Source organism: Enterobacter cloacae complex sp. GYL001, from assembly GCF_049237125.1.
GTDB lineage: Bacteria > Pseudomonadota > Gammaproteobacteria > Enterobacterales > Enterobacteriaceae > Enterobacter > Enterobacter hormaechei_C.
Map to the genome: position 1 here is coordinate 230,687 of NZ_JBMKGW010000004.1, position 95,760 is coordinate 326,446.

Here is a 95,760-nt window from a genome sequence, read left to right on the forward strand (position 1 = left end):
GGTGACAGGCTGCCAGGTTTTATCCGGGTGGTATGCAGCGAGCGCCTGCGCTTTTTGTGCCGAATCGTTGCCGAGATTTGCCTGATGCACCTTGTCATCCTGGTTAACGACAAAGCTCATTACCCCCGTCTGACCATAGCTCACGGGCCAGGCAACCATCGCAAAGCCATTTTTATCCGGCAGAATGCGGAACCGATAGCCGTGATAGCCCATACCCGGCTCCGGCGGGCTGAAGGCGGGACCCAGCGGGCTTGGCGCTTCGCCCGGCGAGATGGGCCAGTACAGGCCGTCTTTTAGCCCTGGCGTGCTGACAATCTTCTGCGCATAGCGGTGGTTCATGGCGTAGTAGCTCTGCTGTGCGTCGACGTAGGCGTGCAGCGCTTCGATAGCCGCGAGTTCGTTGCGGCCGATTTCGCGGGTCAGGATCTCATCAGCCGCTTTCTGCATATCAAATTGCCAGCCCTCTTTTTTCTTCACTACCGGTATGGGGAGTTGCCAGCCGTTATCGCCAACTGACAGATGGGCAATATCGCCGCTGATTTCGGTACGATGGTTAATCTTCCAGTCACGCAGGAATCGAGCTACCGCCTCCGGATCAACCCCTTCAGGTGGCAGATAGTCGCGCCAGTTATCCCCCAGCAGGTCGGCCATCGCGCTCTCATTCTGCTCGCTGATGGCCTTCGTCAGGGCATTGGCCGCCTGCTCAGGCGTGGAGAAAGATTGCTGGGCGCAGGCGAAGGTGGATACCATCAACAACAGCATTCCACCGATCGGTTTCATGTTCATAGCGGCTTCCTTAACGACGATGGAATTCACGGTGTTCGGTATGATGTTCGGACAGCTGCTGGCGGCTTTGCAGCCCGCGCTGGTGCTGGGCCTGCCAGTTGGCCGAGCGGCTGTCGTTGCCGCTCAGGGCGTTTGCCCGCAGCGGCTGATGCTGAACCTGCGTCGGGCGTCTGGTTTGCGCAAGAGTATTATTCATCTGTTGTGCGTGGGGCCGCGCGCTGTCGTAGCCGCGATAGTTGCTGCGCTGAGAGAGCTGCTTCAGCTGCTGCGCGGACGCTGAATGTTGCGGGAAATGCGCGTCGCCATGCTGTAGCTGTATGAGGGTTTTGCCCGTCGACTGCTGTATCTGCGCCATCGCAGCCTGCCGCTGGCTATTGCGGTTGACCGTCTGCTGCCGGGTAGCGCTCAGCCCTCCCGGCACTGAAGTCTGATGATAGCGGCTGGCAAGCTGGCTATTGGCGTAGGGCACGCCGTTGCGGTAGGCCGGATTATGCTGCCAGACCTGATGATTATCGGTACGGTGCTCGCCGGTGATCTTATTGAAGTTATTAACATTAATATTAATGTTATCGCCGTTATGCGAATAACCGCCGTGGTGATCGTCATCATGATCGTGATGATGTTCGTCGTCATCGTCCCAGTCTATGTTACTGAACAGCGCATAGGTAGTGGCTACGCCGAGGCTATAGCCAAAGCCTCTGACAAAACTATTGGTAAACTGCTGGCCGGGAGACGGGGGCAGATACACAGGCGGATAGCTGGCGTTTGGCCACGTGCCGTAAACGGTGGAAGGGTTGTAGGTAGGGACATAAACCACCTGTGGATCGGCTGGCTCAATTTTAATCACCGTCGGACTAGCCGACGTTGACGTCGCGGCTGTACTGGTGGAGGCTGGCGCAGATTTTTTCACGGTGGTGACGGTCTGCTGCGGGGTGGATTGCAACGTGCCTGTCTGCTGCGCGAGCAGGCGCAGACGCTGCACGGAATCCATCACATCCTTTGGCTGGGCCAGAAAGGCGTCGCCGAGGCTCTGTACCCACGACGGGTTTTCTCCCATCAACGACATTAACTGCGGAAAGGCGACCAGCGATTTCACGCTGGCATCCCATGGCTGCCCGCTGACCGCCTGAATGGCGGTATCGCCCTGCATTTTAGGGTTGTCCTTTGACCACTGGGCGGCCTGAATCACGCTCGCCGGATAGGTTGAGGCCATCAGAATTTGCGACAGCAGCGCGTCGGGATAGAGCGCAATGGGCGCTGTCCACTGATCGATCTGCGCGGCGGTATAGGCCGGAGTCGCCACCGGGGCAGGTTGTGCTGTCGGGGCGGGGAGCTGCGGGGCTACCGGCGCAAGTGCGGGAGCGGGTTCCGTTGCGCGGCTTTTAACGAACATGACGCCCGAGGCGGCAAACAGCCCCGCACTGCAAAGCAGAACAAGAAGATGTGGTTTAAAAGGCAACTTCATAGATTGACTCCAACGAGACGAGTGCAGTGCCGTGAGGCGTTGCTGTTGCCGCGAGTATCATTCACCCGTGTTTTACAGTTTTGACTTTTGTTGGGAAAACCTCCGAAGCATCCGGATAAAGAGTGTGAGTATTTATTACACAATTATATCGGATGGCTGAGCAGGCGACGGACATTCAGAAGGCCGCTCTTGCGAGCGGCCAGCAGCTAGCTGCTGGGGTGGCGACAAACTTACGGAACTGCTTTCGGGCCCGGTGACGGGGTGCTATACCATGCTTAACGATTCAGCAAATTTTTTAATGTTGCTTTTTTGTAAACAGATTAACACTGTGCAGAAATCCTGCTATGCTGCCCGACGCGGTATCGGGCATTTACCCTACAAACTGCTGTCTCACAGGAGCGTGAAGAGAACGCCCGCCGCATATGACAATGAGAGCGAGGAGAACCGTCGTGCTAGAAGAATACCGTAAGCACGTAGCAGAACGTGCCGCCGAGGGAATTGTACCCAAACCGTTAGATGCAACCCAAATGGCCGCGCTCGTCGAGCTGCTGAAGAACCCGCCTGAGGGCGAAGAAGAATTCCTGTTAGATCTGCTGATCAACCGTGTACCGCCTGGCGTAGATGAAGCTGCCTACGTAAAAGCCGGATTCCTTGCCGCCGTTGCCAAAGGCGAAGCCACCTCCCCACTGGTTACTCCTGAAAAAGCGATTGAACTGCTCGGCACCATGCAGGGCGGCTATAACATTCATCCGCTGATTGACGCGCTGGATAACGACAAGCTGGCGCCAATTGCTGCCAAAGCGCTCTCTTCAACGCTGCTGATGTTCGATAACTTCTACGATGTGGAAGAAAAAGCCAAAGCAGGCAACGTTTACGCGAAGCAGGTGATGCAGTCCTGGGCCGATGCCGAATGGTTCCTGAACCGCCCTCAGCTTGCTGAAAAAATTACCGTTACCGTCTTTAAAGTGACCGGTGAAACCAACACCGATGACCTTTCTCCGGCTCCGGATGCATGGTCTCGCCCGGATATCCCACTGCACGCCCTGGCGATGCTGAAAAACGCCCGTGAAGGCATTGAGCCGGATCAGCCAGGCGTGGTTGGCCCGATCAAACAGATCGAAGCCCTGCAACAAAAAGGTTTCCCGCTGGCTTACGTCGGTGATGTGGTCGGTACCGGTTCTTCCCGTAAATCCGCCACCAACTCCGTGCTGTGGTTCATGGGCGACGACATTCCGCACGTGCCGAACAAGCGCGGCGGCGGCCTGTGCCTCGGCGGCAAAATTGCGCCAATCTTCTTCAACACCATGGAAGATGCGGGCGCGCTGCCAATTGAAGTGGACGTGAGCAACCTGAACATGGGCGACGTGATTGACGTTTACCCGTATAAAGGCGAAGTGCGCAACCACGAAACCAACGAACTGCTGGCCAGCTTCGAACTGAAAACCGACGTGCTGATCGACGAAGTGCGTGCCGGTGGCCGTATTCCGCTGATCATCGGCCGTGGCCTGACCACCAAAGCGCGTGAAGCGCTGGGTCTGCCGCACAGTGACGTATTCCGTCAGGCGAAAGACGTGGCCGAGAGCAACCGCGGTTACTCTCTGGCGCAGAAAATGGTGGGTCGCGCCTGCGGCGTCACTGGTATCCGTCCTGGCGCGTACTGCGAACCGAAAATGACCTCCGTGGGGTCTCAGGACACCACTGGCCCAATGACCCGTGATGAACTGAAAGACCTGGCGTGCCTGGGCTTCTCTTCCGATCTGGTGATGCAATCCTTCTGCCACACCGCGGCGTATCCGAAGCCGGTTGACGTAACCACGCACCACACGCTGCCAGACTTCATTATGAACCGTGGCGGTGTCTCCCTGCGTCCGGGTGACGGCGTGATTCACTCCTGGCTGAACCGCATGCTTCTGCCAGATACCGTCGGTACCGGCGGTGACTCCCACACCCGTTTCCCAATCGGTATCTCCTTCCCGGCGGGCTCCGGTCTGGTGGCGTTTGCTGCGGCGACCGGCGTAATGCCGCTGGACATGCCTGAGTCGGTGCTGGTGCGCTTCAAAGGTAAAATGCAGCCGGGCATCACCCTGCGCGATCTGGTGCACGCGATCCCGCTGTATGCGATTAAACAGGGCCTGCTGACCGTTGAGAAGAAAGGGAAGAAAAACATCTTCTCCGGCCGTATCCTGGAAATTGAAGGTCTGCCGGATCTGAAAGTGGAGCAGGCGTTCGAGCTGACCGATGCCTCAGCCGAGCGTTCTGCGGCGGGCTGTACCATCAAGCTGAACAAAGAGCCGATTATTGAGTATCTGACCTCCAACATCGTGCTGCTGAAGTGGATGATAGCGGAAGGCTACGGCGACCGTCGTACGCTGGAGCGTCGTATTCAGGGCATGGAAAAATGGCTGGCGGATCCGCAGCTGCTGGAAGCCGACGCTGACGCAGAGTACGCGGCGGTGATTGAGATCGATCTGGCGGATATCAAAGAGCCAATCCTGTGTGCGCCTAACGATCCGGACGATGCGCGTCTGCTTTCTGACGTGCAGGGCGATAAGATCGACGAAGTGTTCATCGGCTCCTGTATGACCAACATCGGCCACTTCCGTGCTGCCGGTAAGCTGCTGGATACCCACAAAGGCCAGCTGCCGACCCGTCTGTGGGTGGCGCCGCCAACCCGTATGGATGCGGCGCAGCTGACCGAAGAGGGCTACTACAGCGTGTTTGGTAAGAGCGGGGCGCGTATCGAAATCCCTGGCTGTTCCCTGTGTATGGGCAACCAGGCGCGCGTGGCCGACGGTGCGACGGTGGTTTCCACCTCAACCCGTAACTTCCCTAACCGTTTAGGAACCGGGGCGAACGTTTACCTGGCCTCTGCGGAGCTGGCGGCGGTTGCGGCGCTGATTGGCAAACTGCCAACGCCGGAAGAGTACCAGACCTTTGTGGCTCAGGTAGATAAGACGGCGGTGGATACTTATCGTTATCTGAACTTCGACCAGCTCTCTCAGTACACCGAGAAGGCTGACGGGGTGATCTTCCAGACCGCAGTATAAATGCTACCCTCTCCCGTGGGAGAGGGGATGGGGGTGAGGGCACCAGACCGCTCCGCACCTGACCCATTGCCCGGTGGCGCTACGCTTACCGGGCCTACAAAACCCATCGCAACGTCGGTGGGTTTTTTATTTTCATTCCTCCCACCTCTCCCGCTTTTTTTCTTCCTCTCTGCTGCGATAATTACCCTAATGGCTTTGCAGAGGAAAACGCTATGGATTACGAATTTTTGCGCGACATCACCGGCGTGGTGAAAGTGCGAATGTCGATGGGGCACGAAGCCGTTGGACACTGGTTTAACGAAGAGGTGAAAGAGAACCTCGCGCTGCTGGATGAAGTCGAACAGGCGGCGGAAACGGTGAAAGGCAGTGAACGCTCCTGGCAACGCGCCGGGCACGAATACACGCTCTGGATGGATGGCGAAGAGGTGATGGTGCGCGCCAACCAACTTGAGTTCTCGGGTGATGAGATGGAAGAGGGAATGAGTTACTACGACGAAGAGAGCCTGTCGCTGTGCGGCGTGGAAGACTTCCTGAGCGTGTTGAACGCCTACCGCGATTTTATGAAACAGAAGTAATTCCCCGAAGCGTCCCTGCTCCGGATCACGTTTACACGGTCGGAATGTTACGGCCGTAGTAAATTTCGCGCATCTCTTTCCAGAGCAGGTCGGTAATGACCTTACGCTCTTCGTCACTTAAATCTTCCGGCCTGGTATGGAACATATAGTGCTTAAGATCGAACTCTTTAAGCATCATCTTGGTATGGAAGATATTCTCCTGATAGACGTTCACATCCATCATGTCGTACAGCGACTTCATGTCCTCGGACATGAAGTTCTGAATGGAGTTGATCTCATGATCAATGAAGTGCTTCATGCCGTTGATATCACGGGTAAAACCGCGCACGCGATAATCAATAGTGACGATATCGGATTCCAGCTGGTGGATTAAATAATTCAACGCATTCAGCGGTGAAATCACGCCGCAGGTCGACACTTCAATATCCGCGCGGAAGGTACACAGCCCGCCTTCCGGGTGGCTTTCCGGGTAGGTGTGCACGCAGATGTGGCTTTTATCCAGGTGGGCGACTACCACTTCCGGCAGCGGGCCGGGGTGCTCGGTTTTGTCGATAAGCTTCGGGTCAACCGGCTCTTCACTCACCAGAATGGTGACGCTCGCACCCTGAGGCTCATAATCCTGGCGCGCGATATTCAGGATGTTCGCGCCGATAATCGAGCAGGTCTCTGTCAGGATCTCGGTCAGACGGTTGGCGTTGTAGAGTTCATCGATATAGGCGATGTAACCATCGCGCTCTTCTGCTGTTTTGGCGTAGCAGATATCGTAAATACAAAAACTCAGGCTTTTGGTCAGATTGTTAAAGCCATGCAGTTTAAGCTTTTTCAATTAGTTCACCTCCTTTGAGGACAGCGCGTCTTGCAGATATTGAGGCAACGCAAAGGCTGCGGTGTGGATCGCCGGGTTGTAGTACCGGCACTGGAGTCCGGCCTGGTGGAAGCGGGCCTGCACGATCTCGGTAGAAAGATGGCGCAGAACATCGTTATCCGTCGCCCAGGCAAAGGTCATGATCCCGCCGTAGTAAGTGGGGATCGCCGCCTGGTAGAAGCTGACGTCAGCAAAATAGGTGCTCAGCTTACGGTGGCTATCAAGCGCTTCATCCTGTTGCAGGAAGCAAACGCCGTTTTGCGCCACAAAAATTCCGCCAGGCTTCAGGCAGCGCTTGCAGCCTTCGTAAAACGACGAGGTAAATAGCGACGCGCCCGGACCGATAGGGTCGGTACAGTCAGAGATAATGACATCAAACGTTTGCGTAGTCTGGTTAACAAAATTGACGCCATCATCGATAACCAGATTAAACCGCGGATCGTCATAGCTGCCGGCATTATGGTTGGGCAGATACTGGCGGCAGAACGACACCACACCGGCGTCGATTTCCACCATGGTGATGGTTTCGACATTCTGATGGCGAGAGACTTCACGCAGCATCGCGCCGTCGCCGCCGCCGATAATCAGCACGTCCTTCGCGTGGCCGTGGGCCAGCAGCGGGACGTGGGTCATCATTTCGTGATAGATAAACTCGTCGCGCTCGGTGGTTTGCACCACGCCGTCCAGCGCCATCACGCGGCCAAAGGCGGCGTTTTCGAAGATTATCAAATCCTGATGATCGGTTTTCTCATGATAGAGCACGTTATCCACGGCAAAATACTGACCAAACTGGTCATGCAGCGTTTCTTGCCATACCGTTTTTTCGGTCATGGGGAGCACCTCCTTCGTTAACATCCATTACATCCGGCAGATGGGCGCAACACAACACCGCCGTGAGGCGGTTAACGGGTCAACAAGGGGCGTCGGGAAGGTTACTTCACGTAGGCGAGCAGGCTGAGTGAATCGCGAGCCAGCGCTTTGCATTTTTTAGCAGTGGGAATGCCAATACCGCTTAAATCACGGTAGCTGTCTTCACCGAGCGCCTTCATGTCGAAGCTGTCGTAGTTGCTGAGGTCCCATTGGTTCTGCTGGGCAAAAAAGACCAGTGCGCGACGAATTTGCCCATTGGGTAAATTCTGGTAACCACAATCGTTTTTCAGAAAAACAAAAACTGCCGTCAGATCGGCCATATCTTCCGCTTCGTTTTCACTTAGCGCGTAACTGTTCGCACACATCGCCATCAGGCTGGCGAACAAAATTGTTCTGAAAAACGTCTTCATTGCCTTTACCACTGCATCACGGAAAATTAACGTTAGCATACTTGATGCCAGGCCGACGATCTTTATTATTGCCGCCGTGCTTGACCTTCCGGTAAGGGGAGGGTTTATGCTCAAAAGATCGCCTGCTGGAAATAAGGAAATGCACATGCAACGTCGTGATTTTTTAAAATTTTCTGCCGCACTGGGGGTTGCCAGCGCGTTACCTCTCTGGAGCCGCGCCGTTTTTGCCGCCGACAGACCGGCTTTACCCATTCCTGAATTACTCGCCGCAGATGCCCGCAGCCGGATTCAGCTTGTGGTGCAGGCCGGTAAAACCACGTTCGGTCAGCACGCCGCCACGACGTGGGGCTATAACGGCAATCTGCTCGGCCCGGCGTTGCAGTTACGCAAAGGGAAGGCGGTGAGGGTAGACATTCATAACACGCTTGCGGAAGAGACCACGCTGCACTGGCACGGGCTGGAAGTCCCGGGCGAAGTGGATGGAGGGCCTCAGGGCATTATCAGGCCTGGTGGTAAACGCAGCGTAACCTTTACTCCGGAACAACGCGCGGCGACCTGCTGGTTCCACCCGCATCAGCATGGCAAAACGGGCCATCAGGTGGCGATGGGGCTGGCCGGCCTGGTGCTGATTGAAGACGATGAAAGCCGCCTGCTGCGCCTGCCAAAACAGTGGGGAATCGACGATGTCCCGGTGATTGTGCAGGACAAAAAATTCAACGCTGACGGGCAAATTGACTATCAGCTGGACGTAATGAGCGCGGCGGTAGGCTGGTTTGGCGATACACTCCTGACCAACGGCGCGATCTACCCGCAGCATGCCGCGCCAAAAGGCTGGCTGCGCTTACGTCTGCTTAACGGCTGTAACGCCCGCTCGCTGAACTTCGCCACCAGCGATAAACGCCCGCTTTACGTGGTGGCAAGCGACGGCGGCCTGCTGTCGGAGCCGGTGAAGGTGAGCGAGCTGCCGATGCTGATGGGGGAGCGCTTCGAGGTGCTGGTGGATATCAGCGATGGCAAAGCGTTTGACCTGGTGACCCTGCCGGTCAGCCAGATGGGGATGGCCGTTGCGCCGTTTGATAAGCCGCATCCGGTCCTGCGCATTCAGCCGCTACAGATCACCGCCTCCGGTACGCTGCCGGAGACCCTCACCACGCTGCCAGCACTCCCGTCGCTGGACGGGCTTACGCAGCGTAAACTTCAGCTTTCTATGGATCCGATGCTAGACATGATGGGCATGCAGGCGCTGATGAAGAAGTACGGCAATCAGGCCATGGCGGGAATGCATCACGGCCAGATGATGGGCCATATGAATATGGACCACGGTAAAATGGGCGGCATGGATCACGGCGGCCATGGTTTCGATTTCCACAACGCCAACCGCATCAACGGCAAAGCGTTCGATATGAACACGCCCATGTTCGCCGCCACGAAAGGGCAGTTTGAACGCTGGGTGATTTCAGGCGAAGGCGACATGATGCTGCACCCGTTCCATATCCACGGCACGCAGTTCCGTATTCTGTCTGAAAATGGTAAAGCGCCGGAGGCGCATCGTGCGGGCTGGAAAGATACGGTGAGGGTGGAAGGCGGCGTCAGCGAGGTGCTGGTGAAGTTCGACCACGAGGCGCCGAAAGAGTTTGCCTATATGGCCCACTGTCATCTGCTGGAGCATGAAGATACGGGGATGATGCTCGGTTTTACCGTATAAAAAAAAGCCGGGTGGCGGCTTCGCCTTACCCGGCCTACATAGGGCACCCGTAGGCCCGGTAAGCGTTAGCGCCACCGGGCTTTTTCGTTACTTAGCGTCGTCAGGCAGTGCATACGCGACAATATAGTCGCCCATCTTCGTGCCAAACGAACCGTGACCACCCGCAGAGATGACAACGTACTGCTTGCCATTCACTTCATAGGTCATCGGCGTTGCCTGTCCACCGGCTGGCAGACGGCCTTGCCACAGTTTCTCACCGTTGGTCATGTTGTACGCGCGCAGGTAGTTATCTGCGGTTGCCGCGATGAACAGCACGTTACCGGCGGTGGAGATTGGGCCACCCAGCATTGGCATACCCATATTGAACGGCACTGGAACAGGCATCGGGAACGGCATGCTGTCCTGTGGCGTACCAATACGTTTCTTCCAGACGATCTTGTTGGTCTTCAGATCCAGACCGGAGATGTAACCCCAGGCAGGCTGTTTACACGGCAGACCGAACGGAGAAAGGAACGGATTCAGGGTCACACCATAAGGAACGCCATACTGCGGCTGGATACCGGCTTCGGTACCGCTGCCTTTCGCATCTTTCGGCTGCTCCATTGGGTTACCCGGACCACGAGGGATCAGGCGGGAAACGAACGGCAGCGCCATTGGGTTAGCGATGGCGACCTGACGGTTAGGGTCAACGGAGATCCCACCCCATTCGAACATCCCCAGGTTACCCGGGAAGACCAGCGTACCCTGCTCTGACGGCGGGGTGAAAATCCCTTCGTAGCGCAGCTGGTGGAACATCACGCGACATACCAGCTGGTCAAACATGGTGGCACCCCACATGTCTGCACCGCTGAGATCTTTCTTCGGACGGAAGCTCAGGTCAGAGAACGGCTGCGTTTTGGTGACGTAGTCGCCTTTGGCCGCACCCTGCGGAACCGGTTTTTCCGGCGCAGGAACAACCAGCTTACCGTTGCTACGATCAAGCACGAAGATGTTACCGGTTTTCGCCGGGGCGTAAATCACCGGTACGGTTTTACCGTTAACGGTAATGTCCGCCAGCGTCGGCTGGGACGGCATATCCATATCCCACAGATCGTGGTGAACGGTCTGGTAGCTCCATGCCAGTTTACCGGTCGTTGCGTTCAGCGCCACGATGGAGCTGGCGTAACGTTCCTGCTCCGGCGTACGGTTACCGCCCCAGATATCCGGCGTGGTCACGCCCATCGGCAGATAGACCAGGTCCAGCTTCGCGTCATACGCTGCCGGTGCCCAGGAGTTCGGTGAGTTAAAGGTAAAGGTGTGTTCATCCGATGGGATCGCGTTAGGATCTTTCGCGCCCGGGTCGAAGGCCCACAGCAGTTTACCGGTGTTCACGTCGAAACCACGGATAACGCCGGAGGTTTCACGGGTGGAGAAGTTATCCGTTACCGAACCGGCAATCACGATGGTTTTATCGGTGATGATTGGCGGGGAGGTCGGCTCATACAGGCCCGGCGTGGTGTCCGGCATGTTGGTCTGAAGATTCAGAATGCCTTTATTGGCGAAGGTTTCGCACAGCTTGCCGGTCTCAGCGTTAATGGCAAACAGGCGGCCATCGTTCACCGGCAGCATAATGCGGCGAGGACAGTCGGCAATGACTTCCGGGCTGGCATTATCGGCGCGCGCTTCGTGGTAAGAGACGCCGCGGCAGGTAATGTGCTGGAACGACGGGTTGGAGTTCAGCTGTGGATCAAAGTGCCATTTCTCTTTACCGGTAGCCGCGTCGAGCGCGAACAGACGCTGGTGCGCCGTACACAGGTAGAGCATGTTGCCCACTTTAATTGGGGTCACTTCGTTGGTCAGCTCACCCGGATCGTTTGGCATCTTCAGGTCGCCGGTACGGAATACCCAGGCTTCCTTCAGGTTTTTCACGTTGTCCGCGTTGATCTGCTTCAGCGGGGAGTAGCGTTGACCTTCCTGGTTACGACCATAAGCAGGCCAGTCACCGTCCGCCACCTGCGAAATAGCCGCAGCCGGCGTGGATTCCGCGTTCAGCGTACCGTTGATCTCCTGCGGGTCGTTAAAACCGGCCCAGGTCAGGATGCCGCCACTAATCAGCAGGGCAACGACCAGACCGGCCACGGCGCCACTGGAAGGGACGATCAGACGACGCCAGACAAACGGCAGGATCAGCCAGATACCGAAGAAGACCAGAATGTCGCTGCGCGGCGTCAACGCCCAGAAGTCGAACCCGACTTCCCAGACGCCCCAGATCATGGTTGCGAGCAGTAACGCTGCGTACAGCCACAGAGCAGATTGTTTTCTGCGTAAAAGCAGGACGGTTACGCCAACCATAACCAGACCCGCAATCGGGTAGTACCAGGAGCCGCCAATCGCGACCAGCCATACGCCACCGATTAACAAATACAGCGCGCAGAATGCGGCAAACGCGGCTGTTAATGTCACCAGTAGACGCGGCTGTTTAGTTTTTGTTTCAGCCATAGAAAAGTACTCGTCAGTTTTGTTAATTATTTGCTAGCAATTAATTATAGGTATTAACAACTGTGATCGGAATCACAAATATTGCTTTTTATAACTCATACGCCAGGCTTATCCATTTACTGGTATAATGGCTGGCTTGCGTATCGATGCCGGAGCGAGAGTCATCCGCATTGAGAGATTTTCACTAAAATCATTTGGTTAGTAATATGAAACATACTGTTGAAGTGATGATCCCGGAAGCCGAGATCAAAGCGCGTATCGCCGAACTGGGTCGTCAAATCACCGAACATTACAAGGACAGCGGCAGCGAAATGGTGCTGGTCGGTCTGTTGCGTGGCTCTTTCATGTTCATGGCAGACCTGTGCCGTGAAGTGCAGGTGCCGCACGAGGTCGATTTTATGACCGCCTCCAGCTACGGCAGCGGCATGTCCACAACCCGTGATGTGAAAATCCTGAAAGATCTGGATGAAGATATTCGTGGCAAAGATGTGTTGATTGTTGAGGACATCATCGACTCCGGCAACACGCTCTCTAAAGTGCGTGAGATCCTGAGCCTGCGTGAACCAAAATCACTGGCGATTTGTACTCTGCTGGATAAGCCTGAGCGCCGTGAAGTGCAGGTGCCGGTGGAGTTCGTTGGTTTCTCCATCCCGGACGAATTCGTGGTGGGTTACGGCATTGATTACGCGCAGCGTTATCGCCATCTGCCGTATGTTGGGAAAGTCGTGATTCTGGACGAATAATTGCGGGCTGATGCCCTCACCCCAGCCCTCTCCCACAGGGAGAGGGTGAAAACCCCCGGCTTTGTTATTTATGGTTAACGTGCTTAAGCTTGAGGTTGGCAATTCCCGAGCGGTAACGCTGTTCCAGCGTTTCGCGGTTGGTGGCGGTCACTTCCAGATTGCGTAGCAGGCCGTCGTGAATACCGTACGCCCAGCCGTGGATGGAGACCTTCTGTCCGCGTTTCCAGGCAGACTGCATAATCGTCGAGTGGCCCAGGTTATAGACCTGCTCCATCACGTTCAGCTCACACAGCGTGTCGAGACGGCGCTCCTGCGGCATTTCGCCCAGCAGTGAGCTATGTTTGAACCAGATATCACGGATGTGCAGCAGCCAGTTATCGATTAACCCCAGCTCTGTATTTTCGACCGCCGCCTGTACGCCGCCGCAGCCGTAGTGGCCACAAATAATGATGTGCTCAACCTCCAGAACGTCAACGGCATACTGAACAACCGAAAGGCAGTTGAGATCGGTATGAATAACGAGGTTAGCAACATTGCGGTGAACAAACAGTTCGCCCGGTTCAAGACCGGTCAGACGTTCGGCGGGGACGCGGCTGTCGGAACATCCAATCCAGAGAAAGCGCGGGTTCTGCGCTTGCGCGAGTTTTCCAAAAAATCCGGGGTCTTCCTCCACCAGCATTTTTGACCATAGTGCATTGTTGCTGATGAGTGTATCTATGTCGTTCATGGAGGTTAGCGACCTGTAACCAAGTGATTGCGTTGCGCTACTATAGGGTAACCCGACTTTTAATGAAACCACACAACGTGTGTCAGAACTTAAGGTAAGTTGAATTCATGGCGATTGCACTGGAGCTTGAACAGCTCAAAAAAACCTACCCGGGGGGCGTTCAGGCGCTGCGCGGGATAGATCTTAAAGTCGAAGCGGGAGATTTCTACGCGCTTCTGGGGCCGAACGGGGCGGGGAAATCCACCACCATCGGGATCATCAGCTCGCTGGTCAACAAAACGTCTGGCCGCGTCAGCGTGTTTGGCTACGATCTGCAAAAAGACGTGGTCAACGCCAAGCGCCAGCTGGGGCTGGTGCCGCAGGAATTCAACTTCAATCCGTTTGAGACGGTGCAGCAGATTGTTGTTAACCAGGCGGGTTACTATGGCGTTGAGCGCAAAGAAGCGCTGGAGCGCAGCGAAAAGTACCTGAAACAGCTTGACCTGTGGGAGAAGCGTAACGAGCGCGCGCGGATGTTGTCCGGGGGGATGAAGCGCCGCCTGATGATTGCTCGCGCGCTGATGCACGAGCCAAAGCTGCTCATTCTTGATGAACCGACCGCTGGCGTGGATATTGAACTGCGTCGTTCCATGTGGGGCTTCCTGAAGGATCTGAACGACAAAGGCACCACCATCATTCTGACCACGCACTACCTTGAAGAGGCAGAGATGCTGTGCCGCAACATCGGCATCATTCAGCACGGCGAGCTGGTGGAAAACACCTCGATGAAGAACCTGCTCTCCAAGCTGAAATCAGAAACCTTTATTCTCGACCTGGCGGCGAAAAGCGCCCTGCCGAAGCTGGAGGGGTATAACTATCGCCTGGTCGATACCTCGACGCTGGAGGTAGAAGTGCTGCGCGAGCAGGGAATCAACAGCGTGTTCTCCCAGTTGAGCGCGCAGGGCGTTCAGGTATTAAGCATGCGTAATAAAGCGAACCGACTGGAAGAGCTGTTTGTCTCTCTGGTGCACGATAAACAAGGAGACAAGGCATGACGCATCTTTACTGGGTCGCGCTGAAAAGCATCTGGGCGAAAGAGATTAACCGCTTTATGCGCATCTGGGTGCAAACCCTGGTGCCGCCGGTGATCACCATGACGCTCTACTTCATCATTTTCGGCAACCTGATTGGCTCCCGCATTGGTGAGATGCACGGCTTTACCTATATGCAGTTTATCGTGCCGGGCCTGATCATGATGGCAGTGATCACCAACGCTTACGCGAACGTAGCATCCTCATTCTTCAGCGCCAAGTTCCAGCGCAACATTGAAGAGCTGCTGGTGGCGCCAGTGCCGACGCACGTCATTATCGCCGGTTACGTGGGCGGCGGCGTGGCGCGCGGGCTGTGCGTGGGTATTCTGGTGACGGCGATTTCGCTGTTCTTCGTGCCGTTCCAGGTGCACTCGTGGCTGTTCGTGGCGCTCACGCTATTGCTGACGGCGATCCTGTTCTCACTGGCCGGCTTGCTGAACGCCGTGTTCGCCAAAAGGTTCGATGACATCAGCCTGATCCCGACCTTTGTGCTGACGCCGCTAACCTATCTGGGCGGGGTGTTCTACTCCCTGACGCTGCTGCCGCCGTTCTGGCAGGCGCTGTCGCATCTGAACCCGATTGTCTATATGATCAGCGGCTTCCGCTTTGGTTTCCTCGGCATTACCGATGTCCCGCTGTTCACCACCGTTGTGGTGCTGGCGGTATTTATCGTGGCGTTCTATCTGCTGTGCTGGTATCTGATCCAGCGTGGACGTGGGCTGCGTAGCTAATCTTCTGCCCGGCGACGTTCTGTTTGCCGGGCACTTTCTTTGACAGTTATCACCGTAAACTAACCTTCACCTGGATAAACTACTCGCCTGCTAAGGAGAGACGTTATGCTGGGATGGGTTATCACCTGCCACGATGAAGAGGCACAGGAAATGCTCCTGAAGCTGGAGGCCCGATTTGGCCCTCTGGCGCAATGTCGTGCGGTAAATTACTGGCGAGGGCTGAGCACCAATATGCTAAGCCGGATGATGTGCGACGCGCTGCATGAAACCGACACCGGTGATGGCGTGATTTTTCTCACCGACAGATCGGGCGCGGCGCCTTACCGTTCAGCGGCGTTAATGAGCCATAAGCATGATAACTGTGAAGTGATCTCCGGTATCAGCCTGCCTTTACTCGAAGCGATGTATCCGCTGCGCGCAACGTTGAGCAGCGCTGAGTTTCGTCACGCCATTGTGGCGCAGGGCTCGCCGGGCGTGAGCAGCCTGTGGCACCAGCAGCAGAAGAATCCGCCTTTCGTTCTGCTTCACGATCTGTATAAGCATTAAACATTGGTATTGATGTCGCTTTTGCTACAATGGCGACTGATTTTCCGTATCGATTTATATCCCATGCTCATGCGCGTTATCTTTATCCTTCTGCTACTGGTCTCCGGTGGTGCGTCTGCCAGCCTGACCAGTCAGCAAGGCCTTCCTGCCCAATATATGCAAACCACCGAAGATGCAGCCATCTGGGCGCAGGTGGGAAATGCTGTCGTGAACGTGGGCAATGTCCGCGCCGGGCAGATCCTCGCCGTCTTTCCGGCCGCGGCGGATTACTATGAATTTCGTTTCGGATTCGGTACGGGGTTTATTGATAAAGAGCACCTGGAAAAAGTGCAGGGTAAGCAACGCGTCGAGGATAGCCTGGGCGATCTGAACAAGCCGCTCAGCAATCAAAACCTCATCACCTGGAAAGACACGCCAGTGTATAATGCCCCCAGCAGCGGAAGCGCGCCCTTTGGCACCTTAAGCGCCAATCTTCGCTATCCGATTCTGAATAAGCTGAAAGATCGCCTGAACCAGACCTGGTTTCAGATCCGCATCGGCAATCGTCTGGCGTGGATCAGCAGCCTGGATGCACAGGAAGATAACGGACTGCCGATTCTGACCTACCACCATATCCTGCGTGATGAAGAGAACACCCGTTTTCGACATACCTCCACGACAACCAGCGTACGTGCGTTTAATAATCAGATGGCCTGGTTACGCGATCAAGGCTATACCACGCTGACAATGTACCAGCTTGAAGGGTACGTGCGTAACAAGATGAACCTCCCCGCGAAAGCGGTGGTGATCACTTTTGATGATGGCCTGAAATCGGTGAGCCGCTACGCGTATCCGGTGCTGAAAGAGTATGGCTTCAACGCGACGGCGTTTATTATTTCATCCCGAATCAAAGGTCACCCGCAGAAGTGGGATCCCCGATCGCTACAGTTTATGAGCGTTCAGGAAATCAAGGGCATCCAGGATGTGTTCGACATTCAGTCTCACACCCACTTCCTGCATCGCGTGGATGGGTATAAACACCCCATCTTATTGAGCCGCAGCTATCACGTGATCCTGTACGATTTTGAACGCTCACGGCGTGCACTTGCGCAGTTCAACCCGCGCGTGCTGTATGTTTCGTACCCGTTTGGCGGGTATGACAATAAAGCGATTAAAGCCGCGAATGATGCCGGTTTTCATCTGGCAGTGACAACGGTGAAGGGGAAGGTGAAGCCGGGGGATAATCCGTTCTTACTGAAGCGACTGTATATTCTGAGAACGGATTCGCTGGAGACGATGTCGCGGCTGATCAGCAATCAGCCGCAGGGGTAGGTTATTCGTACGTGGTCTGAATGGTCACGGTGGTACCGAAAACACCGACGGTTACCGGATCGCTACCGGTTTTGACCAACGTGGCCCAAAGTGATCTGTCAATAATACTAACAGGATCCCCAACAACCTCTCCTATAGCAATGACACGTTGGTAACTGTCTGCCGGCACGGGGTAATGATCATTTTCAGAATCCGTAATCATGACGCCGACGCCTCCTGCCGCAGTAACACCACCAGTATTCTCGACGGTATTGGTAAAATATTTTTTATCTGCGGTGGTATGTGTGGAGGATAACGTATAGTAAACCGCGGTTGTATTTACACATGTACCCGTAACATGGAACTCGACTTTGCTGGTATTCCCGTTTTCGACTTCTGCGGGATACCAGTCACCAAGATTTACCGTTGTGGGCGCACGTAAGACACAGGTCGGGCGATTTAATGGAATGCTAAATGACATCTCGCTCATGTTCACATGGGGACGAGGGTGATCGGATGTCTTCGGATCGCTTGGATCGCCCAGAATGATCTGACCAATCGGGCCTGCACCGGCCGTTAAAAAATTAACATCCGAAGGAACACCCTGAAATCCATTGGTTTGATAGATTTCCATGCGCACATGCCAGGTTTTTTCGTCAAGCAGCTCTTCGTGATCGTCATTAGGTGCGGTCATATACCAGGACCCTGCGTTGGGCGGGAACCACGCGGTGACGCCGTTACCATCGGGATACATCGCCAGGGTATAGACAATACCCGGAATATTCGTCCGGAAGGTGGCTTTGTTATCTATGTAGCCTGCCAGCATTGAGTTGTCGGTAATCTGATAGGTGTTTTCACCGTCATTTCCCCCAGCACAGTGAGATTTTAACGCAGGCGTTGTTTCCATAATGATCGTATTACTGATCTGTATGGGAGTTGTTACTGTGCCCACAGGCAGAGGAGTGATAACTGGTTGTGCACCTGGAGACATAATCTGCAAGTCATCATTACCGTAAAATTTGCACTCCTCGAAATTAGCCCGTGCTGCGCCAGACAGCCCGAACGCTGCGAACGCTAATATAGTGAGGTATTTTTTCATCCTAAATCCCTTTATTCGTAGCTGACATTAACCAGAACATTACTTATCACAGCGCCGCTGGTGATCGTTCCAATATTCTGATAACGTGCGTAAAAGCCATAATCCTTTATATAGTTCTCACTACTTCCACCGACATCGTAAATAACGTTTGATGTCCCGTCGCTGTTCAGGACGTTAGTTTTGAACGTATCTGAAAAAATAACGATACCCACATTTTCAGCCGCACCGGCTGTGGCATCGTTTTTAAACACCTGGTTGTGATTACTCCAGAAACCATTTTGCGGAGCAAAACTAAATTTTAGTTTGTTAATCGTTGCGCCTTCTGTACTGCTCGCATAGCAGTCATCTACGTGGATCGTAAAAGGCGTTCCAGCTTCATCATCGTTTGGCGATAAACGATCGCTCTTGTCGCTGTTATAAAACCAGTCTCGTGACACGGTCGGCAAAGTGATCTCTCCGCCGTTTTCGACGCTTAGCCGACAGGTATTATTAACGATGTTTGCTGTCAGGTTTACATCCATACCTGAACCTGCCTGGCTTACGCCAGGCAGAGTGCTACCAGCCAGACCGATAAGCAACACAAGACCGGGCTGGTGTATATTAAACGGTGATTGTTGCATGTTGGTTCCTGGAATTATTGATAGGTGACTGTGAAGGTTACTGGCGCAGTAACGGCACCTGTGCCAACATCGGCAATATTTCTGTCTTTCGCAATCACAATGCGTGAGTTCATCGGGAATTCCCCTACACCGTCAGCAATGGTGACCTCCTGTGCCGCCGGAGGCCTTTTGCAACTTAACATTACGCCAGTATCTACAACTCCTGACCAGATTTCGAAGCCTGTTGCTAACCCAGCAGAATAAGAATCTCCGTCCGTTTTCGGACCCGAGCATCCCCCACCTGCACCACTCGCTGCGGCTACCGTTGCCTTAGTTACACCAGAGCAGTTTGTAAAGGCAATTTTTAACGGCTCGACACGAGTCTTATTTACCAGATCGGTTTTATATACGTCGCCAAACGCAATTTCAGTGGACGCAGTTCCTGCACCGTTAAGCACTTTTGCTGTACACGTGCCCGAGACTATTTTTGATTTTATCGTTAATTTAACACTGTCAGTACCTGTAATTGCTGCGTTTGCCATTCCCGAATACAGAAGTGCAGAAACGGACAGGGCGATAAAAGTAGATTTAAATTTCATAATGTTGCTCCGTTTTCCTGCACCAATTACTCGTAGCTAAATTCAAAAGTCGCAGTAGCCTCAAAATCACCAACTGTCATGCTATTAACTTTGGTTTCACGTATTGTGGCTACTAAAGGAACTTCTTTATTCTGGATTTCTGTTGCACTCCAGACCAGTCGCTTAGCATCATCGTCAGAGTTGATGATAAAAGGGGCCTCCGGTGCGCTGGCTCTGGCAATTTCAACAGCAGAGAAATCTGCGCCTCCATCGGCTTTTGGTTTTTGATTAACAAGGCCGCTAAGCAAATAACCCGATTGGCTTCCTTTTACCGTGGCTTTCAGTGAGGTCAGAGAGGCCGGGCATTCAACAATCACAATTTTGAAATTGGCATTTGCGGTGCCAGCTTTGACATCGTCGAGACGCACCTGGCCGCCGTTACCAATGAGCAGTGTTTGATCCGTATCGGAACCCGTACCGCCCATCAGTTTCATATCACAAGTGGTTTCACGGATATTGGCCGTAAAGTTAACATCGAGATTCGTGCCCTCGGCGAGCGCCGAACCTGATAACGCCAGCATCGTTACGGCAACGACTGACAGGCTATAAAGATTTTTTTTCATACAAACTCTCGTCTATTTTCCCGAATAATTACATCTGGCACACTTGATTGCTGAGCACCGTTGTAAGTCCTACTTTTTGAGCATGTGATGAGACGTTATAATGCACGTCACATTTACTGTCTTTATCGCTTCCCCAGACAACATGAAGCGTGCCTTCATCCTCAACGCCGCGGACATAGGCTTGCCCCGCCTGTCCCACGGTGCCAATAGATTCATTTTTTTCATTTAAAACATCAGCGCCTAAAGGAATAAATCCGTTATCGGTGCGCTTAAGTTCTAAAATTAATGAACGACCTTCATCGGTTGCAAAATCAACCAGCACAACGGAACCACTGCGGGGAACCGTAATTTCACTGGTGTTTTTAATTTCAACGTCGTTTTCCAGCGTGCTGATATCAAGGTATACGCGGTTTTCACGGTAGGCAGACATATAAGGCAGAATGCCATAGCCGGAACTGCCTATTTCGCTGTTACCAAAGCCGATACCGGCGCCTTTCGCACCACTCGCTTTGACCAGTGCCAGCGCATCGTTGTCACCAATACTCCCTGGCGCAAATGCAATACCTCCTGAATGGATGACCATGCCACCGTTATAGGAGGCAGAATATTGTTTACTGTTGTCATCACCAAAAGAGGCAGATAAACCCAGCGGGCCATATTCACTGTTATAGGACCCGTAGCCGCTTATCTGATTCAGGTCACCATAATTACCACTGTTTGACGAGGCGCTAACGGAATAACTCACCTTATTATCTTGCGTATTTCCACCCGCGGACGTGTTAAAACTTGTGCCGCCTTTAAGGTCGGAACGTAATCCCATATTGATGTTCGAGAATCCACCGGCATTCCCTCTATCTTTTGAGAATACACTTAATGGAATGCTTAGGCTTAAATAAACGCTGTCGTCTTTCTTGCCGTTCTGATCATAGGTTCGCTGTATTGACAAGCTGTAGCTGCCGTAGGTGAAGCTATTGTTATACCCAATATTGTAATTGGAAGTAGAGCCCGTCGCGTTCCAGTAATCCTGCCAGGTGCCGCTTACATACAGGGAGCCAAAATTGTCTTCTCCGGAGGTTAGCGGTTGGTTAAGACTAATTTGCACCTGGTTTTTGGTGCGCTGATAGTCTGCATATAGCGCTTCGTTTGAGTCATAGCTACGGTTTGAGTACTTCTGGTGCCTAATACTGTCCTGAAGTTGCGCCGCATCGTTAAGCGTCAGGTAGTCTTCCGTCGAGAAACGATAAGCCGCAACGTTAAAGGAAGTATTCGTCGACTCAATCATTTTGCTGTAGGTTAAACGATAACTTTGCCCGCTTAATTTATCCAGCCCCTCAATATCTGCATAAGATTGCGTAACGTCGAATGCAAACGCACCAACAGGGGTGTTCATTGCCACGCCGAGAATACCGGCATAAAAATCCATGTCGGTATATTGCGCGCCAATATAACCCGTGAACGTATTATTCAGGCCATAGTAAAGCGTACCGTAACCCACTTTAGGCGCATCAATCAGTGAATCGTCATTTAATTCACCTAAACCGACGTCCCAGCGAGAGGCTCCCGGACGGAGCATCTGCGTGACGGATGAAAAGGGTACGGTAAAGGAGCGTTTGCTGCCATCCGCTTCTTCAATCGTTACCAGTAAATCATTTCCGTAACCTGTGGTACTCAGGTCGTTTATTTCAAACGCGCCTGGTGGCACCGAGGTTTCATAAATCTTATTGCCGCTCTGCGTGACGCTGACCTTCGCGTTACTGTTCGCGACACCCCGAATGACAGGCGCGTAGCCTGTGGACCCCATTGGCAACATGCGATCGTCACTGTACATGCGTGCGCCGCGAAGGCTCATAGAGTTAAATGCCTCGCCACGCGTGTAAGAGTCGCCGATGACAAACTGGGCACTCAATGGTGTAATATCGCGCTGCAAATAGACATCCTGACTGGAGTATTTTGTGCCGCTATCTTTGTCCCAGTTAAAATTGCCACGCGAGCGCAGGCGCCATGGCCCCATATTCAGACCATAGCGTAACCCTACATATGCACTTTCTGATGTACTGCCGTTGTTCTCGCTACGCCAGCCGTTCATGTCATAAGAGAGCAGAGCGGCAGGGATCCCGTTATCCCACAACGATGGATCGACATAGCCCGCCGGGCGTTTCAGCACATAAATCTGGGGAAAATTAAAATCCATAGCCTGCTTGCCACTGTCATAGCTAACCGTAGCGCCAGCGAAAGATTTTTTAATATCGATGCAGGTTTCATCGTCTTCCGGTCCGTCAGGCAATGTGCTGGTGTCGACACCCGATTGTGACAGCAGCAGTTTTGTTATGCACGGGGTCGCACGAGGTGTTCCGTTATCTTTAAACGTGACCTCCACGGTGGACTTCAGTTTACCGTTCAGGTTGATCTTAGTGCGATAGGTCCCCGGTAAAACCGGGTTGCCATGTGAAAAACGATTAATATCAATATTAGCGCTGCCATTTAAAAGAAATTGATCGTTAAACTCGACCTCTTCTTCATTATCAGGCAGATCTTTTGCTGGCGTGATATTTTCTGCACAGGCATAAAAAGGCAATGCTGCACTTATCGTAAGACATAAAAGAGAACGTTTAAATAACATGGCACATCCACTTAATCAGTGCAGAGAGGGTCCTCTCCACAGAGTTAATGCTATTAATTATTATATGTATTAAAGGGTGCTCTATTTTAGTCCCGCTTCGTGATGGTCTGTGCCGCCATAGTCATTAATAGAATCAAACTCTACTTTACCATTTACGGCAGAAGCTAAACCTTTAACCGTCATTGTGGTATCACTGAACGGTGGAACGGCCTTATGATCAACGTCGTATGTTTTTTGACTGGCTTTAATGGTTACCGCCGAAACGGAGACGTTATACGGTGAATTATTATGGGCAACAAGCTTAACCGCGTTTCCTTCTTTTTTCTGCGTCCATGTCAAATGCTCAGCTGCTTCACCTGCCGAGCCTTTTAACCCGTCAGGACGGTAAAAGAATTTAATACGTGTTCTGAATGCCAGCTGAAGCTGGTTAAGATTCTCTTTATCCGCAGCTTTTGATTTTGGTGGAATCTCCAGGACATTGAACCAGAAAAGCGATTCACGATCCTGTGGTAAAGGTGTACCTGTGTAGGTAATACGTACGGATTGGCCTTTTTTCGGGTCAATACGGGATACTGGAGGGGTAATGATAAAAGGAAGCTTTAACTCTTCCGGATTTACGCCATCACGCCCATCATCAAGCCAGGTTTGAACCAAAAGCGGTTTGGTTCCATGGTTATCGAGATTAACAACAACATCCTTCGATGACTGTGGATAGATAATACGGGTGCCGGAAATAACAATATCCGCACTTGCATTCGATGTGGCCAAAACGGCAGTTGCGAGCAATACGGCTTGAAAACTTTTAATGAAGACTGAATGAGACATTTTTTCCACTTCCTTTTGGAATTACACAAGCAATCCCTCATTCATCATGAAGGATTGCTTAATTTAAAGTTTACGAATCTCTTATTCGTAAATCATGGTGAAGGCAACCTGTGCCTGCACGGTACCAGCAGAAACTGGATTACTTGTTGCATCCCAACCCTGACCCTGGGTGTACGCTACGCGGTAGTACAGGTTTCCTGCGCCAGAAGTTTCATCGATGGTTGCTTTCTGGGAGTTGTTAGTCTGGTCAATTTTGATCTGATCGACAGCTGAGTTACCGTCGTTTGACAGCACCAGGTTAACGTTCTTAGCTGAACCCTGAGCATTGCTTGGTGGAACCAGCAGACCGCCTTCGGTAGAAGAGGAGCCAGCCCAGGAAGAGAACTGTGCAGATGCTTTCTTCACAGTTGCGGTATCACAACCGGTCAGTGAAAGGCTGAATTTCTTTTCACCCAGGGTGCTGGTGCTACCCAGTGCGTTTGCGAAATCACGCACAAATACAGTGTCCAGAGTCACGTCAAAATCGTTACCGTTCTGATCGATTTTCTGGTCAAGGGAGACCTGGCAAGTATTGTTAGAAACCATGCCGTGGAAAGTAATAGTGCCGGTGTCAGGATCTGCTGCTACCGCTGAACCCGCAGCCAATACGCTTGCCATAGCAATTGCCAAACCATATTTTTTAGAAATCATTTAAATATCCATATTCGTTGAGTGAATAATAAGTGCCCGTAAATCTTTTATTTGAAATTAAATTTCGTGGCGAATTATATTGTTAATCTCAATGAAATATAGATGTTGTGCGTGATTTAAACTAAATGAATAGTTTAGTAAATTTAAAATTATTTGTTATCAATGTGATGGGATTGTCTGGTTGTGCGGGGAGAGTTTGAATATTAATTCTATAAATGCTTTTTAAAGACCCATTCATTTAATAAATGCGCAGGAATGGGTCGTGGGATAAATATTATCAGGCAACCTGTACCGGAATCGCCTTCGCGGTACGTTTCATCTCATTGTCGCCTTCAAAGTAGGCTACTTTTGGCTGCCAGCGACGCGCTTCTTCGTCAGACATCATGACAAAGCTGGCGATAATCACGATATCGCCTACGTCCGCGCAGTGCGCCGCCGCCCCGTTGACGGAGATGATTTTGGACCCGCGCTCAGCGGCAATGGCGTAGGTAGAGAAGCGTTTGCCGTTATTTACGTTCCAGATATCAATGGCTTCGTTTTCGAGAATACCCGCCGCGTCGAGAAAATCCTGGTCGATCGCGCAGGAGCCTTCATAATGCAGGTCGGCCTGAGTGACTTTCACACGGTGAAGTTTACCTTGCAGCATTTTGCGAATCATTACGTTTACCTTTCATCTTCCGGGTAGAAAAACTACGCCAGCTCAACCACTTTGTTATCGATAAGGCGGGCCTGGCCGAGCCATGCCGCCACCAGAATTACCGCACGTTTGCTGGTCTCTGTAAGTGCCAGAAGCGTATCGGCATCCCGAATTTGAACGTCGTCAGCACGAAGACCTTTCTCGTTCAGCGCCTGTTCAGCCAGGGCGATGATCTCTTCTGCTGTTAACTCTTTTGCCAGCAGTTGCTCTGCCATGGTATTCATGACTTTGCTTAAGCCCGGCGCAATTTTACGCTGTTCGGCGGTCAGATAGCCGTTACGGGAACTGAGCGCCAGGCCATCTTTCGCGCGTACAATCGGCACGCCGACGATCTCGATGTCGTAGCCCATGTCGGCAACCATTTTGCGGATCAGCGCCAGCTGCTGGAAATCTTTCTCGCCAAAGCAGGCGATGTCCGGCTGCACCAGGTTAAACAGCTTGCTGACGATGGTGGAGACGCCACGGAAATGGCCCGGGCGGCTGGCGCCCTCCAGCATGGTCGAAATACCCGGCACGTCGACGTAGGTCGATTCAGTGGTGCCCTGGGGATACACATCTGCGGGTGCCGGTGCGAAGACGATATCCGCATGACGTTTTTTGAGCTTTTCGCAATCTTCCTGCAAGGTACGTGGGTAGCGCGCCAGATCGTCTTCGCGATCGAACTGCATCGGGTTAACGAAGATACTAACTACCACGATATCTGCCCGGGCTCTCGCTTCATCGACCAGCTTCATATGGCCGTCGTGCAGGTTGCCCATGGTTGGGACAAGGGCGATACGTTTACCTTCATGACGCGCCCGACGAATATGCTGACGCAGCAGCGGCAGGGTTTCTATGATTAGCACACCTGGACTCCTTAATGGAAACTGTGTTCTTCGCCCGGATAAACGCCGGACTCAACCTCGGCAATATACTGCCGCACAGCAGCACGCATGTCGCCTGCTTCTGACAGGAAATTTTTAGCAAATTTTGGAATATGGCCGCCGGTGATCCCGAAGGCGTCGTGCATGACCAGAATCTGGCCATCGGTGACGTTACCCGCGCCGATGCCGATCACCGGAATCGACAGCGCCTCAGTGATACGCTTAGCCAGCTCAACCGGCACACACTCCAGCACCAGCAGCTGCGCGCCCGCGGCTTCCAGCGCCACGGCATCATCAAACAGCGTCTGCGCCGCATCGCCTCGGCCCTGCACCTTATATCCGCCAAAGATGTTGACCGACTGCGGCGTCAGCCCCAAATGACCACAAACCGGCACGGCGCGGTCGGTGAGCATTTTCACCGTATCGACCAGCCAGGCGCCGCCTTCGATTTTGACCATATTGGCGCCGGCGCGCATCACTGTCGCCGCATTTTCGAAGGCCTGCTCCGGGGTGGCATACGCCATAAACGGCAGATCGGAAAGCAGCAGGCAGGCGGGGGCACCCCGGCGCACGGCGCGGGTATGGTAAGCAATATCCTCGACCGTGACCGGCAGAGTGGAATCATGTCCTTGTACCGTCATCCCTAACGAGTCTCCGACCAGCATGACGTTGATCCCTTCTTCGGCAAACAGTTTTGCGAAGCTGTAGTCATACGCGGTGATAGTGGCGAAGCGTTTTTTTTCCTGTTTGCATTTCTGCAATAAGGAGATGGTGGTTGGTTTCATACTGTTTCCTGATGGCCCAAAAGCGAATCTTTGCGCATTCTAACAGTAACATTTGAGGGAACAATGATTTTAGGCAATCGATTAACCGCAAATAAGGAATGGTTAATCGATGCGGAGGCGGGATTACCAGCGGGCCGGTTTATCCGCGTTGAGATTTTGCAGAACGGCTTGCAGCGAGGCGCCGTCAGGGAAGGTGAGATCGGGCGCGACTTCAAACAGCGGCCAGAGCATAAACCCGCGGTTTTTCATGTCGTAATGCGGAACGGTGAGGCGTTCGGTGTTAATCACCTCGTGACCGAAAAGCATAATATCGAGATCGAGCGTGCGCGGTCCCCAGCGTTCGGCTTTGCGGACACGACCCTGCTGTAGCTCAATACGCTGGGTATTATCCAGCAGCGTTTCTGCGTCAAGGGTCGTTTCCAGCACCACGGCGGCGTTCAGATAATCAGGTTGATCCTGCGGGCCGAGCGGCGGCGTACGGTAAAATGAGGACAGCGCGACAATGCGGCTTTGGGGGATCTCTCCCAGGGCCTGGACGGCAGCGTTAACCTGCTCCAGCGGAGAGGCCAGATTGCTGCCGATGGCGATATACGCAAGGGTCATGCCGTACCTTCACGACGCGGTGCGCGTTTGCGCGGGCGACGGTGACGACGGCGCGGTGCCGGTTCATCATCCAGATCCGTAAGCATATCTTTTTGCTCCGGTGGCGCAGAAACCTGAAACTCGCCCCACCACTGCGCCAGGCGCTGTAGTTCCGGGTTCCTTTCAACTTCAGCACGCAGAGAGAGCAGATCGAACGCGGCGCGGAACTTAGGATGCTCCATCAGCTTCCAGGCGCGTTTACCCTGACGGCGGGACATACGCAGCTGAAGCTGCCAGATATCACGCACCAGCGTGGTAATACGTTTCGGGATCGCCAGCGTGCGACAGCCTTCGTCCAGCACGTCGTTTGCCGCCAGCGCGAACGCATCATAATAGGCGAGACCGCTCTCCTGGGTAATGCGCTGCGCCGTTTCCAGCAGCGGATACCAGAACATGGCCGCGAACAGGAACGCCGGATTCACGCGCATATCGTTATGAATACGGGTATCGGTGTTCTTCAGCACCTGCGCAATTATCCGCTCCATTGCGCTGTCACCGTTTTCGGTGAAGTAGCGGGTAATGGTCGGGAACAGCGGCTGGAACAGGTTGTACTCACGCAGCAGGTTGTAGGTTTCAAACCCGTAGCCTGCCTGGAGCAGCTTTAACGACTCCTCAAACAGACGGGCAGGGGGCACGTCGTTGATCAGCGTCGCCAGGCGCGGGATCGGCTCTGCGGTTTCCGGGCTGATACGCATGTTCAGCTTGGCGGCGAAACGCACGGCGCGCAGCATTCGGACCGGATCTTCGCGATAGCGTGTTTCCGGCGTACCGATCAGGCGAATCAGACCATCTTTCAGATCCTGCATACCGCCGACGTAATCGCGCACGGTAAAATCCGCCACACTGTAGTAAAGGCTGTTGATGGTGAAATCGCGACGCTGAGCATCTTCTTCAATAGAGCCGAAGATGTTGTCGCGCAGCAGCATACCGTTTTGGCCGCGCTGGGAAGTCGTGCGATCGTTAACGCCCGCTTCGTGGTGACCGCGGAAGGTCGCCACTTCAATAATTTCCGGTCCAAACATCACGTGCGCCAGACGGAAACGGCGGCCAACCAGACGGCAGTTGCGGAATAATTTACGCACCTGCTCAGGCGTGGCGCTGGTCGTCACGTCGAAATCTTTTGGTTTTTTGCCCAGCAGTAAATCGCGCACCCCGCCGCCGACGAGATAGGCCTCGTAGCCTGCTTTATTCAGACGATAGAGCACCTTGAGGGCATTTTCACTGATATCTTTGCGGGAAATATTGTGCTGCTCACGCGGAATGACCGACATGTGTGGCTGTGCAATAGCGTCGTTCGCCATGCTCTCTTCGCGGCTCAGCACTTTACGGCAAAAATTAGCGACTCGGGTAAAAATAGTACACCTCGTAGTGTGTTTTGTTATCAAAAAAGCGGCTAATCATAGCTCAGCGCAACGCATTTGAGAATGCTGGATTTTTGGCACGGCCATAAGCGCCCAGTCAGCAATGGCCGTTTTCAGCAATTCATCCAGACTCAGATCCTGCCATTCCTGCGTTACATTCTGGTTGAGAAATCGCAGCGCGTCGATCAAAACCGGGCGCGGATCGCCGTCAGGCAGCGCCGGGGCATGATTCTGTTTCGATAGCTTATTTCCCTGTTCATTGACTGCCAGCGGCAGATGGATGTAATCCGGCACCGCCCAGCCAAACTGCTGGTAAAGCGATATTTGCCGCACGGTAGGCTCAACCAGATCCGCCCCGCGCACGATTTCCGTAACACCCTGGAAATGGTCATCGACAACCACCGCCAGGTTATAGGCAAACAAACCATCACGACGGTGAATAATAAAATCTTCACGCGCCAGGCGTTCATCCGCCTGAATTGTTCCTGAGAGTACGTCGGTAAACTGCGTCACCGGAGAACGCTGTATCAGCCGCACGGCGGCATTCTCAGGACCGTTGTGCCGCGTACGGCAGTGGCCGTCGTAAACGCCACCCACGCTCTGAATTCGCGCCCGCGTGCAGGTGCAGTTATAGGAAAGGCCCTGTTCAGCAAGCCACGCCAGACGTTCACGGTAGGCATCATGGCGTTGAGACTGCCAGAGTATGTCGCCGTCCCAGTGAAGACCGTAATGTTCCAGCTGACGCAGAATAGTTTCTGCTGCACCGGGAACTTCACGTGGAGGATCGATATCTTCAATGCGGACCAGCCATTGACCCTGACGGGCGCGAGCCTGTAGGTAGCTGCCGAGCGCGGCAATTAATGAGCCGAAGTGTAATTCACCGGAGGGAGATGGCGCAAAGCGCCCGATATAGTGAGATTCAGACATATCAACGGTAACAAGGCGGGAGAGACTCCCGCCTTAGCTGAGTAGTGAGAGGGCAGGCGTTAGCCGGCCATCTGTTTTTCGCGGATTTCTGCCAGCGTTTTACAGTCGATGCACAGATCGGCTGTTGGACGCGCTTCCAGGCGACGAATACCGATTTCAACACCGCAGGATTCGCAGTAGCCAAAATCTTCGTCCTCGACCTTCTTCAGCGTTTTTTCGATCTTTTTGATCAGTTTGCGCTCGCGGTCACGGTTACGCAGTTCGAGGCTGAACTCTTCTTCCTGAGCGGCACGGTCGACCGGGTCCGGGAAGTTAGCAGCTTCATCCTGCATATGTGTAACGGTGCGATCGACTTCATCCCTGAGTTGATTACGCCATGCTTCAAGAATACGCTTGAAGTGCGACAGCTGGGCTTCGTTCATATACTCTTCGCCCGGCTTCTCTTGATACGGCTCCACCCCAGCGATGGCGAGAATACTCAGGGACGATGTTTTACGGTTTTGCCCTTCTTGCATGTTGCTTCTCCTTAACACGCACTATCGATCCCCGTGTTGGGGGAAAAATCAGGTCGCTATAAATAGCAGATGCTTTTCCGTATGGCAATTATCTAAACGTAACACTTGACAACCCTGTGAGGAAAAGCGTATTTGCGCACGCGGCCAGAACACTTATTAGTCAATCGTCTAATCCCTTATAAGACAATGGGAAGAGAGGATCTCAGAGTCATATTATCGGCAGAAAGTTCCGCTTTATAGGCGAAAATCTCTACCCCCTGCTTTTGTGCCTCATTCAACAATTGCGCGTATTTAGGATCAATATGACGGGCCGGGGAAAACCGTTCAATGGCTGAATGCAGAACCGCAAACAGCAACACGGCGCGCTTGCCCGCCGCCGCTACACTCATTAGCTCTCGCAGATGCTTCTGGCCACGTAGCGTTACCGCATCCGGAAAGAAGCCGTTTTCCTGTTCCGCTAACGTCACTGATTTCACTTCAATATAGCACTCAGGGCGGTCTTCCGCCTGTAACATAAAATCAATTCTGCTGCCTTCATCGCCATATTTCACTTCGCTTTTTTGCGTGCCGTAACCCACCAGTTCAGGAAGCATTCCATTTGTCAGGGCTTCCTTAACCAGCTGATTTGCGCGCAGGGTATTCACGCAAATAAATGCCCCGCTTTGCGTCTCGGTCATTTCCCAGGTATGAGGATATTTGCGTTTAGTATTTTCTGATGTGGAATACCAGACCGTGTCACCCGGCGTGGCGCAACCGGTCATGGCGCCGGTGTTAGGGCAGTGCAGCGTGAGCGTTTCGCCCTCAGGGGTGATCACGTCAGCGAGAAAGCGTTTGTAACGCTGGATCAGCGTGGCGGGCTGGAGTGCAGGGCTAAACTTCATCAGGATTCCTTAACGTGTCGCCCAGCGTCCAGCGCTGGAGCGGAGTATAGCGGGTGCGTCCTTGTACAAAGGCAGATTCGTACAGCGCAAATTCATTCACCTGAAAGGACCAGTGAAAGCCCGGTGGCGGGATGGCAACGGCCTGACCCGCATCGCGCAGCAGGGTAATGTGGGGATGAAACGGCTGCGGGCTCTGATAACAGCCGCTGCGCGCGGCCTGCGCCCGCAGCATGTTGGCGAGCTGTAGCAGTCCGCGAGGGGGCTGCCGCGTCCCCAGCCAGACCACCCGAGAGCGCAGCCATTGCCCGGCATCGTCAAGATGCAGCGTAAACCCCGGCTGCGAAATGCGTCCGGCCATTGCGCTTAACGCGCGCTGCTTTTCAGCGCTTACTTCACCAAGAAAGGCTAACGTCAGGTGCATATTGGCGGCGACGACGGGGCGGCCCGCTTCCGCGGGGAAGTGGCTGGCGCGCCAGCGAACAATCTGCCGTTGAAGCGTGGTGGGTAATTCAATGGCGAAGAATAGCCGTTTTGACTCAGACATGCGCAAGACTCGGTAATGATATGCGCCGATGCTACAATGTACGCCGATTAATGTTAACCCTCTGGAGCCGTAAGTGTCCTCTTTGCCCGTCGCCGTCGTCCTTCCTGAGCTACTCGCAGCCTTAGAACATGCGCCACAGGTTTTGCTCAGCGCGCCCACCGGAGCGGGTAAATCCACCTGGCTGCCCCTGCAAATTCTGCGCGAGGGGAGCATCAGCGGGAAAATTATCCTGCTGGAGCCGCGCAGGCTGGCGGCGCGCAATGTGGCGCAGCGCCTGGCTGAACTGCTGAATGAAAAACCGGGCGAGACGGTAGGGTACCGGATGCGCGCCGAAACCTGCGTTGGACCATCCACGCGGCTGGAAGTGGTCACCGAAGGCATTCTCACCCGTATGCTGCAAAACGATCCGGAGCTGACCGGCGTCGGGCTGGTGATCCTTGATGAATTTCACGAGCGCAGCCTCCAGGCCGATCTGGCCCTTGCGCTGCTGCTCGACGTTCAGCAGGGGCTGCGCGACGACCTTCGGCTGCTGATTATGTCGGCGACGCTGGATAACGAGCGGCTCCGGCAGACGCTCCCTGATGCGCCGATGATCGCCTCTGAAGGGCGTGCGTTCCCGGTCGAGCGCCGCTATCAGCCGCTGCCTGCCCATCAGCGTTTTGACGAAGCGGTTGCCATCGCCACCGCCGAATTGCTCCGTCAGGAACCCGGCTCGCTGCTGCTGTTTTTACCCGGCGTAGGCGAAATCCAGCGCGTACAGGAGCAGCTGGCATCCCGGGTGAACAGTGACGTTATGCTGTGCCCGCTCTACGGCGCGCTGCCGTTGGCTGACCAGCGCAAGGCGATCCTTCCCGCACCGGCGGGGCAGCGCAAAGTGGTGCTGGCAACCAATATCGCGGAAACCAGTTTGACCATCGAAGGCATTCGCCTGGTGGTGGACAGTACGCAGGAGAGGGTGGCCAGTTTTGATCCGCGTACCGGGCTGACCAGGCTACTGACGCAGCGCATCAGCCAGGCCTCGATGGTGCAGCGCGCAGGGCGAGCAGGGCGTCTTGAGCCGGGTATTTGCCTGCATTTAACCAGCGCCGAGCAGGCGGAGCGTGCGGCATTGCAGAGCACGCCTGAGATTTTACAAAGCGATCTCTCCGGGCTGGTGATGGATCTGATGCAGTGGGGCTGCCCGGACCCTGACCAGCTCACCTGGCTTAATCCTCCGCCTGTCGTGAACCTTTCCGCCGCGCGCAGCCTGCTGACCCAGCTTGGCGCGCTGGAAGGCGAGCGACTGACGGCGCGCGGTCAGAAAATGGCGGCGCTGGGCAACGATCCGCGTCTGGCGGCAATGCTGGTGGCAGCACAGGGCGACGATGAAATTGCCACGGCGGCAAAACTGGCGGCTATTCTTGAGGAGCCGCCGCGCGGTGGCAGCAGCGATCTGGGACAGGCCTTTTCTCGCCATCAGGGAAACTGGCAACAACGCGCGCAGCAGCTGTGTAAACGCCTGAATTGCCGGGGCGGTTCGCCTGACAGCGATAAAGTTATCCCTCTGCTGGCCCAGGCCTTCCCGGACAGGATCGCTCGCCGTCGCGGGCTGGATGGTCGCTATCAGCTGGCAAATGGGATGGGCGCGATGCTGGACAGCGATGACGCCCTGACGCGTCACGAATGGCTGATCGCGCCGCTCTTGCTCCAGGGCAGCCACTCCCCGGACGCGCGTATTTTACAGGCGGTTGCCGTGGATATTGACGCCCTGACGCGTGCCTGCCCGCAGCTGCTTCAGCAATCTGACATCGTGGAATGGGATGATGCCCAGGGCACGCTGAAGGCGTTCCGTCGTAGCCAGATTGGCAAACTGACGCTCGGGACGAAACCGCTGGCGAAGCCGTCGGAGGAAGAGTTACACCAGGCGATGCTGAACGGCATTCGGGAAAAAGGGCTGAGCGTACTGAACTGGACGCCGGAGGCCGAACAGTATCGCATTCGCCTGCATTGCGCCGCGAAGTGGCTGCCGGAACAGGGGTGGCCTGCGGTGGATGATGAGACGCTGCTCGCGACGCTTGAACAGTGGCTGTTGCCGCAGATGAACGGCGTACACTCGCTGCGCGCCCTGAAGGCGCTTGATGTTAAGGCAGCGTTACAGAATTTACTGGACTGGTCGTTACGTCAACGTCTGGATAGTGAACTGCCTGGGCATTACACTGTGCCAACCGGGAGCCGGATTGCCATTCGTTATCATGAGGATAATCCGCCGGCGCTGGCGGTTCGGATGCAGGAGATGTTTGGTGAGGCCACCACGCCATCCATTGCTGAAGGGCGCGTGCCGTTAGTGCTTGAGCTGCTTTCGCCTGCGCATCGTCCCTTGCAGATCACCCGCGATCTGGGGGCGTTCTGGGCGGGGAGCTATCGTGAAGTGCAGAAAGAGATGAAAGGGCGATATCCCAAACACGTCTGGCCGGACGATCCGGCGAATACCGCGCCGACACGGCGCACGAAGAAATATTCGTAATGGATCGAAAAGGGGAGTGCGGCCTGATGCCCTCACCCCGGCCCTCTCCCACGGGGAGAGGGAGAAACAAACTTTGAGAGATTTCTTCTTTCACTGACCTGTGCAAGATAAGAAAATCTGGCCTTTGCGCCTGAATGTTGCGGAGAAAAAGCATGGCGGGGAATGACCGCGAGCCAATAGGACGTAAGGGAAAGCCGACGCGTCCGGCGAAAGAAAAGGTAAGCCGTCGTCGCCTCAGAGATGAGGAGTATGACGATGACTATGAAGACGATTATGAGGATGAAGAACCGATGCCACGTAAAGGGAAAGGCAAAGGGCGTAAGCCTCGTGGTAAGCGCGGCTGGTTCTGGTTGCTGCTGAAGCTGTTCATTGTTTTTGTTATCCTGATCGCGATTTACGGCGTTTATCTGGATCAGAAGATCCGCAGCCGTATCGACGGGAAAGTCTGGCAATTGCCTGCGGCAGTGTACGGCCGCATGGTGAACCTTGAGCCGGACATGTCCATCAGCAAGAACGAGATGGTGAAGCTGCTGCAAGCCACGCAGTATCGTCAGGTCACGAAAATGACCCGTCCGGGTGAATTTACCGTCCAGGCGAAAAGCATTGAGATGATCCGCCGTCCGTTCGACTTCCCGGACAGTAAAGAAGGGCAGGCGCGCGCGCGTCTGACCTTTGACGGCGATCGCCTGGAAACCATTGAGAACATGGATAACGATCGCCAGTTCGGTTTCTTCCGTCTCGATCCGCGTCTCATCACCATGCTGTCGTCCGCAAACGGCGAACAGCGCCTGTTCGTGGCGCGTAACGGCTTCCCGGATCTGCTGGTAGATACCCTGCTGGCAACCGAAGACCGCCACTTCTACGAGCACGACGGTATTAGCCTTTACTCCATTGGTCGTGCGGTACTGGCGAACCTGACTGCCGGGCGTACGGTGCAGGGGGCAAGTACCCTGACCCAGCAGCTGGTGAAAAACCTGTTCCTCTCCAGCGAGCGCTCTTACTGGCGTAAAGCCAACGAAGCGTACATGGCCGTGCTGATGGATGCGCGCTACAGCAAGGATCGTATTCTTGAGCTGTACATGAACGAGGTGTACCTCGGTCAGAGCGGTGACAACGAGATCCGCGGCTTCCCGCTGGCGAGCCTGTACTACTTTGGTCGTCCGGTAGAAGAGCTGAGCCTTGACCAGCAGGCGCTGCTGGTGGGCATGGTGAAAGGCGCGTCGATCTACAACCCGTGGCGTAACCCGAAACTGGCGCTGGAGCGTCGTAACCTGGTGCTGCGTCTGCTGCAACAACAGCAGGTGATTGACCAGGAGCTGTACGACATGCTGAGCGCGCGTCCGCTGGGCGTTCAGCCGCGTGGTGGGGTGATTTCTCCGCAGCCAGCCTTTATGCAGATGGTGCGTCAGGAGTTGCAGTCTAAGCTCGGGGATAAAGTGAAAGATCTCTCCGGCGTGAAGATCTTTACCACCTTTGACTCCGTGGCACAGGACGCCGCAGAAAAAGCGGCGGTAGAAGGTATTCCGGCGCTGAAAAAGCAGCGTAAGCTGAGCGATCTGGAAACCGCGATGGTAGTGGTTGACCGTAACACCGGCGAAGTTCGTGCCATGGTGGGCGGCGCTGAGCCGCAGTTTGCGGGCTATAACCGTGCCATGCAGGCGCGTCGTTCAATTGGTTCACTGGCAAAACCGGCGACCTATCTGACCGCGCTGAGCCAGCCGAATCTTTATCGCCTGAATACCTGGATTGCCGATGCGCCAATTTCCCTGCGCCAGCCTAACGGCCAGGTTTGGTCACCGCAGAACGATGACAGACAGTTCAGCGGCCAGGTCATGCTGGTGGATGCGTTAACCCGCTCGATGAACGTGCCAACGGTTAACCTCGGAATGGCGCTGGGCCTGCCGGCCATTACCGACACCTGGCAGAAGCTGGGGGTACCGAAAGATCAGCTGCACCCGGTGCCAGCGATGATTCTGGGGGCGCTTAACCTGACGCCAATCGAAGTGGCGCAGGCGTTCCAGACCATCGCCAGCGGCGGTAACCGTGCTCCGCTTTCCGCTCTGCGTTCGGTGATTGCCGAAGATGGCTCCGTGCTGTATCAGAGCTTCCCGCAGGCAGAACGTGCAGTTCCGGCGCAGGCGGCCTATATGACGCTGTGGACCATGCAGCAGGTTGTCCAGCGCGGTACAGGCCGTCAGCTGGGAGCGAAGTATCCGGGCCTGCATCTGGCGGGTAAAACCGGGACCACCAACAACAACGTCGATACCTGGTTCGCCGGTATTGATGGTCGTGAAGTGGTCATCACCTGGGTGGGGCGCGATAACAACCAGCCGACCAAACTGTATGGCGCGAGCGGTGCGATGTCGATTTACCAGCGCTACCTGGCCAACCAGTCTCCGGTGCCGCTGAACCTGGTTGCCCCGGAAGATATCGTTGATATGGGCGTGGACGCATCGGGCAACTTTATTTGCGGTGGCGGGATGCGTACGCTGCCGGTCTGGACGACTAACCCGGATGCGCTGTGTCAGCAAAGTCAGCCAGAAGAACCGACAGGTAACCCGTTCGATCAGTCTTCTCAACCCCAGCAGCCGCAGCAGCAACAGCCGCAGCAGCAGAATGAGAAGAAAGACAGCGACGGTGTCGCCGGCTGGATCAAGGACATGTTTGGCGGAAACTAATTAGTTTCCTGAATAAAAGGCCGCTTAATGATTAAGCGGCCTTTTTTTATGTTTACATTCATTTATATTTAAAATTATTAAATTTAAAATGTAGAATTATTAATTTTTGCTTTTTTTCATCTAAAACAGAAAGTTGTGTCCGATTATTCGGGTGTTATCATTTTGCGATCTAGACGTGATGAAGAATAATCTGATTAAATCCTCTCCAGAAATTTACTGACCTCACAGGATATTCCTTAGAGGACTTCCCAACATTTTTGTATATATCAAGAATGGATATCTTCATCATCACATATAAGGATATTGTTATGAGTAAATATGTTGTTTCAACGGTGCTGGCCAGCACGATTATGGCTGCACTCTCTCTGCCGGTATTTGCAGCGAACGATTCTGGTACGGTAAATTTCGCCGGAAAAATTGTGGCGGATACCTGTGAAATTGATGTTGATGGCTCGGGGTCCAATACTTCCACCGTCACATTTGCAGATACTTATCCTTCTGATTTTGGTACTGACGGTCAGGTCGGGACGTCGAAGGCCTTTAAGATTGAAGTGAAAAAATGTGATCCGCTGGTTGCCAAACTGAACCTCAAGTTCAGCGGCACCACAACGGATGCGGAATACAAGCGCCTGAAGAACGATCTTTCCGGCGCTGGCAATGCGACCAACGTTGGCATCATTGTCAGTAATGAAAATGGGACTAAGGGGGACGTGGTTTTCAACGGATCAGAACCGGAAGCCGGTACCGATGTTGCGAACGATGCCACTGGCGCCACAGCATCTGTCTTTAATTACACCGCGAAAGTTATTCAGGTTGGTGATAACAAACCAACAGCAGGTCACTACTCCTCATCTGCAACGTTCGAGGTTGTTTATCGCTAAATCTATTTTGGCAGCCTGAAATGGCTGCCTTCTGGAACGTAGTATGAATTATTTATTAAAATTGTTAGGTGGATGTTTGATTATCTCTTGCTGTTCAGTACAGGCAAGTGTGGTTCTCGGTGGCACGCGAATTATTTATCCATCGAATAAATCCGAAGTACAAATAGCACTAAAAAATAAAGACCCTCATACTCGATATCTGGTGCAAAGCTGGGTGAGTTACCCCAATGATGCAAAAGCACCTTTCATCATTACGCCGCCTGTCTATAAATTACAGGAAAATCGTCAGACCCTTTTGCACATCATTTTTACCGGCGATAAAAAAAATCTGCCCGCAGATCGCGAATCTTTATTTCTGGCGAATGTGAAATCCGTCTCGGCGTTATCACCTGACTTAAAAGACAAGAATACGCTGCAATTCGCGATGAAAACGCGTCTGAAGCTGTTCTGGCGTCCTGCTGATTTGAAAGAAACCGATGCGCTACAAGCCTATGAAAAAATCACCTTCCGCCGCCAGGGGAACAAGCTCATTGCGAAAAACCCAACGCCGTTTTACGTCTCCTTTGGCGAGCTGGCCGTGGGCGGGAAAAGTGTCCCTGTGACTGACACAAAAACCACGCCGGGGGCAATTTCAATGATGGTCGCACCTTTCAGCGAGCAATATTTTTCTGTGCCTCAATCTGCAAACGGGCCCGTGACGTGGACTGCTATTAGCGATTTCGGCGCGCAAACCTCCCAGCGCAAGCAGGCTCTTTAAACACACAATGCTGGTACCCTATGTCGTCATCTCCACTCTACAAACAGGTTCTGAAGGGAATCGCGTTAGCGCTGCTCGCGATGATCCAGCCTGTGAGTGCAGATGACGAATTTAACCTGCGGATCCTCGAGATGGACACTCCGCTGGAAAACACCTCAACGCTAAAAAATTTCATTAATGATAATGGCTTACTGCCCGGAAACTTTCTGACGACCATTATGTGGGATCGGGATGTTCTGGATAAACGCACGGTGAGTTGGATCTTGTCTGACGATAAGCAGCGCCTGTTACCGGAGCTGACCAAAGCGGATCTGCGTGCATTAGGGGTAAAAGTCGACACGATCCCGGACATGAAAGATCTGGATGATGCGGTGATAATCGATGACATCTCCCATTTTATTGATAATGCCCGCTACGATTACGACCAGGATAATCAGACCCTCAAGCTGGTGATCCCGCAAAAATACCGCGATCAGGCTGCGGCCGGGGCTATCGAGCCGAAATTCTGGGATGACGGTGCTCCCGCCGCCTGGACAAGCTACCAGTTTAGCGGCTCTCAGCAGCACTACCGTTCTGGTGAAACGTCATCTGCATGGCTTGGTCTGGAGTCGGGGATCAACCTCGGGGCGTGGCGGTTGCGTAACAACAGCACCTGGAGTGACAACGCCGGTTGGGATGCAATCGCCAGTACGCTGCAACGTGATATCAAAACCCTGCAAAGCCAGCTTGAGATAGGCCAGACGTACACTAACGGCGAGCTTTTCGATAGCGTCCAAATGACCGGCGTGAAGCTGGAAACGGATACTTCCATGCTGCCCACCAGCCAGCAGGGGTTTGCCCCCGTGGTGCGTGGTATCGCAAATAGCGATGCAAAGGTCACCATCAGGCAAAACGGCTACACCATTTATCAAAGCAACGTCTCTCCGGGGCCATTTGAGATCCGCGATTTAAGCCAGGTCACATCCGGCGCGGATCTGGAGGTGACGGTGGAAGAGGCCGACGGCAGCGAACACAGCTTCATCCAGGCCAGCGCATCGGTACCGGTGCTACAGCGGGAAGGGGCATTTAAATATTCGCTGGCGGCAGGGCGTTATCGCGGTAATGAAGGTGAGGACGAGCCCCCTTTTCTGCAAGGGACGGTCATTTACGGCCTGCCTTATGGCGTAACAACATACGCCGGCGCGCTCGTTGCATCGTCGTATCAGGCTATGCTGGCGGGAACAGGGGCCGATCTTGGCCGTTTCGGATCGGCATCCGTGGATGTGACCGCCGCCCGTGCGGCTTTTGATGATGGACGAGATGATGCCCGCGGGATGTCATGGCGTGCGCAGTATTCCAGGGATATTCCGGATACAGACACCACCGTGACGCTTGCCAGCTACCGTTATTCCACCTCAGGGTTTTATACCTTTCAGGAAGCTGTCGACCAGCGTGACAGCGAGATTGACGATGGGATTTATACCTATCGGCGAACCAATAATCGGCGCAGCCGCATGCAGGTTAATCTTTCCCAACGCGTTTCGGACTGGGGATCGGCTTACCTTAATGGCTATCAGCAGGATTACTGGAACATGGCAGGACACGAGCGCAGCGTCAGTGCGGGGCTAAGCTCCGGCTGGCGCGGTATAACCTGGTCGGTAAGCTACAGCCTGACGCGTACGCCGGACGCCAATACCGATCGGCAAATGGCGTTGATGGTCAACGTACCTCTTTCACGCTGGCTAGCGAACGCCTGGTCAACTTACAGCGCCAACACTGCCAGCGGTGGATTCGTTTCGCATCAGGTAGGGATCGGCGGCACGGCACTTGAGAACAATAACCTCAGCTATAACCTCCAGCAGACCTATGACAGTCACGATACTGGCTATGGCGGCAGTGTATCCGGGCGCTACCGGGGATCTGCCGGTGATGTCGGGCTGGGGTATAACTACGGGGGCGATAACCGACAGTGGAACTACAGCGCGCAGGGTTCAATTGTTGCGCATGAACATGGAGTAACCCTGGGGCAATCCGTCCGCGACGCCTTTGCCATTGTCCATATCAAAGATGGCGATAACGTCAAAGTACAGAACGGGCGAGGGATCTACACCGATCGCTTTGGTAACGCGATTGTCCCTTCCCTGACGGCTTACCGGAAAAACGGTATTACGGTCAACACCCAGGATCGTGAAGATATTGAAATTGCCGCCGCTACCCAGGATGTTGTCCCAACAAAAGGTGCGGCCATCTCAGCGAATTTTGATGCACGAGTGGGGAAGCGTGCGCTTATCACGCTGCTTTTCCACGGCAAGCCGGTACCTTTCGGCGCCATTGTCACGCAGGAAAGTGCAACGGCTATCGTCGGTGATGAAGGAGAAGTCTGGCTTACCGGTCTGCATGAAGCGGTTTCCCTGAATGTGCAGTGGGGTGACGGGCGCGATCAACGGTGTGCGTGGGCGGGGGATCTCCCTCCCGGGCGCTCAGCAACTATTTTGAAAATGACGGTAAATTGCCAATGAGGCGTAGCAAAGAACTATTCATCAGCGCAATGGCTGGCCTAATCATGCTGTTTTCAGCTCCGGCCTTCGCAACTTGTACATTTACGGGAGGCGGAAGTAGCGGGGGAATTGTTACCTTCAACATTCCCGCTGTCATACAGCTTGAGCCAGACGTTCAGGTCGGTACCATTATTTATGACGCCAGCGTGGAATCAGGTGAAATTGCGCAAAGATGTGATGGTGATTCCGTTCGGGTACGTAGAGGCTATCTCTCATTGAGTGATGCTGATGCACGTGAAGATGTTTTACCCGGAGTGTATAAAACCAACGTGGCCGGGATTGGCATTCGCGTTGCAGCGTCTACAACCCAGTTCCCCAGCTATACCGAAGAAGACATTATCAGGCCGGAAACTTATCTTGGCACGATCAGAAGCTTTTCAACGAATTACAATTTCCGGGCTACCGCTCAGTTGATCGTTATTGGTGAAGTCGAAGAGGGCGATCTTAATACGTCCCTGTTAACCTCACATGAAACTTACGATAACGACGTGATAGGCGAAATTCGCTTTTCACCAACCAGTGTGCACATTACGACAAACACCTGTAACCTGGCGGATAAAAACATCTACGTGCCGCTAGAAACGGTCAATGCGCACGATTTTAACGGTCAGTATTCTGACATCCTGACCGACAGTCGTTTCAGGATTGATATTAAGGACTGCGCCGCCGGGACAAAAATTGATTATCAGTTCACCAGTGCAGGGTCGACTGGCGTAACGGATGGCAATATCCTCAACATTGCTACCGGAGACAACGCTGCAAGCGGCGTAGGCATTCAAATCCTCGACAAGAACGATGCGGTGTTACAGTTCGACCAGAGCTACACGGCAATAACCCGTAGCCAGGACAACGTCCCGGTTGAGATCCCACTCAAAGCCCGTTACATCAAAACGGGAGAGGTTAAAGCCGGGAAAGTCGACGCCGTCGCGACTTTCGAACTCTTCTATCGTTAAGCCCTCCGGCCCGTTTCGGCGGGCTTTAGCGATCATTTCGCTAACTTCATTAACCCTCTATTTTCATCTGGTTAATTCTTAAACCCTTAAATCTTGTAGGGCCGCATACTGCTTGCTATGCAGCCAACGTTTCGCATATTATTCTGCGGTCATAATAATAATTCTCGTTTACGTTATCATTCACTTTTCCATCAGAGATCCATCATGGCGCTTTCCAATACTGCTCAGCCAATTAACACGTCGCTGCGTAAAATCGCGGTCGTCGTAGCCACAGCGGTTGCCGGCATGTCTGCTTATGCTCATGCCGCCGAAACCCCGAAAAAAGAAGAAACCATTACTGTTACTGCCGCACCGGCTGCGCAGGAGAGTGCCTGGGGGCCTGCACCGACGATTGCAGCAAAGCGCACTGCAACGGCGACGAAAACCGATACACCGATCGAGAAAACCCCGCAGTCCATTTCCGTGGTCACACGTGAAGAGATGGACATGAAACAGCCGGGGACGGTTAAACAGGCGCTGGCCTACACGCCGAGCGTTTTCGCAACGCGCGGCGCCTCAACGACCTATGATGTGGTTTCGATTCGTGGGTTCACCACCTCCAGCACCGTGAATACCAACCAGTATCTGGATGGTATGAAGCTGCAAGGGGATAACTACTCTGAAGCGTCGATGGACCCATACTTCCTGGAGCGCGTAGAGCTGCTGCGAGGCCCGACGTCCGTACTGTATGGCAAAAGCCACCCTGGCGGCGTAGTGAGTATGGTCAGCAAGCGTCCAACCACGGAACCGTTAAAAGAAATTCAGTTCAAAATGGGGACGGATAACCTGTGGCAGACTGGGTTTGACTTCAGCGACGCGATTGATGATAACGGCGTGTGGTCCTACCGTCTGACCGGCCTGGGACGCAGTGAAAATGCGCAGCAGGAGATGGTGAAGTCTACTCGTTACGCGATTGCGCCGTCTTTCAGCTGGCGTCCTGATGATAAAACCGATTTCACTTTCCTGAGCAACTTCCAGAGCGATCCGGATGCGGGTTACTACGGCTGGCTGCCGCGTGAAGGTACCGTTGTGCCTTACTATGATGCTAACGGAAAGGCGCACAAACTGCCGACCGATTTCAACGAAGGCGATGAAGACAATAAGATCTCCCGTCGTCAGAAAATGGTGGGTTACAGCTTCGCGCATGAATTCAACGACACCTTCACCGTGCGTCAGAATCTGCGTTATACCAAAATCAATACGCTTTACCGTTCAGTTTACGGTAATGGCTATATCGCTCCGGCCCAGATCAGCCGTGCGTACGTGCGCTCAGATGAAGACCTCAACTCGTTCACGGTTGATACACAGCTCCAGTCGAAATTCGCGACCGGTGCCGTTGACCATACGCTGCTGACGGGGGTGGATTACCTTCGTATGCGCAATGATATTGATGCTGACTACGGTACCGCCGATCCGATCAGCATGAACAATCCGCAGCACGGCAATGCGAACGTCAATGTGAACTTCCCGTATGCCATGCTCAATCGCCAGGAGCAGACCGGGCTCTATGCGCAGGATCAGGCGGAATGGGATAAGTGGGTACTCACCATGGGTGGCCGCTATGACTTTGCAAAAACGTCTGCCTTTAACCGTAATAACGGGACCACCGCGGAAATTAACGATCAGGCATTTACCTGGCGCGGGGGGATTAACTACCTGTTCGACAACGGGATTACCCCATACTTCAGCTACAGTGAATCCTTTGAACCGCTCTCTGGCACCACCCAGGGCGGCAAACCGTTCGATCCGGCGCGCGGCAAGCAGTATGAAGCGGGCGTGAAGTATGTTCCGAAAGATCTGCCTGTTGTGGTGACGGCCGCGGTATATCAGCTGACCAAGAACAACAACCTGACCGCCGATCCGGCGAACCCGACCAGCGGCTTTAGCGTGCAGGGCGGTGAAATTCGCTCCCGTGGCTTTGAGCTGGAAGCGAAAGCGGCGGTGTCGGCTAACGTGAACGTAACGGCGGCCTACAGCTACACCGATGCGGAATATACCCATGATACCTGGTATGAAGGTCGTCGTCCGGCAGAAGTACCGCGCAACATGGCATCCCTGTGGGCGGATTACACCTTCCACGAGACGGCGCTGAGTGGCCTGACCGTCGGTGCGGGCGCGCGTTACATCGGTAACACGGTGACGTACTACTCCTCAGCGTCGCCTAAAGCCTATGAGTCCTTTAACGTCGCGGGTTATGCCCTGGCGGATGCGACCGTGAAATACGATCTGGCGCGCTTCGGTCTGCCGGGATCTTCCGTCGGCGTCAACGTGAACAACATCTTTGACCGTGAATACGTCTCCAGCTGCTACAGCGAGTATGCATGCTACTGGGGAGCAGGACGCCAGGTTGTTGCCACCGCGACCTTCCGCTTCTAACCTCTTTATGGGCACGGTTCGCCGTGCCCTTTTTATTTAAGTTGGCTGACATGCAGGATAATAAAACGCAATCCGACTCCACCTTCACGCTTAACAATCTCTCCTTTCGCGTACCCGGGCGCACCTTGCTGCATCCGCTCTCTTTGACGTTTCCCGCAGGTAAAGTGACCGGTTTAATCGGGCACAATGGTTCCGGTAAATCGACGCTGCTGAAGATGCTGGGTCGTCATCAGCCGCCGTCCGAGGGCGACATATTGCTGGATGACCAGCCGCTGGCGAGCTGGAGCAGTAAGGCCTTTGCCCGCAAGGTGGCCTATCTGCCGCAGCAGTTGCCGCAGGCTGAGGGGATGACGGTGCGCGAGCTGGTGGCGATTGGACGTTATCCGTGGCACGGTGCGCTCGGGCGTTTTGGCGTCGCTGACAGAGAGAAAGTGGAAGAGGCGATCGCGCTGGTTGGGTTAAAACCGCTGGCGCACCGTCTGGTGGATAGCCTGTCCGGTGGCGAGCGTCAGCGCGCATGGATCGCGATGCTGGTGGCGCAGGACAGCCGCTGCCTGCTGCTCGACGAACCCACGTCGGCGCTGGACATTGCGCATCAGGTTGACGTCCTGGCGCTGGTGCATCGCTTAAGTCAGCAGCGCGGCCTGACGGTGATTGCCGTTCTGCATGATATCAACATGGCGGCACGCTATTGCGACTACCTGGTAGCGCTGCGCGGCGGTGAAATGATCGCTCAGGGTACGCCTGCCGAACTGATGCGCAGCGAAACGCTGGAACATATCTACGGTATTCCTATGGGCATCCTGTCTCACCCAGCCGGTGCTGCACCCGTGAGCTTTGTCTACTGATGCTGGATTCAACATTCATTAGCCGCCGTCGCCTGCTGACGGCCATGGCGCTCTCACCGCTGCTGTTAAAGATGGGCCCGGCCCGCGCTGCCGCTATCGATCCGCACCGCATCGTGGCGCTGGAGTGGTTGCCCGTCGAACTGATGATGGCGCTTGGCGTGACGCCTTACGGCGTGGCCGATATTCCCAACTACACCCTGTGGGTGAATGAGCCAAAACTGCCGGACTCCGTCATCGACATTGGCCTGCGTACGGAGCCGAATCTTGAGCTTCTCACCCAGATGAAACCGTCTTATTTATTCTGGTCTGCGGGGTATGGCCCGTCGGAAGAGACCATGGCGAAGATTGCGCCAGGGCGGGGCTTTTCCTTTAGCGACGGCAAAAAGCCGCTGACCATGGCAAAAAATTCCATCCACGAGATGGCGCAGTTTCTCAACCGTGAGGCTCAGGCGAAAAAACATCTCGATGAATTTAATGCGCTGATTGATTCCCTCAAGCCGCGCTTTGCCCACCGTGGCGATCGGCCTTTGCTGATGGTAACCCTGCTGGATGCCCGCCATATGCTGGTCTTTGGAAATAACTGTCTGTTCCAGGAAGTGCTCGACAGCTTTGGCATTCGCAATGCCTGGGAAGGCGAGATGACATTCTGGGGCAGTACCGCCGTGGGTATTGACCGTCTGGCGGCGTTTCGTGATGTGGACGTGCTGTGCTTCGATCACGGGAACGAGCGCGAGATGCAAACCCTGATGGCGACCCCGCTCTGGCAGGCAATGCCGTTCGTCCGCGAGCAGCGCTTCATGCGCGCGCCAGCGGTATGGTTCTACGGCGCGACGCTGTCGGCAATGCATTTTGCCCGCGTGCTGGACAATGCACTGGGAGGCAAGGCATGAGCACGCGTATGGCCCGTTTCCCGATGTTACTGTTAGCGCTCATTTTTCTGGCTGCCCTGATGTTAACCGGCTTTAACCTGAGCACGGCGTTACCGCGCGATCAATGGGCAGCCGCGTTTGCCGCACCGGATATCGATAATATTCAGCAAATGCTGTTCCACTACAGCCTGCTGCCGCGTCTGGCTATCTCCCTGCTGGTCGGGGCGGGACTGGGACTGGTGGGCGTACTGTTTCAGCAGGTGCTGCGTAACCCGCTGGCAGAGCCGACCACGCTGGGCGTGGCGACGGGGGCTCAGCTGGGGATCACCATCACTACTCTCTGGACCCTGCCGGGAGTGCTAACCTCGCAGTTTGCCGCGCTGGCAGGCGCATGCGTGGTCGGTGCGCTGGTCTTTGGCGTGGCATGGGGAAAACGTCTCTCGCCGGTCACGCTGATCCTCGCGGGGCTGGTCGTCAGCCTCTACTGTGGGGCAATCAACCAGCTGCTGGTGCTGTTTCACCACGACCAGCTGCAAAGCATGTTTATGTGGAGTACCGGCACGCTCACCCAGACTGACTGGAGTATCGTCCAGCGCCTGTGGCCGCAGCTGTTCGGCGGCGTGGTGCTGACGCTGCTGCTGCTGCGTCCGCTGACGTTGATGGGTCTCGATGACGGCGTGGCGCGCAATTTGGGGCTGGCGCTGTCGCTGGCGCGTCTGGCGGCCCTGACCCTGGCGATTGTGCTCAGCGCGTTACTGGTTAACGCCGTCGGCATCATCGGTTTTATCGGCCTGTTTGCGCCGTTGCTGGCAAAAATGCTCGGCGCACGCCGTCTGCTGGCGCGGCTGATGCTGGCTCCGCTGATTGGCGCGCTGATCCTCTGGCTTTCTGATCAACTCATTCTCTGGCTGGCGCGCGTCTGGATGGAAGTTTCCACGGGCTCGGTGACGGCCCTGATCGGCGCACCGCTGCTGCTGTGGCTGTTGCCGCGCCTGCGCAGCATTAGCGCTCCGGCAATGGATGCCGGCGATAAAGTACATGCCGAACGTCAGTCGGTGGTGTGGTTCAGCCTTGCCGGGCTGGCAGTGCTGGTTATCGCCTCGTTTGCCGCACTCTCGCTGGGACGCGACGCCACGGGCTGGCACTGGGCGACGGGGGATCTGCTGCATGAACTCATGCAGTGGCGCTGGCCGCGGATCTTCTCCGCGCTGATTGCGGGCGTCATGCTGGCGGTGGCGGGCTGTATTATCCAGCGTCTCACCGGCAACCCGATGGCAAGCCCGGAGGTATTAGGGATCAGCTCCGGGGCCGCGTTTGGCGTAGTGTTGATGTTGTTCCTCGTGCCGGGAAATGCGTTCGGCTGGCTGATGCCTGCCGGGAGTATCGGCGCGGCAGTCACGCTGATGATTATCCTGATCGCCTCCGGGCGAGGGGGGTTCTCACCTCACCGTATGCTGCTGGCCGGGATGGCGCTCAGCACCGCGTTTACTATGCTGCTGATGATGTTGCAGGCGAGCGGCGATCCGCGCATGGCGCAGATCCTGACCTGGATTTCCGGTTCAACGTACAACGCCACCGGCAGTCAGGTAGTGCATACCGGGATTGTGATGATCGTGCTGCTGGCGATTGTGCCGCTGTGCCGTCGCTGGATGACCATTCTGCCGCTGGGTGGGGATACCGCCCGCGCGGTCGGCTTGGCGCTGACGCCAACGCGTATCGCCCTGTTGCTGCTGGCCGCGTGCCTGACGGCGACGGCCACCATGACTATCGGCCCGCTCAGTTTTGTCGGATTAATGGCGCCGCATATCGCCCGTATGATGGGCTTCCGCCGGACTTTGCCGCATATCGTGATCTCTGCGCTGACGGGCGGGGTAATCCTGGTCTTTGCTGACTGGTGCGGAAGGATGGTGCTGTTCCCGTATCAGATCCCGGCGGGCCTGCTGTCGACCTTTATCGGCGCGCCGTATTTTATATATCTGTTGAGAAAGCAGAGTCGGTAATAAAAGTAAACGGCAATCCTTAGATTGCCGTTTTCGTGTTTGCTCCCTCTCCCAAGGGAAGATGGAGAACATCGTAGGCCGGGTAAGCGTTAGCGCCACCCGGCAATGCCCTTAGAGCTTCGCAAACACCTTACGCGCTGCGTCGATGGTGTTATTGATATCTTCTTCGCTGTGCGCCACGGACATAAAGCCCGCTTCAAACGCTGACGGCGCAAGATACACGCCTTCTTCCAGCATCAGATGGAAGAAGCGTTTGAAGCGTTCCACGTCGCATTTCACCACGTCCTGATAGCAGGTCACGGTTTTCGCATCGGTGAAGAAAATCCCGAACATCCCGCCGACGTGGTTTACCACCAGCGGAATACCCGCGTCTTCTGCGGCTTCCAGCAGGCCGTTTGCCAGCTGCGTCGTCCGGTCCGTCAGGGTTTCGTGGATACCCGGCTGCGCCACTTCGGTCAGACAGGCAAAGCCCGCCGCCATCGCAATCGGGTTACCGGAGAGCGTACCCGCCTGGTAAACCGGACCGGTTGGCGCCAGCGCGTCCATCACGTCCTTACGGCCGCCAAACGCGCCGACAGGCATGCCGCCGCCAATGATTTTGCCGAGGCAGGTCAGATCCGGCTCTACGCCGTAGTATGACTGCGCTCCCGCCAGCGCGACGCGGAAACCGGTCATCACTTCGTCGATGATCAGCAGCGCGCCGAACTCATCGCACAGTGCGCGCAGGCCCGGCAGGAAATCCGGCTGCGGTGGAATACAGTTCATGTTGCCCGCCACCGGTTCAACGATGATGCAGGCGATCTCCTGCGGATACTGCCCGAACGCGGCGCGAACGGTGTTCAGATCGTTATAGGTGCAGGTCAGCGTGTGTTTCGCGAAATCAGCCGGCACCCCCGGGGAGTTCGGTTGACCGAGCGTCAGCGCGCCGGAACCGGCTTTTACCAGCAGGCAGTCGGCGTGGCCGTGATAACAACCTTCGAACTTGATGATCTTGTCACGACCGGTAAAACCGCGCGCCAGACGGATAGCGCTCATGGTCGCTTCGGTACCGGAGTTCACCATACGCACCATGTCCATCGTTGGCACCAGCTCGGTGACCAACTCCGCCATTTTGACTTCCATCTCGGTTGGCGCGCCGAAGCTCAGGCCGCGCTGAGCGGCTTCAATCACCGCGTTGCGGATCGCCGGGTGGTTGTGCCCCAGTACCATCGGGCCCCAGGAGCCGACGTAATCGACATAGGCTTTACCATCCACATCATACAGATATGCCCCATCCGCACGTTCGATAAACAGCGGGGTGCCACCCACGCCGGTAAAGGCGCGCACGGGTGAATTCACGCCGCCTGGGATAAGCTCGCGGGCTGCGCTGTAGAGGTTTTCAGACTTGCTCATGGCGTCGTTCCTGGTTCGTAGAAATAAGTTAAGGCAACTATTCTAAGTGATTCGGAAGAGGTTATAAAATTTTTGCCCCTCAGAAGGCTTAACAATTGTTAAGTATTTTTCAGGGGACGAGGGGATTGTCTCTGGTAGAATCCCTGCGGCCTTTTGTATGACGAAACAGAACAGGTAATGAACGAGAACACACCTTCTTTTGAACAACAACAGTTTACGCGCGCGAAGCACCGGGTCAGTATCCGGCGGCTGCTCAACCGTGACAAAACCCCGTTAGCCATTCTGCTGGCAGCCGCCGTGGTCGGTACGCTGGCCGGGCTGGTGGGGGTCGCATTCGAGAAAGCGGTTAACGCGGTCCTCAACTGGCGCATAGGTACCGTCGCCAGCTTTGCCGATCGGGAATGGCTGGTCTGGGTGTGGGCCTTTGGCCTTTCGGCGCTGTTCGCCATGGTGGGCTATTTTCTGGTGCGTAAATTCGCACCTGAAGCAGGTGGCTCGGGGATCCCTGAAATTGAGGGGGCGCTGGAGGAGCTACGCCCGGTTCGCTGGTGGCGGGTGCTTCCTGTGAAATTTATCGGCGGGATGGGAACCCTCGGGGCGGGCATGGTGCTCGGTCGGGAAGGGCCAACGGTACAGCTGGGCGGTAACGTCGGGCGCATGGTCGGCGATCTGTTCCGTATGCGCAGCGCCGAAGCACGGCATACGCTGCTGGCGACGGGGGCCGCCGCGGGGCTGTCTGCGGCGTTTAACGCGCCGCTGGCGGGTATCCTGTTTATCATTGAAGAGATGCGCGCCCAGTTCCGCTACAACCTGATCTCCATTAAAGCGGTGTTTACCGGCGTGATTATGTCGAGCATTGTCTTTCGCGTCTTTAACGGCGAAGGGGCGGTGATTGAAGTTGGCAAGCTGACCAATGCGCCGGTCAATACTTTATGGCTGTATCTGGTTCTTGGGATGATTTTTGGCGTCGTCGGCCCGCTTTTTAACACCCTGATTTTACGGGCGCAGGATATGTTTCAGCGCATCCATGGCGGAAATACCACGAAATGGGTGCTGGTGGGAGGCCTGCTTGGCGGCGTGTGCGGGATCCTCGGCTTTATCGAACCGAATGCGGCGGGCGGCGGTTTCGGCCTGATTCCCATTGCCGCGGCGGGGAATTTCAGCGTAGGCCTGCTGCTGTTTATGTTTATTTCTCGCGTCATCACTACGGTATTGTGCTTCTCCTCCGGCGCACCGGGCGGCATTTTCGCTCCGATGCTTGCGCTGGGGACGCTGCTGGGTACGGCGTTCGGGATGGCGGCGGCGGCAGGCTTCCCGGCCTACCATCTGGATGCCGGGACGTTTGCGGTGGCGGGAATGGGGGCGCTGCTGGCGGCCTCCCTGCGCGCGCCGCTGACCGGGATCGTACTGGTGCTGGAAATGACCGACAATTACCAGCTCATTTTGCCAATGATCATTACCTGTCTCGGCGCGACACTATTAGCCCAATTCCTGGGTGGAAAACCGCTATACTCCACCATTCTTGCCCGTACCCTGGCGAAACAGGAAGCTGAACAGGCCCTGAAGCAGAATACTTGAATGAATTACCAGGGTATTAGATAATGACAAAAAGAATTGGGTGATTTTTGCCCAATAGCAGTCGCAGTATTCATGGGAGCATAAGATGAGTGATGACGTAGCGTTGCCGCTGGAATTTACCGAAGCAGCAGCGAAAAAAGTGAAAACCCTGATTGCCGATGAGGACAATCCGGATCTGAAACTGCGTGTTTATATTACCGGCGGCGGCTGTAGCGGCTTCCAGTATGGTTTTACCTTTGACGACCAGGTTAACGATGGTGATATGACTATCGAGAAACAGGGCGTCGCGCTGGTGGTTGACCCGATGAGCCTGCAATATCTGGTGGGCGGTTCAGTGGACTACACTGAAGGTCTGGAAGGTTCGCGCTTTGTGGTGACTAACCCGAATGCAACCAGCACCTGCGGGTGTGGTTCGTCGTTCAGTATTTAAGCCTGAACGCAGATTGTAGGCCCGGTAAGCGAAGCGCTACCGGGCTTATAAACGATATCTATCTTGAATTTTCATCCAGCGCAAAGGTCGGCAGCTTCAGATGCCAGCGTATTGCCGCTAAACGGATCACCAGCGTGACCACCATCCCCAGCATCGCCGCATTCTCCAGCGGGACAGCAAAGGTGTAATACGCCGTGGCGTGAACAATCCCCCCGATGATACAGGCTGTCGCGTAGATTTCCGTTCGCAGGATCATCGGGACTTCTCGCGCCAGTATGTCGCGAATAATCCCTCCGCCCACGCCGGTTAACACGCCCATGCAGATCGCCACCAGCGGGCCAGTCCCGGCAATAAAGGCTTTATTCACGCCTATCCCCACAAAAACCGCCAGACCGACGGCATCCAGCACCGGCAATATCCATTTTGGCAGTCTGCGAGGCTGACGAACCAGCACGATGGTTAACAGGCAGGTGACCATCGCCACCACCAGATCCGTGGGATCTTTCACCCAGAATACCGGGCCGTTTGCCAGCGCCATATCGCGGATCGTTCCGCCTCCCACCGCCGTAACAACGCCGAGTACCAGTACGCCAAAAGGGTCCATGCGTAGTTTTCCGGCAAGCAAAACGCCGGAGATAGCAAAAACGGCTGTGCCAAGAATATCCAGCCAATACACGAGCATCGTTAAATCCTCGAAGGGGGTATTTATCTGTTTGAGTGACTCTCTGCCAGTTCGGCGCAGAGTTGTTTTGCGGCGAGGATAATACGCGGGCTGGCGCGTTCAAACCAGTCGCTGTTGAGTGCGATGACCGGAATTTTAAGCTGCCGATGCCAGAATTGTTCTATTTTAGGAATCTCGCTCGCATTTCCGACCACCACAATGGCCTGCGGTTGTCGGGCAAGAACCTGCTCACGACTGACCTGGGGCCAGGGAACCCGGCTTTCGGCAAAGATATTTTCACCTCCACAGGTCTCAAGCACCTGGTTCTGGATCGAACCTTTCCCGGTAGTGAACAGCGGCTGGCTGCCAAATTGCAGAAAAACGCGTTGTTTCGGTTGCGTGCCGTATCGGGCTTTTAGCGCGGCATAGTCGTTGAGCATCTGCTGTGCAGCCTGCCCGGCGCGTTGGGGGGTAGGGCTGAAGGGCGCGAGGTCACGGAGGGTTTGCGCCACCTGTTCGATGCTCACCGCGTCCACCCATTTCACCGTTATTCCCAGCGAAGAGAGCTGGTTTACCTGCCGTTCGGCATTACCGCCGCGCCAGGCGAGCACCAGATCGGGCTTTAGCGCCACGATGCGTTCCAGATTCATTCCCTGCCAGGTAGCAACCTGTTCGATATGGGCGGCCTGCGGTGGATAATCGGAAAAGCTGCTTACCGCAACGGGCGTGATCCCGGCGGCAAACGCCAGTTCCGTATTGGCAGGAGAGAGAGTGATCACCCGCGGCGCGGCGATGAGCCAGGCCGGAGCGAGCAGAAGCAGGGCGACCAGCGCCCTGAATGACACCTTACCCACGCGCTAGTTTCTGCACCAGGGTTTCCACCATCACGGTGGACTGTTTGGCCGCAACGGCCAGGAATTCGTCGAAGCTGATGTGGGACTGCTGGTCCGCCACGTCAGAGATCGCGCGAACGACCACGAACGGCACGCTGAAGTTATGGCATACGTGCGCAATGGCCGTGGCTTCCATCTCAACGGCGACAGCCTGCGGGAAGTTATGACGGATTTTCGCCAGACCGACAGAGCCGTTGATAAAGGCATCGCCGCTGACGATCAGGCCACGCACCGCATTGAGGTTCAGCTCGTTAATGCAGCTTTCAGCGGCGGCAATCAGCTTATCATCCGCTTTAAACCCGGCCGGGCAGCCCGGAAGCTGACCATATTCGTAGCCGAATGCGGTGACATCTGCATCGTGATAACGCGCTTCGTCGGAAACCACGATATCGCCCACTTTCAGCGTCGGCGCCAGACCGCCCGCAGAACCCGTATTAATGATAACGTCAGGCTTGCAGCGCTCAAGCAGCAGGGTCGCGCCCAGTGCCGCTGCAACTTTACCGATGCCTGATTTCAGCAGAGCCACGTCAACACCGTTCAGCTGGCCGGTGTAGATCTCACAGCCACCGAGGGAGAGGGTCTGACGGTTCTCAATTTTGTCACGCAGCAGCGTAACTTCTTCTTCCATTGCACCAATAATGCCGATTTTCATAGATTTACTCGCGATGTGCCTTGTTAAGATGCATAGTCTATCATGCGGTTAAGGGGAAACGCATTCTCACGCGGGGGAGCACATGGCACCAATCGATTTTCGCACCAAAATTAACTGGCACCGACGTTTCCGTTCGCCACAGGGCGATAAGAGCGAACATGAGATCCTGCGCATTTTCGAAAGCGATCGCGGACGCATCATCAACTCGCCCGCCATCCGTCGGTTACAGCAAAAAACCCAGGTGTTCCCGCTGGAGCGTAACGCCGCGGTGCGTACGCGGTTAACGCACTCCATGGAAGTGCAGCAGGTGGGGCGCTACATTGCGAAAGAGATCCTCAGCCGTCTCAAAGAGCAACGTCTGCTGGAAACCTACGGACTGGATGAACTGACCGGGCCGTTCGAAAGCATCGTTGAGATGGCCTGCCTGATGCACGATATCGGCAATCCTCCCTTTGGTCATTTCGGCGAGGCCGCCATCAATGATTGGTTTAAACAGCGGCTTTTTCCCTCTGACGCCATAAGCCAGCCGCTCAGCGATGACCGCTGTGTGGTACGCGATTTATGCCTGCGTGAAGGCGAAGATAGCCTGAACGATCTGCGCCGTAAGGTGCGCCAGGATCTGTGTCATTTCGAAGGTAACGCGCAGGGGATCCGTCTGGTGCACTCCCTGATGCGGATGAATCTGACCTGGGCCCAGGTGGGCTGTATTCTTAAATACACGCGTCCCGCATGGTGGACCGGAGAAACGCCCGCCACGCATAGCTACCTGATGAAAAAACCGGGCTATTACTTATCGGAAGAAGCATACATCGCGCGGTTGCGTAAAGAACTGTCTCTGACCCCTAATGGCCGTTTTCCATTGACATGGATTATGGAAGCGGCTGATGACATTTCTTATTGCGTGGCCGATCTGGAAGACGCGGTGGAAAAAAGAATATTCAGCGTCGAGGAGCTGTATCAGCATCTTCATGATGCCTGGGGAGAGCATGAAAAAGGTTCTCTGTTTGCGCAGGTCGTCGAGAATGCCTGGGATAAATCGCGTTCAAATTCGCTGAGCCGCAGTACCGAAGATCAGTTCTTTATGTATTTGCGGGTGAACACGCTGAATAAACTGGTGCCGTATGCGGCCGCCCGTTTCATTGATAATTTGCCGATGATATTTAGCGGGGAATTTAATCACGCCCTGCTGGAAGATGAGAGCAGTTTTAGTCAGCTTCTTGAATTATATAAAAACGTGGCTGTTCGCCATGTTTTCAGCCACCCGGATGTCGAGCAGCTGGAGCTGCAAGGATACCGGGTTATCAGCGGGTTGCTGGAGATTTATGGCCCGCTGCTTCAGCTGACGGTCGATGAGTTTAGCGAGCTGGCAAATAATGAACGTGTTCGCCGCCTGCCGATTGAATCTCGTCTCTATCAGAAGCTTTCAACCCGCCACCGGCTGGCATACATTGAAGCCGTCAGTAAAATAGATCGCCATTCTTCCCAATGGCCAGTCATGGAATATTATTATCGCTGTCGTCTTATCCAGGACTATATCAGCGGGATGACAGATTTGTATGCCTGGGATGAATACCGCAAGCTTATGGCCGTTGAATAAGCCATGAGTTTTGTAAAGACGACCAATAAATTTTTACTTTTTCCATAAACTTAATCCCGGAACTAAGCGGTATAAAACGAATCTGAGTTACACAGCAATTTTGCGTTATCTGGTAAATCGAGATTGAGAAACATGAAAAAAACCACATTAGCAATGAGTGCACTGGCTCTGAGTTTAGGTTTAGCGCTGTCCCCTCTGGCGATGGCGGCCGAGACAGCTTCCTCGGCAGCGACTGCGCAGCAGATGCCAAGCCTGGCCCCGATGCTCGAAAAAGTGATGCCATCGGTGGTGAGTATTAACGTTGAGGGCAGCACAACCGTCAATACGCCGCGTATGCCGCGTAATTTCCAGCAGTTCTTCGGCGACAATTCGCCATTCTGCCAGGACGGTTCGCCATTCCAGAGTTCTCCGTTCTGTCAGGGCGGCGGCGCAGGGGATGACGGTCAGGGCGGCGGCCAGCAGCAGAAATTCATGGCACTTGGCTCGGGCGTCATTATTGATGCAGCCAAAGGCTACGTGGTGACCAATAACCACGTGGTAGATAATGCTAACACCATTAAAGTGCAGATGAGCGATGGCCGTAAATTCGATGCCAAAGTGGTTGGTAAAGACCCGCGCTCCGATATCGCGCTGATTCAAATCCAGGATCCGAAGAACCTGACGGCGATTAAGCTTGCCGACTCTGACGCGCTGCGCGTGGGTGACTACACCGTCGCCATCGGTAACCCATTTGGTCTGGGCGAAACCGTGACCTCGGGTATCGTCTCTGCGCTGGGACGTAGCGGCCTGAATGCGGAAAACTATGAAAACTTCATTCAGACGGATGCGGCCATTAACCGTGGTAACTCCGGCGGTGCGCTGGTTAACCTGAACGGTGAGCTGATCGGTATCAACACCGCTATCCTGGCACCGGACGGTGGCAACATCGGTATCGGCTTTGCTATCCCGAGCAACATGGTGAAAAACCTGACTGCGCAGATGGTGCAATATGGACAGGTGAAACGCGGTGAGCTGGGTATCATGGGTACCGAACTGAACTCCGAGCTGGCGAAAGCGATGAAAGTGGACGCTCAGCGCGGCGCATTCGTAAGCCAGGTCATGCCGAACTCTTCGGCGGCGAAAGCCGGCATTAAAGCGGGTGACGTCATCACCTCTCTGAACGGTAAGCCGATCAGCAGCTTTGCCGCCCTGCGTGCGGAAGTTGGTTCTATGCCAATCGGCAGTAAAGTGACCCTCGGCCTGCTGCGTGAAGGTAAGCCGGTTAACGTGAGCCTGGAACTGCAACAGAGCAGTCAGAATCAGGTCGATTCCAGCACCATCTTCAGCGGTATTGAAGGTGCTGAAATGAGCAACAAAGGGGCAGATAAAGGCGTGGTGGTGAACAACGTGAAAGCGAACTCACCTGCTGCCCGTATCGGCCTGAAAAAAGGTGATGTGATCATGGGCGCTAACCAGCAGCCGGTGAAAAACATCGCTGAACTGCGCAAAATTCTCGACAGCAAGCCGTCCGTGCTGGCACTGAATATTCAGCGTGGTGATACCTCTATTTATCTCCTGATGCAGTAATCTTCTTAAGCCCCTGTTCGCAGGGGCTTTCTCTTTTCTGTGACCTTTCCCACAACTCCATACATCTCTCTCTGCCTTTGGGCATCTGCACAATGCAGCCTTAGCTGAACTTCCCTATGCTTGAGCTCTGCTCACGGGAGGGTTATATGGCTGGCTGGCATCTTGATACCAAAATGGCGCAGGATATCGTGGCGCGAACCATGCGCATCATTGATACCAATATCAACGTAATGGATGCCCGCGGGCGCATTATCGGCAGCGGCGATCGTGAGCGTATTGGGGAATTGCACGAAGGGGCGTTGCTGGTGCTTTCTCAGGGGCGCGTGGTCGATATCGATGACGCCGTGGCGAAACATCTGCACGGGGTCCGTCAGGGGATCAACCTGCCGCTGCGTCTGGAAGGAGAGATTGTTGGCGTTATCGGTCTGACAGGCGATCCTGAATCGCTGCGTAAATACGGTGAGCTGGTCTGCATGACGGCGGAGATGATGCTGGAGCAGTCGCGTCTGATGCATCTGCTCGCCCAGGACAGCCGCCTGCGTGAAGAGCTGGTGATGAATTTGATTCAGGCGGAGGAGCACACGCCTGCCCTGAGCGAATGGGCGCAGCGTCTGGGTATCGACCTGAATCAGCCGCGGGTGGTCGCCGTTATTGAGGTGGATAGTGGCCAGCTTGGCGTGGACAGCGCCATGGTGGAGCTACAGCAGCTGCAAAACATGCTGGCGACGCCGGAGCGTAACAACCTGGTGGCGATTGTCTCTTTGACGGAAATGGTGGTGCTCAAGCCTGCGCTTAATCAGTTTGGTCGCTGGGACGCGGAAGATCATCGTCGCCGCGTTGAGCTGCTCATCGAGCGCATGAAGGAGAACGGACAGCTCCGTTTTCGCGTCGCGCTGGGAAATTATTTTACCGGGCCGGGAAGTATTGCCCGTTCATGGCGAACGGCGCGCACCACCATGATGGTGGGTAAACAGCGCATGCCGGAGAGCCGCAGTTATTTCTATCAGGATCTGATGCTGCCGGTCCTGCTCGACAGCCTGCGCGGCGGCTGGCAGGCCAACGAGCTGGCGCGTCCGCTGGTGCGTCTGAAAGCGATGGACAACAACGGGCTGCTGCGCCGCACGTTGCAGGCGTGGTTCCGGCATAACGTGCAGCCGCTGGCAACGTCAAAAGCGCTGTTTATTCACCGTAATACGCTGGAGTATCGGCTTAACCGGATCTCGGAACTGACGGGGCTGGATTTAGGGAATTTTGACGACCGGCTACTGCTGTATGTGGCGTTGCAGCTGGATGAACAGAGATGATGCTGTTTGCCGGGTGGCGGCTTCGCCTTACCCGGCCTACATGCGTTCGTAGGCCCGGTAAGCGAAGCGCCACCGGGCAATAAAACGGCTCATTTGTTACGCGTCAATTTCTCAAGATCCGCTTCAATCTCGCTGATCTTATTGGTGACTACGCTTTCCAGGTGACGCAGGTCGTCAAGGATCTTACGTTTCAGATCGACTTCGCTGCGATCGCGCTGGCAGATTTGATCGAGTTCGTCGATCACGTAGCGCAGGTTAGGGCTGATTTCCTGTACTTCTTTATATCCCTGACCGATACCGTCAGCGACAACGGTCTTACGCTGGCGAGGGTATTTAAACTTCACGCTTTTGGCGAAGAACTCTCCTTTGTCCTTGTGAAAATAGATTTTCAAAATATCGTTATTGGCTTCCTGGCGGAGACTATAACGATCAATTTCATCAGGATTGGTAATGCCCAGACTTTTCAGATTATCGTACATAGCGGTACCCTTGATCTCAACATAACCTATGAATAATTAACGAAAAAATCTATTTTCGCCACCTTCGGATATAAAAAAAGCGGGGTTGCCCCCGCTTTTTGTTATACCCGATTAATCGATGGTGCGCAGCAGTTCATTGATGCCCACTTTACCGCGCGTTTTCGCGTCCACTTTTTTCACGATGACCGCGCAATACAGGCTGTATTTGCCATCTTTAGACGGCAGGTTGCCGGAAACCACAACGGAACCGGCTGGAACGCGGCCGTAGTGAATTTCACCGGTTTCGCGATCGTAAATACGGGTGCTCTGGCCAATATAAACGCCCATGGAGATCACAGAACCTTCTTCGACGATCACGCCTTCAACCACTTCGGAACGTGCGCCGATGAAGCAGTTGTCTTCGATGATGGTTGGGTTAGCCTGAAGTGGCTCAAGAACGCCACCGATGCCCACACCGCCGGACAGGTGAACGTTTTTACCGATCTGCGCGCAGGAGCCGACGGTAGCCCAGGTGTCCACCATGGTGCCTTCGTCAACGTAGGCGCCGATGTTCACGTAGGATGGCATCAGCACGGTGTTGCGTGCGATGAAGGCACCCTGACGAACGGCCGCCGGTGGTACTACGCGGAAGCCCTCTTTCTGGAAGCGCGCTTCGTCGTAATCCGCAAATTTCATTGGCACTTTATCGAAGTAGCGGCTTTCTGCTCCGTCGATAACCTGGTTATCGTTGATGCGGAAAGAGAGCAGCACAGCTTTCTTCAGCCATTGATGAGTAACCCACTGACCGTCGATTTTTTCTGCCACGCGCAGCGCGCCGGAATCCAGCAGGGAAATAACCTGGTTTACCGCTTCACGGGTCACGGTATCCACATTTGCCGGAGTGATGTCGGCGCGACGCTCAAAAGCGGACTCAATAACGTTCTGTAACTGCTGCATTGTTTACTCTTTCCATTTCACTAAAAAACACGTCACCCTTTATCGTTTGGATTGAGGGCTGCTGTCAACCGTTGTTGCACTTCAAGTTGCAGGTCATTATTAAGGGCACGCCGGTCGGCCGTCGCGATTATAAATAAATCTTCTACTCGTTCGCCAATGGTTGTAATTCGGGCGCCGTGAAGCGAAATTCCCAGATCGGCAAAAACCTGGCCGACGCGGGCGAGCAGCCCTGGCTGGTCGAGCGCAATCAGCTCAAGGAACGATTTACGGTCGGTATGGGTCGGCAGGAAATTGACCTCGGTATCGACGGTAAAGTGGCGCAGTTTTGCCGCCTGACGACGCGGCTGCGGAGGTTGCCAGCTGCGCTGCGTAATCGCCTGCTCGAGGCCAAAGCGTATCCCCTCATGCCTGTCCGACGACAGCGGGCTGCCGTCCGGCTCCAGCACAATAAAGGTGTCCATCGCCATGCCGTCGCGGGTGGTAAAAATCTGCGCGTCGTGCACGCTCAGGTTACGCCTGTCCAGCTCGGCACAGACCGCTGCAAACAAATAAGGCCGGTCCGGACTCCAGATAAAGATCTCTGTCCCGCCGCGCGTGGCCTGCGGGCTGAGCAGAATCATCGGTTTTGTCAGGTCGTGCTTCAGCAGATGCCGGGCGTGCCAGGCAAGCTGGTTTGGGCTGTGGCGCACAAAGTAGTTGGCGCGACAGCGCGCCCAAATCTGATGCAGCGCCTCTTCGTTGATGTTATCCATGCGCAGCAGAGCCAGCGCCTGCAACTGATGGTGGCGCACACGCTCGCGCATGTCGGGGGTGTTCTGCATCCCGCGACGCAGCTGTTTTTCGGTGGCGAAGTAGAGTTCGCGCAGCAGGCTCTGCTTCCAGCTGTTCCACAGGGTTTCGTTGGTGGCGCAGATATCGGCTACCGTCAGGCAGACCAGGTAGCGCAGGCGGTTCTCCGTTTGCACTTCCTCGGCGAACTGCTTGATCACTTCCGGATCCTGAATATCACGACGCTGAGCAGTAACTGACATCAGCAGATGATGGCGAACCAGCCAGGCGATAAGCTGCGTTTCACGCGAGTTCAGGCCGTGCAGCTCGGCAAATTTCAGCACGTCCTGCGCACCGAGTACGGAGTGGTCGCCGCCGCGACCTTTGGCGATATCATGGAACAGGGCGGCGATCAGGATCAGCTCCGGGTGCGCCAGACGTGGCCACAGATCAACGCACAGCGGATGGCGGGATCGCGTCTCTTCTTTAGCGAAGCTTTCCAGCTTCAGCATGACGCGGATTGTGTGCTCATCTACCGTATAGGCGTGAAACAGGTCGAACTGCATCTGCCCGACAATATGCGACCACTGGGGCATATAGGCCCACAATACGCTGTGACGGTGCATCGGCAGCAGACCGCGGCTGACGGCGCCCGGATGACGAAGCATGCTCAGGAACAGCGAGCGCGCCTCCGGGATGTAACACAGCGGCTGCTTCAGATGGCGTCGTGCATGGCGCAGATGACGCAGGGTGGTGGAGTAGATCCCGGTGATCGTGCTGTTGCGCACCATGGTGTAGAACATTCGCAGGATCGCTTCCGGTTCGCGGATGAACAGCGTTTCGTCGCGCAGATCGATAAGCGTGCCGCGCAGCTGAAATTCGTCATCAATCGGACGCGGTTTTTCGTCTGCCGTCAGCGCGAGGATCGCCTCATCGAACAGCTGTAACAGCATCTGGTTTAGCTCAGAGACGCGGCGGGTGACGCGGAAGAAATCCTTCATCATTTGCTCGACCGGCTCGTTGCCCTCGCCCTGGTAATTCAGGCGCTGCGCCACGCTGAGCTGTCGGTCAAACAGCAGGCGGTTATCGTAGCGGGTGACTTCCAGGTGCAGGGCAAAACGGATGCGCCACAGCAGATGCAGACACTCATTGAGTTCGTTACGTTCGGCTTCGGTCAGAAAACCAAACCCGACCATTTCGTCCAGTGATGTTGCTCCAAAATGTCGACGGGCGACCCATTGCAGCGTGTGGATATCGCGCAGGCCACCGGGGCTGCTTTTAATATCCGGTTCGAGATTATAGCTGGTACCGTGATAACGCTGGTGGCGCTGGTTTTGTTCTTCGACTTTCGCGGCGAAGAATTTTTCCGAAGGCCAGAAGCCGTCGCTAAAGATGTGCTTTTGCAGTTCGAGGAACAGCGCAACGTCGCCAATCAGCAGGCGGGTTTCAATCAGGTTGGTGGCGACGGTCAGGTCAGATAACCCTTCCAGCAGACACTCTTCCAGCGTGCGTACGCTGTGGCCCACTTCCAGCTTTACGTCCCAGAGCAGGGTCAACAGTTCACCGATTTTCTGCGCCCGATCGTCCGGCAGTCTTTTACGGCTTAAGATCAGCAGGTCGATATCAGAGAGTGGATGCAGTTCACCCCGGCCATAGCCGCCGACCGCAACCAGCGCGACGTCGCTCACCTGTCCGAAACCGTAGTCGATCCACAGACGTTGCAGGAGCTGGTCGATAAATTCGGTGCGCGCTTCAATGAGCTGCTCGGCCGAAACGCCTGCGTCAAATGCGTTACCCAGCCAGCGATGGAAAACCTCCATGTGGGCTTTGATATGCGCGCAGGTCAGCTCATGCGGTGGCCAGACGCCCGGGTTATCAGGCTGGTCGGGGAGGGTGGGAAGTGCTGTATTAGCATACTGTTCGGGTAAGAGATTACTCATCGTGCGCCACCCATAAGAAAAAGCTATCGCCATTAAAAAAGCCGGCATTCGCCGGCTTCTTATCACTCAATGTTCGTCAGTATCGCCGGGATGGTGTCATCCTTGCGCAACGTCATAATTTCGCAGCCGTTGTCTGTAACCACAATAGTATGCTCGTACTGAGCAGACAAGCTTCTGTCTTTGGTTTTTACCGTCCAGCCATCTTTCATGGTACGGATGCGGTAATCACCCGCGTTGACCATTGGTTCGATAGTGAAGGTCATGCCCTTTTGCAGCACTACGCCGCCGTCGTCTGCATCGTAGTGCAGAACCTGCGGTTCTTCATGGAACACACGACCAATACCGTGACCGCAATATTCGCGCACCACGGAGAAACCTTCCGCTTCCACAAATTTCTGGATTGCGGCGCCGATGGTGCGCAGGCGGATGCCCGGCTTCACCATTTTCAGCGCCAGGTAGAGGCTCTCTTGCGTCACTTTGCACAGACGCTCGCCCAGAATCGTTGGCTTGCCAACGATGAACATCTTAGAAGTGTCGCCGTGGTACTCGTCTTTAATCACGGTCACGTCGATGTTGACGATGTCGCCATCTTTCAGCAGCTTCTCGTCATCCGGAATGCCGTGGCAAACCACTTCATTAATAGAGATGCAGACGGATTTCGGGAAACCGTGATAGCCAAGGCAGGCGGAGACCGCGTGCTGCTCGTTGACGATATAGTCGTTACAGATGCGATCCAGTTCGCCAGTGCTGACGCCCGGTTTCACAAACGGCTCGATCATTTCCAGCACGTCCGCGGCCAGACGACCGGCGACGCGCATCTTTTCAATTTCTTCAGGTGTCTTAATAGAGATAGCCATGTAATCTGTCCATCGGTGTCGATTTTTTCGACAATACTAGTGTAAGTGTTGTCAATGGTATCAGTCAGGCGCACCCCGTGCCAAATTGAGAATCATTAACAGCACACTCCGCCAACAATTATTGGTTTCTGGCCGTGTTTTGTGATATAAAGCGCGCCGGACTTCCGATCCATCTCAGATACACAGGCTGGACGGGAGCGACAAATCTCACTTTGTGTAACAACACACACGTATCGGCACATATTCCGGGGTGCCCTTCGGGGTCGGTAATATGGGATACGTGGAGGCATAACCCCAACTTTCAATATAGAGGTTTTAAACATGGCAACTGTTTCCATGCGCGACATGCTCAAGGCTGGTGTTCACTTCGGTCACCAGACCCGTTACTGGAACCCGAAAATGAAGCCTTTCATCTTCGGCGCACGTAACAAAGTTCACATCATCAACCTTGAGAAGACTGTACCAATGTTCAACGAAGCCCTGGCTGAGCTGAACAAGATCTCTTCCCGTAAAGGTAAGATTCTGTTCGTTGGTACTAAGCGCGCTGCAAGCGAAGCTGTGAAAGATGCTGCTAACAGCTGCGACCAGTTCTTCGTGAACCATCGCTGGTTGGGCGGCATGCTGACCAACTGGAAAACTGTTCGTCAGTCCATCAAGCGCCTGAAAGATCTGGAAACCCAGTCTCAGGACGGTACTTTCGATAAGCTGACTAAGAAAGAAGCGCTGATGCGTACTCGTGAACTGGACAAGCTGGAAAACAGCCTGGGCGGTATCAAAGATATGGGCGGCCTGCCAGACGCGCTGTTCGTAATCGATGCAGACCACGAGCACATCGCAATCAAAGAAGCTAACAACCTGGGTATCCCGGTATTCGCTATCGTTGATACCAACTCCGATCCGGACGGTGTTGACTTCGTTATCCCGGGTAACGACGACGCAATCCGTGCTGTTAGCCTGTACCTGAGCGCTGTAGCTGCTACCGTTCGTGAAGGCCGTTCCCAGGATCTGGCTTCTCAGGCGGAAGAAAGCTTCGTAGAAGCTGAATAATAAGGTTTTACCCCTTATTAGTACCGTGTATGAATAGGGGCCCATTATCGGCCCCTTTTTTCAATTTATACTGTTTGGCTCCCGGCCGGGCAGTTCACATCTCCCGAGGATTTAAGAATGGCTGAAATTACCGCATCCCTGGTAAAAGAGCTGCGTGAGCGTACTGGCGCAGGCATGATGGATTGCAAAAAAGCGCTGACCGAAGCGAACGGCGACATCGAGCTGGCAATCGAAAACATGCGTAAATCCGGTGCGATCAAAGCAGCTAAGAAAGCAGGCAACGTTGCTGCTGACGGCGTGATCATCACCAAAATCGACGGCAACTACGGCATCATCCTGGAAGTTAACTGCCAGACTGACTTCGTTGCTAAAGATGCTGGTTTCCAGGCATTTGCTAACAAAGTTCTGGACGCAGCGGTTGCAGGCAAAATCACTGACGTTGAAGTTCTGAAAGCACAGTTCGAAGAAGAGCGTGTAGCGCTGGTTGCTAAAATCGGTGAGAACATCAACATCCGTCGCGTTTCTTCCCTGGAAGGCGATGTTCTGGGCTCTTACCAGCACGGCGCGCGTATCGGTGTTCTGGTTGCGGCTAAAGGCGCTGACGAAGAGCTGGTTAAACAGCTGGCAATGCACATCGCTGCAAGCAAACCAGAATTCGTTAAGCCAGAAGACGTGTCTGCTGAAGTGGTAGAGAAAGAGTACCAGGTTCAGCTGGACATCGCGATGCAGTCTGGTAAGCCAAAAGAAATCGCAGAGAAAATGGTTGAAGGCCGCATGAAGAAATTCACCGGCGAAGTTTCTCTGACTGGCCAGCCTTTCGTAATGGATCCAAGCAAGTCTGTTGCTCAGCTGCTGAAAGAGCACAACGCTGATGTAACTGGCTTCATCCGCTTCGAAGTGGGCGAAGGCATCGAGAAAGTTGAGACTGACTTCGCAGCAGAAGTTGCTGCAATGTCCAAGCAGTCTTAATGATTGAAAAGGAGCCGCCTGAGGGCGGCTTCTTTTTGTCACCCGTCTCACGAAATCAGACAGGCTCCAGTATCGCTGTGCTGATTTGCGACATATCATGTCGCCAGAATTAACCCCATCTTAATCGTTGACAGTCTCAGGAAAGAAACATGGCTACCAATGCAAAACCCGTGTACAAACGCATTCTGCTTAAGCTGAGTGGCGAAGCGCTGCAAGGATCGGAAGGCTTCGGTATTGACGCAAGCATCCTTGATCGCATGGCACAGGAAATCAAAGAACTGGTCGAACTGGGTATTCAGGTTGGCGTGGTCATTGGCGGTGGCAACCTTTTCCGTGGTGCTGGTCTGGCGAAAGCGGGGATGAACCGCGTAGTGGGCGACCACATGGGTATGCTGGCAACCGTGATGAATGGCCTGGCGATGCGTGATGCGCTTCATCGCGCCTATGTGAACGCTCGCCTGATGTCCGCTATTCCTTTGAATGGCGTATGCGATAACTACAGCTGGGCAGAGGCCATCAGCCTGCTGCGCAACAACCGCGTGGTGATCCTCTCCGCCGGTACGGGTAACCCGTTCTTTACCACCGATTCCGCAGCCTGCCTGCGCGGTATCGAAATCGAAGCCGATGTGGTGCTGAAAGCGACCAAAGTAGATGGCGTGTTTACTGCCGACCCGGCAAAAGATCCTTCAGCGACCATGTACGATCAGCTGACCTACAGCGAAGTGCTGGAAAAAGAGCTGAAAGTGATGGATCTTGCCGCCTTTACGCTGGCTCGTGACCACAAACTACCGATCCGTGTCTTCAACATGAACAAGCCTGGCGCGCTGCGTCGCGTTGTTATGGGCGAAAAAGAAGGCACTTTGATCACGGAATAATTTCCGTCGGCGATAAATACAGGTAAGATTCCGCTTTATTTCGACGTGGTATCTTACCCGGGCGCGCCTTTGGCGTTGTCATGAATTAAACGCGACTATACTTAGCACACCTGTAGCGCTGTGCTGGCGGATAGTCTGCCTGAGACAAGTTTTCAAGGATCCGTAACGTGATTAACGACATCAGAAAAGATGCTGAAGTACGCATGGAAAAATGCGTAGAAGCGTTCAAAAACCAAATCAGCAAAATCCGTACTGGCCGTGCTTCCCCAAGCCTGCTGGATGGCATCATCGTAGAATATTACGGTACGCCAACGCCTCTGCGTCAGCTGGCGAGCGTGACGGTAGAAGATACCCGTACCCTGAAAATCAACGTGTTCGACCGCTCAATGAGCCCGGCCGTTGAAAAAGCGATCATGGCATCTGACCTGGGTCTGAACCCAAGCTCAGCCGGCGCGGATATTCGCGTTCCACTGCCTCCGCTGACGGAAGAGCGTCGTAAAGACCTGATCAAAGTAGTTCGTGGTGAAGCTGAGCAGGGTCGTGTTTCCGTACGTAACGTGCGTCGCGATGCGAACGATAAAGTGAAAGCCCTGCTGAAAGAAAAAGAGATCAGCGAAGACGACGATCGTCGTTCTCAGGACGACATTCAGAAAATGACCGACGCGGCCATCAAGAAAATTGATGCGGCGCTGGCAGAAAAAGAAGCGGAACTGATGCAGTTCTGATTTTCGCTGTTCACTGATAAACGCCGTTCAGAAGGACATTGAGTCTTGCTGGCGGCGTTTTGCTTTTATCTGGTCTAACTTTTGGGCATCTCATGAAGCATCTCACTCTCCTCGGCTCGACCGGCTCTATCGGTTGCAGCACTCTCGACGTTGTACGTCATAATCCTGACAGCTACACCGTGGCCGCGCTTGTGGCCGGAAAAAACGTGCAGCGAATGGTCGAACAGTGCCTGGAGTTTACCCCCCGTTTTGCGGTGATGGATGACGAAGAGAGCGCCCGCCAGGTGAAAGCGCTGTTGCAGGAGAAGGGCTGCCGTACCGAGGTACTCAGCGGGCAACAGGCGGCGTGCGATATGGCCGCGCTTGATGAAGTTGATCAGGTCATGGCGGCAATCGTCGGGGCGGCGGGTCTTCTGCCGACGCTTGCCGCTATTGATGCGGGGAAAGATGTCCTGCTTGCGAACAAAGAGTCGCTCGTCACCTGCGGACGCCTCTTTATGGAGGCGGTAAAACAGCGTGGGGCGCGTCTTTTGCCGGTCGATAGCGAACACAACGCGATTTTTCAGAGTTTGCCTCAACCTTTTCAACAAAACCTGGGGTACGCTGACCTGGAGCAGAATGGCGTTGTGTCGATTCTGCTTACCGGGTCTGGTGGCCCGTTCCGTGAAACGCCACTGTCTGAATTGAGCGCAATGACGCCGGATCAGGCGTGTCGTCATCCGAACTGGTCAATGGGGCGTAAGATCTCCGTCGATTCGGCCACCATGATGAACAAAGGTCTGGAATACATTGAAGCTCGCTGGCTGTTCAATGCGTCGGCGAAACAGATGGAAGTGCTGATCCACCCGCAGTCGGTGATTCACTCGATGGTGCGCTATCAGGACGGCAGCGTGCTGGCCCAGCTGGGCGAACCGGATATGCGTACGCCTATTGCTCATACGATGGCGTGGCCAAACCGCGTAAAATCGGGCGTTAAGCCTCTCGATTTTTGTAAGCTGAGTTCACTGACGTTTAGCGAGCCTGATTACGACCGTTATCCCTGTCTGAAACTGGCGATGACGGCCTTCGATCAGGGGCAGGCGGCGACAACGGCGCTTAATGCAGCCAATGAAGTGACCGTTGAAGCATTCCTGAATCAGCAGATCCGCTTTACTGACATCGCCGCGTTGAATTTATCCGTGCTGGAGATAATGGATTTGCGTGAGCCGCAGAGCGTGGAAGAGGTGCTGGCTGTGGATGAACAGGCACGCATTGTTGCGCGTAAACAGGTGACACGTCTCGCAAGCTGGTGATAAAGCAAGCACTAGTCGTCGTGCTATTTGTTAGCGTTGGGCTTCAGTGATATAGTCTGCGCCACCTGATCGCAGGTATTTGGCTTTAAGTGGTCAGGTAAGCCGTGGTTTGACACGGCTTTTTTATGTATAGGCTTCAGTATTCCTGTGTACCGTTAAATCCTTTCAGGGACTAAAAACGCGTTATGTTGTCTGCGAATCAACCAATAAGCGAAAACTTGCCAGCACATGGCTGTCGCCATGTTGCAATCATCATGGATGGCAATGGCCGCTGGGCGAAAAGACAAGGGAAGATACGAGCCTTTGGGCATAAAGCTGGGGCGAAATCTGTTCGCCGCGCCGTCTCTTTTGCCGCCAATAACGGCATTGATGCGTTAACGCTCTATGCTTTTAGCAGTGAGAACTGGAATCGACCTGCGCAGGAAGTGACTGCGTTGATGGAACTGTTCGTGTGGGCGCTCGATAGTGAAGTAAAAAGCCTGCACCGCCACAACGTCCGCTTGCGTATTATTGGCGAAACCAGTCGTTTTAACTCACGTTTGCAGGAACGGATTCGCAAAGCAGAAGCGCTGACGGAAAATAATACCGGCCTGACGCTCAATATCGCGGCGAATTACGGCGGACGCTGGGATATTATCCAGGGGGTTCGGCATTTGGCTGAGCAGGTTCAGGAAGGGCTGTTAAGACCCGACCAGATTGATGAAGAGGCGCTGAGTCAGCAAATCTGCATGAATGAACTGGCACCCGTGGATTTGGTTATAAGGACAGGGGGGGAACATCGCATAAGTAACTTTTTGCTGTGGCAAATTGCCTACGCCGAACTTTACTTTACGGATGTTCTTTGGCCAGATTTTGATGAACAAGACTTTGAAGGTGCGCTGCATGCCTTTGCCAATCGAGAGCGTCGTTTCGGCGGCACCGAGCCTGGTGGCGATAACGCCTGATGGGGGTAGCTTTTGCTGAAGTATCGCCTGATTTCCGCTTTTGTATTAATACCCGTCGTCATCGCAGCGCTGTTTTTACTGCCTCCGGTGGGATTCGCTATTGTTACGCTGGTGGTGTGTATGCTCGCCGCGTGGGAATGGGGGCAGCTTAGCGGCTTTACCTCGCGCACTCAGCGGGTATGGCTGGCGGTACTCTGTGGTTTTTTACTGGCCCTGATGCTGTATACCTTGCCTGAATATCATCATGATGTTCACCAGCCGCTGGTTGCCGGATCCTTATGGATATCGCTGGCCTGGTGGATTGCTGCGCTTGTTTTAGTGCTTTTCTATCCGGGCTCTGCGGCGATCTGGCGTAACTCTAAAGTGTTGCGCCTTATTTTTGGTCTGCTCACGATTGTTCCGTTTTTCTGGGGGATGGTTGCGTTGCGCGCCTGGCACTATGACGAAAACCACTACAGCGGCGCGATATGGCTGCTTTATGTGATGATTCTCGTCTGGGGGGCTGACTCCGGGGCCTATATGTTTGGTAAACTGTTCGGCAAACATAAACTGGCGCCAAAGGTTTCTCCGGGCAAAACCTGGCAAGGCTTCATCGGCGGCCTGTTTACGGCAGCGATTATCTCCTGGGGCTATGGCGTCTGGGCGAATCTTGAGGTTGCCCCCTCGACGCTGCTGGTATGTTCGATTTTCGCGGCGCTGGCATCGGTGCTGGGTGATTTAACCGAGAGTATGTTTAAGCGTGAAGCAGGGATTAAGGACAGTGGTCACCTGATTCCAGGACATGGCGGAATACTGGATCGCATTGACAGCCTTACCGCGGCTGTTCCCGTATTTGCTTGCCTGCTTTTACTGGTGTTTGGGACGATATAACGGAAGGTTTTATGCTGAGCATTCTCTGGAATCTGGCGGCGTTCATTGTTGCACTGGGTGTACTGATTACCGTGCATGAATTTGGCCATTTCTGGGTTGCCCGGCGCTGTGGTGTGCGGGTGGAGCGATTCTCGATTGGCTTTGGCAAATCGCTCTGGAAGCGCACCGATAAGCATGGCACCGAGTTTGTCATTGCTCTGATTCCCCTGGGCGGCTATGTCAAAATGCTCGACGAACGCGTTGAGCCTGTCGCCCCGGAACTTCGCCATAGCGCGTTTAACAATAAAACTGTTGGACAACGTGCTGCCATCATCGCTGCCGGCCCGGTAGCCAATTTCATCTTCGCTATCTTCGCTTACTGGCTGGTGTTTATCATCGGCGTGCCTGGCGTGCGCCCGGTCGTGGGCGAAATCACTACGGGTTCTATTGCGGCAACGGCGCAAATTACACCGGGAATGGAACTTAAAGCGATTGATGGTATCGAAACCCCTGATTGGGATGCCGTGAGGTTACAACTGGTTGCCAAAATTGGTGATGAGCAGACAACCGTCAGCGTATCGCCATTTGGTTCCGACCAGCGGCAGGAAAAAGTGCTGGATTTACGCCACTGGCGCTTTGAGCCAGACAAAGAGGACCCTGTCGCCGCACTCGGGATTCGACCGCGCGGCGCGCAGATCGAGCCGGTATTAGCCGAAGTACAGGCCAAATCGGCAGCGAGTAAAGCAGGTTTACAAGCGGGTGACAGGATCGTTAAAGTCGATGGTCAGCCATTAACACAATGGATGACCTTTGTTACTCTGGTGCGCGATAATCCAGGCAAGCCGCTCGCGCTGGAAGTGGAAAGGCAGGGGAGTTCGCTCTCACTGACTCTCACCCCGGATACCAAATCGGGCGGCGGTAAGGCGGAAGGGTTTGCAGGCGTTGTGCCGAAAGTGATCCCACTGCCAGATGAGTACAAGACAATACGCCAGTATGGGCCGTTTAGCGCCATCGTTGAGGCCACGGATAAAACATGGCAGCTGATGAAGCTTACGGTCAACATGTTGGGGAAATTGATAACCGGTGATGTGAAACTGAACAACCTCAGTGGGCCAATTTCGATTGCTCAGGGGGCTGGGATGTCAGCGGAGTTCGGGGTGATTTACTATCTCATGTTCCTTGCGCTGATTAGCGTGAACCTGGGGATAATCAACCTGTTCCCGCTTCCCGTATTAGATGGGGGCCATCTGCTGTTTTTAGCGATTGAAAAGCTAAAAGGCGGACCGGTATCCGAGCGAGTTCAAGACTTTAGTTATCGCATTGGCTCGATTTTGCTGGTGCTGTTAATGGGGCTTGCACTTTTCAATGATTTCTCTCGGTTGTAAGAGAGTTAGTTAGGAAGAACGCATAATAACGATGGCGATGAAAAAGTTGCTCATAGCGTCGCTGCTGTTTAGCAGCGCGACCGTATACGGTGCTGACGGGTTCGTAGTGAAAGATATTCATTTCGAAGGCCTTCAGCGTGTCGCCGTTGGTGCGGCCCTCCTCAGTATGCCTGTGCGCCCCGGCGATACGGTTAATGATGAAGATATCAGTAACACCATCCGTGCTCTGTTTGCCACTGGCAACTTTGAGGATGTCCGCGTCCTGCGCGATGGTGATACGCTGGTGGTTCAGGTAAAAGAACGTCCAACGATTGCCAGCATCACTTTCTCCGGTAACAAATCGGTGAAAGACGACATGCTCAAGCAGAACCTTGAGGCATCGGGTGTTCGTGTGGGGGAATCTCTGGACCGCACAACCCTTGCAGACATTGAAAAAGGTCTGGAAGATTTCTACTACAGCGTCGGTAAATACAGCGCGAGCGTTAAAGCGGTTGTTACACCGCTGCCACGTAACCGTGTTGACCTGAAACTGGTCTTCCAGGAAGGTGTTTCTGCGAAGATCCAGCAGATCAACATCGTGGGTAACCACGCGTTCAGCACCGACGAACTGATCTCCAACTTCCAGCTGCGTGACGAAGTGCCGTGGTGGAACGTGGTAGGCGATCGTAAATACCAGAAACAGAAACTGGCGGGTGACCTTGAAACCCTGCGCAGCTACTATCTGGATCGCGGTTACGCCCGTTTCAACATCGATTCAACTCAGGTGAGTCTGACTCCGGACAAGAAAGGTATCTACATTACCGTTAACATCACAGAAGGCGATAAGTACACGCTTTCGGGTGTTGAAGTCAGCGGCAACCTGGCAGGACATTCAGCTGAAATTGAATCTCTGACCAAAATTCAGCCGGGCGATCTGTACAGCGGATCTAAAGTCACCAAAATGGAAGACAGCATTAAGAAGCTGCTCGGCCGTTATGGTTATGCGTATCCGCGTGTGCAAACGCAGCCGGAAATTAACGACACGGATAAAACCGTTAAGCTGCACGTTAACGTTGATGCGGGCAACCGCTTCTACGTGCGTAAGATCCGCTTCGAAGGTAACGATACCTCTAAAGACTCCGTTCTGCGCCGTGAAATGCGCCAGATGGAAGGGGCATGGCTGGGAAGCGATCTGGTAGATCAGGGTAAAGAGCGTCTGAACCGTCTGGGCTACTTCGAAACGGTCGATACCGATACTCAGCGTGTACCAGGTCGTCCGGATCAGGTTGATGTTGTTTATAAAGTTAAAGAACGTAATACCGGTAGCTTCAACTTCGGTATTGGTTACGGTACTGAAAGTGGCGTGAGCTTCCAGGTCGGTGTTCAGCAGGATAACTGGCTGGGTACGGGCTACTCTGTCGGTATCAACGGGACGAAAAACGACTACCAGACCTACTCTGAGTTCTCCGTTACCAACCCATACTTCACCGTTGACGGTGTAAGCCTGGGCGGTCGTATCTTCTATAACGACTTTAAAGCGGACGACGCGGACCTCTCCTCGTATACCAACAAGAGTTACGGTCTGGATGGTACGCTCGGCTTCCCGGTTAACGAATACAACACCTTGCGCGCAGGTTTAGGGTACGTGCATAACGACCTGTCCAACATGCAACCGCAGGTGGCGATGTGGCGTTACCTGGACTCCATCGGTCAGTCGGCGAGTACGTCCAGCGATGATAACGGTTTCGCCGCGGATGACTTCACCTTCAACTACGGTTGGACCTACAACCGTCTTGACCGTGGCTACTTCCCGACGGAAGGTTCACGCGTCAACCTGAACGGTAAAGTGACTATCCCGGGCTCGGATAACGAGTTCTACAAGGTCACGCTGGATACGGCGTCCTACTTCCCAATTGATGAAGATCACAAGTGGGTTGTTCTGGGTCGTACCCGTTGGGGTTATGGTGACGGTATTGGAAGCAAAGAACTGCCGTTCTATGAAAACTTCTACGCCGGTGGTTCAAGCACCGTGCGTGGCTTCCAGTCCAATAACATTGGTCCGAAAGCGGTTTATTACGGCGGTAATGACGAAGATAACTGCGCAAGCCGTGATCCTAAGCAAGTATGTAGCTCTGATGACGCAGTAGGTGGTAACGCTATGGCCGTGGCGAGCCTCGAGTTCATCACGCCTACGCCGTTTATCAGTGATAAGTATGCGAACTCCGTGCGTACCTCCTTCTTTATGGATGCAGGTACGGTGTGGGACACCAACTGGGAGAACACCGCCCAGATGCGTGCGGCGGGGGTTCCGGACTACAGCGATCCGAGCAACATTCGCATGTCCGCAGGTATCGCATTACAATGGATGTCACCGCTGGGGCCGTTGGTCTTCTCTTACGCCCAGCCGTTTAAGAAATACGATGGAGACAAAGCGGAGCAGTTCCAGTTTAACATTGGTAAAACCTGGTAATAATCCGCTGCAATGGAATGCGTTGGCAGTGTAGCGCTGACAACCGGCGATCGGTAACACGGTCGCCTTGCCACGCAAAGAACGGTACCCCTCGGGTGCCAATGGGATGGTAAGGAGTTAATTGTGAAAAAGTGGTTATTAGCTGCAGGTCTCGGTTTAGCGATGGCAACTTCTGCTCAGGCAGCGGATAAAATTGCAATCGTCAACATGGGTAATTTGTTCCAGCAGGTTGCACAGAAAACCGGTGTTTCTGCAACGCTGGAAAACGAATTCAAAGGCCGTGCGAGCGAACTGCAACGTATGGAAGGTGATCTTCAGTCCAAGATGCAGCGTCTTCAGCGTGATGGTTCCACCATGAAAGCGAGCGAGCGCAGCAAACTGGAAAAAGACGTCATGTCTCAGCGCCAGACCTTCTCTCAGAAAGCACAGGCTTTCGAGCAGGATCGTCAGCGTCGTTCTAACGAAGAGCGTGGCAAACTGGTGACGCGTATTCAGTCTGCCGTTAAAGCAGTAGCAGCCGATCAGAGCATCGATCTGGTTGTTGATGCGAACGCCGTTGCATTCAACAGCAGCGATGTTAAAGACATCACCGCTGATGTTCTGAAACAGGTTAAATAAGTAATGCCTTCAATTCGACTGGCTGATTTAGCTCAGCAGTTGGATGCAGAATTACACGGTGATGGCGATATCGTCATCACCGCTGTTGCGTCCATGCAATCTGCTAAAGCAGGCACTATTACCTTCATGGTAAGCCCTAAGTACCGTGAACACCTGGCCCAGTGCCAGGCGTCTGCCGTTGTGCTGACGCAGGACGATCTTCCGTTTGCCACTAGCGCTGCACTGGTAGTGAAAAATCCCTACCTGACCTATGCGCGCATGGCCCAAATTCTTGATACCACGCCGCAGCCGGCACAGAACATTGCAGCCAGTGCTGCGATTGATCCGACGGCTCAGCTGGGTAACAACGTATCAGTCGGCGCAAACGCCGTTATCGAATCCGGCGTTGTTTTGGGTGATAACGTGGTGATTGGCCCTGGCTGCTTTGTTGGAAAAAATACGAAAATTGGCGCAGGGTCTCGTCTGTGGGCCAATGTCTCTGTCTACCATGAGGTTGAGATTGGCGAGAATTGTCTCGTTCAGTCCAGCACGGTGATTGGTTCTGACGGATTTGGTTACGCCAACGATCGGGGTAACTGGGTTAAGATCCCTCAGCTGGGTCGCGTGATTATCGGCGATCGTGTGGAGATCGGCGCTTGTACAACTATCGACCGCGGTGCGCTTGACGACACCATTATTGGTAACGGTGTTATCATAGACAACCAGTGCCAGATTGCACATAACGTTGTGATTGGCGACAATACCGCAGTTGCGGGTGGTGTTATCATGGCAGGCAGCCTGAAAATTGGCCGTTACTGCATGATTGGCGGTGCCAGCGTGATCAATGGCCATATGGAAATATGCGACAAAGTCACGGTGACGGGGATGGGTATGGTGATGCGTCCAATCACTGAGCCTGGCGTTTATTCCTCAGGTATTCCGCTGCAACCGAACAAGGTCTGGCGTAAAACAGCTGCACTGGTGATGAATATTGATGATATGAGCAAGCGACTCAAAGCGATTGAGCGCAAAATCGATCAACAAGACTAAGCGTTCATCCGTTTAACGCTAAATTTCCCGGCCTGTCGGCTTTGTTTATAAACCGGCAGGCCGTGTTATTATTGCTACTTAGTACATTTGACAGGAAGAGTATTTTGACTACTGACACTCATACTCTGCATATTGAAGAGATTTTAGAACTTCTGCCGCACCGCTATCCGTTTTTACTGGTAGACCGTGTGCTGGATTTTGAAGAAGGTCGTTTTCTGCGCGCAGTGAAAAATGTCTCCGTTAACGAGCCGTTCTTCCAGGGGCACTTCCCTGGTAAGCCTATCTTCCCGGGTGTATTGATCCTGGAAGCGATGGCACAGGCTACCGGTATTCTGGCGTTTAAAAGCGTAGGTAAACTGGAACCGGGTGAACTCTATTACTTCGCGGGTATCGATGAAGCGCGCTTCAAGCGTCCGGTCGTGCCTGGTGATCAAATGATCATGGAAGTCACTTTTGAAAAAACGCGTCGCGGCCTGACTCGCTTCAAAGGCGTAGCTATGGTTGACGGCAAAGTTGTTTGCGAAGCGACAATGATGTGTGCGCGTAGCCGGGAGGCCTGATACGTGATTGATAAATCCGCCTTTATTCATCCTACCGCCATTGTGGAAACGGGTGCCATCATTGGTGCCAACGTCCACATTGGCCCGTTTTGTATTGTTGGACCCCATGTCGAAATTGGTGAGGGTACAGTACTGAAATCTCACGTTGTCGTGAATGGTCATACCACCATTGGCTGCAACAATGAGATCTATCAGTTCGCCTCCATCGGCGAAGTTAACCAGGATCTCAAGTATGCTGGCGAACCGACCCGCGTGGAAATCGGCGATCGTAACCGCATTCGCGAAAGCGTCACCATTCATCGTGGTACAACGCAAGGCGGTGGATTGACGAAGGTGGGCAGCGACAACCTGTTTATGGTTAATGCGCATATTGCGCACGACTGTACCGTGGGTAGCCGCTGTATTCTCGCCAACAACGCAACGCTGGCGGGACACGTATCGGTTGATGATTTCGCCATTATTGGCGGCATGACCGCAGTCCATCAGTTCTGCATCATTGGTGCACACGTGATGGTCGGCGGATGCTCCGGTGTGGCGCAGGACGTCCCACCGTTTGTGATTGCGCAGGGCAACCATGCCACGCCGTTTGGCGTGAACATCGAAGGTCTCAAGCGTCGTGGTTTTAGTCGCGAAGCGATTACTGCCATCCGCAACGCGTACAAACTGCTGTACCGTAGCGGTAAAACGCTGGAAGAGGCTAAGCCGGAAATTGCCGAGCTGGCGAATAAGCACCCTGAAGTGAAAACGTTCATGGAATTCTTTGAACGTTCAACCCGTGGTCTGATTCGTTAATGGTCGACAGTCGTCCGCTTACCATCGCCCTGGTCGCCGGAGAAACCTCCGGCGATATTCTTGGTGCAGGTCTTATCCGCGCGCTTAAAGCCCGTGTACCCAATGCCCGCTTTGTGGGCGTGGCTGGGCCGCTGATGCAGGCCGAAGGCTGTGAAGCCTGGTATGAAATGGAAGAGCTGGCTGTGATGGGCATCGTCGAGGTGTTGGGGCGCTTGCGTCGCCTGCTGCATATTCGCGCCGACCTTACCCGCCGCTTTACCGACCTTAAGCCCGATGTATTTGTCGGCATTGATGCGCCTGATTTCAATATTACCCTTGAAGGGAACCTGAAAAAGCAGGGGATCAAAACTATCCATTACGTCAGTCCGTCCGTGTGGGCGTGGCGACAGAAACGCGTTTTCAAAATCGGACGATCCACTAATCTGGTACTGGCTTTTCTGCCTTTCGAAAAAGCGTTTTACGACAGATTTAATGTCCCGTGCCGTTTTATCGGTCATACCATGGCGGATGCCATGCCGCTGGATCCGGATAAAAACGCGGCGCGTGACGAACTGGGCATCCCGCATGATGTGCACTGTCTGGCGCTGCTGCCAGGGAGCCGGGGTGCGGAAGTTGAAATGCTCAGTGCCGATTTCCTGAAAACGGCGCAAATTCTTCGCAAGACTTACCCCGATCTTGAAGTGGTCGTGCCGCTGGTGAATGCCAAACGCCGCGAGCAGTTTGAGCGAATCAAAGCCGACGTCGCCCCGGATCTTCACGTCCGCCTGCTGGACGGAAAAGGGCGGCAAGCCATGTTTGCGAGCGATGCCGCACTGCTGGCTTCCGGCACGGCTGCGCTGGAGTGCATGCTGGCAAAATGCCCAATGGTGGTCGGTTATCGCATGAAGCCGTTTACCTTCTGGCTGGCAAAACGTCTGGTAAAAACAGATTACGTATCCCTGCCAAACCTGCTTGCGGGTCGCGAGCTGGTGAAAGAGCTCTTGCAGGATGAATGCCAGCCGCAGGCACTGGCTGATGCATTACTGCCGCTGCTGGCCAACGGTAAAACCAGCCACCAGATGCATGATACCTTCCGTGAACTGCATCAACTGATCCGCTGTAATGCTGATGAGCAGGCGGCCGATGCGGTGCTGGAGTTAGCACAATGATGGAATTTATTTATCCCCATACCCACCTCGTTGCCGGTGTGGATGAAGTCGGTCGTGGCCCGTTAGTGGGTGCCGTTGTGACCGCGGCGGTGATCCTCGATCCAGCCCGCCCGATCGTTGGCCTGAACGACTCGAAAAAACTGAGTGAAAAGCGTCGCCTGGCGCTGTTCGATGAAATTAAAGAAAAGGCACTGGCCTGGAGTCTCGGGCGCGCAGAGCCGGATGAGATCGACGATCTGAACATTCTGCACGCCACCATGCTGGCGATGCAGCGTGCCGTTGCTGGCCTGAAGATTGTGCCTGAGTATGTGCTGATCGACGGTAACCGTTGCCCGGCGCTGCCGATGCCTTCCATGGCTGTTGTTAAAGGCGATAGCCGCGTCGCAGAAATCAGTGCGGCGTCAATCATTGCCAAAGTGACGCGCGATGCCGAAATGGCCGCGCTGGACCTCACTTATCCCGCGTATGGTTTCGCCCAGCACAAGGGATATCCAACGGCTTTCCATCTGGAAAAGCTGGCTGAACATGGCGCAACTGAACATCATCGGCGCAGCTTTGGCCCGGTGAAACGCGCGCTGGGACTGGTGTCCTGAATCAAGACGCAAGCAATTAAGTAACGCGGGATCTGAAGATGGCTGAACCACGTTTCGTACACCTGCGGGTGCATAGCGACTACTCCATGATCGATGGGCTGGCAAAGACCGGGCCGCTGGTAAAAAAGGCGGCCTCGCTTGGCATGCCTGCGCTGGCGATCACCGATTTTACCAACCTGTGTGGCCTGGTGAAGTTCTACGGAACGGCGCATGGCGCAGGATTAAAGCCCATCGTCGGCGCGGATTTTCATGTGCAGAGCGAGCTGCTCGGCGATGAGATGACGCAGATTTCCGTGTTAGCTATGAATAACACGGGCTATCAGAACCTCACTCTGCTGATCTCAAAAGCCTACCAACGCGGTTACGGCGCACTGGGTCCATGGATTGACCGCGACTGGCTGGCGGAGCTGAACGAAGGTCTGCTGCTGATCTCCGGTGGCCGTATGGGGGATGTCGGCAAATGTCTGCTGCGCGGTAACAACGCGCTGGTGGATCAGTGCGTCTCGTTCTACGAAGAGTATTTCCCGGATCGTTATTACCTGGAGCTGATCCGTACCGGGCGTGCGGATGAAGAGAGCTACCTGCATGCGGCCGTCGCCCTGGCGGAAGCGCGTGGCCTGCCTGTGGTGGCCACCAACGATGTGCGCTTCCTTGAGGCGGGTGATTTTGACGCGCATGAAATTCGCGTCGCTATCCACGACGGTTTCACCCTCGACGATCCAAAACGCCCGCGCAACTACTCATCGCAGCAGTACATGCGCAGCGAAGAGGAGATGTGTGAGCTCTTCTCGGACATCCCGGAAGCGCTGGAAAACAGCGTAGAGATTGCCAAGCGCTGTAACGTCACCGTGCGTCTCGGCGAATACTTCCTGCCGCAGTTCCCGACGGGAGACATGACCACCGAAGATTTCCTGGTCATGAAATCGAAAGAGGGTCTGGAAGAGCGTCTGGAATTCCTCTTCCCGGATGAAGCGGTCCGTAAAGAGAAACGTCCTGAATATGACGAGCGCCTGGATATTGAACTCCAGGTGATCAACCAGATGGGGTTCCCAGGCTACTTCCTGATCGTGATGGAGTTCATCCAGTGGTCGAAGGATAACGGCGTGCCGGTAGGTCCGGGCCGTGGTTCTGGTGCCGGCTCGCTGGTGGCGTATGCCCTGAAAATTACCGATCTCGATCCGCTGGAATTTGACCTGCTGTTCGAACGTTTCCTCAACCCGGAACGTGTCTCCATGCCCGACTTTGACGTCGACTTCTGCATGGAAAAACGCGACCAGGTGATTGAGCACGTGGCCGATATGTATGGTCGTGATGCGGTTTCGCAGATCATCACCTTCGGTACGATGGCCGCGAAAGCGGTTATCCGCGATGTGGGCCGCGTTCTGGGCCACCCGTACGGTTTTGTCGATCGTATCTCTAAGCTGGTGCCGCCCGATCCGGGCATGACCCTGGCGAAAGCCTTTGAAGCTGAACCTCAGCTGCCGGAAATCTACGAAGCCGACGAAGAGGTGAAAGCGCTGATCGACATGGCGCGCAAGCTGGAAGGCGTCACGCGTAACGCCGGTAAGCATGCGGGGGGCGTGGTTATCGCCCCGACCAAAATCACCGACTTTGCGCCGCTGTACTGCGACGAAGCGGGCCAGCATCCGGTCACCCAGTTCGACAAGAACGACGTGGAATACGCCGGGCTGGTGAAGTTTGACTTCCTCGGCCTGCGTACGCTGACCATCATCAACTGGGCGCTGGAGATGATCAACGCCCGTCGCGAGAAGAACGGCGAACCGCCGCTGGATATCGCGGCTATCCCGCTTGATGACAAGAAAAGTTTCGACATGCTGCAACGCTCGGAGACGACAGCCGTCTTCCAGCTTGAATCCCGCGGCATGAAAGATTTGATTAAACGTCTGCAACCAGACTGCTTCGAAGATATGATCGCGCTGGTGGCCCTGTTCCGTCCGGGGCCGTTGCAGTCGGGGATGGTAGATAACTTTATCGACCGTAAACACGGGCGCGAAGAGATTTCCTACCCGGACGTGCAGTGGCAGCATGAAAGTCTGAAACCGGTACTGGAGCCAACCTATGGCATCATCCTGTATCAGGAACAGGTCATGCAGATCGCCCAGGTACTTTCTGGTTATACCCTTGGCGGCGCAGACATGCTGCGTCGTGCGATGGGTAAGAAAAAGCCGGAAGAGATGGCCAAGCAACGTTCCATCTTTGAGGATGGGGCGAAGAAAAACGGCGTCGATGGCGAACTGGCGATGAAAATCTTCGACCTGGTGGAGAAATTCGCCGGGTACGGATTTAACAAATCCCACTCCGCCGCCTATGCTTTGGTTTCGTATCAAACGCTGTGGCTGAAGGCTCACTATCCCGCTGAGTTTATGGCGGCGGTAATGACCGCCGATATGGACAACACCGAGAAGGTGGTTGGCCTGGTGGACGAGTGCTGGCGCATGGGGCTGAAGATCCTGCCGCCGGATATTAACTCTGGCCTGTACCATTTCCACGTTAACGATGACGGGGAAATCGTCTATGGAATCGGCGCGATCAAGGGCGTAGGTGAGGGGCCGATCGAGGCGATCATCGAAGCGCGTAACAACGGCGGCTATTTCCGCGAGCTGTTCGATCTGTGCGCCCGCACCGATACCAAAAAACTTAACCGCCGGGTGCTGGAAAAACTGATCATGTCCGGCGCGTTTGATCGGCTGGGGCCACACCGCGCCGCGCTGATGAACTCGCTCGGCGATGCGCTGAAAGCAGCCGATCAGCACGCGAAAGCGGAAGCCATTGGCCAGGCAGATATGTTCGGCGTGCTGGCGGAAGAGCCAGAGCAGATTGAGCAGTCTTATTCCAACTGCCAGCCCTGGCCAGAACAGGTGGTGCTGGATGGGGAGCGTGAGACGTTAGGCCTGTACCTGACGGGGCACCCGATCAACCAGTATCTGAAAGAAATTGAGCGCTATGTCGGCGGCCACAGGCTTAAAGACATGCATCCGACAGAACGTGGTAAAATCACCACGGCTGCGGGGCTCGTGATTGCTGCAAGGGTAATGGTCACCAAGCGCGGCAATCGTATCGGCATCTGTACCCTGGATGACCGTTCCGGGCGTCTGGAGGTGATGTTGTTCACCGACGCGCTGGATAAATACCAGCAATTGCTGGAAAAAGACCGCATACTTATCGTCAGCGGACAGGTCAGCTTTGATGACTTCAGCGGGGGGCTTAAAATGACCGCCCGCGAAGTGATGGACATTGACGAAGCCCGGGAAAAATATGCTCGCGGGCTTGCTATCTCGCTGACGGACAGGCAAATTGATGACCAGCTTTTAAACCGACTCCGTCAGTCTCTGGAACCCCACCGCTCGGGGACCATTCCAGTACATCTCTACTATCAGAGGGCGGATGCACGTGCGCGGTTGCGCTTTGGTGCAACGTGGCGTGTCTCTCCGAGCGATCGTTTACTGAACGATCTCCGTGGCCTCATTGGTTCGGAGCAGGTGGAACTGGAGTTTGACTAATACAGGAATACTATGAGTCTGAATTTCCTTGATTTCGAACAGCCGATTGCAGAGCTGGAAGCGAAAATCGATTCTCTGACAGCCGTGAGCCGTCAGGATGAAAAACTGGATATTAACATCGACGAAGAAGTGCATCGTCTGCGCGAAAAAAGCGTAGAACTGACGCGCAAAATCTTTGCCGATCTCGGCGCATGGCAGATCGCCCAGCTGGCGCGTCATCCACAGCGTCCGTACACCCTGGATTATGTCCGCCTGGCGTTTGACGAATTTGACGAACTGGCAGGCGACCGCGCATACGCTGACGATAAAGCTATCGTCGGCGGTATCGCGCGTCTGGATGGACGTCCGGTGATGATTATTGGTCATCAGAAAGGCCGTGAAACCAAAGAGAAAATCCGTCGTAACTTCGGTATGCCAGCGCCAGAAGGCTACCGTAAGGCCCTGCGTCTGATGGAGATGGCTGAGCGTTTCAATATGCCTATCATCACCTTCATCGACACGCCGGGTGCTTACCCGGGTGTTGGCGCTGAAGAGCGCGGTCAGTCTGAAGCCATCGCACGCAACCTGCGTGAGATGTCTCGCCTGAAAGTGCCGGTCATCTGTACCGTTATCGGTGAAGGTGGGTCCGGCGGTGCGCTGGCAATTGGCGTGGGCGATAAAGTGAATATGCTACAGTACAGTACCTATTCCGTTATCTCTCCGGAAGGCTGTGCCTCCATTCTGTGGAAAAGTGCCGATAAAGCGCCGCTGGCTGCTGAAGCGATGGGCATCATTGCCCCACGTCTGAAAGAGCTGAAGCTGATCGACACCGTTATCCCTGAACCGCTGGGCGGCGCGCATCGTAAGCCGGAAGTGATGGCTGCTTCCCTTAAAGCGCAACTGCTGGCAGATCTGGCGGACCTGGACGTGCTGAGCACAGAAGATCTGCTCAACCGTCGTTATCAGCGTCTGATGACCTACGGTTACGCGTAAGCCTCACAATTATCCTAAAAGCCGCACATTGTTGCGGCTTTTTTTATACCTGCCGTTTACCTTAACTATGCTTATCTGATGTTTTTCAAGGAGGTAAACCATGAACATCATTGCCATCATGGGGCCACACGGCGTCTTTTATAAAGACGAACCCATCAAGGAGCTGGAGCAAGCCCTTAAAGCACGTGGATACCAGCTGATCTGGCCGCAAAACAGCGCCGACCTGCTGAAATTTATCGAACACAATCCGCGCATCTGTGGCGTGATATTCGACTGGGACGAATACGACATGGAGTTGTGCAGCGATATCAATAAGCTCAACGAATATCTTCCGCTGTACGCGTTTATCAACACTCACTCGACCATGGACGTGAGCGCGCATGATATGCGTATGGCGCTGTGGTTCTTCGAATACTCACTCGGCGTTGCCGAGGACATTGCGACCCGCATTCAGCAGTACACCGGTGAATACCTCGATAACATCACACCGCCGTTCACGCGCGCGCTGTTCACCTATGTGAATGAAGGGAAGTACACCTTCTGTACGCCAGGCCACATGGCGGGAACAGCCTATCAAAAAAGCCCGGTGGGATGTCTGTTCTACGATTTCTTTGGCGGTAACACGCTGAAGGCGGATGTGTCGATTTCGGTCACCGAGTTAGGCTCTCTGCTGGATCATACCGGCCCGCATCTGGAAGCCGAAGAGTACATCGCCCGGACCTTTGGCGCCGAGCAAAGCTACATGGTGACCAACGGTACCTCAACCTCGAACAAAATCGTCGGGATGTACGCCGCGCCTGCCGGCAGTACGCTGCTGATTGACCGCAACTGCCATAAATCACTGGCGCATTTGCTGATGATGAGCGACGTGGTGCCGCTCTGGCTGTCGCCTACGCGTAATGCGCTGGGTATTCTCGGCGGCATTCCTCGCCGTGAATTCGCGCATGAAGCCATTGAAAATAAGATCGCGGCGATCCCCGAGGCAAGCTGGCCTGTGCATGCGGTGATCACCAACTCCACCTATGACGGGCTGCTTTACAACACGAACTGGATCAAGCAGACGTTGGACGTGCCGTCGATCCACTTTGACTCCGCGTGGGTGCCTTACACCAATTTCCACCCGATTTACTCGGGTAAAAGTGGGATGAGCGGCGAGCGGGTGCCGGGCAAGGTGTTCTTCGAAACGCAGTCGACGCACAAAATGCTGGCCGCGTTTTCCCAGGCGTCTCTTATTCACATCAAGGGCGAGTACGACGAGGACACCTTCAACGAAGCCTTTATGATGCACACGACCACGTCGCCGAGCTACCCGCTGGTGGCGTCCATCGAAACGGCGGCGGCGATGCTGCGCGGTAATCCGGGTAAACGCCTGATCAATCGTTCGGTGGAACGGGCGCTGCATTTCCGAAAAGAGGTTCAGCGACTTAAAGATGAAGCGGACGGCTGGTTCTTTGATATCTGGCAGCCGGAAGAGATTGATGAGGCAGAATGCTGGCCCGTCGCGCCGGGGGAGAGCTGGCACGGTTTTCGGGATGCCGATGCGGACCACATGTTCCTCGATCCGGTTAAGGTGACGATCCTGACGCCGGGCATGGATGAGCAGGGCGTGATGGGTGAGGAAGGGATCCCGGCTGCACTGGTGGCGAAGTTCCTTGATGAGCGCGGCGTGGTGGTGGAGAAAACCGGCCCCTATAATTTGCTGTTCCTGTTCAGCATCGGGATAGATAAAACCCGCGCGATGGGGCTGTTGCGCGGACTGATGGAGTTTAAGCGTGCATATGATCTGAACCTGCGGGTAAAGAATATGCTGCCGGATCTCTACGCGGAAGATCCTGACTTCTATCGCAATATGCGTATTCAGGATCTGGCCCAGGGGATCCACAGGCTGATCCGCCAGCACGATCTGCCGCGCCTGATGTTGCAGGCATTTGATGTTCTGCCTGAAATGAAGCTGACGCCGCACAGGGCGTGGCAGCGCCAGGTGAAAGGGGAGGTTGAAACCGTTGAGCTGGAAAACCTGGTCGGGCGGGTATCGGCCAACATGATCCTGCCTTATCCGCCGGGCGTGCCGCTGCTGATGCCGGGTGAAATGATCACCGAGGAGAGCCGGGCGGTGCTCGATTTCCTGCTGATGCTCTGTTCGGTAGGGCGCCACTATCCGGGCTTTGAAACGGACATTCATGGCGCGAAACGCGATGATAACGGCGTGTACTGGGTGAGAGTCCTAAAATAAAAGGGTCTGCTTGCCAGGGGCGGGTTGTCGGTTGTAACGTTCAGGGCATCATAAAAAGGAGAAACTATGCTGGGTTTAAAAGCGGTTCATCATATTGCGATCATTGCCACCGATTACGCGAAAAGTAAGGCATTCTACTGCGACGTTCTCGGCTTTACGCTGTTGAGCGAGGCCTACCGTGAGGAGCGCGACTCCTGGAAAGGCGATCTGGCGTTAAACGGACAATATGTGATTGAACTGTTCTCTTTTCCTTTCCCTCCAGCGCGTCCTTCACGCCCGGAAGCCTGCGGCCTGCGCCACCTGGCCTTCAGCGTCGATGACCTGGACAGCGCGGTAAAACATCTGGAAGCCCACGGCGTGGCCTGTGAAGCGATTCGTGTCGATCCCTTTACCGATAAACGTTTCACTTTTTTCAACGATCCGGACGGCCTGCCGCTGGAGCTTTACCAGCAGTAATCGCCGTCATGTGTGATAATGCCCGTTCAGTTCGGGCATTTTTTATGTGTAATTTCCTATGACCTTACCCGCTATCGCGCACGCCGTTTCACCCTACCGCCAGCTGCTGGTGGGGTTCAGCGGTGGCCTGGATTCCACCGTTTTGCTGCACCGCCTTAAGCTCTGGCGCGACCGTGAGCCTGACGTCCAGCTGCGGGCGATGCATATCCATCACGGCTTAAGCCCCCATGCCGACGACTGGGTAGCGCACTGCGAAGCGGTGTGTTCAGGGTGGGCGATCCCGCTGATCGTTGAACGCGTCACGCTTGAGGATGAGGGGCTGGGTATTGAGGCGCAGGCGCGGAAAGCCCGCTACGCCGCGTTTTCCGGCGCATTACAGCAAGGGGAAGCGTTGGTCACCGCGCAGCATCTGGACGACCAGTGCGAGACGTTTTTACTGGCGCTCAAGAGGGGCAGCGGGCCTGCGGGGTTATCTGCCATGCCTGAGCGCGCAGATTTTGCTGAAACAGAGCTCATCCGCCCGCTGCTGGGTGAGACGCGCGCATCACTGGAAGCCTGGGCGCAGCAGCATCATCTGTGCTGGATTGAAGACGAGAGCAATCAGGACGACAGTTACGACCGTAACTTCCTGCGCCTGCGCGTCTTACCGCTGCTGAGTGAGCGCTGGGCGCATTTTTCCGAAGCGGCGGCCAGAAGCGCCATGCTGTGTGCTGAACAGGAAAGCTTGCTGGATGAGTTGCTGAGCGAGGAGCTGGATACGCTGACTACCGCTGACGGTGCCCTGAACATTGCGCCGTTGATGGTGATGAGCCCCGTGCGTCGGGCTGCTCTGATTCGCCGCTGGCTGGCTTACCACCGTGCGGTTATGCCCTCCCGGGCGATGCTCACCCGTATCTGGGAGGAAGTTGCACAGGCGAGGGAAGATGCCGCCCCGTGTATACACCTGAATGGTTATAACGTCAGGCGCTATAAAGGGCAACTCTGGTGGGTAAAATCTGTGCCGTCGCTGGCTGACGCTGTGCTCGACTGGCCGTCGCCGGAAAAAGCATTAACGCTACCGATGAATGCCGGTGTCGTTGCGTTAAGCCATTCGGGCAATGTGCGTCTACCTGAGCCGGACGAGAACGTCACTATACGCTTCAGGGCCAGCGGCATGCTGCATATCGTCGGGCGTAACGGCGGGCGTAAGCTGAAGAAAATCTGGCAGGAACAGAACGTTCCGCCCTGGCGACGTGATACCACGCCGCTTCTGTTTTACGGCGACACGCTCATCGCGGCGGCAGAGGTGTTCATCACTGAAGAGGGGTGGGCTGAAGCGGGTGTTAATTTTGAATGGAAAGCGTAACGGGCAGCATGGCTGCCCGTTGGTTATCAGGATTCGCTCACCACAACGGTGCCGATTTCCGGATGGCTGAAACTGGCAATTTTGTCGAGGCGTAGCTCACGCGTTGCACCTGCATCTTCCACAACCAGGTATTCCACATTTTTACGGGAAACCAGATCGCTGGCCTTTGCCTTTAGCACTTCGCCATCTTTTAGCTCCAGCGTCAGTATTAAATGATGCTGGCAGGCGAGTTCGAGGTTGTCATAGTCATCACAATTGATGGGTTGATAGGTATCATTCATCGACATAATCGCTCACCAGTAAATTCGCCGCAGCATACGCTGCTTTTTCCCTGACCGATTCAGAAAGGCTCTCATCAGAGGCCACTTCATTTAGCACGTTCAATACACAGCCCAACGCATCCGGAATGTACCCCAGATCTCCGCTGGCGATCTCCGCATACCGTCTGCGAATCAACTCACAATAATTATTCACATCACCTCCTGCCAGCGTACTGACTTACTGTGAGATATCATTAAGCCTACGAAGTTAAACTCGGTTTAGCAAGGTGACTATACCATACTCATTTAAGCAATATCAGCGCCTTGATAAGAGGGCGCCACCACCTCGTAACAGCCTTTTGCCGCGGTTTTCGCTACAATGTATGCCTGATTCGAAAGGAGTTCTCTCATGGCGCTGAAAGCGACAATTTATAAAGCTGTGGTCAATGTGGCGGATCTTGACCGTAACCAGTTTCTGGATGCGTCATTGACGCTGGCGCGTCACCCTTCTGAAACCCAGGAGCGCATGATGCTGCGCCTGCTGGCGTGGATTAAGTATGCCGACGAGCGTCTGCAATTTACCCGTGGTTTAAGCGCGGAAGATGAACCGGAAGCCTGGCTGCGCAACGATCATCTGGGTATCGATTTATGGATTGAGCTTGGCCTGCCGGATGAACGCCGGATCAAAAAGGCCTGCACCCAGTCTGCTGAAGTGGCGTTGTTTGCCTACAACCAGAGAGCGGCGGAGATCTGGTGGCAACAAAATAAAAATAAATGTGCGCAGTTCAAAAATCTTACCGTCTGGTATCTGGATGATGAACAGCTGGCGCAGCTGAGTGCGTTCGCCAGCCGGACGATGGCGCTACAGGCGACGATTCAGGACGGCGCCATCTGGCTTTCCGATTCTCAGAATAATCTGGAAATTCATCTCACGGCCTGGCAGCCCGCATCATGATTGTATTGTCCCGAAACGTCAGCATCCCTGATAACGAGCTGGAGATCACCGCCATCCGGGCCCAGGGAGCAGGGGGACAGCACGTTAACAAGGCCTCAACGGCTATCCATTTGCGCTTTGACATTCGGGCCTCCAGCCTGCCAGAGTATTATAAAGAAAGCCTGCTTGCCGCCAGCCATCACCTGATCACCAGCGAGGGTGTGATGGTGATTAAAGCGCAGGAGTATCGCAGCCAGGAGCTAAACCGGGAAGCGGCAATAGCCCGGCTGGTCGCGGTCATTAAAGAGCTGACGGCTGTACAAAAAAGTCGCCGGGCAACACGTCCAACGCGGGCATCGAAAGAACGTCGGTTGTCATCGAAGGCGCAGAAATCCACCGTAAAATCACTGCGTGGCAAAGTCCGTCACCCATAATGTGACGAAAGGGATACCCTTTTTCATAAGGAAAGTATTGTGAAAAAAGCATTATTATCAGCGCTGGCCGTGACAAGCCTGTTCGCGCTTTTTGGCTGTAATAACCGTTCAGAAACGCAGGTACTACAGCCAACGCAAAATGAAGAATTAAAGCCGATGCAGCAAAGCTGGCGCGGCGTATTACCGTGTGCAGATTGCGAGGGCATCGAAACCTCTCTGTTCCTGCAAAAAGATGGCACCTGGGTCATGAACCAGCGTTACCAGGGGGCGAAAGAACCGTCTTCTTTTGCATCTTACGGAACATGGGCGCGTACGGCTGAGAAGCTGGTATTGACGGATACCACGGGCGATAAAACCTTCTTCCGCGCCAAAGGCGAGGGGATGGAGATGCTCGATCGCGAAGGCAATCCGATTGAATCCCAGTTCAACTACACGTTGGCCCCGGTGAAAGCGACCCTGCCAGCCACCCCAATGGCGATGCGAGGGATGTATTTCTACATGGCGGATGCGGCGATCTTCACTGACTGTGCAACCGGGAAGAAAGTCAGCGTGGCGAACAATGCCCAGCTGGAGCGAGACTATGCCGTCGCGCGCGGCAACGACAGTAAGCCAGTGTTGCTGACGGTTGAAGGGCATTTTACGCTGGAGCCAAACCCGGATAGCGGCGAGCTGGTGAAAACGCTGGTGGCAGATAAAGACGCGAAGTTTGCTGCGGGGAAAGACTGCGAAAGCAAATAAGATATAGCCATTAAAAAACCCCGCACTGGCGGGGTTTTTTGTTTCTTAACCTTTGATGGCTTTCACCAGGTAATCAAGAATATCTCCCGTCTTGATCATCTGTTTTTCGCCGTTGCGACGGTATTTGTATTCAATCTCGTCGCTGTCGAGGTTACGGTCGCCAATGACGATGGTGTGTGGAATACCGATCAGTTCCATGTCAGCAAACATCACGCCAGGACGCTCTTTACGGTCATCCATCAGCACGTCGATACCTTTCGCGCTCAGCTCAGCGTAGAGTTTCTCAGCCAGCTCCTGCACGCGGTAAGACTTGTGCATGTTCATTGGCAGGATCGCCACCTGGAACGGCGCGATGTTATCCGGCCAGACGATTCCGCGTTCGTCATAGTTCTGCTCGATAGCGGCAGCAACAACGCGCGTTACGCCAATGCCGTAGCAGCCCATGGTCAGAACCTGGTTACGGCCATCTTCGCCCTGAACGGCAGCGTTCATTGCGCGCGAGTACTTATCGCCCAGCTGGAAGATGTGGCCTACTTCGATACCGCGTTTGATCATCAGGGTACCCTTGCCGTCCGGGCTTGGATCGCCTGCGACCACGTTACGGATGTCAGCCACTTCCGGCGTCGCCACGTCACGATCCCAGTTGATGCCGAAGTAGTGTTTACCGTCGATGTTTGCGCCCGCAGCGAAGTCGCTCATCGCCGCAACGGTGCGGTCAATGACCACCGGAACAGGCATGTTCACCGGACCCAGAGAACCAGGACCTGCATTCACCACGGCGCGGATCTCCGCTTCCGTTGCGAAGGTCAGCGGGCTGGCAACCTGCGGCAGCTTCTCGGCTTTCACTTCGTTCAGCTCGTGATCGCCTCGTACCAGCAGGGCAACCAGTGGATAAGCGCTACCTTCAGCCGATTTCACCAGCAGGGTTTTCACGGTTTTTTCGATCGGCAGAGTAAACTGCTCAACCAGCTCGGCGATAGTTTTCGCGTTTGGCGTATCAACCAGCGTCATCTCTTGCGTTGCCGCGCCGCGTGGTTCTTTTGGTGCCAGCGCTTCTGCAAATTCGATGTTCGCGGCGTAATCAGAGGAGTCAGAGAAGATCACATCGTCTTCGCCGCTCTGCGCCAGAACCTGGAATTCATGGGAGGCGCTACCGCCGATTGAACCGGTATCAGCCTGTACAGCACGGAAATCCAGCCCCATGCGGGAGAAGATTTTGCTGTAGGCCGCGTACATTTTGTCGTAGGTCTCTTGCAGCGATTCCTGAGAAGTATGGAAAGAGTAAGCATCTTTCATCAGGAACTCGCGAGAACGCATGACGCCAAAGCGTGGACGCACTTCGTCACGGAACTTAGTCTGGATCTGGAAGAAGTTCAGCGGCAGCTGTTTGTAAGAGCTCAGCTCGTTACGGATCAGGTCGGTGATCACTTCTTCATGCGTTGGGCCGAGAACGAATGGACGATCGCCACGATCGGCAATACGCAGCAGTTCAGGACCGTACTGCTCCCAGCGACCGCTCTCCTGCCACAGTTCAGAGGGCTGAACGACCGGCATTAACACCTCGATAGCACCGGCGTTGTTCATCTCTTCACGCACGATGTTTTCGACTTTTTTCAGGACGCGCACGCCGGTCGGCAGCCAGGTGTATAACCCGGAGGCCAGCTTGCGGATCATCCCGGCGCGCAGCATCAGCTGGTGGCTGATCACCTCGGCGTCGGCAGGTGTCTCCTTCAGAGTGGAGAGCAGATATTGGCTAGTACGCATGTTGTTACGGTTCCATTTCGACGATTGGAACAGGCTGAAACACCAGCCTGACACAAAAAAAGTGGTTTAGTTTACCAGTGTGGCAAAGATGCCAAAAGAGAGGAGAACAAAATTACCTGGGTTCCAGGGCAAACACTTCAAAACCCGCCGCAGTCACGCGCCAGCGCACGTTAAAGTCCAGCAGCCAGACGGCGTACGTATTCCCGGCTTCCTCTTCTTTGCGGTAGGCGGGACGGGGGTCCTGGGCCAGCACTTCAACGATAAAGTCACGCAGGCGAGGATAACGGTTTTCCAGCTCGCTGATTTGCGTTGTAATTTCAGACGTGAAGTGAACCGCCATATCTGCCTGCGGTGCGTCCTGAGCATAGCTTGCCCGGGCATCCGGCAGCGCTTCGGCGAAGGGCAGGTAAGGCTTAATATCTATGACCGGCGTGCCATCAACCAGGTCAAGGCTACCTAACTCCAGGATCACCTGATCTTTCTGACAACGTATGCCTTTCAGCTCGACCAGCGACATCCCGATGGGGTTGGGACGAAAGGTTGAGCGGGTGGCAAAGACACCCATTCTGGCATTTCCGCCCAGACGAGGCGGACGCACGGTAGGACGCCAGCCGCCTTCCATGGTCTGGTGAAATACAAAGACCACCCATAAATGGCTGAACGCCTCAAGCCCGCGCACTGCATCGGCCTGATTATACGGCGCGACAAGATGAAGCTCGCCGCCGCCGTTAATGACCAGACCCGGCTGACGTGGAACGGCGAACTTTTCTTTATAAGGGGAGCGGATAACGCCTATCTGCTCGAACTGAAATGAACTCATTTCGCCGTAATGTTAAGCGCAGAACCGATACATACCGCCTGGCGATAGCAACCAGGTGTGCCGCTGGTGACTTCGCAGCTGTGCAGCAGCACCGCGTTGGCTTTCATTTTCGACGCGTTGATTTGCATACGCTTGCGGGCTGTCGGAATATTGGGTGGGGAGTCCTGATTCGTTGCCTGGCAGGATTCGCCGCTCACTTCGCCCAGTTCACGGAATGGCTTACCGACCAGCTCGTCGGCTTTGGTAATAATACGTACCGGCGCAGCGCGAGGCGCTTTCGGTTTTGCTGGCTCCGCTTTTGGCGGGGTTGCAGTGCTTTGAACAGGTTCAACAGGAGATCTGCTTAGCATAGAACAGCCGCTCAGCATCAGTGCTAAAAAACAGATCGGTAAAGCACGCATAATAATTCCTCAGTGGATAATCAAAACGTCAGATATTGAAGCAGTTGACCGCACAAATGACAAGACGGGCAAATGCCCGTCTTGATGATATTACACTGCCGGGAGATTACCAGCCTTTAACCGCGCCGCCGTTAAACACCTTATTGGCTTCCTGGTACACTTCTTCAGACTGATATGCCTGTATGAATTTCTTCACATTCTCCGCGTCTTTGTTGTCTTCGCGAGTCACGATCAGGTTGACGTACGGGGAATCTTTATCTTCAACGAAGATGCCATCTTTCGCTGGGGTCAGGCCGATCTGGCTGGCGTAAGTGGTGTTGATCACGGCCAGGGCGATCTGCGCATCGTCCAGAGAACGTGGCAGCTGTGGTGCTTCCAGCTCAACAATTTTCAGATTTTTCGGGTTTTCGGTTACGTCCAGAACGGTCGGTAACAGGCCAACGCCTTCTTTCAGTTTAATCAGGCCCACTTTCTGTAGCAGAAGCAGGGAACGGCCAAGGTTGGTTGGGTCGTTAGGGACGGCAACCTGTGAACCCGGCTGGAGTTCATCCAGAGATTTAATTTTCTTGGAGTAACCGGCAATCGGGTAAACGAAGGTGTTACCGACAGCAACCAGTTTGTAGCCGCGATCTTTGATCTGCTGATCCAGGTACGGTTTATGCTGGAAGGCGTTAGCGTCAATGTCGCCTTTGCTCAGCGCTTCGTTCGGCAGAACGTAATCGTTGAAGGTCACCAGTTCAACGTCCAGGCCATATTTCTCTTTAGCGATTTTCTGCGCGGCCTCAGCAACCTGCTGTTCTGCACCGACGATAACGCCTACTTTGATGTGGTTTGGATCTTTTTCGTCCTGACCGCAACCCACCAGTGCCAGCGAGCCAATCAGTGCGCCTACTGCTGCGAAGGTCTTAAATTTAAACGCCATGTTATATCCTTAACTCGTCGAGTTTGTGTTGTTTGTAACGTTATTTATGCGTAACAGCCCGGACGATACGATCGCCAGAGAATTGAATTAAGTAAACCAGCACAACCAGCAATACCAGAACGGTATTCATTACGGTAGCGTTATAGCCAATATAGCCGTACTGATATCCAATCTGGCCTAAACCGCCAGCACCTACGGCACCTCCCATTGCGGAATAACCGACCAGGGTGATAAGCGTGATGGTTGCTGCGTTCACCAGCCCAGGCAGCGCCTCTGGCAGCAGAACTTTGCGAACGATCTGCATTGGCGTCGCACCCATAGCGCGGGAAGCTTCGATCAGGCCGGTTGGGATTTCCAGCAGGGCGTTTTCCACCATACGGGCGATAAACGGTGCCGCGCCTACGGTCAGCGGGACAATAGCTGCCTGCAAACCAATCGACGTCCCGACGATCACGCGCGTAAACGGAATCATCCACACCAGCAGAATAATGAACGGAATAGACCGGAAAATGTTCACCAGCGCAGAGAGCGTGCGATACAGCTTCGCGTTTTCAATAATTTGACCCGGTCGCGTAACGTACAGCAGCACGCCGACCGGCAGCCCAATCACAAAACCAAAGAAGCCCGATACGAAGGTCATTGCCAGCGTTTCCCAAACGCCGCGAACCAGTAGCCACATCATCGGCTCAGACATAACCCAGTACCTCTACTTTTACGTGATGTTCTTGCAGCCAGGCAATTGCCGCCTGGGTTTCTTCCTGTGTGCCGTGCATTTCCGTCAGCATAATGCCGAACTTCACGCCACCGGCGTAGTCCATCTGCGCGCTAATAATGTTGTTATTCACGTTAAAGCGACGCGCGGTTTCGGACAGCAGCGGTGCGTCAACGGACTGGCCCGTGAACTCCATGCGCAGCATCGGGACGCTGTCAGGCGTTGCGTCTGTTTTTAAACGTTCCAGATAATCTTCCGGAATATCCAGATGCAGTGTGGACTGAATGAACTGCTGAGCCAGCGGCGTTTTCGGGTGCGAGAAGACTTCACTCACCGTGTCCTGCTCAATCAGCTCACCGTTGCTGATGACCGCCACGCAGTCGCAGATGCGTTTCACTACATCCATTTCATGCGTAATAAGGAGAATCGTCAGGCCCAGGCGACGGTTAATGTCTTTTAACAGTTCCAGAATAGAGCGCGTAGTGGCCGGGTCTAACGCGCTGGTGGCTTCATCGCACAGCAGCACCTTAGGATTGCTTGCCAGCGCGCGGGCAATGGCCACACGCTGTTTTTGCCCACCGGACAGATTTGCCGGGTAGCTATCATGCTTGTCGCCCAGACCAACAAGGTCGAGCAGTTCGGTGACGCGACGCGTAACTTCTTCTTTCGGCGTGTTATCCAGTTCAAGCGGCAGGGCAACATTGCCGAACACGGTGCGGGATGCCAGCAGGTTAAAGTGCTGGAAAATCATGCCAATCTGGCGACGCGCTTTGGTGAGTTCTTTTTCTGAGAGAGCGGTAAGCTCCTGGCCGCCAACTTCTACGCTGCCCTGGGTTGGGCGCTCAAGCAGGTTAACACAACGGATCAGCGTACTTTTACCCGCACCCGATGCGCCAATGACGCCATAAATCTGACCAGCAGGCACATGCAGGCTGACGTTGTTCAGCGCCTGAATGGTTCGGTTCCCCTGCTGGAACACTTTGGTGATATTGGAAAGTTTAATCATTAGATTATTTTTATCGTAAGTAAGTTAGCCGTGGCATTTTCTTCTGCCAGATACGGGGAATGACCGTAAACAAAATGGATGTTAAGGCATCCAGACGTCTAAATCAATCCACCTCTGTGCGATGAGCACTTTATTGCGCTGCGATTCATGAGATACTAGCTGAACAAGACTTTTTCAGGAGCAAACCGGTGGCAAAATCTGTACCCGCAATTTTTCTCGATCGTGACGGCACTATTAATGTGGATCACGGTTACGTCCATGAGATTGATGAGTTCGAGTTTATCGAGGGCGTAATAGATGCCATGCGCCAGTTGAAAGAGATGGGCTATGCGCTGGTGGTGGTGACTAACCAGTCCGGTATCGCCCGGGGTAAATTCACCGAAGCGCAATTCGAGACGCTGACGGAATGGATGGACTGGTCTCTGGCCGATCGTGGCGTCGATCTTGATGGCATCTATTATTGTCCGCATCACCCGCAGGGAAGTGTAGAGGCGTATCGTCAGACCTGTGATTGCCGTAAGCCACACCCGGGCATGTTTATCTCTGCACAGGAATTCCTGCACATTGATATGGCCGCATCTTATATGGTGGGCGATAAACTGGAAGATATGCAGGCAGCAGCGGCGGCAGGTGTAGGTACCAAAGTATTAGTGCGTACCGGTAAACCGGTCACCCCAGAAGCAGAAAATGCAGCCGACTGGGTGATAACGAGTCTGGCAGAACTGCCAAAAGAGATTAAAAAGCACCAAAAATAGGCGTTTTGGCGAAAAGGTGAGCGGTTGAAATAAAAATGCATTTTTCCGCTTGTCATTCCTCGGCAGCTCCCTATAATGCGCCTCCATCGACACGGCGGATGTGAATCACTTCACAGATAACCCGGTCGGTTGAAGAGAAAAAATCCTGAAATAACGGGTTG

Annotated in this window: 86 protein-coding genes (1 of these 86 running past the window's edge); 47 read left to right on the forward strand and 39 right to left on the reverse strand. The window is 54.4% G+C overall.

Annotated features, from left to right (window positions below; all coding sequences use genetic code 11):
* Nucleotides 1-786 carry the 5' portion of a DUF2950 family protein gene (locus tag ACOTWU_RS10800; protein WP_040117221.1) on the reverse strand. It extends 6 nt beyond the left edge of the window, so 786 of the gene's 792 nt are visible here — the first part of the coding sequence; the start codon lies at nt 784-786; its stop codon lies off the left edge, out of view.
* A 10-nt stretch (nt 787-796) separates the two neighbouring features.
* Nucleotides 797-2,251 (reverse strand): DUF3300 domain-containing protein, encoded by a 1,455-nt coding sequence (locus tag ACOTWU_RS10805; protein WP_126498691.1) that lies wholly within the window; start codon nt 2,249-2,251, stop codon nt 797-799.
* Between the two features lie 449 nt (nt 2,252-2,700).
* On the opposite strand from ACOTWU_RS10805, the gene acnB reads away from it, so the two are divergent.
* On the forward strand, nt 2,701-5,298 hold the full coding sequence (gene acnB / locus ACOTWU_RS10810; RefSeq protein ID WP_017383766.1) for a bifunctional aconitate hydratase 2/2-methylisocitrate dehydratase: 2,598 nt from the start codon (nt 2,701-2,703) through the stop codon (nt 5,296-5,298).
* 212 nt (nt 5,299-5,510) lie between these two features.
* A complete protein-coding gene (yacL, locus tag ACOTWU_RS10815; RefSeq protein ID WP_017694501.1) occupies nt 5,511-5,873 on the forward strand; it encodes a protein YacL in 363 nt (120 codons plus the stop codon).
* Between the two features lie 31 nt (nt 5,874-5,904).
* On the opposite strand, the gene speD is transcribed toward yacL, so the two are convergent.
* The 3 genes from speD to ACOTWU_RS10830 form a co-directional block, all read right to left on the reverse strand.
* Nucleotides 5,905-6,699, reverse strand: coding sequence for an adenosylmethionine decarboxylase (speD, locus tag ACOTWU_RS10820; RefSeq protein WP_017694500.1), 795 nt, complete (start codon nt 6,697-6,699; stop codon nt 5,905-5,907).
* The gene (gene speE, locus ACOTWU_RS10825) at nt 6,700-7,569 is read right to left on the reverse strand and encodes a polyamine aminopropyltransferase (RefSeq protein ID WP_015572694.1); all 870 of its coding nucleotides are present in this window, start codon (nt 7,567-7,569) and stop codon (nt 6,700-6,702) included.
* Between the two features lie 101 nt (nt 7,570-7,670).
* Nucleotides 7,671-8,018 carry a YacC family pilotin-like protein gene (locus tag ACOTWU_RS10830; protein WP_003856306.1) on the reverse strand — a complete coding sequence of 116 codons (348 nt, stop codon included), beginning with the start codon at nt 8,016-8,018 and terminating at the stop codon, nt 7,671-7,673.
* Nucleotides 8,019-8,163: 145 nt separating this feature from the next.
* Here ACOTWU_RS10830 and cueO point away from each other — a divergent pair, with 145 nt between their 5' ends.
* Nucleotides 8,164-9,723, forward strand: coding sequence for a multicopper oxidase CueO (cueO, locus tag ACOTWU_RS10835; protein WP_126498690.1), 1,560 nt, complete (start codon nt 8,164-8,166; stop codon nt 9,721-9,723).
* Nucleotides 9,724-9,810: 87 nt separating this feature from the next.
* Here cueO and ACOTWU_RS10840 read toward each other — a convergent pair whose 3' ends face one another.
* The gene (locus tag ACOTWU_RS10840) at nt 9,811-12,201 is read right to left on the reverse strand and encodes a glucose/quinate/shikimate family membrane-bound PQQ-dependent dehydrogenase (RefSeq protein ID WP_003856304.1); all 2,391 of its coding nucleotides are present in this window, start codon (nt 12,199-12,201) and stop codon (nt 9,811-9,813) included.
* 206 nt (nt 12,202-12,407) lie between these two features.
* Between ACOTWU_RS10840 and hpt the strand changes: the two genes are divergently transcribed.
* Complete coding sequence (hpt, locus tag ACOTWU_RS10845; protein WP_003856303.1) at nt 12,408-12,944, forward strand: hypoxanthine phosphoribosyltransferase; 537 nt, start codon at nt 12,408-12,410, stop codon at nt 12,942-12,944.
* Between the two features lie 64 nt (nt 12,945-13,008).
* Here hpt and can read toward each other — a convergent pair whose 3' ends face one another.
* Entirely contained in the window at nt 13,009-13,671 is a 663-nt protein-coding gene (gene can / locus ACOTWU_RS10850; protein WP_003856301.1) for a carbonate dehydratase, read from the reverse strand.
* A gap of 107 nt (nt 13,672-13,778) precedes the next feature.
* Here can and ACOTWU_RS10855 point away from each other — a divergent pair, with 107 nt between their 5' ends.
* The 4 genes from ACOTWU_RS10855 (at nt 13,779) to ACOTWU_RS10870 (ending at nt 17,329) form a co-directional block, all read left to right on the forward strand.
* Entirely contained in the window at nt 13,779-14,705 is a 927-nt protein-coding gene (locus ACOTWU_RS10855) for an ABC transporter ATP-binding protein (RefSeq protein WP_017383763.1), read from the forward strand.
* Nucleotides 14,702-15,472, forward strand: a complete 771-nt coding sequence (locus tag ACOTWU_RS10860) for an ABC transporter permease (protein WP_252049381.1) — start codon at nt 14,702-14,704, stop codon at nt 15,470-15,472. Before ACOTWU_RS10855 ends, ACOTWU_RS10860 begins: the two co-directional genes overlap by 4 nt.
* A 105-nt stretch (nt 15,473-15,577) precedes the next feature.
* Nucleotides 15,578-16,018, forward strand: coding sequence for a PTS sugar transporter subunit IIA (locus ACOTWU_RS10865; protein ID WP_015572698.1), 441 nt, complete (start codon nt 15,578-15,580; stop codon nt 16,016-16,018).
* A gap of 63 nt (nt 16,019-16,081) precedes the next feature.
* Nucleotides 16,082-17,329, forward strand: coding sequence for a polysaccharide deacetylase family protein (locus tag ACOTWU_RS10870; protein WP_040117225.1), 1,248 nt, complete (start codon nt 16,082-16,084; stop codon nt 17,327-17,329).
* Between the two features lies 1 nt (nt 17,330).
* Here ACOTWU_RS10870 and ACOTWU_RS10875 read toward each other — a convergent pair whose 3' ends face one another.
* The 16 genes from ACOTWU_RS10875 to thpR all read right to left on the reverse strand — a co-directional run bounded on the left by ACOTWU_RS10875 (nt 17,331) and on the right by thpR (nt 31,557).
* Nucleotides 17,331-18,407, reverse strand: coding sequence for a fimbrial protein StkG (locus ACOTWU_RS10875; protein WP_126498689.1), 1,077 nt, complete (start codon nt 18,405-18,407; stop codon nt 17,331-17,333).
* 11 nt (nt 18,408-18,418) lie between these two features.
* Complete coding sequence (locus ACOTWU_RS10880; protein WP_126498688.1) at nt 18,419-19,027, reverse strand: fimbrial-like protein; 609 nt, start codon at nt 19,025-19,027, stop codon at nt 18,419-18,421.
* Nucleotides 19,028-19,041: 14 nt separating this feature from the next.
* Complete coding sequence (locus ACOTWU_RS10885) at nt 19,042-19,605, reverse strand: hypothetical protein (protein ID WP_015572702.1); 564 nt, start codon at nt 19,603-19,605, stop codon at nt 19,042-19,044.
* Nucleotides 19,606-19,631: 26 nt separating this feature from the next.
* On the reverse strand, nt 19,632-20,207 hold the full coding sequence (locus ACOTWU_RS10890) for a fimbrial protein (protein ID WP_015572703.1): 576 nt from the start codon (nt 20,205-20,207) through the stop codon (nt 19,632-19,634).
* Between the two features lie 28 nt (nt 20,208-20,235).
* Nucleotides 20,236-22,827: an outer membrane usher protein gene (locus ACOTWU_RS10895; RefSeq protein ID WP_126498687.1), complete on the reverse strand. Its 2,592-nt coding sequence runs from the start codon at nt 22,825-22,827 to the stop codon at nt 20,236-20,238.
* 81 nt (nt 22,828-22,908) lie between these two features.
* Nucleotides 22,909-23,652, reverse strand: a complete 744-nt coding sequence (locus ACOTWU_RS10900) for a fimbrial chaperone (RefSeq protein ID WP_015572704.1) — start codon at nt 23,650-23,652, stop codon at nt 22,909-22,911.
* A gap of 81 nt (nt 23,653-23,733) precedes the next feature.
* Nucleotides 23,734-24,342 carry a fimbrial protein gene (locus tag ACOTWU_RS10905; protein WP_017383757.1) on the reverse strand — a complete coding sequence of 203 codons (609 nt, stop codon included), beginning with the start codon at nt 24,340-24,342 and terminating at the stop codon, nt 23,734-23,736.
* A gap of 277 nt (nt 24,343-24,619) precedes the next feature.
* Complete coding sequence (gene panD, locus ACOTWU_RS10910) at nt 24,620-25,000, reverse strand: aspartate 1-decarboxylase (RefSeq protein ID WP_003856284.1); 381 nt, start codon at nt 24,998-25,000, stop codon at nt 24,620-24,622.
* Nucleotides 25,001-25,032: 32 nt separating this feature from the next.
* Nucleotides 25,033-25,884 (reverse strand): pantoate--beta-alanine ligase, encoded by an 852-nt coding sequence (gene panC / locus ACOTWU_RS10915; RefSeq protein WP_017694494.1) that lies wholly within the window; start codon nt 25,882-25,884, stop codon nt 25,033-25,035.
* Nucleotides 25,885-25,895: 11 nt separating this feature from the next.
* On the reverse strand, nt 25,896-26,687 hold the full coding sequence (gene panB / locus ACOTWU_RS10920; protein ID WP_015572705.1) for a 3-methyl-2-oxobutanoate hydroxymethyltransferase: 792 nt from the start codon (nt 26,685-26,687) through the stop codon (nt 25,896-25,898).
* Nucleotides 26,688-26,810: 123 nt separating this feature from the next.
* Entirely contained in the window at nt 26,811-27,290 is a 480-nt protein-coding gene (gene folK, locus ACOTWU_RS10925; RefSeq protein WP_023315424.1) for a 2-amino-4-hydroxy-6-hydroxymethyldihydropteridine diphosphokinase, read from the reverse strand.
* A complete protein-coding gene (gene pcnB / locus ACOTWU_RS10930) occupies nt 27,287-28,684 on the reverse strand; it encodes a polynucleotide adenylyltransferase PcnB (protein ID WP_026080645.1) in 1,398 nt (465 codons plus the stop codon). Before pcnB ends, folK begins: the two co-directional genes overlap by 4 nt.
* A gap of 42 nt (nt 28,685-28,726) precedes the next feature.
* Nucleotides 28,727-29,617, reverse strand: coding sequence for a tRNA glutamyl-Q(34) synthetase GluQRS (gene gluQRS / locus ACOTWU_RS10935; RefSeq protein WP_047731440.1), 891 nt, complete (start codon nt 29,615-29,617; stop codon nt 28,727-28,729).
* A 59-nt stretch (nt 29,618-29,676) separates the two neighbouring features.
* Nucleotides 29,677-30,132: an RNA polymerase-binding protein DksA gene (dksA, locus tag ACOTWU_RS10940; RefSeq protein WP_001155232.1), complete on the reverse strand. Its 456-nt coding sequence runs from the start codon at nt 30,130-30,132 to the stop codon at nt 29,677-29,679.
* 176 nt (nt 30,133-30,308) lie between these two features.
* Nucleotides 30,309-31,013: a DNA/RNA nuclease SfsA gene (gene sfsA / locus ACOTWU_RS10945; RefSeq protein ID WP_017694492.1), complete on the reverse strand. Its 705-nt coding sequence runs from the start codon at nt 31,011-31,013 to the stop codon at nt 30,309-30,311.
* The gene (gene thpR, locus ACOTWU_RS10950; protein ID WP_003856249.1) at nt 31,003-31,557 is read right to left on the reverse strand and encodes an RNA 2',3'-cyclic phosphodiesterase; all 555 of its coding nucleotides are present in this window, start codon (nt 31,555-31,557) and stop codon (nt 31,003-31,005) included. The genes sfsA and thpR overlap by 11 nt, the downstream gene beginning before the upstream one ends.
* Nucleotides 31,558-31,630: 73 nt before the next feature.
* Here thpR and hrpB point away from each other — a divergent pair, with 73 nt between their 5' ends.
* From hrpB to fhuB, 10 genes are all read left to right on the forward strand, one after another.
* Nucleotides 31,631-34,060, forward strand: a complete 2,430-nt coding sequence (gene hrpB, locus ACOTWU_RS10955) for an ATP-dependent helicase HrpB (protein WP_126498686.1) — start codon at nt 31,631-31,633, stop codon at nt 34,058-34,060.
* Between the two features lie 152 nt (nt 34,061-34,212).
* Entirely contained in the window at nt 34,213-36,738 is a 2,526-nt protein-coding gene (mrcB, locus tag ACOTWU_RS10960) for a bifunctional glycosyl transferase/transpeptidase (RefSeq protein WP_126498685.1), read from the forward strand.
* Between the two features lie 272 nt (nt 36,739-37,010).
* Nucleotides 37,011-37,619, forward strand: a complete 609-nt coding sequence (locus ACOTWU_RS10965) for a fimbrial protein (protein ID WP_110871047.1) — start codon at nt 37,011-37,013, stop codon at nt 37,617-37,619.
* Nucleotides 37,620-37,662: 43 nt separating this feature from the next.
* On the forward strand, nt 37,663-38,376 hold the full coding sequence (locus ACOTWU_RS10970) for a fimbrial biogenesis chaperone (protein WP_032670536.1): 714 nt from the start codon (nt 37,663-37,665) through the stop codon (nt 38,374-38,376).
* 20 nt (nt 38,377-38,396) lie between these two features.
* Complete coding sequence (locus ACOTWU_RS10975; RefSeq protein ID WP_126498684.1) at nt 38,397-40,874, forward strand: fimbria/pilus outer membrane usher protein; 2,478 nt, start codon at nt 38,397-38,399, stop codon at nt 40,872-40,874.
* Nucleotides 40,875-40,918: 44 nt separating this feature from the next.
* Entirely contained in the window at nt 40,919-41,866 is a 948-nt protein-coding gene (locus ACOTWU_RS10980) for a fimbrial protein (RefSeq protein ID WP_232964266.1), read from the forward strand.
* Nucleotides 41,867-42,070: 204 nt separating this feature from the next.
* Nucleotides 42,071-44,281 carry a ferrichrome porin FhuA gene (gene fhuA, locus ACOTWU_RS10985; protein WP_015572711.1) on the forward strand — a complete coding sequence of 737 codons (2,211 nt, stop codon included), beginning with the start codon at nt 42,071-42,073 and terminating at the stop codon, nt 44,279-44,281.
* A 50-nt stretch (nt 44,282-44,331) separates the two neighbouring features.
* Nucleotides 44,332-45,129 (forward strand): Fe3+-hydroxamate ABC transporter ATP-binding protein FhuC, encoded by a 798-nt coding sequence (fhuC, locus tag ACOTWU_RS10990; RefSeq protein WP_017383746.1) that lies wholly within the window; start codon nt 44,332-44,334, stop codon nt 45,127-45,129.
* The gene (gene fhuD, locus ACOTWU_RS10995) at nt 45,129-46,019 is read left to right on the forward strand and encodes a Fe(3+)-hydroxamate ABC transporter substrate-binding protein FhuD (protein WP_126498683.1); all 891 of its coding nucleotides are present in this window, start codon (nt 45,129-45,131) and stop codon (nt 46,017-46,019) included. Before fhuC ends, fhuD begins: the two co-directional genes overlap by 1 nt.
* Nucleotides 46,016-47,998, forward strand: a complete 1,983-nt coding sequence (gene fhuB, locus ACOTWU_RS11000; RefSeq protein WP_126498682.1) for a Fe(3+)-hydroxamate ABC transporter permease FhuB — start codon at nt 46,016-46,018, stop codon at nt 47,996-47,998. The genes fhuD and fhuB overlap by 4 nt, the downstream gene beginning before the upstream one ends.
* Nucleotides 47,999-48,109: 111 nt before the next feature.
* On the opposite strand, the gene hemL is transcribed toward fhuB, so the two are convergent.
* Nucleotides 48,110-49,390: a glutamate-1-semialdehyde 2,1-aminomutase gene (hemL, locus tag ACOTWU_RS11005; RefSeq protein WP_045911034.1), complete on the reverse strand. Its 1,281-nt coding sequence runs from the start codon at nt 49,388-49,390 to the stop codon at nt 48,110-48,112.
* Between the two features lie 177 nt (nt 49,391-49,567).
* Here hemL and clcA point away from each other — a divergent pair, with 177 nt between their 5' ends.
* Entirely contained in the window at nt 49,568-50,968 is a 1,401-nt protein-coding gene (clcA, locus tag ACOTWU_RS11010; protein ID WP_017383743.1) for a H(+)/Cl(-) exchange transporter ClcA, read from the forward strand.
* Nucleotides 50,969-51,053: 85 nt separating this feature from the next.
* Complete coding sequence (gene erpA / locus ACOTWU_RS11015; RefSeq protein ID WP_003856230.1) at nt 51,054-51,398, forward strand: iron-sulfur cluster insertion protein ErpA; 345 nt, start codon at nt 51,054-51,056, stop codon at nt 51,396-51,398.
* Between the two features lie 58 nt (nt 51,399-51,456).
* On the opposite strand, the gene ACOTWU_RS11020 is transcribed toward erpA, so the two are convergent.
* The 3 genes from ACOTWU_RS11020 to mtnN are packed head-to-tail and all read right to left on the reverse strand — an operon-like array spanning nt 51,457 to nt 53,604.
* Nucleotides 51,457-52,080, reverse strand: a complete 624-nt coding sequence (locus ACOTWU_RS11020; protein ID WP_003856227.1) for a TRIC cation channel family protein — start codon at nt 52,078-52,080, stop codon at nt 51,457-51,459.
* A gap of 23 nt (nt 52,081-52,103) precedes the next feature.
* Nucleotides 52,104-52,913, reverse strand: a complete 810-nt coding sequence (gene btuF, locus ACOTWU_RS11025; protein WP_017383741.1) for a vitamin B12 ABC transporter substrate-binding protein BtuF — start codon at nt 52,911-52,913, stop codon at nt 52,104-52,106.
* Entirely contained in the window at nt 52,906-53,604 is a 699-nt protein-coding gene (gene mtnN, locus ACOTWU_RS11030; protein ID WP_003856223.1) for a 5'-methylthioadenosine/S-adenosylhomocysteine nucleosidase, read from the reverse strand. Before mtnN ends, btuF begins: the two co-directional genes overlap by 8 nt.
* Before the next feature lie 82 nt (nt 53,605-53,686).
* On the opposite strand from mtnN, the gene dgt reads away from it, so the two are divergent.
* From dgt to ACOTWU_RS11045, 3 genes are all read left to right on the forward strand, one after another.
* Nucleotides 53,687-55,201: a dGTPase gene (gene dgt, locus ACOTWU_RS11035; RefSeq protein ID WP_015572717.1), complete on the forward strand. Its 1,515-nt coding sequence runs from the start codon at nt 53,687-53,689 to the stop codon at nt 55,199-55,201.
* A 132-nt stretch (nt 55,202-55,333) separates the two neighbouring features.
* Entirely contained in the window at nt 55,334-56,767 is a 1,434-nt protein-coding gene (gene degP / locus ACOTWU_RS11040) for a serine endoprotease DegP (RefSeq protein WP_015572718.1), read from the forward strand.
* Nucleotides 56,768-56,913: 146 nt separating this feature from the next.
* Complete coding sequence (locus ACOTWU_RS11045) at nt 56,914-58,071, forward strand: CdaR family transcriptional regulator (protein ID WP_003856217.1); 1,158 nt, start codon at nt 56,914-56,916, stop codon at nt 58,069-58,071.
* 89 nt (nt 58,072-58,160) lie between these two features.
* Here the strand turns inward: ACOTWU_RS11045 and ACOTWU_RS11050 are convergent, their stop codons facing one another.
* The 4 genes from ACOTWU_RS11050 to map all read right to left on the reverse strand — a co-directional run bounded on the left by ACOTWU_RS11050 (nt 58,161) and on the right by map (nt 63,051).
* The gene (locus tag ACOTWU_RS11050; protein WP_015572719.1) at nt 58,161-58,550 is read right to left on the reverse strand and encodes a DUF3461 family protein; all 390 of its coding nucleotides are present in this window, start codon (nt 58,548-58,550) and stop codon (nt 58,161-58,163) included.
* 111 nt (nt 58,551-58,661) lie between these two features.
* Nucleotides 58,662-59,486, reverse strand: a complete 825-nt coding sequence (gene dapD / locus ACOTWU_RS11055; protein ID WP_003856214.1) for a 2,3,4,5-tetrahydropyridine-2,6-dicarboxylate N-succinyltransferase — start codon at nt 59,484-59,486, stop codon at nt 58,662-58,664.
* A gap of 32 nt (nt 59,487-59,518) precedes the next feature.
* On the reverse strand, nt 59,519-62,194 hold the full coding sequence (gene glnD, locus ACOTWU_RS11060) for a bifunctional uridylyltransferase/uridylyl-removing protein GlnD (RefSeq protein WP_126498681.1): 2,676 nt from the start codon (nt 62,192-62,194) through the stop codon (nt 59,519-59,521).
* A 62-nt stretch (nt 62,195-62,256) separates the two neighbouring features.
* Nucleotides 62,257-63,051: a type I methionyl aminopeptidase gene (gene map / locus ACOTWU_RS11065; protein WP_015572721.1), complete on the reverse strand. Its 795-nt coding sequence runs from the start codon at nt 63,049-63,051 to the stop codon at nt 62,257-62,259.
* A gap of 321 nt (nt 63,052-63,372) precedes the next feature.
* Here map and rpsB point away from each other — a divergent pair, with 321 nt between their 5' ends.
* The 20 genes from rpsB to tilS all read left to right on the forward strand — a co-directional run bounded on the left by rpsB (nt 63,373) and on the right by tilS (nt 86,853).
* Nucleotides 63,373-64,098 (forward strand): 30S ribosomal protein S2, encoded by a 726-nt coding sequence (rpsB, locus tag ACOTWU_RS11070; protein WP_003856207.1) that lies wholly within the window; start codon nt 63,373-63,375, stop codon nt 64,096-64,098.
* A gap of 117 nt (nt 64,099-64,215) precedes the next feature.
* Entirely contained in the window at nt 64,216-65,067 is an 852-nt protein-coding gene (gene tsf, locus ACOTWU_RS11075) for a translation elongation factor Ts (protein ID WP_015572722.1), read from the forward strand.
* Between the two features lie 149 nt (nt 65,068-65,216).
* Nucleotides 65,217-65,942 (forward strand): UMP kinase, encoded by a 726-nt coding sequence (pyrH, locus tag ACOTWU_RS11080; protein WP_002889306.1) that lies wholly within the window; start codon nt 65,217-65,219, stop codon nt 65,940-65,942.
* Between the two features lie 167 nt (nt 65,943-66,109).
* The gene (gene frr / locus ACOTWU_RS11085) at nt 66,110-66,667 is read left to right on the forward strand and encodes a ribosome recycling factor (RefSeq protein WP_017383739.1); all 558 of its coding nucleotides are present in this window, start codon (nt 66,110-66,112) and stop codon (nt 66,665-66,667) included.
* Between the two features lie 92 nt (nt 66,668-66,759).
* Nucleotides 66,760-67,959 (forward strand): 1-deoxy-D-xylulose-5-phosphate reductoisomerase, encoded by a 1,200-nt coding sequence (ispC, locus tag ACOTWU_RS11090; protein ID WP_015572723.1) that lies wholly within the window; start codon nt 66,760-66,762, stop codon nt 67,957-67,959.
* Nucleotides 67,960-68,144: 185 nt separating this feature from the next.
* Entirely contained in the window at nt 68,145-68,903 is a 759-nt protein-coding gene (gene ispU, locus ACOTWU_RS11095) for a (2E,6E)-farnesyl-diphosphate-specific ditrans,polycis-undecaprenyl-diphosphate synthase (RefSeq protein ID WP_003856176.1), read from the forward strand.
* Between the two features lie 12 nt (nt 68,904-68,915).
* Complete coding sequence (gene cdsA, locus ACOTWU_RS11100; protein ID WP_003856175.1) at nt 68,916-69,773, forward strand: phosphatidate cytidylyltransferase; 858 nt, start codon at nt 68,916-68,918, stop codon at nt 69,771-69,773.
* Between the two features lie 11 nt (nt 69,774-69,784).
* Nucleotides 69,785-71,137 carry a sigma E protease regulator RseP gene (gene rseP / locus ACOTWU_RS11105; RefSeq protein WP_023303108.1) on the forward strand — a complete coding sequence of 451 codons (1,353 nt, stop codon included), beginning with the start codon at nt 69,785-69,787 and terminating at the stop codon, nt 71,135-71,137.
* 31 nt (nt 71,138-71,168) lie between these two features.
* Nucleotides 71,169-73,586: an outer membrane protein assembly factor BamA gene (bamA, locus tag ACOTWU_RS11110; protein WP_003856172.1), complete on the forward strand. Its 2,418-nt coding sequence runs from the start codon at nt 71,169-71,171 to the stop codon at nt 73,584-73,586.
* Between the two features lie 123 nt (nt 73,587-73,709).
* Nucleotides 73,710-74,204: a molecular chaperone Skp gene (gene skp, locus ACOTWU_RS11115; RefSeq protein ID WP_006810039.1), complete on the forward strand. Its 495-nt coding sequence runs from the start codon at nt 73,710-73,712 to the stop codon at nt 74,202-74,204.
* A 3-nt stretch (nt 74,205-74,207) separates the two neighbouring features.
* Nucleotides 74,208-75,233: a UDP-3-O-(3-hydroxymyristoyl)glucosamine N-acyltransferase gene (gene lpxD / locus ACOTWU_RS11120; protein ID WP_015572726.1), complete on the forward strand. Its 1,026-nt coding sequence runs from the start codon at nt 74,208-74,210 to the stop codon at nt 75,231-75,233.
* A gap of 104 nt (nt 75,234-75,337) precedes the next feature.
* Nucleotides 75,338-75,793 carry a 3-hydroxyacyl-ACP dehydratase FabZ gene (gene fabZ, locus ACOTWU_RS11125; RefSeq protein WP_003856165.1) on the forward strand — a complete coding sequence of 152 codons (456 nt, stop codon included), beginning with the start codon at nt 75,338-75,340 and terminating at the stop codon, nt 75,791-75,793.
* 3 nt (nt 75,794-75,796) lie between these two features.
* Nucleotides 75,797-76,585, forward strand: coding sequence for an acyl-ACP--UDP-N-acetylglucosamine O-acyltransferase (gene lpxA / locus ACOTWU_RS11130; protein WP_003856164.1), 789 nt, complete (start codon nt 75,797-75,799; stop codon nt 76,583-76,585).
* Complete coding sequence (gene lpxB, locus ACOTWU_RS11135; protein WP_003856161.1) at nt 76,585-77,733, forward strand: lipid-A-disaccharide synthase; 1,149 nt, start codon at nt 76,585-76,587, stop codon at nt 77,731-77,733. The genes lpxA and lpxB overlap by 1 nt, the downstream gene beginning before the upstream one ends.
* The gene (gene rnhB / locus ACOTWU_RS11140; RefSeq protein WP_015572727.1) at nt 77,730-78,326 is read left to right on the forward strand and encodes a ribonuclease HII; all 597 of its coding nucleotides are present in this window, start codon (nt 77,730-77,732) and stop codon (nt 78,324-78,326) included. Before lpxB ends, rnhB begins: the two co-directional genes overlap by 4 nt.
* 38 nt (nt 78,327-78,364) lie before the next feature.
* Nucleotides 78,365-81,847, forward strand: a complete 3,483-nt coding sequence (gene dnaE, locus ACOTWU_RS11145; protein ID WP_017383737.1) for a DNA polymerase III subunit alpha — start codon at nt 78,365-78,367, stop codon at nt 81,845-81,847.
* A 12-nt stretch (nt 81,848-81,859) separates the two neighbouring features.
* Entirely contained in the window at nt 81,860-82,819 is a 960-nt protein-coding gene (gene accA, locus ACOTWU_RS11150) for an acetyl-CoA carboxylase carboxyl transferase subunit alpha (protein ID WP_003856154.1), read from the forward strand.
* A 100-nt stretch (nt 82,820-82,919) separates the two neighbouring features.
* Entirely contained in the window at nt 82,920-85,052 is a 2,133-nt protein-coding gene (locus ACOTWU_RS11155; RefSeq protein WP_015572729.1) for a lysine decarboxylase LdcC, read from the forward strand.
* A gap of 66 nt (nt 85,053-85,118) precedes the next feature.
* Nucleotides 85,119-85,508 (forward strand): VOC family protein, encoded by a 390-nt coding sequence (locus ACOTWU_RS11160; RefSeq protein ID WP_003856151.1) that lies wholly within the window; start codon nt 85,119-85,121, stop codon nt 85,506-85,508.
* A 58-nt stretch (nt 85,509-85,566) separates the two neighbouring features.
* The gene (gene tilS / locus ACOTWU_RS11165; protein WP_045337988.1) at nt 85,567-86,853 is read left to right on the forward strand and encodes a tRNA lysidine(34) synthetase TilS; all 1,287 of its coding nucleotides are present in this window, start codon (nt 85,567-85,569) and stop codon (nt 86,851-86,853) included.
* 26 nt (nt 86,854-86,879) lie between these two features.
* Here the strand turns inward: tilS and rof are convergent, their stop codons facing one another.
* Both rof and ACOTWU_RS11175 read right to left on the reverse strand, forming a co-directional pair.
* On the reverse strand, nt 86,880-87,140 hold the full coding sequence (rof, locus tag ACOTWU_RS11170) for a Rho-binding antiterminator (protein ID WP_003856148.1): 261 nt from the start codon (nt 87,138-87,140) through the stop codon (nt 86,880-86,882).
* Nucleotides 87,127-87,327, reverse strand: a complete 201-nt coding sequence (locus tag ACOTWU_RS11175; protein WP_003856146.1) for a YaeP family protein — start codon at nt 87,325-87,327, stop codon at nt 87,127-87,129. The genes rof and ACOTWU_RS11175 overlap by 14 nt, the downstream gene beginning before the upstream one ends.
* 195 nt (nt 87,328-87,522) lie before the next feature.
* On the opposite strand from ACOTWU_RS11175, the gene ACOTWU_RS11180 reads away from it, so the two are divergent.
* From ACOTWU_RS11180 to nlpE, 3 genes are read left to right on the forward strand one after another with little or no spacing between them, the layout of a single operon-like run.
* On the forward strand, nt 87,523-88,068 hold the full coding sequence (locus tag ACOTWU_RS11180; protein ID WP_003856144.1) for a YaeQ family protein: 546 nt from the start codon (nt 87,523-87,525) through the stop codon (nt 88,066-88,068).
* On the forward strand, nt 88,065-88,481 hold the full coding sequence (arfB, locus tag ACOTWU_RS11185) for an alternative ribosome rescue aminoacyl-tRNA hydrolase ArfB (RefSeq protein ID WP_006810027.1): 417 nt from the start codon (nt 88,065-88,067) through the stop codon (nt 88,479-88,481). Before ACOTWU_RS11180 ends, arfB begins: the two co-directional genes overlap by 4 nt.
* Nucleotides 88,482-88,520: 39 nt before the next feature.
* Nucleotides 88,521-89,219 (forward strand): envelope stress response activation lipoprotein NlpE, encoded by a 699-nt coding sequence (gene nlpE, locus ACOTWU_RS11190; RefSeq protein WP_017383734.1) that lies wholly within the window; start codon nt 88,521-88,523, stop codon nt 89,217-89,219.
* Between the two features lie 45 nt (nt 89,220-89,264).
* Here the strand turns inward: nlpE and proS are convergent, their stop codons facing one another.
* The 6 genes from proS to metN form a co-directional block, all read right to left on the reverse strand.
* A complete protein-coding gene (gene proS, locus ACOTWU_RS11195; RefSeq protein ID WP_003856138.1) occupies nt 89,265-90,983 on the reverse strand; it encodes a proline--tRNA ligase in 1,719 nt (572 codons plus the stop codon).
* Between the two features lie 112 nt (nt 90,984-91,095).
* Entirely contained in the window at nt 91,096-91,803 is a 708-nt protein-coding gene (tsaA, locus tag ACOTWU_RS11200) for a tRNA (N6-threonylcarbamoyladenosine(37)-N6)-methyltransferase TrmO (protein WP_252049379.1), read from the reverse strand.
* Entirely contained in the window at nt 91,800-92,204 is a 405-nt protein-coding gene (rcsF, locus tag ACOTWU_RS11205) for an Rcs stress response system protein RcsF (RefSeq protein ID WP_015572735.1), read from the reverse strand. Before rcsF ends, tsaA begins: the two co-directional genes overlap by 4 nt.
* A gap of 106 nt (nt 92,205-92,310) precedes the next feature.
* Nucleotides 92,311-93,126 (reverse strand): methionine ABC transporter substrate-binding lipoprotein MetQ, encoded by an 816-nt coding sequence (metQ, locus tag ACOTWU_RS11210; protein WP_003856132.1) that lies wholly within the window; start codon nt 93,124-93,126, stop codon nt 92,311-92,313.
* Between the two features lie 40 nt (nt 93,127-93,166).
* On the reverse strand, nt 93,167-93,820 hold the full coding sequence (locus tag ACOTWU_RS11215) for a methionine ABC transporter permease MetI (RefSeq protein WP_003856130.1): 654 nt from the start codon (nt 93,818-93,820) through the stop codon (nt 93,167-93,169).
* On the reverse strand, nt 93,813-94,844 hold the full coding sequence (metN, locus tag ACOTWU_RS11220) for a methionine ABC transporter ATP-binding protein MetN (protein WP_006810022.1): 1,032 nt from the start codon (nt 94,842-94,844) through the stop codon (nt 93,813-93,815). Before metN ends, ACOTWU_RS11215 begins: the two co-directional genes overlap by 8 nt.
* Before the next feature lie 188 nt (nt 94,845-95,032).
* On the opposite strand from metN, the gene gmhB reads away from it, so the two are divergent.
* A complete protein-coding gene (gmhB, locus tag ACOTWU_RS11225) occupies nt 95,033-95,599 on the forward strand; it encodes a D-glycero-beta-D-manno-heptose 1,7-bisphosphate 7-phosphatase (protein ID WP_017383733.1) in 567 nt (188 codons plus the stop codon).
* The last annotated feature ends 161 nt before the right edge of the window (nt 95,600-95,760 follow it).

Excerpts from the sequence above, each read along its gene's own strand:
- ACOTWU_RS10880 (WP_126498688.1), bottom strand. The coding sequence starts at position 19,027 with ATGCAACAATCACCGTTTAATATACACCAGCCCGGTCTTGTGTTGCTT.
- thpR (WP_003856249.1), bottom strand. The coding sequence starts at position 31,557 with ATGTCTGAGTCAAAACGGCTATTCTTCGCCATTGAATTACCCACCACG.
- yacL (WP_017694501.1), top strand. The coding sequence starts at position 5,511 with ATGGATTACGAATTTTTGCGCGACATCACCGGCGTGGTGAAAGTGCGA.
- erpA (WP_003856230.1), top strand. The coding sequence starts at position 51,054 with ATGAGTGATGACGTAGCGTTGCCGCTGGAATTTACCGAAGCAGCAGCG.
- ACOTWU_RS10965 (WP_110871047.1), top strand. The coding sequence starts at position 37,011 with ATGGATATCTTCATCATCACATATAAGGATATTGTTATGAGTAAATAT.
- ACOTWU_RS11180 (WP_003856144.1), top strand. The coding sequence starts at position 87,523 with ATGGCGCTGAAAGCGACAATTTATAAAGCTGTGGTCAATGTGGCGGAT.
- tsaA (WP_252049379.1), bottom strand. The coding sequence starts at position 91,803 with ATGAGTTCATTTCAGTTCGAGCAGATAGGCGTTATCCGCTCCCCTTAT.
- ACOTWU_RS10840 (WP_003856304.1), bottom strand. The coding sequence starts at position 12,201 with ATGGCTGAAACAAAAACTAAACAGCCGCGTCTACTGGTGACATTAACA.
- rpsB (WP_003856207.1), top strand. The coding sequence starts at position 63,373 with ATGGCAACTGTTTCCATGCGCGACATGCTCAAGGCTGGTGTTCACTTC.
- rcsF (WP_015572735.1), bottom strand. The coding sequence starts at position 92,204 with ATGCGTGCTTTACCGATCTGTTTTTTAGCACTGATGCTGAGCGGCTGT.
- glnD (WP_126498681.1), bottom strand. The coding sequence starts at position 62,194 with ATGAGTAATCTCTTACCCGAACAGTATGCTAATACAGCACTTCCCACC.
- ACOTWU_RS10855 (WP_017383763.1), top strand. The coding sequence starts at position 13,779 with ATGGCGATTGCACTGGAGCTTGAACAGCTCAAAAAAACCTACCCGGGG.
- ACOTWU_RS10905 (WP_017383757.1), bottom strand. The coding sequence starts at position 24,342 with ATGATTTCTAAAAAATATGGTTTGGCAATTGCTATGGCAAGCGTATTG.
- ACOTWU_RS10860 (WP_252049381.1), top strand. The coding sequence starts at position 14,702 with ATGACGCATCTTTACTGGGTCGCGCTGAAAAGCATCTGGGCGAAAGAG.
- fhuB (WP_126498682.1), top strand. The coding sequence starts at position 46,016 with ATGAGCACGCGTATGGCCCGTTTCCCGATGTTACTGTTAGCGCTCATT.
- ACOTWU_RS11160 (WP_003856151.1), top strand. The coding sequence starts at position 85,119 with ATGCTGGGTTTAAAAGCGGTTCATCATATTGCGATCATTGCCACCGAT.
- dnaE (WP_017383737.1), top strand. The coding sequence starts at position 78,365 with ATGGCTGAACCACGTTTCGTACACCTGCGGGTGCATAGCGACTACTCC.
- cueO (WP_126498690.1), top strand. The coding sequence starts at position 8,164 with ATGCAACGTCGTGATTTTTTAAAATTTTCTGCCGCACTGGGGGTTGCC.
- mrcB (WP_126498685.1), top strand. The coding sequence starts at position 34,213 with ATGGCGGGGAATGACCGCGAGCCAATAGGACGTAAGGGAAAGCCGACG.
- fhuA (WP_015572711.1), top strand. The coding sequence starts at position 42,071 with ATGGCGCTTTCCAATACTGCTCAGCCAATTAACACGTCGCTGCGTAAA.
- ACOTWU_RS11020 (WP_003856227.1), bottom strand. The coding sequence starts at position 52,080 with ATGCTCGTGTATTGGCTGGATATTCTTGGCACAGCCGTTTTTGCTATC.
- ACOTWU_RS11215 (WP_003856130.1), bottom strand. The coding sequence starts at position 93,820 with ATGTCTGAGCCGATGATGTGGCTACTGGTTCGCGGCGTTTGGGAAACG.
- fhuC (WP_017383746.1), top strand. The coding sequence starts at position 44,332 with ATGCAGGATAATAAAACGCAATCCGACTCCACCTTCACGCTTAACAAT.
- map (WP_015572721.1), bottom strand. The coding sequence starts at position 63,051 with ATGGCTATCTCTATTAAGACACCTGAAGAAATTGAAAAGATGCGCGTC.
- pyrH (WP_002889306.1), top strand. The coding sequence starts at position 65,217 with ATGGCTACCAATGCAAAACCCGTGTACAAACGCATTCTGCTTAAGCTG.
- panD (WP_003856284.1), bottom strand. The coding sequence starts at position 25,000 with ATGATTCGCAAAATGCTGCAAGGTAAACTTCACCGTGTGAAAGTCACT.
- mtnN (WP_003856223.1), bottom strand. The coding sequence starts at position 53,604 with ATGAAAATCGGCATTATTGGTGCAATGGAAGAAGAAGTTACGCTGCTG.
- sfsA (WP_017694492.1), bottom strand. The coding sequence starts at position 31,013 with ATGAAGTTTAGCCCTGCACTCCAGCCCGCCACGCTGATCCAGCGTTAC.
- folK (WP_023315424.1), bottom strand. The coding sequence starts at position 27,290 with ATGACCCTTGCGTATATCGCCATCGGCAGCAATCTGGCCTCTCCGCTG.
- clcA (WP_017383743.1), top strand. The coding sequence starts at position 49,568 with ATGAACGAGAACACACCTTCTTTTGAACAACAACAGTTTACGCGCGCG.
- metQ (WP_003856132.1), bottom strand. The coding sequence starts at position 93,126 with ATGGCGTTTAAATTTAAGACCTTCGCAGCAGTAGGCGCACTGATTGGC.
- tilS (WP_045337988.1), top strand. The coding sequence starts at position 85,567 with ATGACCTTACCCGCTATCGCGCACGCCGTTTCACCCTACCGCCAGCTG.
- ACOTWU_RS10865 (WP_015572698.1), top strand. The coding sequence starts at position 15,578 with ATGCTGGGATGGGTTATCACCTGCCACGATGAAGAGGCACAGGAAATG.
- hpt (WP_003856303.1), top strand. The coding sequence starts at position 12,408 with ATGAAACATACTGTTGAAGTGATGATCCCGGAAGCCGAGATCAAAGCG.
- ACOTWU_RS10890 (WP_015572703.1), bottom strand. The coding sequence starts at position 20,207 with ATGAAAAAAAATCTTTATAGCCTGTCAGTCGTTGCCGTAACGATGCTG.
- ispC (WP_015572723.1), top strand. The coding sequence starts at position 66,760 with ATGAAGCATCTCACTCTCCTCGGCTCGACCGGCTCTATCGGTTGCAGC.
- degP (WP_015572718.1), top strand. The coding sequence starts at position 55,334 with ATGAAAAAAACCACATTAGCAATGAGTGCACTGGCTCTGAGTTTAGGT.
- accA (WP_003856154.1), top strand. The coding sequence starts at position 81,860 with ATGAGTCTGAATTTCCTTGATTTCGAACAGCCGATTGCAGAGCTGGAA.
- ACOTWU_RS11050 (WP_015572719.1), bottom strand. The coding sequence starts at position 58,550 with ATGTACGATAATCTGAAAAGTCTGGGCATTACCAATCCTGATGAAATT.
- ACOTWU_RS10970 (WP_032670536.1), top strand. The coding sequence starts at position 37,663 with ATGAATTATTTATTAAAATTGTTAGGTGGATGTTTGATTATCTCTTGC.
- gluQRS (WP_047731440.1), bottom strand. The coding sequence starts at position 29,617 with ATGTCTGAATCTCACTATATCGGGCGCTTTGCGCCATCTCCCTCCGGT.
- lpxD (WP_015572726.1), top strand. The coding sequence starts at position 74,208 with ATGCCTTCAATTCGACTGGCTGATTTAGCTCAGCAGTTGGATGCAGAA.
- ACOTWU_RS10875 (WP_126498689.1), bottom strand. The coding sequence starts at position 18,407 with ATGAAAAAATACCTCACTATATTAGCGTTCGCAGCGTTCGGGCTGTCT.
- dapD (WP_003856214.1), bottom strand. The coding sequence starts at position 59,486 with ATGCAGCAGTTACAGAACGTTATTGAGTCCGCTTTTGAGCGTCGCGCC.
- proS (WP_003856138.1), bottom strand. The coding sequence starts at position 90,983 with ATGCGTACTAGCCAATATCTGCTCTCCACTCTGAAGGAGACACCTGCC.
- dgt (WP_015572717.1), top strand. The coding sequence starts at position 53,687 with ATGGCACCAATCGATTTTCGCACCAAAATTAACTGGCACCGACGTTTC.
- ACOTWU_RS10805 (WP_126498691.1), bottom strand. The coding sequence starts at position 2,251 with ATGAAGTTGCCTTTTAAACCACATCTTCTTGTTCTGCTTTGCAGTGCG.
- rnhB (WP_015572727.1), top strand. The coding sequence starts at position 77,730 with ATGATGGAATTTATTTATCCCCATACCCACCTCGTTGCCGGTGTGGAT.
- lpxB (WP_003856161.1), top strand. The coding sequence starts at position 76,585 with ATGGTCGACAGTCGTCCGCTTACCATCGCCCTGGTCGCCGGAGAAACC.
- ACOTWU_RS10980 (WP_232964266.1), top strand. The coding sequence starts at position 40,919 with ATGCTGTTTTCAGCTCCGGCCTTCGCAACTTGTACATTTACGGGAGGC.
- fhuD (WP_126498683.1), top strand. The coding sequence starts at position 45,129 with ATGCTGGATTCAACATTCATTAGCCGCCGTCGCCTGCTGACGGCCATG.
- ACOTWU_RS10975 (WP_126498684.1), top strand. The coding sequence starts at position 38,397 with ATGTCGTCATCTCCACTCTACAAACAGGTTCTGAAGGGAATCGCGTTA.
- ACOTWU_RS10895 (WP_126498687.1), bottom strand. The coding sequence starts at position 22,827 with ATGTTATTTAAACGTTCTCTTTTATGTCTTACGATAAGTGCAGCATTG.
- panB (WP_015572705.1), bottom strand. The coding sequence starts at position 26,687 with ATGAAACCAACCACCATCTCCTTATTGCAGAAATGCAAACAGGAAAAA.
- speE (WP_015572694.1), bottom strand. The coding sequence starts at position 7,569 with ATGACCGAAAAAACGGTATGGCAAGAAACGCTGCATGACCAGTTTGGT.
- ACOTWU_RS11155 (WP_015572729.1), top strand. The coding sequence starts at position 82,920 with ATGAACATCATTGCCATCATGGGGCCACACGGCGTCTTTTATAAAGAC.
- hemL (WP_045911034.1), bottom strand. The coding sequence starts at position 49,390 with ATGAGCAAGTCTGAAAACCTCTACAGCGCAGCCCGCGAGCTTATCCCA.
- rof (WP_003856148.1), bottom strand. The coding sequence starts at position 87,140 with ATGTCGATGAATGATACCTATCAACCCATCAATTGTGATGACTATGAC.
- ACOTWU_RS11045 (WP_003856217.1), top strand. The coding sequence starts at position 56,914 with ATGGCTGGCTGGCATCTTGATACCAAAATGGCGCAGGATATCGTGGCG.
- ACOTWU_RS10870 (WP_040117225.1), top strand. The coding sequence starts at position 16,082 with ATGCTCATGCGCGTTATCTTTATCCTTCTGCTACTGGTCTCCGGTGGT.
- arfB (WP_006810027.1), top strand. The coding sequence starts at position 88,065 with ATGATTGTATTGTCCCGAAACGTCAGCATCCCTGATAACGAGCTGGAG.
- ACOTWU_RS10900 (WP_015572704.1), bottom strand. The coding sequence starts at position 23,652 with ATGTCTCATTCAGTCTTCATTAAAAGTTTTCAAGCCGTATTGCTCGCA.
- ACOTWU_RS10830 (WP_003856306.1), bottom strand. The coding sequence starts at position 8,018 with ATGAAGACGTTTTTCAGAACAATTTTGTTCGCCAGCCTGATGGCGATG.
- tsf (WP_015572722.1), top strand. The coding sequence starts at position 64,216 with ATGGCTGAAATTACCGCATCCCTGGTAAAAGAGCTGCGTGAGCGTACT.
- ACOTWU_RS10885 (WP_015572702.1), bottom strand. The coding sequence starts at position 19,605 with ATGAAATTTAAATCTACTTTTATCGCCCTGTCCGTTTCTGCACTTCTG.
- bamA (WP_003856172.1), top strand. The coding sequence starts at position 71,169 with ATGGCGATGAAAAAGTTGCTCATAGCGTCGCTGCTGTTTAGCAGCGCG.
- can (WP_003856301.1), bottom strand. The coding sequence starts at position 13,671 with ATGAACGACATAGATACACTCATCAGCAACAATGCACTATGGTCAAAA.
- ispU (WP_003856176.1), top strand. The coding sequence starts at position 68,145 with ATGTTGTCTGCGAATCAACCAATAAGCGAAAACTTGCCAGCACATGGC.
- dksA (WP_001155232.1), bottom strand. The coding sequence starts at position 30,132 with ATGCAAGAAGGGCAAAACCGTAAAACATCGTCCCTGAGTATTCTCGCC.
- metN (WP_006810022.1), bottom strand. The coding sequence starts at position 94,844 with ATGATTAAACTTTCCAATATCACCAAAGTGTTCCAGCAGGGGAACCGA.
- rseP (WP_023303108.1), top strand. The coding sequence starts at position 69,785 with ATGCTGAGCATTCTCTGGAATCTGGCGGCGTTCATTGTTGCACTGGGT.